The organism is Bacteriovorax sp. Seq25_V, from assembly GCF_000447795.1.
GTDB lineage: Bacteria > Bdellovibrionota > Bacteriovoracia > Bacteriovoracales > Bacteriovoracaceae > Halobacteriovorax_A.
Window position 1 is genome coordinate 230,687 of record NZ_AUNI01000009.1, and the last position, 114,185, is coordinate 344,871.

Below are 114,185 nucleotides of genomic sequence, written 5' to 3' on the forward strand. Positions count from 1 at the left end.
AAATTAAATAATGGATTATGAATGAAGATTAGTGAAATTTTAAAAATTGATGACGGATTAGAGCTGGTTAATGCAGATGTTGATATTGATATAGAGACTATCTCAACTGTTGATTCGATTGTTGAGAACTCAGTAAGCTTTATTGGTAATAAAAAGTTTTATAATAAATTGGTAGGAAGTTCTATTCTCCCAAAAGTTATTATTTTTGATATCAAATATTTTGAGGAAATCAAGGCAGAGGCTTTAAGTAAATTATGCCAATGTCAAATTTTGACGTCTCGCAATTTACCCGTTTCTATATCTAGGATATCTAAGCCTTTTTATGACAAGAAAATTAAGACCCTTAATTATCAAGTTGATGGAAGAAAACTTGGAACGGCTTCAGTTCATCCTTCAGCAAGAGTTGCTGAAAATGTTTTTATTGGTGAAAATGTAGTAATCGGTGAAGATGTTGTGATTATGCCCTCTGTGACGATTTTACCAAATGTCGAGATATCATCAGGTACAGTGGTTTATCCAAATGTTACTATTTATCCGAACTCAAAAATTGGAGAAAATTGTAGGATTCATGCAGGTACTGTTATTGGCTCTGATGGATTTGGCTATAATTTTGATAAGGGTGAACATTTAAAGATTTGGCACTTTGGGGGAGTTATCATAGAAAATAATGTTGAGCTCGGATCAAATGTTTCTATCGACCAAGGAACTTTTAGTCCAACAATTATAAGGTCTGGAACTAAGCTAGATAACCTTGTTCATATTGCACATAATGTTCAAATTGGTAGTGGTGCAATTCTATGTGGACAAGTTGGAATTGCTGGAAGTGCAAAAATTGGTAACTATACTGTTTTTGGAGGAAAGGCGGCAGTCAGCGATGGTGTAACTCTTGGAAATGGAGTAAAAATTGCTGGAGCTTGTGTTGTTGCTTCTTCGTTTGAAGAAGATGGAATTGCATTGGGGGGACACCCAGCAAGACCATTAAATGAATGGCTTAGAGGTCTTGCATTTATTAGAAAAAACTCAGTTAAGAAGTAAGAGGGATTTATGAAATTATCTAAAGAACAAGTAATGTCGATTCTTCCGCATAGAGAACCATTTCTTTTTGTTGATGAAGTGACAGATATAATTAGTGATTGTCCAAAAGTAGAGAATGCAAGAGATTTAGTGGGTTCTATTGTAAAAGGGACGTATGAAACAAAAGCGGACCATCCAATTTTTGCGGGACACTTTCCTGGAAATCCTATTCTACCAGGAGTTGTACAAGTCGAGATGATGGCGCAATTTACTTCATTTGGTCTTAAGCTCCTTCATCCAGATCTTGAAGAAAAAACATTTGAAGTAGCTCTTTTATCCATTGAAAATGCAAAATTTAGAAAGCCTATAGGGCCAGGTATGAAATTAGATATCGAAACAGTTTGCACGAAGATGAGAACAGGTTTCCTACAAAATGACTGCAAAGTATTTTTTAACGGGGAACTCATGAGTGAATGTTCAGTCTTAGCAACATTTAAAGTTTTTTAATTAAGGAGAAATTTGTGGCAAATATACATCCAACGGCTATTATCGCAGAGGGTGCGAAGCTTGGTGAAAACGTTGAAGTCGGTCCATACTCAATCATTGGGCCAAATGTTGAAATTGGTGATAACTGTAAAATAAGAAGTCACGTTCTAATTGATGGTCACACAATAATTGGAAAAAATAATGATATTTTTCAATATAGTAGTATTGGAGCTGAACCACAGGATACTTCTTATAAAGGTGAGCCAACAAGAACTGTAATTGGTGATAATAATACCTTTAGAGAATATGTTTCGATTCACAGAGGAACATTAAAAGATAAGGAAGTAACAACCATTGGTAGCAACTGTTTGTTTATGGCCCACGTTCATGTTGGTCACGATGGTGTTGTTGGAAATAACGTTATTCTTGTAAACTCTGTGAACCTTGCTGGTCACGTTATAATTGGAGATAGAGTGATTATTGGTGGTGGAACAAATATTTCTCAATTTGTTACCCTTGGAAGAGGGGCTTATATTGGTGGGGCTTCAGCCATTGATAGAGATGTTCCAATTTTCTGTACTGCATACGGAAATAGAATCAAGCTTAAAGGGATCAATATTATTGGTCTTAGAAGACAAGGCTACGAAAAGAGCGTTATCTCTGAGCTCGTAGACTTTTATAGAACAATGGAGTCATCAGTTCTTTCTCCTCGTGCATTTATTGATCACGAAGAGCTAATGGAAGATTACAAAGATAATGTTCTTGTTCAAGAAATGAGAGCTGATATTAGAAAGAGTGAAATTGGTATTGCACCATTTGTTAAATAGGTAGTTTATGACAAAAGTAAAAGTTGCATTAATCGGCTATGGACATCTCGGAAAATGGCATGCACAAAAAGCTCAGTCCCTAGACTCGAGCGAGCTTATAGCAATCGTTGATCCAAGTGAGGCATCCCGTGCTCTTGCAGCAGAAGCTTTTCCTGGTGTGAAGGTTTTAGCTTCACTTGATGAAGTAATAAATGAAATCGATGCCGGTTTAATTGTAACTCCAACGAGTTATCACTTTGCTGTGGCAAAACAATTAATAGCTGCAAAAAAACACGTGTTCTGCGAAAAGCCTGTTACTTCAACACTAGAGCAGGCCCTTGAATTACAAAAAGATTCCCAAGGAAAAAATCTTGTTATTCAAGTTGGACATAGTGAAAGATGTCATCAGTTCTGGGAGCAACTCCCAGAATTTTCATTCGCGCATAAAGAAGCGAAGCTATGTACAATACAGAGAACTTCTCCATTTAAAGGAAGGGCTGCTGATGTTGGAGTTGTCGAAGATTTAATGATTCATGATATCGATCTTATGAGAATGTTCTTTGGTGATCCAAAAAGTGTGAAAGCGGTCGGAGCAAAAGTCATCACAAAAAACTATGATCACGTTAAGGCTATTTTTGATTATGGAGACAAGATTGTAACAATTGAAAATTCTCGAGTAGATGTAAAAGTTGAAAGAAGTGTTCAATTTACATCGGATAAAGGAATCTTGAAGGTTGACCTATTTAATCTTAAAGCTCTTTTTTCTAAGAATATGACTGCTGACGCTGATCAAGTTGTAGAGGAAGTTTCTTACGAGAGAAGAGATCACTTACTTGTTGAACAAGAAAAATTCTATAATTCAATTTTAAATGGGACAGACATCTTTGTTCCCCTTCAAGATGGAATTGATGCTGTTACAATTATTGATGCTGTAAATAAGTCTCTCGCTACAGGAAATGAGGTTTCGTTATAGTGAAAAGTTGTCTTATCATAGCCGGTGAAAAGTCAGGAGAAGAGCACGCTCTTAGTTTCTTTAATCAATTAAAAGAAAAGAACCCTGATTTTTCGTTTTTTGGTGTTGGTGGAGACGAACTCGAAAGTGCTGGACTTGATCTTGTCTATCACTTAAAAGATTTTTCGACATGGGGTATTTCTGAAGCAATCAAAAGAATCCCTTTCTACTATAAGGCCTTAAGCCGAATGGAAGAGGAAGTTGCGAAAAGAAATTGTAAAGTTGCCATCCTAATTGATTTTCAAACATATAATATGAAACTAGCGGAGCGCCTCAAGAAGAAAGGTGTGAAGATTCTTTATTATGTTGCGCCTCAAGCTTGGGCGTGGAAATCATGGAGAACTAAAGTTTTAGAGCGAACTGTTGATACCCTCTTTTGTATTTTACCATTTGAAAAGAAGTGGTTTATGGATAGGGGAGTAAGTAAGGCGATCAGCATTGAACACCCAGTACTTACTCACAATAAAGTCGGAGTTAATGAGTTTAAGAGAGGCGATCTCGATATTGAAAATGGAGTGTTAAAAGTTTTATTACTACCAGGAAGTCGCAACTTTGAAGTAAAAAGTTTACTCCCTCTATTTTCAAAAGTAATTTCTAAGTTAAAAGAAACGAGAACGGTAGAAGTGAGTATTGTGAAGTCGAGCTCCGTACGCACTGAACTTTACGAACCTTATGAAAGTCTATTCAATAGGGTTTATCAGAATGAAGATTTAACGGAAGCTATCAAATCTTCACAAGTTGCACTGGCTTCAAGCGGAACCGTTAATTTAACTTGTGCCTTGTACTCTTTACCTACAGTGGTTGGATACACTGGCTCATTATTAAATCAATTTATTTATCATACATTTGTTTCGTATGATGGATTTATTTCAATTGCTAATATTGTTCACGAAAGGGAAGTCTTTCCTGAGTTTATTGCAGAGAACTTATCTGAATATAATATGATGGAAGCTTTAAAGAAGATTTTGTCTTCTAATAAGGATTACCAAGAAAGAGTTTCTGTTCTCGATGAGACTAAGAAACTTGTTAGTGGAGATGATATTGATATTTCAAGTTATCTCTCGGAGAAGTTAAATGAATCGTATCTCAATTAATTTTAGTAAAATATTTTTCTTTCTTTTTGCTCCAATTAGTATTCTTTGGGAATCAATCTATCGTATTAGAAGGTTCTTCTATGATGTCGGCATAATGAAGAAGAATCGATTTAAAGTTCCAATTATTAGCATTGGTAACTTAACCCTTGGTGGTACAGGGAAAACACCTTTTACTCTATGGCTTGGTCGCTACCTTTCATCAAAGGAAAAAAAGGTAATGGTTTTAACTCGAGGTTATAAAGGAAAATTTGAACACGGTAGTGGAATTATTCGTACAGGTAAGACTATTTCTCAAAATCCTTATGAGTTCGGTGACGAAGCTTTGGTTATCTGTCGAGGTCTCACTAATGCCAGTGTCGTTGTTGGAAAAAAGAGAAGTGAAAATTTAAGACACTACTTTGATCTCGAAAGTCCAGATGTTGTTCTACTTGATGATGGCCATCAGCACTTGAAAATTGAGCGCTCTTTGAATATTTTATTATTTGACTCTTTACTACCAATCGAAAGATATAAAGCTCCGCCACTTGGCTATTTAAGAGAAGGTCTTACCGCATTAAAAGATGCTGATATGGTTGTTCTTGGGAGGGCAGATCTTTGCGAACCCGAGCAAAAAGATAAGCTTATTAAGATGGTTCAGAAGTATACAAATCCTGGAACACCTATAGGAAGTTTTTACTATTCTCCATCAAGCATTAAAGACATTAACTATGTTGAGAAGTTTAGCCCTGATCAATTATCGGGGAAGAAAGTAATCTGTATTTCAGGTGTTGCTTCTCCACATTCATTTTATGAATTAGTTGAGTCTTTAGGTGGACTAATTATCGATTCATATGAATTCAATGATCACCACTTCTATACAAAAGAGGAACTTTTTCCAATCATTGAGCAAGCTGAACGAGAAGATGCTATAATATTGACGACAGAAAAAGATATTGTGAAATTGAGACGTATCGTTGAAAGCTTGAAAATTTTCTTCGTTGAGATTGAAATAAAATTCTCATCAGGACAAGAAGAGTTAGAAAGACTAGTCGATAAAGTAACTTTGTAATTCATTTACAGGTTGTGAATATGTTTAAATTTATATTAGTCGTATCATTGTTTGGACTGATTTCTTCTTGTGCAAGTAAGAATGACTTCACCGAACCGAGTAAGGTCGATCTTGTTAAAGTTTTTGAAATAGACAAATCAAAGCTTGAAAACTTCGAGACAAAGCCCGTTTCTGCTAAAGTTGATAAGAAAGAAAAAAGTAGCGTTGTTAAGTCCAAAAATTCAACTACAAAATTACCAATTAAAAAAGAAACTTCATCTAAAAAGAATAAAGAGTCTGACGTCATTGAAAAAGTTGACCTCGAAGAGACCACACCTGAAGTTGTAAAGCCTGAGAACCACCCTGACTATCCACCAGAGTTTATTAAATATAATACTCAATTTAAAAAGTATTGGGTTGAACAGAAACCATTTTTTAAAGTAGGTGAAAAGTTTAAGCTAAGCGTGTCTTGGTCGATCTTTAAGGCCGGAGATATAGAGTTGGAGACTCTTGGCGAATTAGAAATCGGTGGCCGTAAAGTAATTGGCTTTAAAGCAAAGATGGAGTCTGCAGAGTATTTTGAATCAATCTATAAATTGAAAGACTCTATTGAATCATATGTGACTTATGACAATTTTCTTCCCGTTAAATTCTCAATGCAGCAAAGAGAGTCTGGCCAGTCTGTAGATGATTTACAACTTTTTGATTCGGAAAAACTTAAAACATATTTCTATTATCACCGTTTGAAAAAAGGTAAAAAGAAAGAAATCAATAAAGAAGAGTTTACTCCAAGATTTTTTACAGACTCTTTTTCTGCTCTTCACTTTATTCGCGGAATGAATCTCAATGTTGGAGATGAATTTGTTGTTCCTGTTGTTACTAGGGCCAAAGTTTGGTTGTTGAAGGCTAAAGTTTCTCACTATGAAAATATTGAAATTATGGGAAAGAAAGTGAAGGCTATTCTTATTAAAGCTGAAACTCAATTCCCCGGGGTTCTAAAAAAGAGTGGAGATATTCTTTTTTGGTACTCGGCAGACCCAAGTCATAAAATTTTAAAATTTGAAGCTAAAATAAAAATCGGTACAGTTAAAGGTGAGCTGATAGATTACCAAGAAGGTCGTGTTGATTAATATTTTTAAAATTCAACAGAATATACTTTTTATCTGTCCTTCTACTAATTCAGGAACAAGGGAGCGAATGCTCTTACGCGATAGCTTACTTCTAAAGGAAGTTGGGCATAATGTATTTGTATACTGTATTAAGGATTCTTACCTTGATCAGGAGTGTGTAAGACTTGGCATAAATGTCATCTACCATGTTGGTAAAAGGCCAATGAACGTTTTTAAGTGGCATAAACTCAATACACTTCGTTCATTTTTTAAAAGAGTAGACGTTAATATAGTTCATTGTTATGAGCTAAATTTTCTGTGGCCAGTAGCATTCTTTTTGAGAAAGAAAAAACTTACTCCACTATTTTTTACTCTGACAAATGAAGTAACAAAATTCTACCACCAATTTTGGTATCGACCATTACTTACACGCCTCGATCTTATTTTTATTCCTGTACGTGAGATGATTGATTCTGTCACAACCCATATGGATATTCCGCAGCGAAAAATTTATTTCTCAGGTCTTGGACTTAAAAAAATTAAAAAGTCTTCAGAAGAAAAAACAATGGATAGTAACGTATGGAACTTTTCATGTTGGGTAAATGATCACGAGGAGAGTGGCAAAGAACTTAGTGCATGCTTTGATGCTATCTGGGCCGTTAATACTTCATTTCAATTAAAGAAGATTGCGCATCTACATCTTTATTCTTCAAGAAAATGGGATACCAATGTCATCACTGAGAAGCTTAGGTCTCAAATAAAAAAACTTGGAATTGAGAAGTTCGTTCACTTTCATGAAGACACTAATGTTCAAAATATTACGAGTGATATTTGGATTTCATATAACTCGAATATTCCACTTGAGGACTATACATTGATTGCGATGCTCAAAGGAATTCCTACAATAATGCCTCGCAATGCAACAACAAGTGAGATTTGTCGTTTTTACGAAGGACTAAACCTCACATTTAAAACATCTGATTCCAGGGACTTAAGGTCCGCTATGCAGGAAATTACTTCCAAAATTAGTCGTGGAGCAGAAGCTAAGCTCACCGCTCGAGATGAGCTTTGGATCGAGCATGGAGAAGAGGGATACAAGTATAATCTCTACAAAATCTATGAGAAGCATCTCAATAAGAGAAAACGTTTCTATTCCTGATTTTTACTTTTCAAATGGCCCAAGGCAGTGTAAGATCACGAAATCAAAAAACTAAGGTCCCTTCAGTAGAAGAACTGCGGTCCACGTCTTACGTGGTTTATCAAAAAAAATGAGTCCTATAAAAATTTATAGTGCACTCAAAGAGGTATTTTTATGACAGATTTAAACAAACTTAAGCAATCTTGGATGGCTGATTACGAAGTTGTACTTGGTGAGGACGTAGAAACTCGCGAGACAACAGAATTCTCTACGCTATTAGAAAGTGAAGCGTCTCTTTCATTTAATGAAGGTGAAGTATTCAAAGGTAAGATTGTAAGCATCAACCCTGACTTCGTACTTGTAGACATCGGATACAAGCAAGAAGGTCTAGTACCAGCTAGAGAATTCCAAAACTTTGACGGATCAATGAAAGTTAAAGTTGGTGACACTATTGAAGTTTACTTAGATAAACTAGAGTCACACATGGGTAACCTAGTTCTTTCTATGGATAAAGCTGAAATTCTTAAAGCTTGGGATAAAATTTCTGAAGCTTGTGAAAAAGGTACTCCACTTGAAGGTACAGTTGTTGCAAAAGTTAAAGGTGGTCTATCGGTTGATATCGGTGTTAAAGCGTTCCTTCCAGGATCTCAAATTGACATCAGACCAACTAGATTCCTTGATAAATTCATCGGTAAAAAGATGGAATTCAAAGTTATCAAGTTCAACAAGAAAAGAGGGAACATCGTTCTTTCTAGAAGAGCTATCCTTCAAGAAGAAAGAGGAAAACTTCGTGGTGAAGTTCTTTCTCAAATTGAAGAAGGAATGGTTGTTAAAGGTATCGTTAAGAACATCACTGATTACGGTGCATTCATCGATCTAGGTGGAATTGACGGTCTTCTACACATCACTGATATGTCTTGGGGAAGAGTTAAGCATCCATCAAGCCTAATCAACATGGGTGATGAAATCGAAGTTAAGATTCTTAAGTTTGATAAAGATAAGGAAAGAGTTTCTCTTGGACTTAAGCAAGTTCAACCAAATCCATGGGAAAAAGCTAAAGAAACTTATGTACCAGGTACAAAAGTTAAAGGTGAAATCGTTTCTGTTAAAGATTACGGTGTATTCATCGAGCTTGACGACGGAATCGAAGGTCTTATCCACGTTTCTGAAATGTCATGGACAAACTCTATCAAGAACCCAACTAAGCACTTCAATGCTGGTGAAACAGTAGAAGCACAAGTTCTTGAAGTAGACGTAGAAAACAAGAGAATTTCTCTTGGTGTTAAACAACTTCAAGCAAACCCATGGGATGCTCTAGAAGCAAAATTCCCAGTAGGTTCAAAAGTTAAAGGAACTATCAAGTCTATCGTAGAATTTGGTATTTTCGTTGACCTTGGTGAAGAAGTTGATGCTCTTATCCACGTTTCAGATATTTCATGGACAAAGAAAAATGTTAACCTAAACGAAGAATATAAAACTGGTGATTCAGTAGAAGCAATGGTTGTTTCTGTTGATAAAGAAAACCAAAAATTCTGTCTAGGTATTAAGCAACTTGCTGAAGATCCATGGAAGAAAATCGAAACAAGACTTCCTGTAGGAACTGTTGTTGAAGCTGAAGCTGTAAGAGTTACTGAATTTGGTGTTTTCGTTGAGCTTGAAACAGGAATTGAAGGTCTAATCCACATTTCTGAACTTTCTGAAGAAAGAGTTGAAAAGCCAGAAGATATCGTTAAGAAAGGTGATGCTGTAAAAGCTATGGTTATCTCTCTAGATAAAGATGCGAAGAAAATCGCTCTATCTATTAAAGCTGCTGCAAATGCTGCTTCTAATGGTACTTTCTCTCAAGAGCCAATCAAAACAGCTACTCTTGCTGACAAACTTAAAGGTTTCAACCTTTCTGGTGGTTCAGAAGAATAATTGATATAAAAATTCAATTTTTATATTCGAAGGGAGGTCTTATGACCTCCCTTTGTCGTTTTAGCCAGCTGCCGGAAATATTTTCAAATGCATTTTATTTTGATCACACTTTTATTTTGAGTATAATTAACGAATGAAAAAATTAAATAATAAAGGTTTCTCTCTTGCAGAGATCGTAATTGCAATGGGGCTTATGGGTGTTGCGGCCTTGGGCTATATGAAGTTTCAGCAAAATCAAATGAAAGGTCAAAAGACTATCCAAAACAGAGCGTTTATTGATGATTTTACATATGAATTCAAGGGATATTTATCGCGTCCGGGGATTTGTAATAAGAGCTTTGAAGATACCTCCATGACTAATGGAACGACTATTGATGGAATTAAAAGACCTGATGGAGTTTACAAATATAAGGTCGGGGAAAAGCTTCCAGGATCTTCATATATGATTTCTTCTCTTGTCCTTGAGGATGTTTATATTGATAAAACTGAGACTCAAATTGAAATTTATCGAGGAGAGGGTTCATTAAAAGTGACTTTCGAAAAACTCGACAAGGCTTCTTATGGAGGAAATACTTTGACTAAGAATATTGAGCTCGATTTTACAGTAAATCGTCTTGATAAAATGCAAGAGTGTGCACCAATTGGAAAACTTGTTCTACCAACTTCAATGTTGAATAGAGAAGATAAAGATGAAACTAAGAAAGAAGACTCACTTAAAGCAGATATGAATACGGCCTTTGAAGAATCAGCAAATGAAATGATGAAAAAGACTGGGACCAAAATTGATCAAGGTGATATCAATAAGGCCATCCAAGAAAATCCTGATCTAATGAAGGCAATGGAAAGTTTGAAGAGTCTTCAAAAGACAAATGAGAATATCGAAAAGTTATTAAACTCTAATTAAGCTTTGTTGTGGGTGGACAAATACTGCACCCACTATCTTCTTCAATGTGAGAGGCGATCTCCTCATCAAGCATTGAATTCAGAGACGCTACATTTTCATCAGTTGCGCCAAGAGAGCGAATGAGAGTTTCAGGGAGAGAGGGTGCTTTAAGGATGATATCAAGACCAAACCCTTCATATTCTTCGGCCTTTTCATAAGCTTTTTCAATTTGCTCAACTGGGCACTCAAAAAGAATATTACCTGTTTCTTTATCAATAATTTTGACAGTACTAGACATCGTTTGTTCCTTATGACAAAAATACTATTATAGAACTAACATGATTGGTGAACGGATGAAAGTAAAAAAGCTATTTGTAATATCAAAGCAGGAAATGCTACGACGTACCATTGAAGGATATTGTAAAAAGCAGGGAATTGAGATTTTTCACATTGATGATGCCGATGAATCAATTCACTTTATTGCAGATCTTACGCCGGATGTTATACTTCTTTGCAGTGAAAGTTATTCAGAAGAGCAGGTTCAAGCTATTAAAAATACGCAGATTCCTGTTGTTCATCTTATTTCCGCTGATGCGAAGACAGAGGAAAAGCACCTTGTTCTACCTATCAACCCAGTCAGTTTAATTTCTGAAATCGAAGCGTTGTTTTAAATATGGATAAGGATCAAGTTTATATTATTATTGGAATTGTAGTTTCACTGACGATTGTAGTGGCTACTTATTATTTTAGACATAAGGGAATTTTATGAGCAAAGTTTCATGTAAGCATATTCTTGTTGAGCAAGAATTTGAAGCAAATGATTTAGTAAAAAAATTAGCTGAGGGGCAAACTTTTGAATCTCTAGCGCAGAGTTTTTCAAACTGTCCTTCTGGTGATCAAGGTGGAGACCTGGGGGCATTTGGTAAGGGAATGATGGTGAAACCATTTGAAGAAGCTGCATTTAAACTAAATGTAGGTGAAACTTCAGGTCCTGTAAGAACTCAATTCGGTTACCACCTAATTTATCGTTACGCTTAATCGCAAGACGAATCGACTCGATATGCGCGTCTGTCAAAATCTAGTTTCAGGCAGGCGCCTTCTTCCTTTTGAAGTCCCGTTACAATCTTAGAGTGAATATCTTCGCACTCACCAATATCAAGAACCATAAGTTGCTTAGAACCATCTTGAAACTCGAGATTTACATTATTAATGAAACCTTGGCAGTCAAGAATTACTTTATTGTACTCATGACTTTGGATCTCAAAAATAAATTCCATATCTGTTGATAAATATTCTTCCACATTAACTTTCGCAGTTTGTGCAAAAGTAGATAGGGAAGAGGCCATAAGTAGTAAAAGTCCGATTGTTTTTGTCATGCTTAACGTTTCGGACTAAAAAACTCAGACTTTAATTTTGACTAAAACACTCTGATTACAATGAGTTAAACTCAGAAATTAGAGGGTCATCAGGGCCAATTAAAAACTGGTGAAGAGCTAGTGGCTCGAAGATAAAATCAGGAGCTCTCACCCGATAGAAGATACCTCTTTCAAAGTTTGCAGTTTTTATCACGTTGGTTTTTGAAACAACTTGCGAGTGTGCAGCTCCAGCATCGTACGGAACAAAAAGGTCATAGCGATTTTGTTTTTCTAAGAAATAATTTACGATGTGCGATCTTAAATCTTTAATCTGTTCTGGATCAAAGCTCGAGATTACAAAACTTTCCGGATATGTTCTTTTGATAATCGATGCTTTTATCGGATCATTAAGTTTATCAGACTTATTAAAAACGATTAGCTTTTCTTTTCCTTCAAGACCTAGTTCATTGAGAACGTTCATTGTAACTTTTAATTGCTTTTCGTAATGTTCATCGCTGATATCACAAACAATAATTAAAAGATCTGCTTCAAGAGCTGATTCGAGAGTTGTCTTGAAACCATCAATCAAAGTGTTTGGTAGGTTAGATAAGAATCCTACCGTATCAATGAGAATCATTGGCGGTTTTGTATCTGGGTTTAGCATTCTAAAAGTTGAATCAAGTGTCGCAAAGAGTTTGTCCTCTTCTAAAACATTTACACGACAAAGACGATTCATTAGAGATGATTTTCCAGCGTTCGTATATCCAACAAGCGCAGCCGTGATTGCTTTCTTGCTTCTTCTCTTTCGCTGTTCAACACGACTTTTTTCAACTTCCTTAAGTTCTCTTTTAAAGAATTCAATTCTTTCACGAATGATACGACGGTCAAGCTCGATCTGCTGCTCTCCTTCTCCTCCACGAACCCCAATACCCCCCTTCTGACGGCCCAAGTGAGACCAGAATCCAGCAAGACGAGGAAGGATATATTGAAGACGTGCAATCTCTATTTGAATCTTCGCTTCATTTGTATGAGCGTGCTCAGAGAAAATTTCAAGAATGATGTGACAACGATCTACAACTGATAAACCAGTAAGTTTTTTAATATTTCTAATTTGGCTCGAAGTAAGTTCACAGTCAAATACTAGAAGTGAAGAACCTTCCTCTCTTGCTTGTTCTGCAATTTCTAAAATCTTTCCACTTCCAAGAATTGAAGCTGGGTCAATTGCTTTCTTATTTTGAATATACTGATCACCTGTTTCAATTCCAAGTGTTCTCATTAGTTCTCTAAGTTCACCTAAACTTCGTAGGGTTTCCTTTTCTGTTGCATGTTCTTCAAATGAAGGACAGACAATTGAAACGAGTGAAGCTTTAGCTTCGCGAGAGATATAAAATTCATTATCAAGCATATTTGATTTCCACTTTTCGATTATCAATTAACCGTGTTGAACCAACTCTAAAAGCCCCAACGAGGACAACCTCGGTTGTGTTCTCATTAACTGGTTTTAAGTTAGAGGCATCTAAAATTTCTAAGTAATCCCAATTCTTGTCAGCAATGCGACTTTCAAGAACCTCATTTATTTTGATCATTGAGTTTACCCAAGTTTCTTCTTTGAGTATAGACTCAATCTCTACTAATGTTCGTGGTAATAGTAGTGCGGTCTCACGATCTGAAGCCGAGAGGTATTGGTTGCGGCTACTTCTCGCTAGTCCATCCTGATCTCGAGATATTGGCATCATCGTAATTTTAATCGGAAGATGAAGATCGGTTGTCATCTTCTCAATAACTTTAACTTGTTGATAATCTTTTTGACCAAAGTAAGCATTCGTCGCTTTTGATAGAGAGAATAGTTGGTAAACAACTGTTGTTACTCCATCAAAGTGACCTGGTCTATTTGCACCACAAAGGATCTTCGTGAGAGCACCTACCTGAATGGTTGTATCAAAGCCTTCTGGGTAAATTTCGCTATTGTCTTTAGGTGCAAAAACAAGAATGTTTTCGCTAAATTTATCTTCGATTTTTAATACGTCTTGTTCAAGAGTTCGGGGATATTTATCAAAGTCTTCGTTTGGGCCAAATTGTTTTGGATTAACAAAGATTGTAATTATTGAGATATCATTCTCTGAGACTGAACGCTCAAGTAGGCTTAGGTGTCCTTCGTGGAGATTTCCCATGGTTGGCACAAGACCAACGGACTTTCCTTCAAAGAATTCACTCTGATATTGTTTTAGTTCTAAAACCGTTCTAATTACTTTAACCATTTTTCTCTAGTTCTCTGAATATCGCTGAAGGTAGATCAGCTTTTTGAATGATCTCATCGAGAATGATTTCACCATTTTGAAAAAATTTATATGAAGCTTCGTTATTTGCAAAACCAGAAACCTTCTTATCGTGGCAAAGACCACTGTGAACAAGAGTCCCAACAAGAAGATCAACAGGTTTGCGAGTCCATTTCTTGTTTAGCACTTCAAAAGAAAGATCTGTTTCAGCAGCGAAGCCAACAATACGAATAGCACTCTTGTTGGCCGTTTTACGCTCAACCATTTCCTTTAGAATATCTGGTGCTTGATTAAAAAATAGCGCATTTTCCAGTTTATCTTTTTTTAGTTTTTGTTCACTAGGAGAAAATTCAATATCACTAATGGCCGCACTTGAAATATAGAAGTCAGCTTTATCGAAGTACTCGAGAACCTTCTCTCTCATATCTCTTGTTGTTGTGATCCGATATGATTCAAAACCAGGAAGAAATGCGAGGTCTTCAATTTTTGAAGTGGCATTCTTTCCAGCAATAAGCACAACACGGTAACCGCGCTTCAAAGCTTCCTTTGCTAGCTGAAACCCAGTAATACCTGTTGAGCTATTTGTGACGTAGCGAACAGGATCGATTGGGGCAATCGTCGCCCCAGTGTTGATTAAGCATAGGGGAGAGTTACTATCAATACTTGGATTAATTGCTGAAATACAGTTAATTACTTTTTGAATATCTGGAGCTTTTCCAGAGCCCTCATCTCCACATGCGAGTAATCCTTCTGATGGAGGATGAATGAATATATTTTTTGCAATATAGAGTCTTTGGATAAGATCAATATTTTCTTTCGTGATCGGATGAGTCCACATAAAAGTATTCATTGCAGGATAAATCGAGACGATTGTGTCCGTTCTCTTTGCCATGAATGTTGACGTTAAAAGATCGTCACATTGGCCCATGGCAAGTTTAGAGATTGTATTTGCGCTGGCAGGAAAAATTGCCAAATGTTCGGCCCATTTTGCTAATTCAATGTGAAGTATACTGTCCGTTAGATTTTTAAAATCATCAGAATACTCATAGACTTCTTTGACTCCAAGATACTTGAATAGTTTTGCTTGCACGAATTCGCTTGCACCCTTTGTAAGCACAACCTTAACTTCATGACCTTCTTTTTGGAGGCCGCGCGCTAAATCATAAGTTTTGTAAGCAGCTATCGAGCCGCAAACACCCAGTAAAATTCTCATAAACATCCTAGATTACACGCAATATTTCAAAATAGGGCGGTTTTGTAAATATATTAAAATTTGGTATAAAATAAGATTAAGTGACTTTGATGGACATGATGTAAGAGCTGAATTTTTCTCTGAATTTCTAAATAAAAACAATAGGTTATAAAATATTCACAATTCTTTTATACTTTACTGATATAGATCATCTATTCTTTTTAGAAGAAGCCGATGATAGGGGAACACTTTTGATGAGAAATAAGGCTAATTTGATGCACAACAAACTTTCTTTTATTGGTTCTTGGGAATACGATCTTGTTTCTAAGAAACTTTCATGGTCCCCTGAAACTAAGGTGATTCATGGCGTACCATTATCATATGAACCATCTGTTGAGGAAGCTGTATCATTTTATCATCCTAGGTTTCGAGATCTTTTGATTTCTAAATTTGAAAGTCTCCTTCGCTATGAGGAAAACTATCTTATTGATTGTTGTCTTGTGACTTATGACAAAGAAGAGATTTGGGTTCAAACGACTGGCCAAGTTATTGAGTATCAAAGTGGTGTCGTCACAAAAGTTGGCGGAATCTTTGAAAATATCACAAGGGAAGAAAACGAGCGAATTAAACTTGAAAGCTATTGGCATGTCATGAACGAGACAAGCATGGTCTCTATCACTGATCGCAATGGAAACATTCTCTTTGTTAATGATAATTTTTGTAAGCTAACAGGTTATGAAGAAGAAGATATTATTGGTAGAAGTCACAGGATTTTTAATTCTGGTTATCATGACAATGAATTTTTTAAAGATTTGTGGAGTACAATATTAAGTGGACAAATTTGGAGCGGTGAAATTCTTAATAAGAATGAAGATGGCCATCTCCAGTGGATTCAGACAAAAATTTTTCCTGTTCGTGACTTCCAAGGGAATATTGTAGAGTTTATCTCTGTTCGAGAAGACGTATCTGAGCAGAAAAGACAACAAGAAGAAGTGGTTTCGGGAGAGAAACTAAAAGCGATGTCAGATGTTGGACGCCAGATTCTTCATGAAGTAATGTCTCCTTTGACTGTCTTGAATTCGCATATTGCAATAGTTGAAAAAGCAGCGACTACTAATGATATGGACAAAGTCGCAAATTCGATTGAGGTGCTAAAGACTGCCTCTGCACGTGTTATTGAAATTTTTAATGATATGAGATCTCTTATTAGAGAAGAAGATAACTTTGTTATTTTAAATATTGCAGAAGCTATTAGTAAAACTTATTTCTTTACCCACTTAAAACTGCAGGAGAGTGATATTTCATTTTCTACAGAGGTCGAATCAAGACAATTTAAAGTTCTTGGTAATCAGGGGCATCTCATTCAAGTTCTTACAAATCTTGTTACAAATGCAATACATGCAGTGAAAGATCGTCAGGATAAGTGGATAAAGGTAAAGTGTTATCAGCAAGGTAGTTGTGTTGTTCTCGATGTTATTGACAGCGGGGAGAAGATTGATCCTTCAATTGAAAATCGTATTTTTGATACTCTCTTTACGACAAAATCAAAGGAAGAGGGGACGGGACTTGGACTTTCTATCTCGAGGCGAATTATTACTCGTATGAATGGACAATTAAATTTGATTAATGATCAGGAACATACTTGTTTTAGGATCACATTACCGAGTATTAGCAAGGATTATTAAGTATATAAATTTGCCACGGTCCATTGCTAATATTCTGTTTACTGCTTAAGATTTGCCTATGAACTTAGCAAAATTCCACATTATCAGTGATCGTGATGTTCAAGCATTAGAAGAGACAACTACACCTGTTCTTTTAAATATTGATCATATCATCTCAATTAAACCTATTAATATTGTTATGGAGTCTGGAGTAACCCAAGGTTACTGGATTCGCATGAGCAATGGAAAAAAATATCGAGCGATAATGATACCTAAAGAGCTAGCATCTTTACTTGGAACTCCAAGTAGTATTGATGAAGATGTAGAATAAAGACTTAAAAAGTAAATTTTTATCGAGTTCTCCATTTATTTCGAAAAAGTGTGACGCTCCACCGGTCACCACTGTCTTAAAATCTTTTGTTAAATAAGTAATAGAATCCATAAAACATGCAAGTGAAGAAAGTATTGCTTCGTCTGTACTTTGTGGGTACTGCTTTTGAGATGGCCGATCTTTTGGCATAAGAATGGGAAGTTTCGCGCCTGCACTATAAGAATTAAGATATGTCTGTACACCTGGAAATATATAACCACCTAGATGAACTCCATCTTTTATAAAATCTACAGTTGTGAATGTACCGGCACTAATAATTGCTAAAGAGTCAGTTGGATATTGTTTTTGAAGTGAGTAACAAATTGCAAAACGATCACTGCCAATTTGATTTGAGTACCTCGATTTAAAATCAAGAGTCCCTTTTACTTTTTCAAAACTTTCTATTTTTTCTGACGTAGTGATATTTAAGTTTACTGAGCACGAAGCAAAGTAATCATTAGAGTTATTAGTTATAAACTTATCGAGGTCCTCTGGCAGTAAACTATCAATACGATTGACGATATTTCCTGCTTTATCGAAGGTTGCAACTTTTAGATTAGTATTACCTGAATCAATGATGTGATAATTGTGCATTATCGCTTTCTCTTTGATCGTTAATATATTCAGTAATCAAGTCTCTTTTAAGTTGGAATAAATCTGCAATAGGCGTGCAGAATTTAGGAGGTGTATTAGGTCCCATCTTTAGAAGGTCGTTGATTACTAACACTTGACCATCTGTTCCGCGGCCAGCCCCAATACCAATTGTTGGGATGGAAAGAGTTTTGGTGATCTTAGAAGAAATATCTTCTTGTACGCATTCAAGAACAATTGCAAAACATCCAGCTTTTTCAAGTTTAATCGCCTCGGCCATGAGCTTTTCTTGGTCTTCTTTATTTTTGCCATGAGTATAGTAGCCACCTAGCTCGTGTACAGATTGGGGAGTTAAACCGATATGGCCCATAACTGGTATCCCTGATTGAGTTAGGCGTTTGATAATTTCTAATTGGTAGTCAAAAGCTCCTTCAAGCTTTATTGATTCGCACTTTGTTTCTTTGAATAACTTTGTTGCATTCTTGATCGCTTCATCAAAAGTTGAATAACTTCCAAATGGCATATCAACAACAGTAAACTTTTCTGGTGCTCCTCTTTTAACTGCTGAGCCTAGCATTATCATTTCTTCAAGTGTTACTTCTACAGTGGTATCTTTTCCTAGAACAACGTTTCCCGCACTATCTCCAATGAGAAGTAGATCGATATCTGTTGTATTTAACATCTGTGCAGTTTGAAAATCGTAACAAGTAAGCATTTGCAAGGAAGACTTTGTTGTCGCAAACTTTGCCTTTCTAATTTTTCTTGTATCAAGAATTTTCTTTTTAGCTGTTTTTTCCAAGTTCTCTTCCTAGTGTGTTGTATATCTGTTGTAGTCTCGTATTTTCCCAATCATTTAATACAGTAGATTGAAGTGATTGAAAATCTGTATGAGTTGTTTGCCTGTAAAAATCACCAGATTTAATGTCATTGAATAATTGAGTTAACTTTCTATCCATCTCTTTATCAAAGATAAGTTCACTTGCCTTTATTCCTCCCAGAAGGGCATTTGGAGATATCATTGAGAAGAAAGCTTGGGGGCCAATCTTGATCATTGCATTTGCAATAAGCTTAACCTCATGCCAGCATTCGATATATGCGATTTCCTCAGAGATGCCATTTTGCACAAGCTTTTCAAATGACTTTCTTGCTCCAAAAGGGATAAGAGAGCAAAGGATACTTTGCTCTGAAAATAAATCAGCTTCCGCTTCTTCTTTAAATGAGGAATGGATGGGACCAATATTAACTCCAAGTCCTTTGCACAACTTTTCAAATGCTTCTTGAGTTTCTTCTTTAAAATGAGTGACCAAAGTTTCATCTACGACTGCCGTTAATGGAGCTTTTGTTTCAAAGTTAAACCTTACTTCACTGGCAATTGCTTTTGGTGCGAGAAGTAGAAAATTAAGATGAGGATAGAGTTCATCAAGCTTTTCATAATAAACACTAAAGCCATGTGCAAAGATCAGTGATTGAGCTGTGGATAACTTGTTAGAAATATTTTTTAAAATAGTGTTGTGACTATTATCTGGTGTTAAGAAGCAGAGGAACTGAAAATGGTCAAGTCGATCTATGTCTAGGTCTATAACGTTAAAACCTGCTTCTCGCGCGAGCTGTGTACTTTGGCTATTAGCTCTTAGGCCGATGTTAACAGCATAGCCTGAGTCCCTAAAGTTCAACGCCCATGCCTTTGCCTGAGCACCGTAACCTATGATAAGAATAGAGTTATCTAAGAATTTAGTCATAGTGTTTTTTAGCACGTATGGGAAATTGGTGTAAAGAGTGAGAGTAGAAGTTATTAGTGAGCTAAGTGCTTGTAATTATAAATTAAATGAGAACTCAGGCTATCTTTATGGGCAAAGTGTTTTCACTTCGTCAAATTTAGTCGACGGGGAGCTTCCATTTATGGAGGAGCACCTTGAAAGACTTCAAAAAGGTGTCGCATATCTCTTTAATGAAAAGAGGCCCGATTTTAGCCCTGTGAGAGAGAATTTGAAGCTAATTTCTAGCAACGGCGAGACAACCGCGGCTAATTATATCAGGATCACAATCTCTAAGATGAATGATGAATTTCTCTGTTTAATTTACCTTGGAAATAAGCTACTGGTCACCCGTGAGGTATCATTAAAAACTCATCGTTCCTTATTTAATAATGGTATGCCCCCATATGTAAAACTTGGAAATTACGCATTTCAGTTTAGAGCAAAAATTATTGCTGAAGCTGAGGGCTATGATGATGTCCTCATGGTGCATGATAGGACAGGAAATATTCTAGATACTTCGACATCTAATATTTTCTTCACGAAAGGAAAAAGTATTTTCTTCGCTCCATTACAATTTGGGGTATTTGATGGTATTTTAAGAAGAAATTTAATTGAATTCTGTCGTGATGAAAAAGACATCAAACTCGTGGAGTATGATATTAATGTCAGCTCTATTGCAGATTTTGATGGTGCTTTTATCACGAATAGTTTTAGTGGAATTAGAGTAGTTAAACGTATTGATGACATTGAGTTGAATGAAAGTCCGCTTGCCGAAAAGTTTAAGAAGAATGGTTTTTTATGGAAAAGAAAAAATTAAATATTCCGTGTGCAAAATGTAAGACGACATTTGAATATTATTCAAGTGAATTTCGTCCATTTTGTAGCGAAAAATGTCAAATGCAAGATCTCGGTATGTGGTTAAATGAAAGCTACACTGTTCCAAGTGAAGAAGCTTTAACAGAGTCTGATCTTGAGCACGTATTACGCGAAAAAGAAAAAGAATTTTATGAGCACTAAGATTGATTATCTGCTTCTTGAAAAAAATATTGATACGATTGCTAAAAAAGCAGGTCGTCGAATTCTAAAATTTAGAAAGAAGCTTGATGAAGTAGGTGTTGTAAGTAAGGATGCGCACGGAATCGTTTCTGCTGCTGATATAGACTCTGAAAAGTTTATTGTTCAAGAATTAAAAAAGCTCTATCCTGAAATTCCTTTTCTTGCGGAAGAACAATTTTATGAGGAATACCAAGGCAAGAAAGAGTTTTATAAAAAATACGAAAATCTTCCATATCTTTGGGTAATCGATCCTCTCGATGGAACGAATAACTTTCTTCATGGACTTGATTATTTTGCAGTTTGTATCTCTTTATTAAAAAATGGGGTACCTGTTGCAGGAGTTGTTCACGCACCACTTCGCAATGAGACATTTCTTGCTTCCAAAGGAAATGGAACAAAATATACAAGTAAAAATGTGACGAAAACTGTTTATCAAAAAACTGGACGAAAAGAGTTGGGTTCCTGTCTACTTTCTACTGGATTTATTCGCTCTGGAAAAAAGAATTTTGAAAAACATATTAAACAATTTACTCAATTACTTTCTGAAGTTCGAGCGGTAAGAAGAATGGGCTCTGCAGCCCTTGATCTCTGTTATACTTCAATAAATCTCTATGACGGTTTTTGGGAAGTTGGTCTTGCTCCTTGGGATATGGCCGCTCCAGCCATTATTTGTCGTGAATCAGGTGTGAAAGTGACAAAAATTGATGGATCGAAACACTCGGTTTTCGTGGCCGATGTACTTTCGGCAAGAAATCCAATTCACAAGATTCTCGTTAAAAAACTAAGCGTGTAGACGATATTTCCAATGATTTAAAAACTTGCACAAAATGGCAGGTATCTCTATAATTTTATTAACATTATGTTAAAATTAAAGTGAAATTGTTTTTTCCAAGGATGGATAGAGTGAGTCAGACAGCAACAAGATTTATCAGAGAAATGATGCATATTAGTGATAATGTATTTTATATTTCTCTTTCGATACTACTGTTGATCCTATGTTTTATAATCATTTACTGGTTTTATACAAGAAAGAAGATGCAAGAATTAAAGCATCAAATACCTGCTACAGTTTTGAAGAACTATCTTGATTCAGTAATTCAAAATTCAAATGCATTAAAGTCATCTCTCTTTAGAGGGGGAGGATTAGAAGCAGGTGAAGGTATTCCTTCTGTTGTTCCTGCTGGAAGTCTTCCGACTGGAAATGTTGGTGTGAGTTCAGAAGAGTTAGCTCAGAAGAATGCTGAGATCGCGGCTCTCAACGGACAAATTGGTAATAAGAATGCACAGATTAAAGAACTTGAAAGATTACTTGCTGAAGGTGGTAGTTCGAATGATGGTGCAGAAGAAATTGCAAAACTTACAGGCGAAGTTGCTTCACTTAAAGCACAACTAGAAGCAGCAAGAAATGATCTTGCTGATGCGGGAAGTTCTGATGGTGGTGACTCTGAAACTGTTGCAGCACTTGAAGCAGAAAAAGTTGAACTTCAAAATAGACTTAAAGAATACGAGATCATTGAAGAAGATCTTGCAAACCTCAGACGTCTTCAACAGGAAAATGAACAGCTCAAAGAAACAATCAATCAGCTTCAAGCCGGTGGTGCAGCCCCTGCTCCTGCTGCTGAGCCTGAGCCAGCTCCTGAGCCAGTTCCTGAGCCAGCTCCTGAGCCAGTTGCTGAAGCAGCACCTGCTCCGGCAGAAGACTTAACTGATGCTCCAGTTGCTGATGAAGAGGAAGATCTTGAAGCTGCAATGGCTGCAGCAATTACTGAGTCTCAAGCACCTGCTGAAGAACCAGTATCTGCATCAGATGAAGATATGATGGTTCCTTCAAATGAAGGTGAGCAAAAGTCAGCAGAAGAGTTATTAAGCGAATTTGAAAAAATGCTAGGATAATTTATGAAAAACTTACGAATTACCATTTTAACTACTTTATTGATTAGTACTTCTGTAAGTGCAAGTGTGAGTACTTCACAAATTAAGAAAGTTGAAGCCTCTCCAATAGAGCAGAAATTTAGAAAAAATTTAAATAAAAAAGAAATGATGGTTCTTCGTGATGAAGTTCTTAATATGAAAGGGAAGTCTGTCTCATCACTTATTAAAGTTATGAAAGATAAAACTTTTCCTGATAAGAATCGATGGATGGCAACTTTTTTACTAGGCCAAGTAATGGGAAAAAAATCTGCTCCATTTATATCAAAATTCTCAACGCACCCTGATTGGATTATGAGAATGGCTTCTCTTAAGACGCTGGCAGCGCTTAAGCAAGTTCAATATAAAGATATCTACAAAAAACTTTTAAGTGATAGTTCAATGCTTGTAAGATACCAGGCTCTTGAGACTGTAAAAACTTTAGCATTAACAGATCTTGCTCCAAATGTGTGGGCAATGCTTTATGATAAGAAGAATTATCATGTCAGCGATAAGACAAAAGGTTCTAAAAGAACTCATATAATTAAAAATGTTATTACGACAGTAGGTGAGCTAAAGTTTGAGAAAGCAAAAGAGCCTTTGTTATCGATGATGCAAAAAGAAAAGTACAAAGATATTCATGTTGAAATAGATGAAGCACTTCAGAAGCTCTACAATAAAAAGTCTCCACAAGGTTCTTTAAAATTGAAAAAGAACTACTGGAAGAAAATTAAAATATCGAATACGCTAATTTAATTATTGAAAAGAGGAACTAAAAGTTTTTAGCTTCCTCTTTTGCTTTCTTATCTTCGATACTCTTAATCATCTGTTCTCTAAGTAAGATTCTATTGATTCTATAAATAATTGTATTCTCTAAGATTCCATCAGAACGAACAACCTTCCATCCTTGAAGGAAATCCTTTTCAATCATTTGGCGCTTAAATACCGAAACCTTTGATACTTCTTGCGATCCTCTAAATCCTTTAACGACATTGATGACAAGTTTGAAACGTGCTGACTTAACCATATCCTGAGAACCAAACGCCTCATTGAAATTTAATTGAATTGTGTTGTCGATCCAGCGAGTTTTTACAATACCGGCTTCTTGATTCTTAAGGGCAAGATCGTACTTTTGCATGATTTCAAGTACTGCTTGCCACGTTTGATTAAAATTAAATTTAAAAACTTGAGATGGGATTTCTGTTTCTTCCGCAAGATTTTGAAACTGTTCGTAAGAGCTACAACCACTAAAAAGACTCAATGATAAAATTAGCAGTAGTGTTCTTTTGAGATTTTTAATCATTTTTGTTTCACTTTATTTAGTTATAAAATGGTCATATGACCAAGAATTTAATATTATTATCTTATTAGTATAGTATAAAAAATAATTCAGTCAAAGAGGACGAAATGAATGCATTAGAACAAATGAAAAGAGTTTTAGAGCTAGAAGCAAACTCTATTACTAGAGTCATGAATCTCTTGGATGAAGTGAATTGTAATCTACTTGTTGATTTATATAAAAAAATTAGAGCAACCAATAATCAAATCGTTTTTTGTGGAGTAGGAAAGTCGGGTTTAATTGCTCAAAAACTTTCTTCAACTTTTGCTTCGTTAGGTCTGAGATCAATCTTCTTGCATCCTACAGAAGCTCTTCACGGAGATCTTGGAAGAATTGGAAGTGATGATGCTATTGCTTTTCTTTCAAAGTCTGGAAATACAGAAGAGATTTTAAAACTTCTCCCTTTTATAAGTAATTCAAAAGACAATCTTATTGCGATGGTAGGTAATACAAAAAATGAAATCGCACAAAAATGTGGGATCGTTCTTGATTGTTCAGTTGAAAAGGAAGCTTGCTTAAATAACCTTGCCCCAACAACGAGCTCAACTGTAGCACTAGCTATGGGAGATGCAATGGCCGTTCTTTATGAAAGTGTTGTTAATCTTTCAAAAGAAGGTTTTGCAAAAAATCATCCAGGAGGACTTCTTGGCAAGTCACTTGTGATGAAAGTCAGAGACCTTATGTGGGATAAGGCGCAATGTCCTACACTTGATGGAGACAAAACATTAAGGGACGCAATTTTTGAGATGACAAAGAATCCAGCTGGGGCTTGCGCTATTTTAAATGCAAAAGGTGAACTAGAGGGGCTGCTGGTTGAAGGTGATATTAGAAGAAACCTAGCTAAGAGTGATCAGGCTATCAACTTTAAATTAAAAGATATTATGACAAAGAGTCCTGTTGTAACGACTGCAGATAGTCTTGCCTACAGTGCTCTTGAAGTGATGGAGACTAAGGAGCGACAAATATATGTGCTCCCAGTTCTTGATAATGGAATTTTTGTTGGTTTTCTTAGAATGCACGATCTTTTAAAAGAGGGATTTTCGAAGTAATTCCAATAAGTCCAAATATAAAAATCATGAGCCCAGTATAATTTAAAAAACCATATTTTAAATATAACGAGGGCTCATACTTCACACTATTAAATTTAAAATCTAATGTAGTCTGTTCAAAATTCTTAGTTCTTGCAATCTCTTGTCCATTTGCATTCATTCCAAGTGAGATACCAGTGTTTGTTGCTCGTACAAGTGGTAGCCCAAATTCATAGCTTCTCCATTTAGCAAGGAAGAGATGTTGCTCTTGTTCAGCATAAGGACCATACCAAGAATCATTAGTGAGATTCATCATAAAAGAAACCTCATCATCGACAGAGTTTAAATAACTTCTTAAGTATTCAGGAAAAAGAATTTCATAGCATATTAGACTAATAAACTTTGAACTCCTTAAAGTGAAGACAGTCGAGTTTTGTCCCTTTGCAAAAAAGGAAATATTTCTAACATAAGGAGCGATATGACGATTAAGAGAGCCAAATGGAAGACCTTCTCCAAAAGGGATTAGGACTCTCTTGTGATAGACCTTATCCATTGTTGAATCTGCATTAAACTGTATGGCAGTATTATACTGTTGCTCGTATGAGTCCATTCTTTGATGAGCAAGGTCGTAAGTACCAATAAATAATTTAGCACCACTTCTTTCAATCGTATCCTGAAGTTCCCAAGGTGCCTTAGGAGAGTGAGTCGTCGAAAGAACACGTGGATAAGCCGTCTCTGGCCAAATTACGAGATCAGTGTCACTTGGAAGATCTTTTAGAGACATCGCCTTATATGTATTTACTACTTGAGAAGCTGCTAGTTGCAATCCTTGCTCTGATTTTAATTTAAGATCATTTCCTATATTTGCTTGCACAATTCTGAGGTTTAATTCTTCATTTGTTTTTGATTCTATCTTTCCTGCAAGAAAGTTGATTGTCAGTAGAACCAATGAAAGGACCAGATAAAGATTACTTTTTCTTATCTTTTGCTTCTTTAAGATAATTCCAACTGCTATCAGCATTGTTAGAGCAGAGTAGAAAGGCACTCCAAAAATTCCTGCAAGGTTAAGATATGGGGTTAGTACTTGCCATGGGTGTCCCAGGTGGGCGGGAAACTGCTGAGGAATGTAGTATTCGAGAGTCGTGTAAACGAAGACTAAAATTGCAGGATAAATGATTGTTGTTGAAAATCTCTTCTGTACATAGTGTGAGATGCAAGTAAATAGAAGAATATGTGGAGCAATGATTAGAGTGAACAATTGCCACATGAGTATATTAAAAGGAGGGTAGAGTCCACCAAACTCGAAAAGAGTAAAGTTTAGCCAGTAATACCCTACACAGTTATAGCCCCATATATAAATCAAAGTATTGAAGAGTTTCTTTTTTAAAGTCAGCCCTGAATTAAAAAACTGAGAAAGAAAAATTGCACTGGAAATAATTATTCCTGGCATAAAATATGATGTTTCAAAAAATGGAAAGGCGAGAGCGTAAAGAGCACCACCAATGAAGAAGATAATTTCGTTTTTATATTTCATCTTCATATCATACTAAGCTCAATTTAAATTTGCCAGAAGCTACTGAGCTTTATTACAATAAATATATGGATATCGAATTTTTAAATGACGTAAAAAATAATTCTCATCTCTTTCATCAAGGTGAGGGAGAGGTTTGCCCGAAATGTGATTCATTTGCTTATGATAGTGGTGTTTGTGATACATGTCACTATGATGGAAATAAATCAGTTCTAGGTGAACCGCTAGGGGAGAAGTCATTTTATACGATGAAGGAGAACTTCTTTCTTTCTCTTTCTCGATTAGAAAGAGAACATCCAAAATTATTCCTTGAAGATAATAGATTCAAGCAATATATCAATAAAATCAAACTGAGATATAACGATCTTCTTGATTACTTTTATAGTGATAAGAGCATTGCTGATAATAATCGAGCACTGTACTTACAGGAGCTTCGAGATACGATTCTTGAATTGATGGATTTTGGGGTTGAGGAAAGTGAGCTGTGGCATCCGCTTAATCGTCGTAATGTCGAAAATCACTCTCTATTTTCAAGAATCAAAGATGTTATCACTGAATATAACCTAGAGAAAGCTTCTGTTAAAAAGCTCTCTCTAAGTTATAAATTCGGGGGGATTATTTCAATTGGTACTATTTTGTTAACTTTGATGATGGTGACAGTTTTGATGTGCCTGTCTTACACATTTTTAACTTATTCAAAGTTTTATAATTAACGGTTAAGTCTATAGATGATTTTTCCCGTTGTTTTAGAGTTTGCTACATCTCTTGATTTCTCATTCTTTGCAACTTTTGAATCATTTCCGTGGTTAAGTAATTTTGCTGCTAGCTCTTGAGCTTTAGCTGCATCAACTCTTCCTTCTGATTTACACTTATTAACAAAGCTAAATTCTTTCTTTGCTGATTCTGTAATTACTTTCTTCATTTGAGCAGCTGTAATTTCTGGGAATTGAGCTTTTAAAAGAGCTGCTACTCCAGAAACAAATGCTGTCGCTTGACTTGTTCCAGTTAAGAAACCTGCTTTTCCAAAGTTAAGTGCAGACTTAATTCTGTAACCTGGTGCTGCTACGTCTACGCTGTTCTTTCCGTAGTTAGAAGAGCTTAGAATTTGTAGACTTTGATTATAAGCAGTTACTGTAATAATGTTGCTAAGTTTATAGCTTGCTGGAAAGTAAGCGTTCTTTTCTTGGTCAATATTTGACTCTTCATTACCAGCAGCAGCTACAACTAGAATTCCTTTTGCTTCAGCTTTCTTAAGGATTTCAAGTTCTGCATAATCTGGCTCTGGACCTCCACCTGAGTAGTTAATAATATCGACACCACTATCAACTGCGTATCTAAGTGCAGCGATTGTAGAATCTAGATTATCTTTACCTGATGCTGTTTTATCATAATACTTTAATGGTAGAATTTTTACTTTTGGGAATACACTTTTAATAATCCCTGAAACGTGAGTTCCATGTCCGTGAGTATCAATTGGTTGAAGCTTATTTTTAGTACTTTTAGAAAAGTCCATTCCGTAATTTGTAGAAGATGCCGTACCATTCTTTGTATAAAGATTATCTTTTAAGAATGGGTGAGTTGGATCAATTCCTGTATCAATAACGGCCACAACGATTTCTTTCTTACCTTCAAACTTCTTCCAAGCATCTACAATATTAATAGATGATGATTGGTTCTCTGGTTGAACACCCCAGCTCACATAACGTGACTTTAAGATGCTTTCAGAATCAAATGATTCTTTTTGAAATTCTGGCTTAGTAATCTTTTGCTTAAGATCATTTAAAGAGATCGAAGGAGTTTCAGCAAACGTGAGCGAAGTAACAGCTAAAAGTGATGCAGCAAGGATAAATGGACGTGTTAAAAATTGCTTCAAAATATTCTCCTACTTAATACTATTTTTAATTGCTCACTTCTGACAATTAATTTGTCATGTATTACAAAGCAATACTGATGCCAGATAGGTGAGTAATATAATCAGGAACTTGAGTCTCTAGTGTCTACTTGATGTGTTCAATTTTTTCATGGGTGTCAAAATACTAATCACTTTTCTTGGGGGCGGTGTCTATTTGACGGTCACTTTAGCACTGACACCACTTAAATAGATGAATTCTTGTACAAAATTTTGGCCCAGGCTTTGCTCATAGATTGGTAGGCAGGATGCCTAGATGAGTTCAAGGAGAGAAGCATGAAATTAGTAAGTGTATTTCTATTAGGGTTATTAGTAACAGTTCTAGCTATGTTTAATGAACAGACTCAGAACGGGGAGGTAACAGGAATTGGATTTAATACAAGCAAGCGTAATTTGGCTTCGACAAAGGCATTATATGCTACAAATCTGGATAAAGAGGTTTCGAAGTTAGTCGCCTTTAAGGCAGCAGATCACTTTAAATATCGAGGTGAAATTTTTCAACCAATAAAAAAGGCCAGTTATTAACTGGCCTTTCTTTTATTAACTAACTCGCTTGAAACGATGGTCAGATCTTTCTCTTTCTTCAGCGTGAGCAATACAATATTCGGCCCATGGCTGATTCTCTAGTCTTTTATGAGCAATTGGCTCATCACAATCCTCACAGTGTCCGTAACTTCCTTCGTTGATTCTTTGAAGTGCGAATTCTATGTGTCTTAACTTATTTAATTCTCTATCTCTCATGTTAAATGAGATTTCTTGTTCAATTACATTTTGAGCGATATCTGCTTCATCCGGAAGATCATCTGAAGAAATATGTAAATCGTCTCTTTTAGAAAGAATACCGCTATTTAATATTTCAGACTTCATTTGAAGAAGCTTTGCTTTGAAGTACTCTAATTTTTCCTTATCCATTTATCTTCCTCCTTGAGAAGCTTATTTCTAAACAATGCTAGGCACAATAATTTTATAATCTAAATAAGTATTATAAAATTGGGGCAATGATTGCCTTAGCTCCTCAAACAAATTAGATTGTTTTTGTGCTAAAACAATATAGGCCTTATTCGGAAGATGAGCTTAAAAAATTAAGATATCTGTGTTTTTATAGCTGTTTGGAGATTTTTGCCGAAATGAACACGTGTAGATTAAACTTAAAAATAGCCAACAATATTAGTCAAAATTAGATAAGGAGTTGAAAATGAGTAGAGATATTGCAAAAGCAGTGGGGCATATCCCGTCTGGTCTATTTGTTGTTACGACAAATAATAATGGTCAAAAAGACGGCTACCTTGCAAGTTGGGTACAGCAAGTTTCTTTTTCTCCACTAATGGTAGCTGTAGCCATTAAGGAAGATCGTGTTTGCTACGGTCCAATTAAGGAAGGCCAGACTTTCACAATCAATATCGTCGGAAAGCATGACATGAACTACTTGAAGTACTTTTGGAGTGGTTATGGACCTGAAGATAATCCATTTTCTGAAATCGCGCATCGAGATGGAGATCATGGGGGAGTTATTCTTGAGGGAGCAAAATCGGCCATTGAGTGTAAGATGGTTTCGATGCAAAAGCCTGGAGATCACACCATCGTATTTGCGGAGGTAATCGCAAGTTATGTTAATGATGAAGCAGCCGAGGTCAAGACTCATATTAGGAAATCAGGACTCGATTATTAAATAGATTTTGTAAATTTTTCAAAAGCTATATCCAACCATTACAATCCTTCGATATGAGAGAAGAATCATATTTGGGGGGTTGTAATGAGTAGGATTAAGTTTATTCTTGTCGCATTTTTTGTCGCGATTTCTGCATTTGGTGCTGTTAATAAGTATCATGCAATGAATGTTTTCAAAGGTGATTATAAATTTAAAAATCCACAAACAGGCAATGATGTACTCTTCTCAATCACAAATAAGGGAGAGATCACTTTATTAGAGAATGATGATTTCTATAACGCAAAGGTTGAAGTACAATCGCTTGGAAATAATCTTGGACCAGATGGTTTAAGTGTGATGACTGTCATGCTTGCTGGTGGAAGTGATGAGCAGACAATGACAACTTTTATTAGGTTATACCCTGTTCAAATAGATGATAAGGACTCTGTTAAGGTCGCGATGATAGATGCAATTCAAGTGGAAAATGATGGTCCAAACGGTGTAACATTTTTAACAAGAGAAAAAATTAAACTTTATAAGAAATTGAAAAATTCAGATAAATACTTCGCTGTCGGTAACTAGACCATTTTTAAGTAGGAGCGGGGATCTAAAATGATTTCCCCACTTCTTTCCTTTTCACTAATAAATTTACATATAGCATCTTGGGCCTTGTTAATTGCCGAAGCAGGTTTTTGCTCATCAAGCTTTTCTAAGAATTCATCTCGGATACTGTCTGTGACTTCACTAAATAGATCAAAGATTAACTCTTTTGATGACATTCTCATGGCACAAGCTAGGAGATCATGATTCACTTCGAGTAAGAAGGCACGTTTCATTTCAATTGTGAGGTAGCGAAGGCGATCAATGTCCTCGGAGCGTTCCCTAATATTGAGGGCTAATTGCTTATTAGACTGGGCAATAGTTGAAATTGCTCTTTTAAATTCATCAGGGTTTAGCCCATTGAATTTAGTTGTATCAAGTCCTTTTATCTTCTCTTGTTTCGATTTAACTATTTTACTAATAGAGCGGTATGAAATCGAATCCATTGGCGAAGTGAACTCAACACCTATTTGAATAAGTTCGCTATTCGCTTCGCGAGAAAGTTTAAATGGAGTAAGGTAAATGACCCTTGCTTCTAATACTTCTTCAAGGTTTTGATCAGTAAGACTTACAATTAAGATTTTATTATTCTTACTAATCTTATTCCTATCCTTCTGGTTAACAACAAAACTTAAACCTGTTGTCGAAATATCAGTAAGAATATGATTATGAATGATTTCAGAGTCATCAGTGTGAAATGAGATATTCTTGAAATCTTGGTATTTATAGTAGAAACGTTTTGAAACTCTAAGATCTCTAAATTTTACTTCAGTTGGAGTTTTAAAACTGATGATATTCCCGGTTTCAATCGTGAAGATATCTTTTTTAAAAAGCATATCTCTTTTTGGATAGTGAAAGAAAATAGGGTTTTGCACATGGATTCTTCCATAAGCATTTTTATATTTTTCATCGAGTTGGATTTTACAATTTTGACTTGATACTTCTGTGAAGTAGCCAGAGAATTTTTCGCGATAGTCATCAAGAGTCTGCCACATTTCGACAGTCTCAAGTTGTTCCTTCATGCGATTAAACTCAGCCTCTATGTAGTCAGGAGAGTAACAAGACCAAAGGTTCATTGTTTAAGATCTCTCCAACTTTTTCCAGCTCTGTTCTTTCTATTGATCTGCCAAGTTTTAACAGCTTCATTGTGATCTTTATAGCTTTTAGAAAAGATATGAGTACCATCATTCTTACTTACAAAGTATAGAAACTGATGTTGCTCTGGCTCAAGCACAGCTTTAATCGATTCTATTCCAGGATTTGAAATTGGACCAATTGGAAGGGCAGGTATCTTATATGTATTATAAGGAGTTTTCTCAAGAAGATCTTTTTTTCTAAGGTTACCATTGTAGTTTTCATAGATTCCGTAAATCGTTGTCGGATCTGATTGAAGTCTCATTCTCTTTGCTAGTCTATTATGAAATACACCAGCGATACGAGGTCTTTCAAACTTTGCACCTGTTTCTTTTTCTACGATGGAAGCAAGAGTGATGACTTCAAATTTAGAGAGATTTGTTTTTGAAAAATCAAGATCAGCTGTCTTTGCTTGGAACACATTATACATTGACTCGATAACAAACTTTGGAGTTGAATTCGGAGTGAAGTTATATGTATCGGGATAAAGATAACCTTCAATTCTTTGAGCATTTAATCCCAGACTTTTTACAAAGTTTTCGTTTTTAGCAAGTCGAATAAATTCATCAGCAGAGGCAATGATTTTTGCTTCCTCGAGAATCTTAGCGACCTCAAAGAGGTTCTTTCCTTCTGGAATCGTAACCTTTGTTGTTATTGAGCGACCACTAGTTAAAAGTTCAAGTACTCCTGACATTGTAAGACCTTGTTCAACTTCGTAAACTCCAGCTTTGAATGAAGTGAGCTTTTGACTGAACTTAGAGTAACGGTGAAAAAGTCTTGCACTATAAATCATCTTATTGTCAGCAAGGCGGAAATTGATTGGGCCAAATGAATCACCTGGCTTAATTTCAAAAGTTGTTGTTGGGCCTTTAAACTCCCAGACGTAAATTCCGTAATAAATATGGATTACTGAAAGAATTAAAGCGAAGGCCGGGGCCAGAAATAAAAATATAAAAAGATTTTTCTTACTCATTAAAATAGTCTAGCTATTAATGAAGAGAAATCAAGCCCTTAAATTTTCCTAATAAAATCCTCAAGAATTATTATTGCACTAACTTCATCTATTTTTTTAGGGTCTACTGTGAAGTTATACTCTGCAGAGTTTAACATTCTTTCTTTAGCAGTGACTGTTGTCAGCGTTTCATCTTGCTCAATAACGAGGACGTCTTGAAATTTTTCTCTTACTGCATCACAAATAGATTTTAATTCACGCGTCTTATCTGTTTCAGTACCATCAGTAAGGTAAGCAATGCCAAAGATAATGACTTCAACGAAATCATCTTCAATAATTTGAGCGATCTCTTTAAAGAAGTGCTCAAGTCCTGAATTTATAATTCTACCACGGGATATTGGATAGGGCTCACGACCTGGTGTAAAGGTAGCAAGGCCTATGACTTTTTCACCAAAATCAATTGATAAAATAGTTTTGTTTTTGAAGAGTTCGTAATTTGGGTAGTGCTTAAAATCTTGCATGCAATCTATTTAAATTAGGTTGTGCTATACGTCAATGATTGATATTGTGTTGACTAATGTCCCATAGGCGCATAATATAAATTTATCCAAATAAACCCCAAAAAAATACCTTTATTAATATAATCAATAACTTAGAGGCATTCTCAACTTTTCAATTAATAATTATATAAAATTTCTATCAGGAGTATCAGCGGCTATGCATCTTAATGATCTTAGAGAAAAAGAAATCAACGAGCTTAACACATTAGCTGAAAGTATGGACATCGAAAATCCATCAAGCTTGAAAAAACACGAACTAATTTTTGCCATTCTAAAGACTCATGCGAAAAATGATGAAGAAATCTTTGGAGCAGGTGTTTTAGAAATTCTTCCAGATGGTTTTGGTTTCTTAAGATCGCCAGGATATAACTATCTCCCAGGTGCGGATGATATCTACGTCTCGCCAAGTCAGATTAGAAGATTTGGTTTAAGAAAAGGTGATTCAATCGAAGGTCAAATAAGACCTCCAAAAGATAATGAAAGATACTTCGCGCTTTTAAAAGTTTCGACAATCAATGCACAGTCCCCAGAAGCTCATAAGAAGACAGTTCTTTTTGATAACTTAACTCCACTGTACCCAGAGAGAAAGATTGATCTTGAGTACAAGCCAAATAACTACTCGACAAGAATGATCGATATGTTCGTACCACAAGGTTTTGGTCAGCGTTGTCTAATCGTTGCTCCACCAAAAGCTGGTAAGACAGTTCTTCTGCAAGAAATTGCAAACGCAATTACAACAAATCACCCAGAGTCTGTACTGATTGTTCTTCTAATTGATGAAAGACCAGAAGAAGTTACAGATATGAAGAGAAACGTAAACGCTGAAGTTGTATCAAGTACATTTGATGAGCCAGCATCACGTCACGTACAAGTCGCTGAGATGGTTCTTGAAAAAGCTAAAAGATTAACTGAAGCAAAGAAAGACGTAATTATTCTTCTCGACTCAATTACACGTCTTGCTCGTGCATATAACACTGTAGTTCCACCATCTGGAAAGATTCTTTCTGGTGGGGTTGACTCAAATGCATTACACAGACCAAAGAGATTCTTCGGTGCTGCTAGAAATATTGAAAAGGGTGGGTCTCTTACAATTATAGCAACTGCACTTGTTGATACTGGTTCAAGAATGGATGAAGTTATTTTCGAGGAGTTTAAAGGAACTGGTAACTCTGAAATCCAACTTGATAGAAAGCTTCTTGAGAAGAGAATCTTCCCAGCTCTTGATATCAATAAGTCTTCAACAAGAAAAGAAGATCTACTTATGGATCAAGCAAATCTTCAGAGAACTTATGTTCTTAGAAAGGTGCTTCACCCAATGACTACTATTGATGCGATGGAGTTTATGCTTCAAAGAATCACAAAAACAAAAACAAATGCTGAGTTCATGGAGTCAATGAACAGCTAAGATCCTAAGGAAGGAATAATTTTTTTATGAATATGTTTGATAAGCTCGATGCTGTATGTGAGCGATACGAATCTTTAACGGAAAAACTAGCGGATCCATCAATTTATGATCGCCAGGATGAATTCAAAAAAATCTCATCTGAAAGAGCGAATATGGAAGATGTTGTAACAACTTACCGTGAGTATCGCCAAATCGTTGATGATCTAGCTGAAGCTAAAGAAATTCTAAAAAATGAAAAAGACGAAGATATGCGTGAGATGGCTAAAGAGGTCATCGATGAAAATGAACCACGCATTCCAGATTTTGAAGAAAGACTTAAAATTCTTCTTCTTCCAAAAGATCCTCTAGATGATAAGAACGTTATCGTGGAAATCAGAGCAGGTGCCGGTGGTGACGAAGCTTCGATTTTCGTAGGTGACGTTTTCAGAATGTATCAAAACTACTGTCGCGAACAGGGATGGAAAATCGAAGTTGATTCGATGTCTTCAAACGATGAAGGTATTAAAGAAGTTGTTTTCACTGTTTCTGGTGACAAGGTTTATTCAAAACTAAAATATGAATCAGGTGTACACCGTGTTCAAAGGGTTCCTAAAACAGAATCTCAAGGTCGTGTACATACTTCAACTATTACTGTGGCGGTTATGCCAGAGACAGAAGATCTTGATTGGAAGCTTGACCTTAATGACGTAAAGATTGACGTTATGAGAGCTTCTGGTTCAGGTGGTCAGTCCGTTAACACGACTGACTCCGCTGTTCGTGTGACCCATATTCCAACAGGGATGCAAGTTCATAACCAAGAAGAAAAATCTCAGCTAAAGAACAAAGAGAAGGCCTTAAAGCTTCTTTCTGCTCGTATTTTCCAAATCATGTTAGATGAGAAAAATGCAAAAGAAGCAGCTGATAGAAAAGGCCTAATTGGTACGGGAGATAGATCGGAGAGGATTAGAACTTATAATTATCCTCAAGGAAGATTAACTGATCACCGTATTGGTTTAACTCTTTACTCTCTTGATAGAATTATCGAAGGCGATGTCGGCCCAGTTATCGATGCATTGATTGCTTACAATCAAGCAGAGATGCTTAAAGGTGAAGACGAATAGTCCTATGGAACTATTGTCTTTGGATGAATATACGCGCTCCTTTTTTAATAGTGAGCGCGAAGGGCTTGAAAAAAACTACCCAGGTATCTCTGAAGAGAGAATTCGTAGGGAAGTTCGTCAATTACTCAGTCAGACTCAGTTAAATCCAAGTGACACATCAAAAGCAATTTTCTTTCCTTCTGCGACAGATGAAGTAACTCTTTTTTTTGAAGAGTTAAAAACAGGTCGACCAATTGAGCAAATTAGAAAGCGTGCATTCTTTTACCGCTCTGAGTTCTATGTTAATGAAAGTGTTCTTATCCCTCGTAGTGAGACAGAAATCCTCGTTGAAGAAGTGGCCACTTATATTAATAAGACTTTAAGCAAATCAGTTTCAATTTGTGATATTGGTACGGGAAGCGGAGCAATTATTCTCTCGCTTTTACAAGAATCACAGTTTGAGATTAATGGACTTGCAACAGATATTTCAAAAGAAGCACTAGAGGTAGCAAAGAGAAACCTTTTTTTACAGCGCTTTAAATTTAATAAGAATTCTCATCTTGATTTTCACCAAGGTGATAGACTGGCCGGAGTTGATACGAAATTTGATATTATCGTTTCAAATCCACCGTATATAAAATCAATTCAAGACTATCCAACTGTTCATCATCAAGTATCAACATTTGAGCCTCATTTGGCGCTCTTTATTGAAGATGAAAAGTATGATGAGTGGTTTGAAGAATTGTTTAAACAAGTAGAAAATTGTCTTCATGAAAGAGGCCTTTTTTATATGGAAGGACATGAAGATCATCTCGAAGAGCTTGCAAAAAAATTAGAAAATGCAGGCTTCTGTAATGTGGAAATAATAAAAGACTATACAAATAGAAATAGATTTATAAAGGGATATAAAAATGCAAAAGCTTAAAATCAAAGGTCCAGTAAGCTTAAATGGAGAAGTAGAAATCTCTAGAGCTAAGAATGCATACCTACCAATTCTTGCTGCAATACTTTTAACTGATAAGAAAGTAAGACTTAAAAATCTTCCAAATTTAAGAGATATCAAAACGATGATCCAGCTTCTAAAGAATCTTGGTGTTCAAATTGAAGAAGATGGAGATTACACAGTATTTGATGCTTCGACATTAAATTCTCATGAAGCAACATATGAATTGGTAAAGACGATGAGAGCATCTATTTTTGTTCTTGGGCCATTACTTACTCGTCTTAATAAAGCAAAAGTTTCACTACCTGGTGGTTGTGCGATTGGTACTCGTCCAATCGATATTCACTTGTCTAACCTAGAAAAGATGGGTGCAAAAATCGATCTACGCGCAGGTTACGTCGAAGCTAATACTGATGGACTACAAGGAGCTAAACTTCCACTTAAGTTCCCATCTGTTGGTGCGACAGAAAACTTAATGATGGCCGCTGTTTATGCAAAAGGAACAACAGTTATTGAAAACGCGGCAATGGAGCCAGAAATTGACGACCTTGCAAATTTCCTAAACTCGATGGGTGCGAAGATCTCAGGGATTGGAACAAATAAAATCACTGTTGAGGGTGTCGATGAGCTTTGTGAAACAGACTATGAAGCTATTGGGGATAGAATTGAAGCTGCAACTTATGTTATTGCAGGACTGATGACTAACTCCGAAATTAAAGTAACAAGATTTAACCCTGAACACTTAGAGTTTGTTCTTGATAAGCTTATTGATATGGGTGCTAAGCTTGAAATAGGTAAAGACTATGTTAAAACTTTTCCAAGTAAGCTTAAGGGAGCAAAAATTGAAACTGCTCCATTCCCTGGCTTTCCAACAGATGTTCAAGCACAGATGGTTGCCTTGTGTGCAGTGGTTGAAGGAAACTCTATAATCGCAGAAAATATTTTTGAAAATAGATTTATGCACGTTCCAGAACTTATGAGACTAGGATCAAAAATGGATCAGCAGGGAAGTTCTCTCTTTATTGAAGGTGGAGCAAAACTTGTTGGAGCACCTGTAATGTGTACAGACCTTAGAGCTTCAGCAGCTCTAGTGTTAGCTGCTCTTGTGAGTGAAGGCGAGACTATTATTGATCGTATTTACCACCTTGAGCGTGGTTATGAGAATCTAAGTTTAAAGTTTCAAAAGCTTGGAGCAAAAATAGAAGTAATCAACGAATAAGAGGTAATCATGGAAGACTGTTTATTTTGTAAAATTTTAAAGAAAGAAATTCCATCTACTAAAGTTTATGAAGATGAAAAAGTTTACGGGTTTGTAGACATCTATCCGATGTCAAAAGAGCACTATCTTTTCATTCATAAGAATCATACTTCAAATGTAAATGAAATGAGTAAGGCGACACCTAATGAAATAGGCGAAGTTTATCAGGCTATTTCAAAATATACCGAATCAAATGAATTATCAAAAAATGGGTTTAGAGTAGTGACTAATGTTGGGCCAGATGCTGGTCAGACTGTTTTTCACACTCACTTCCATGTATTAGGCGGTGAAAAACTAGGACGCTTTGGTTCTTAAAGCGCCCTTCCTATATTAACGAGAAAGTGCTGTGATAAAGTTTTGCAGCACTGATTGTTGAAGTCTTGAAATCTCAGTGATATTTGCCATTATGATATAAGGACTATTTTTAATATTTCCTGCGATTACTAACTGGCCTTTGCTTGCTACGTACTCGACCATATTAAAATGTAGTGCGAATTCCTCTTGATAATTTTCCATTAAGCTTTTTTCGAGATCTCCACCTTCTACAGGGTTAGGGTTGCGATCACCTTCAATAGAAACTTGAATGAGAGTATTTTTGTCATCATTTTTTCCCATTTTCTTTAGATCGTTATAGATTACTCTTAAAGAAAGTGCACCGAGGTTTTTCTTGATAAGAAACCAAAACTCTTCAAAGTAAGTCGTTCTATCATTGGGCCAAAGCGCATTAAGGTGATCGATTACAGTGTGCATATTCTCAAGAAGGGAAATATTGTTTTGAAGTGTCCAAGTCTGATTAACTTTATTAAAAATTGTTACAAGTTGATCAAAACTCATTTTCTCAAAGTTGTCATTATCAACTCCGGCTTCACCTGCTTCTCTGATTGGATAGAATTTAGCATTCTCGAGAAGACTTTCCTTTATCGACTCATCTTCAAGAAGTGACTTATCAATAAATAAGCATGATAGAACTTCACTTTGAATTGTTTCAAGAGAAACAACTTTTGATGATGAAGACTTATCTCCAAAATTTAGAGTTCTAATAACTAGCTGCTTACTATTTTTGAGATGTCCTAATTGAAGAATCACCTTTATACCTCACTGAATTGGTCAATTTTTTTGTAAATAGTAACTTATAAAATACTTGATGTGAATGAATGGAGGCAAAATATGTGTAATTAGACTAATTTTTTGCATAGGGTTAAAATAAGGAAATGATGAAAATCTTTATACTTACCATTCTTTCTATCAATCTCTTGGCCCAAGATGAGTGGTTTTTCAAAGATATGCTGGATGGGGAGATTACCCTGCCAAAAGAAGCTCCCCGTAAAAAGCACTTCATATCAGCACCTAAAACATATTCTTTTGATATTTCTGGCGATGGAATTAATGAGTTTTTAAAGTTTCAATTCGTAGATGGTTTGACTTACTTTAAACTTTTTAACCATAAGAAAGAGCCTATCTACGACTATAAGTTTGAAGTAAAGGGCTTCGATGCGAGACCATATAAAATCGTAAAGAAAAATATTTCTGAAACAGAAATCGCGACGCTTATATTTTTTTTCGAGGGAAAGACTGGCTATCTTGAAAATCAAGGTAGTTCATCTATCTATATTGGTGTTACAAAGAAAGGTGAGGTGACCAACTATTCTCTCCAGAGATTAACTAATGTTTGGTATGAGCTTGGAGATGGTGATACCTACATACGTAGACCTTATGAATATAAATTTGACGATGTTAATAATGATGGGGTTCTGGATATCATAGTCTATAGTGGAAGAGTTAAAAGAATATTCTTCTATGGTAGAGATGGACGTTGGACTGATGAATAGACTTAATTAATAAAAAAAGGGATGATAATTTTCATCCCTATATTTGAGAAAGTCTCTGTTAAGAAGCTTTTGGAATATCGTCGTTCTTTTCTTCTTCTCTTCCTTTCCTGTTACGAAGTTCTTCAAGTGAAACAACATTTGAATGATCTTTGCGAGAAACTTTAAAAAAAGCAAAGCCACTTGCAATGATAGGTAGAAACATAAAGAATAAGAAAAGAAGTTTGCTTGTACTTGATGTTTCAGTAAGTGATTTAACTTCAATTCCCTCTGGAGAGTGAATTCTTTCTTCTGGTTTTTCAACTACAGCATTTGGATTATTAGCATCTGAAAAGTCGTAACCTTTAGCTTTTTCTGGTGGGACTTCCTTATACTCTTCAATTGATACCCCTAATATTGGTTCCACCGCCGGCTTCCTCGCCCAACTTGGTGAAGATATCAGAAATAAAATAGTAAAGAACATATATTTGCTCATCGATCCTCCATGATCCCTTAAAGCAATCTAAGGGAATAATCCCTTATCGTATTATTTTACCATTAAATTAAATTTAGAAATAGTCGGACAAATTTCACATAATATTTCTGTACCGTTTTAGTCGGTGTTGAGTTAAGTATCGAAATTTTTTACCGAACAGTAATTGATGAAAATACTAAAAAAAATGAAGGGCGAGTCAGAGTTCTTCGAACAATATTTTTTTAATTTTGTGAAAGAATTCATAACAAGATTCTTAAGTGCCATTTTTCTTTTTAAAAAAAGAAAAGGGGAGGTACTTGCTGGGGCAACAACATTCTTTACGATTTTAAGCTTTGGACCCGCGATTCTATTGATTATATCAGTAATAGGCTTGTATGTAGGAGATAATGAAATCGCAAAGGAGCACGTTATTACGACTCTTTTTTCAAGTTTTCCAAAAATCGATCCATCTATTTTAAAAAGCCTACGTATGCTTATTGAAGAACAAATTTCCGGGCATAGTGTAAAGCTATATCAAGTTGGAATTTGGTTTTTTGCGTGTTTAGGAATTAGTACATCCTTCGTTTTTGGAATTAATACACTTTCAAAAGTCGATGTGGATGGTGGCTTTTTTCAAGATGATGTGAAGTCATTTATTTTTGGTGTCCTTATGGCACTGTTTTTTCTTGTTGTTTTCATGCTCTTTGAAAAGCAATTCATTTTAACTCTTGTCGAAACTTTTTTAACTGACAGTGATACTATTTTAAAAATAATTGAAATTGTCGTTTGGCCTTTTGCAATTCTTTTTTTTGGGCTTTTTTATAAGTTTAGTGCGCAGATTGAAGTGAGTTTGAAAGATGCTCTATGGGGAGGATGTGTATTCACATTACTATTTTTCCTCGGGAAGTCCAGTTACTGGTTATATTTAAAATATTTTAAGGATGATCTTTATAGGGATTATGGAAACTTCTATAATTTTATGGTTGCCATGCTATGGGTCTATTTCATTGTTTGCTCTTTCTATATTGGAGCTAGTTTTACGTATGTTAATAAGGTAAAAGTTTTTGTTAAGGCAAAGAAGAAATGAATAAGTCAGAAGTAAAATTACTATTATGTCACTACTTTATCTCGAACTCTCACTACGATCTAATCGAAGCAGAGAAGTTTTTGAACTACTTTAATTTTTCTTACCAGATGCAGATGAGTAAGTTTGAAAAAGATGTGAAGCTTGTTGAGGTGAAGCGTATCACGATGAAGCTACCTGAGAGTGAATTGAGACTTGCGAAACTATATTTTAATAGCGATGAACTCTATTCAGTTTACGAGTTAGTTTTCAAATACTTTTTTACGACTAAGAGAAATGGAAAAACAATAGATATTCTACAGAATGTCGAGAGAGTTTGGGATTTATGTCCTAGAAAATGTTTTTCTATACGATATAAATTTTTTGAAAAGCTTTATGTTAAAGATATATCACTTCATGACTATTCGAGAGCTGTTCTTTCATATTTCATGATTTCATTTGGTAATGATGGAATACTAGACGACCAAGAGCTTAGTCACTTTAGAAGTCTTTTACATGCTACAAAATATCGTCCAAAGATGCCAATTGAGTTCTTTGAATTTAATAATGTATTAGATTTAATTTCAATAGAAAGAGAAGAGGCGATGAAAATTAGAGAAACTCTACTTGGAGCTGCAAATAGTGATGGAAGTTATCATGTTAGTGAAATTAAATATATCAAAGAGATCATTGATAGACTTGGACAAAAAAAGAAACATCGTAAATTAAATATTGATCTTCTTCCATTCCTTACGCTGGATGTGTTGATGAGTGATGGAAAATTAACTGCTGGCGAGAAGAAGTGGTTTACAACGCGTTTTAAACAAGTTCCTGTTGCCGAAAGTATCAATGAGTATTTTCTTATTTTTGCACTAGTAAGTAAAAATTTAGCTATATATAAAGAGAATAAGGATTTTTTTAGAAGACTTATGCCGCGTGGTGCTGCCTATACTCTTGCAGCAAAATTATATGTTCTTTTTATGAATCGTTACATGAAGTTAAGTGAATTGGATCTTCATTATTTTGCAAAGCAAGTTTTTGGAGAGAGTGATATAGAAATTCTTGATTTTGCAATGGGACTTAATCGTGAGCAAATTCGCTCTGAAGAAGTGTTTATGCTAATGAATTTTATCACTAATGAACATATCGACACAAGAATGCTGAATGGCTATCTCGATGTAGGTTATATTAAGTCTATATATCAAAAACTTTCTGCGAATAAATCCTTGCTAGAATATTACTTTATTTGCAAGTCACTTTTTGTGGATAGAAAATTGTCTGCAAGAGAATATGAATTATTGTGGAGTGCGTTTGTAGAGCTTGATATTGACTTTACAATTCTTGAGCAGGCGATAAGTGATTATTCACTTCTTTATGTACAAAATTATTCAATTGATAAATATTTTGAATATCTTAAGGAAGGTGAAGTGATTTAACTACTTCACTTTTGCGAAATTTAATTTCATATGATTATCAACACCAATTATTTGATAATCTTCCATCTCTATCCAAATATTTTCTCCAGATAGAGGCTCTGAAGTAAATATCAAATGATTCACATATCCTGTTTCTGATTTTGCTTCACATTCTGGTGAATAGCTAGGACAAGTGTCACGATCACGGCATTTATTTTTAAAAGTACTGTAGTAAAGTTTCTTTCCGGCACTAAGTCCTACCATGACATGACCATTAGTAAGAATAAAGGTCAAAAAGTTTTCACATGGAGCGGCTGCCTTTTCTAGGCAAACATCACCAGTTATTTTAATTAGTTCTTTAAAGGCATCTTGAACACTTTTCATGACGACTTCAATTTTTAGACCGCGGTCAGAGATATCGAACTCATCACCCATATAAGAAAGAATGAAGTAAAATAAAACCTCACTATCTGTGGAACCTAAGATAAATCGTTTAAACCGTGGTGATATGGCCTTAACCAGCTCATCTCTCTTTTCTAGAAAGTTCTTGATATTTCCATTGTGAGCGAAGGTCCAATTGCCAAACTGAAATGGGTGAGTGTTAAGGATATTTACTTCACCCATAGTGGATTTTCTAATATGAGCAAGAACTGTTTGCGAAGAAACAATCCCCGAAAGTCTTTTAAAAATTGAGTCATTTATAGCTGTCTTTTCTGATTTTATAACATGAGGGACGTGGTTGATGTAGTAAGCAACTCCCCAGCCATCTGGGTGGTCGCTACTTTGTGAGCCTAGTGCATTTTCTGCTTCGACTAAACTCGAGTGAACCTGACTTTGAATAACTGAACGAAAACCAAATAATCTACACATAGTGATTATTTATCGGCATCCTTATTTAAATAGTTAAGGATAGCTTCAGTAAACATGAAAAGACTTTGCCTTTTATATTCCTCTGAAAAAAATGGATTTTTAGAAATCATTAGCTTTCCTAGCGTTGAGCAAAGAATTAATGAATTGTGTGCAATGTATGAGAACATTGCCTTAACCGCCCATTCCAGTTTTATTGGATCAATATTCGCAGGAACTTCTTTTGCAAGGAGCTCTTTCATAGGAGTGAATCCGGGAGGAACTAATGTATTGCAGTCACAAGCATCTGGTATGAATGCTTCATCCTCAGGGAGAGTATTACTGATAAATAATTTAAAACTATTAATAAAAGTTTTTGGGTTTTCAGTGAATTGACAGAATATTTTCCAGTTGAAGTCTTGAATGTCTTTAGAATCAGAGGCGATCGATTTAATCGATGCCTCCAACTTAATCATATTTGTATTCATAACTTCTTTATAAAGATTTTGTTTATTTTTGAAATGATAATTAATTGATGCAACATTAACACCTGCCTCTTGAGAAATATCTCTAACAGAAGCACTATCGTAGCCGTGCTCTGCAAAGAGAGTTCCGGCTACATCGATAATTTTATCTTTTGTGTTTAATTGCTCTTTTAATTCATCATTACTCATTTCTAACCTCATCCAAAACTACCGACCCAATAAGGTCTTGTTCCGCTTCACCTTTAATGAACTTGCTCTTAATTTTTGCAACAAGGGTGAAGTAGTCTTCAAGTATAGCATAAGCACTTGGTATAAAGACAAGTGTTAAAATTGTTCCTGAAGTTAAGCCCCATGCCATCGCCATTGTCATTGGTACAAGCATTGAGTCTGTACCACCTATACCATAAGCAGTTGGAATTAGGCCACTGATTGTAGTTAGAGATGTTACTAAAACAGCTCTCAGACGCATTCCTGAGGCCTTGACAAGAATTTCGTGAAGACTTAGACGGCCTTCTTCTCTCATTTCGTCAATAAAACTAATTAAAACGATACCAGAGTTAACAATAATTCCTGAAAGACCAATCATACCAATTAACGCAAGAAAACTTATTGGTCTTGAGGAATCAGCGTGACCAGAAAGAACCGGAGTTGCAAACGCAATAGACATACCAAGAAGTCCAAGCGGGATAGTCATCATAATGATCATTGGTCGTAAGAAACTCTTGAATAGGAATACTAGGATTGCAAAAATCCCAATTGCGGCAAGTAATCCTGCGCTCGCGAGTGACTCCATCGATTCTTTTGTACTTTCTGCAGCTCCTCCAAAGCGTAATGAAACACCAGGGAAATCTTTTGAGACATCATCAAAAATTTCTTTTAGCTTTTTGTTCGCAATTTGCGAAGTGATGATATTCTCATCAATATTACCTAAGAGTGTTTTACTTTTTTTGTAATCATATCTTTTAATTACAGCAGAGCCATCTTGGACATGAACTTTTGCAATATTTGCAATTGGAACAAGGTTTCCTTTATTATCCATAACTTTTACATTGAGGATATCATCTAGGTCTCTTCTTGTATCAGCTTTTGCTCTTACTTCAAGATCAATGTCTTTGTTTTCAAGAGTTACGTTACTTACGATATTTCCCGAGATAAATGATCTAATATTTTGCCCAATTCCATTAACATTAAGTCCTAGTTGATCAGCTTTTTTATAATCAACATCGACATAAACCTCTTCATCACCAAATACATCATCTACTTTTAGATCCAAAATACCTTCAACTTTTGAAAGTCTCTCAGAGACAACTTTAATAATTTGATCAAGTTGTTCACTGCTATTTGCTCTAAAGGTTCCTTCGATGGCATCTCCTACAGGTGGACCATTGATTTGAGCCTCAAAGCTTAAGCGAGTCATCTCTGGAACTTTAATCTCTCTCAAGAGAGGTAAGATTTCAGTGTGAGGGCGATTGAATTTTGCATTGTCGCTCACATAAATGAAGAGAATACCAACATTGTTGCCATCCTCTGCTTTAGGATCTGCAAGCTGAACTTTAGAACGACCAGCGAAGCCAACAACATGTTTTGCATCGTCTTTAAGAACTTCTTTTACTTTCACACTTAAATTTTCAAGAATTTCTTCAGTTCTCTCGACAGTTGTCCCACGCTCTGTTTGATATCTTGCGATGTAGATTTCTGTTTGATCAGCTGGGAAGAGAATAAACTTGTTACCAATTGCCATCAGCAGGAATGATCCAACGATAATACCTGTGAAAAATATTGCCGTGAAATAGCGGTGGCGAACAGTTAGATCCATTAACTTTTCAAACCACTTCTCAAACTTTTTAAACCAATTTTGTGAATCACTGTCATTCTGTTTAATACTGTTGGCGATATCTTTTGCACGTCCTCCAAATGCGACAAGTCTCATTGGAAGGAAGAGAAAACTTTCTAGTAAACTTAGAATAAGAGATATCGTTACGATCACAGGAATCCATTTAATAAATTGTCCCATGATACCTTTTGTAACTAACATTGGCATAAAGGCAGCCATTGTAGTTAAGGCCGTTCCAGTAATAGGAACCCAAAGTGATCTAATACTCTTAAGAGCTGCATCCATTGGTGTGTCACCCTCTGCAAGAAGGCGAGTGTAGTTTTCAGAAATAACAACGGAGTTATCAACGAGCATTCCAAGAGCAATAACAAGAGCTAGAATTGTAATTGCATTTAAGCTCATTCCAAAAGCTGGCATGATACCAATTGTACCCATAACCGCAAGTGGTAACGATAAACTTGCTAGGATTCCAATTCTTCCTGGGAGGAAGATGAATAGAAAAATCATAACAAGAGCAAGACCAGATACTGCGTTTGAACTTAGTACTTCGAGTTTGTTTTTAACTTTTGTCTGTTCATTGTTATAAACAGAGAACTGGTGGTTAGGGTAGTGCTTTTTAAAAGCTTCAACTTTCTCAATGATTCGATCAACCATTTCAATTGTATCTGCACCGGCTTTTTTACTAATGGTCATAAGAGTGGCTTCTTGACCATTATATGTTGTTCTTACTTTGATCTCTTCTTTTCCATCAACGATTTCTGCAACATCTTTTAAGTAAACGTTACTTCCAGAAAAATTAGAACGAATTAAAACATTTCCAAGTTGAGTTACATCTTCTATTTTCCCTTCAATACGAACAAGCTTTTGCTTTTCCTGTCCTTTGAGAGAACCACCTGGGATGTTAACATTTCTTGATCTTAATTTATTGATAACTTCTTCAATACCAATATAGTTTGAGTCAAGCTTGTCAGTGTCGAGGATGATTTCAAATTTTCTCTTTGCAAAACCATCGAGAGTAACACCTTTTACAGTTTTCAAGTCTTCAATATCTTCCTTTAGAGTATCTGCAATCTTATCTCTTTGTCTTCCGTCATTAGTTCCTGTCACTGCGATCTGATAAACTGGGAACTCTTCAGAGTTGATCTCTTGAAAGCGTGGAGGATCTTTTAGGTCAGATGGAAGATCTGAAACACGATCAACCGACTTTTGAAGATCTGACATAACCTTGTCAACATCGTCGACATTGTCCATGTCAACTCTGATTACGATTGTTGATAAACCTGCCTGCGATGTGGACTTCACATCTTTAATACCAGAAACTGTTCTTACCTCATCCTCAATCGGTTTCGTAATTTTAATTTCGATGTCTTCAGCACTTGCCCCATCATAAACTGTCGTTACATAAGCTGTTGCAAAACTTACTGCTGGATAACTTTCTGCGGTCATTTTTTTCAGGCCGAGAAGTCCATAAATAATTAAGAAAAATGAAAGTACAATTGTGAACTTATCATTTTCAATAAAAAATCGAGATAACTTTTCCATAATATTTCCTATTTATTAATTGAACATGGTGTTTCAGTAAAAACTGAAAAGTAGTCAATTAGCGTACTGATTACATTATATTTTGTGTTAATTTCATTTAAATTAGACTGAAGTAAACTGTCTTCATCCTGAATAAGTTCTCTAGAAGAAAGTCTCGCTTGCTTGAACTTCTTTTTTGAACTCTTGAGAGTTTCATCAAGTAATATTGAATTACGTTTTTGGGCCGCAATTACTTTGTATAGAACATTGATTGATTGCACTGTCTGAGAGTGGAAAGCGGAAAGTTTTCCTTCGACTTCTTGGTAACGAGAAATATTAGATTTTTGAATTATTTCTTCCCTGATAGCTTGAGTGTCTTTTTTTGCACTTCCAAGAGGAATATCAAGTTGGAAACCAACCGCATATTGCTGTCTCCCCTTATCTTTTAACTCATCAATTGCATCACTATGGCTGAAATCTTTACCGATATAATTAACTTCAGAAATAAGCTTGATATCAGCTTTTGAGTAACTCTCATTAACTCTTTGGCTAAGTTTTAAATCTTGCTTTAAAAGTTCAAGAACTTCATCATACTGAGTAAACTCTTTAGGAGCTTCTGCTTTAGAGCTAATATTCGCAGTACATGCTAATACTTGTGCAATTGTATTATCTAAAGAATAATTCGCTAGAGTTAAATCTTGTGCTCCAATTTTTTGCGGGAACATTTCTTTTAGTCTTTTAAAAAGCTCTGATCTTTCAAATTCTAAAAGTAGGATTTGACCATTCCTCGCTTCTACTTGAGATCTCGTACGAGATAGTTCACCTTTATCTGCAACATTATTTTTGTAACGATCGAATGTGTCTTTTTCTAAGCTTTTTTGTCCGTATCAAGAAGTTCTCTTGCAATTTTTAATGATTCATTATTTGCAACTAAGGACCAGTATAGTTTTCTAACTTGTCCGATATAAGCGTGAGTTGTGATTTCACTTTCTTTTTTTGCAATTTCTTTTTTGATTAAAAGAGATTCGTGATTAGCTCTTGTTGTTTTACCAAATAAATCTTTGTAGAGATCAATTGCAATGGCTGCACCAAATTTTGCGGTTGTTCCATTTTGATAAAAATTATTTGATACCTGACTGGTTCCTGCTGTAACAGAGCCTTGAACTCCATACATTGTCGGCTTAGTCAGCATTACTTGAGCTTCTTTGATTGGACTTGTTACGGGAGCAAAAGTAGAGAAAGAAGTTTCTTTCGTCTTGAGATAATTATATTTGGCCTGTAATGTTGTCTGGAATTTATCTTCAAATGAGTTGTAGTTAAATTCAGAATTTAATTTTTCGAGTTCTAGTTTTTTTGCATTGAAACTTTCACTTTTTGCCCACTCAATTAGTTTATCTTCCGAAACACTTAAAGCATAAGTATTCCCCGATAAGACAAGAAGGCATGAAATTGGTATTAGAGTCTTTTTCATTTTTATTTCCTACTTTAAACGATTGTTTGAATTAAACGGATGTTTGAATTTAAACACATGTTTTAAATTTAATCAAGTTAATTTGACTGCTTTTGAAATAGATTGTAAGTGCTTGATTTTAAGGATTAGGCGGCAACGTTAGTTGATGGTATTTGATTTCTACTTATCTTAAGAACAAGAGAGTAGCCAGACATTGTTGTCTTCATATAGATCTCAGCTTGATTTTCACTTGATAAAGCTTGCGCTAGAATAAGGTTGTAAACAAGAGGATTTTGAATTAATTCACTCGTTTGGTTAAGTGCATTTTTGATTTCATCTTTATCGACTTCACATGATGAATGACTTACTTCAAAATACGAAAATTTATTATCTTCATTATAATCTAGTTTTATCCAGCCATGTGGTTTGTTTGCAGAGAGCTGGAAAGCATTCGTGATTAAACTTAAAAGAATTTGAGAGATACTAGTAGAGTTACAAACAAGCAAAGATTTGCACTCATTCACTTCGTTATAGAACTTGATGTTTGAGCACTTAAGCTTTTCGTTAATAAAGCCAACTGCATCATCAACAATTTTGCTAATTTCGACTTCTTCTATATTTGTGTTCTTATCATTTTTGGACATCTTTTTTAGAGAATCAATTGTCTTTGCTATTCTTTCAACATTCTCAAGGCAGCGATTAATACTGGTTTCTGATAAATCGTCAACGTTTCCGCTATTCATCGATTTTATTCTTCGAGAGAGTAGGGTGAGATTTCCTCGAATTATTGTTAGTGGGTTATTTATTTCATGGGCCATTCCAGAGGCCATCTCTCCAATAGCAGCCATTTTGGATGACTGCAATGCCTGCCTCTCTGTGTTTATTCTCTTTCTATCAGACTCCTCAATTTCAGAGAGAAGGTACTCTTTATCTAGGCGTAGAGAAATATTTTTTACAATTGATTGATTGACCATTTGCATGTTGAAAGCAAGTCCAACAAGATATAATAAAAAGATAATGATTAACGTTTCTTTGACTTCACTGTGTCCAAGAGAAAAGCCAATGATTGCAGAAATAATTAATGCAAAATTAAATGCGTAATTACCTTTTAACGTTGCACCATTAGAGCCGGTAGCACCTGCACATACTCCTGCATATATTGTCATTGCAATAAGCATCTTCTCTGAAGGTACATCGGTCAGAAATAGAATTGATGATGTTCCCCAGAGAAGGCCACCGTAGAAACAGATAATTGAATTGATAAGTTCGAATTGAGAAATTGTAATGTCTCTAGTTGATTTATTTTTCCAATAAAAATCTACCGATAGTTTTCTGAGAAAGAAATAGAATGCAAATGAAGTAAGCCAGGCGATAAATTCTAGTTGAAGATCATCTCGGTAATAGTAGTAACTAAAAACACTAGCACATGCGAGCGACACAACATAGATTGCAATCTTTCTCGAATAAACGAGATCGAGCCTTAGGTAGTCGAATGTGTCACTACTATTCATCTTCATAGATAGCTTTTCGACAACTTATATTGTTTACTTTAGCAAATCGATAGGCTGAAATGGCAGAATTTTCCTACTATACATAAATTATTGAAAAAATTGATAGAATAATAACTGAGCGTGTCAGGAGGACAAGATTAACTTTCCACAACGTGCATTTGAAACATTCAAAAGATTAAAAAATCTTCATGAATTTGTGGACCTCTACAACTATATGCTTAATTTCCTTTCGCGTATTGAAGATCCAATTCTTCGGGCCCGAAAATCTCACCAATATGTCTCACAGTATACAAATGAAGTTTTAAATAATCCCATCGCAAAGAAATTTGTTACATGCCATCGTGGGTGTAGTGCTTGTTGCCACACTCAGGTTTCTGTCAATGCAGATGAAGCGCAATTACTGGCGAGTAAGGTTATAAATAACGAAGTTCAAGTCGATCTGACAAAACTTTATATCCAGGGAAATGTTGAAAATAATAGTGAGAAGTGGTTTGCACTTCCTTACGATGTTCGAGGTTGTGTTTTTCTCGACGATAAAGGTGCTTGTACTGTTTATGAAGATCGACCTTCTGTCTGTCGTACCAATAACGTTCTTTCTCCGCCAAAAATGTGTGAAACAAGAGATGGCGTAGAAAGGCCAATTCGGTTACTGAATACAGAGAAGGCAGACATGGCGATTATTGCTTCATATGAGGTGAGTGGAGACGCTGGAACATTACCGTCAATGCTTTGGAAGGCAATGAAGCAATATGGTGAACCACCAAAGGTTAGTGAGAAATCGTGGTCAAAAAAGGTGACGAAGAAAGCATACCTCTCCCAATTGAAAAAAGACCTTTCCAAAATTTTCGAAGTGTAATAAACCATATAAATGAAATGTCGACTGTGTGGATCTGATTCACTTCAAATTTATTTTAATGAATATTCTAAATGCAATAACTGCCAGATGATTCAACAGGATGAATCAACACTACTTAGTTTTGAGCAAGAAAAAGAACGTTATTCACATCATAATAATGATAGTGAAGACCCTGGCTATATTAAGTTCTTAAAACAACTCACTGACCCTCTTCTCGATTACATTGATAAAGATGCTAGGGGACTAGACTTTGGGTGTGGGCCAGGACCAACAATTTCTAAGATTCTTGCTGAAGAAAATATTAGTTGCGATAATTATGATCCAGCATTTTTTCCAGATAAAGAATTGTTAGCAACAACTTATGATTTTGTAACTTCATCTGAGGTTTTTGAGCACCTTCATCAGCCAAGAGAAGTTATTGAGAACGTTTGGTCTTTGGTTCGACCTGGTGGGCTTCTTGCGATTATGACAGTGTTTTACCCTGGGAATCAGGACGAGTTTCCAAAGTGGTGGTATAAGAATGATCCAACTCATGTGTGTTTTTACAATGAGCAAGTTTTTGAGTATATTGCCAATAAATTAAATGCAGAAATTTTATCGATGAATAAGAAAATCGTTATTCTTAGGAGAGCTCTATGAAAGTATACGGAATTAAAAATTGCGACACTGTAAAAAAAGCGCTGAAGTTTTTAGAAGAAAATAAAATTGATTACACTTTTGTTGATTATAAAAAAACACCTCCAACAAAATCAGATATCGCGAGATGGAAAAAAGAATTTGGTGAACTTCCAGTAAATAAAAGAGGACCAACTTTTAGAAAAATTAAAGATGCTTTTGAAGCGGCAAGTGCAGCGGAAAAAGTACAACTTCTTATTGATAATACTTCGGCAATTAAAAGACCACTGGTTGAAGTTGATGGAAAAGCAATCCTTCTAGGCTTTGATGCAAGTGAGTGGAGTGCAAAGCTTTGAGATGTTTGAAGTGTTTTAGACCTGAAGATTTTTGTTTGTGCTCACATGTGCGAAAGTTTACTCCAAGGTCAAAAATCATCATTCTCATTCACCCAATGGAAGCCAAGCGCGAGAAGCTTGGCTCGGGCCGTATTACACGCGAAACACTCGAAAATAGTGAATTGATTATGGGGATCGATTTTACTGATGATAAGCGTGTAAATGAATTGCTTGCTGATGATCGTTATCTCCCTCTTGTTCTATATCCTGGGGACGATTCAATTAGTGCTACGAATCCAACCAAAGAACAAAAAGAATTACTCTCAAATAAAATACCATTGATTTTTGCGATTGATGGCACTTGGCCGTGCGCTAAGAAAATGATGAAACTCTCATCGAATATAAATTCACTTCCAAGAATCTCGTTTGAAACAGATAGAGTTTCTGAATTTCTCATTAAGCATCAGCCCCATGTAAAAGCTCTTTCTACAATCGAATCAATTCACGTCTTACTGGATGATCTTGACCGAAATGGTCTTGAAAACCTTGAAAGAAAACATGATGCCCTGATTGATGTGTTTAAAAAGATGGTTCAGATGCAAATTGCCGTGGCGACTGACCCAAATAGACCAAGTTATCGCGGGCGTAAAATGTCTAAAGATAGAACTTTACTGATCAGAGAAAAGAAGAACAGAAGCTTCATTTTAAAGTAAATTGCCACTTTTCTTGGCCATCCCACGCCTAAAGTAAGTATCTAAAATTACTGACTTCGGCTAGAAATTCCCTGTTTTTTCGCTTTGCATATAAAGATACAATAAAATGTACTAAATACATTTAAGGATATCGTTATGGAAAAGCTAACAAAAATTTGGAAACAATTCATTATCACTCTCTCAAGTATCATGCTCTTGAATATGAGTTTTGTTTATAATGTTGAGGGACTGAAGTTTAGTTTTTCGAACTCTGCTTATGCACAAGAATCAACGAATACAAAAGGTAGTACTGGGACAATTAATATGAGTGATGGAGGCGGAAACTTTCTCACTGACTCATCAACTGCACTTCTAGTTTTCATCGCAACAGCAATTGTTATCTATAAACTAACTACAAGTTGTTCAGGTGGAACACCTTGGGATCTTTATGGAGCTGCACTTGGAGCAGGTATATTTATTGTCGGTGAATTAATGGCAATAATGCAATCTAAAGAAGAGCTCAGTAATAAAGCAATAGAATATAAGACTCGAGGAGAAGATGGACAGATTGATGATGAACAATATGCAGCTCTTTTAAAAGAAAAAGAGATGATGGATAGTATTTCTGAATCTGCTGAGAAGAGATCAAAGATGCAAAATGCTGCAGCTGTAGTATTTGCAGGGAGTGCGGCATTAGCTTTTTTTGCAGAAGTACAGAATCAAACTTTGACAGCTTCTTGTACAGCAGCAGCTTCTTCTAGCTTAACTTGTGCTCCGACAATTATCCCTCTTAATACAAAACAAGAGGTTGTTAAAAACGTTCCTCAACCGTCTGTTACAAAATATGGAGAGATAAAAGTTATATCAGCTGGAATTGCAGCAGGGGGAAAATCCTGTGTTGCTGAAGCCGAAGTGGCATTAGCTACTGCTGAAGCAGCAACTCCTGTATCGGCTGCAGTAGTAGCAGCAGCATATGCAGAGTTAACAAAGGCGCTTGGAGCAGAAACAGCATGTTCAATGAAGGTAGCTTGGGGAGAAAATAATGACGTTGCTTGTGTTCTAAGTACAAATCCTCTGTTTGGCTCAAATGATAAAAACATGCCTGGAGAAGGAGACGTTAAGTCTTTTTACGCTAGTGTAATCGATATGATTATTCCAAAAGCTGAAGCCGCTGGAATGGGAGACCTGCTAAAGGGGATTGCCGGAGCGATTGCTGGATACTATATTGGACAGTCAACTATGATTAATTCACTTATAACAACGCCAAATCATCGTGCTATTCTTTGGGGATCGCTTGCTGCTTATGGTTATATGGTTGCTAGTAATACGAAAGATACCGCAAAAACAGCAAAAGAAAATGCTGAAAAAATTAATAAGATACTAAAGAAAATGGATCGTTCAAGAGCGAGTGTACAAATGAATACCAAACTAGCAGGTGCTTCTGCTGCTAATTTGGGTAGACAAATTAATATAGGTAGAAAAGCTCAGGAGCTAGGAACAACATTTCCTTGTTCAAATGGTTCAAGTAAAGATTCAAATGGTAATGTTGTATGTAATCCTGCACCATTCACAACAAACTCAAGCTTTTCCGGCTCTGGAGGATTTCCATCTGCAGTGGCTCCATTGATGCAAGCTGCTGGGAGATTTGTTGGCTCTACTCAAGGTGGTAGTTCTGTAAGTGATGGTAGCATGGCGAATATTGATACGATTAATGGTCAACAATCTGCGATAAATGGGCTACTTGATAAAGCGAAGAAAAACTTAAACAAAACACTTTTAAGCTCAGGGAAAAAACCAGTTGATTTCAATAAACAACAAAACCAAGTGATGAAAGGGTTAGCTAATGCGGTTAAGTCTGGACTGAATAAATCAGGAACTACAGGACCAAGTTTACTTGCAAGAATGGGCTATGGACCACAATCTGAATCCGCAAATAAGAAAGAGACTGATGTTGCAGAGGCCGCTAAAGAAATTACAGCATCCGTAGATAAAAACTCAGGAAAAGGTCTTGAAGCAAAGAAACCAGGTTTTGATTTTGACTTCTCTGCTGGAAATACTGATGCAATTGTAGCAGCTAAGAACGAAGAGTTTGATGCTAATGCTGCTGCTGCAAATGCAGACGCTGAGATCAAGGATGATATTATTCAGGATAAGAGTGTTTCTATCTTTAAAGTAATTTCAATCCGTTATAAAAAATCTGGATTTAAAAGACTCCTAGATGAGCTGTAAAAAGTAAGTAAATTTTTCCAAAGTTTACATCTCTAAATAGAAAAATGTTATGCTCCCGGCTTAGATCGGGAGTTTTTTTTTGAAGCATTTATTTTTAATATTCTCTATAGTTTCGTCATCAGTTTTTGCTGTCAGATTACGTGTGGGTGATGCCAGAGAGCGTTTTGATGTTAATATAAAAAAGCTAAGCTTGATGAGTGATATTGAGAAGAAAATTATATTGGCGACGCTCAAAGTAAATAACAAAAAGTCCAATTCAATCGGAACAGCTATCGTTTTGAAAAAAGAGGGACAGAATTTTTATTTCATTACAAATAATCATGTCATAAAAAATCAAGACGAATGTGATAAAGTAATACTAACAGCACTTGATCGGGATTATAGTCGAACAAATTTGAAGTGCGATAAAATAATAGAGACAAAGGCTAAGAGCGATAATCTTGATTATACAATTTTTACGATAAAAAATTCTGATAAGGTCAGCGAAATTTTTAGTGACCGTATTGTCGAAATTGCGGATAAGGATCCAGCTCCGGGGGAACTTTTTATAACAGCAGGTTTTGGTAGTAAAAGCTTTAATGAGAGAAAATTTGATATCTCATTATCTAATGATAGTGACTGTAAGATGCTAGCTGGGCCAATTGATTTAACCATTCAAGACTACAAAATGAATAATACCATTGCTCTTGGTTGTGATGTTTCTAGTGGAGATTCTGGATCGGGAGTTTTCTCAAGACAAACAGGAAAGCTCGTTGCTATCTTTTTTGGTGCCGCTAAGATTAGTCGTAAAAATAAAGAACTCACATCAGCAGAGATTGAACAAAATATTGGTGATAATAATTATGTGAGAAACTGGAGTGCGTCTTCGTGGGCGACTCAGTTGACGAATTTAAATCCATGACCCCAGAGGAAGCTAGGGCCATGGAATAAACCAGGTTTAGATGTCGATCTTTTTCAGCCTGTCAGTGATACCAATGTTCTTATCACTACCATCCGGACAATCAACACTCTCGTATTTAAAAAGCTTTGTATTATCAAAGTGATCAAAATTTTTGACCCCCTGATAAAACCAAGAATTATTATGCCAAAAAGAAACTTTTAGTTTTGGAGAGTCATCTTCAAATTTCTTTATTTCATCAAGCTTATAAATCGAAATAGGACTCGTATCAATACTTGCATAGCTGCGATTAATTTCTTTAATACAGCTATTGGCCATAAAAGTTGGCCTGTACATCTTCGAGTTATCACATGAATATAAAGTCAAAGTAACCCCAAAAAATGTAAAAACATTTCTCATCATCATACCTATCTGTTGTGATTGTTTATCCTTAAGCTGGATAATATCTTTATCGGAAGCAGTGTGGGATTTGTTCAATGTAAAATTTTGATATCAAAAGCAATAATCTAGCTAATTTTTAAATTAAGGTAAATGTAAGTGATTGAAAAATGGCGGACTCGACAGGATTCGAACCTGTGACCTACCGCTTAGAAGGCGGTTGCTCTATCCAGCTGAGCTACGAGTCCAAGGATATGATTAAGTTCAGTTAAAGTAATGGAATGATGCTCGTTTGTCAATGCTTCTCATAATTTATTCATGCTAAAAAAAAAAAATCATGCTATGGTGGGCCATGTTATTAAAAATATTCACGCCTAAAGACCTCTCAGATCTAAAAAATATATTGAGTCATAGCTCTGAATTATTACCGTTTGGTTCTGGTACCTCAACCGTGATTCCATTTTCACATAAAGAAGTAATTGCTAGCGCTGGCGTGAAGGCCATGGTTGATCTTAGCTGTATGCCAAAAGCAATGAATCTTCTTTCTGATGAAATTGTTGAAGTCGTAGGAGCGGTTAGTTGGCAGGAACTAAGAGAGTTTTTAAATGTCCAAGGATTAGAAGTTGGGTGTTGGCCAACAGATCAAAGCGCATTAGTTCTATCTGGTCTTGCAACATCTGCAACAGGTGAGCGCTGCTTTAGCCGTGGGACACTTAGAGATCATTGTACTGAGATAACTTATTTAGATGGAGAAGGAAGTATCCAGACCCTATCTAATAATAGGCTTATTGATAGTGAGCTTGAAGCTTATCAAAATGCATATAAAGAAAAATATCTTGAGTTTAAAAATGCACCTTTTCCAAGATTAGAAAAAGAGACTGATCTAATGATTGGAACTGAAGGGCAACTAGGAATAATTCTAAGCGCAAAGCTTAAGATCTTTAAGCTTTTAAAGACCAGCTTTATACTTATTCCTTTTGAGTCTTTCTTAGATACAGATCTTTCTCAATATGAGCCGTTGATAAAATTCTCCAAATCAAATAAGGATAAAATTCTTTCATTTGAGTTTCTCGATAAAAACTCGGTACGCTTCTCAGAAGATAGTTCTCTTTCTGAGAGTGATTATCTGATTTTTGAAATAGTAGAAAGTGATATTGAGACGATGCTTGAAAGTCTTTCCTCTAAATTTTCTTTTCTCAACTTAGAAAGTGCACTTGTCCTTGAAGAATCGAAGTTCCACGCTCTTCGTGTGAAAATTCCTCGAAAGGTAAATGAGTATCTTTCAACTTCAAATATCATTAAAATTGGAACAGATGCCCAAGTGAAGCGAGAAGACTTTGCAAAACTTATGAGTTTGTATCGTGAGTTTGCGCACAAAGGTATTAATTACGTTCTATTTGGCCATATTGGAGATTGCCACTTACACTTTAATTTTTTACCGAACTCCTCTCATGATCAGTTGGCAAATGGTCTAATTGAAGAATTCTATGCTAATATAAAGAATATTGGTGGCTCTCCTTTTGCTGAACACGGCATTGGATTGATTAAGAAAAAATTTATAAAAGAATTTCACGGACCAATGATTGTGAAAACTTTTGAATATCTTAAACAGAAGTATGATCCGAAAAATAAATTCTTTTCAAAAGGTTTTATGAAGCATGAGTAGCGAATTAATTAAAGCTCGAATTATTAGATCTCATCAACGAGAGTTTGATTGTAAGATCGAAACAGACAAGAGGATTGTTAAGGCAACTGCTCTTGGGAATTTATTAAAACACGGTGATACCGTTGTTGTAGGAGATTACGTATTGCTTGAAGAAAGTGATGCCGGTGATCTTATTATTAAAGAAGTGTTAGAAAGATCAAATGAGATTTATCGTATCCTTGTTCGTGAATCAAAGAAGAAAGTTACTGCCGCAAATTGTAATTATCTTGTAATTCTAAACTCTGTTGCCAAGCCAAAATATAAACGAGGAATTGTTGATCGCTTTCTCGTGCGAGCTTACCAGTGGGGACTTACTCCTCTTGTCGTATTTAATAAGATGGATAAGTACGATGAAGATGAATTCGATATTAACTTTGAAGTAGAACGTCTAAAAGATCTTGGTGTTGAGTGTTTTGAAATTTCGGCCCTGGAACAATCATATGAGAAGCGATTTCTTGATAAAGGAATAAAAGAATTTAAGGAAGTACTCAAGGGGAAGACTTCTCTCTTCGTTGGCCAATCTGGGGTTGGAAAAAGTCAGACTATTACAAAGTTATCTGATGGTGACGTGGTTTTAAAAACTAAGGCCGTTGGAAAAGCAGGGAAGGGGTCGCACACAACAACTTGGTCGGAGATCGTTGATTGTGGTGACTTTGATCTTATTGATTCTCCAGGAATTCGTTCCTTCTCACTAGATGATATCGACCCCGAAGAATTAATTGAGTATTTTCCTGATATTCATGAACTCAGTACTAAATGTGAGTACTCAACTTGTACTCATCTTCCAGATAATAAAGGATGTGTTTTTTATATTGGAGAGCTTGAAGAGAGTGATCTTGTTCACTCAAGGCTTGAGAGTTTTCTATTCTTAAAAGATGAGATTTCTTCGACTCCTTTCTGGCAAAAGAAAGCCAAGTACTAGTAATTACTAGAGGAGAAGTCTTTTCCCCTAGATCATTTTCCCTATTTTTTCCTAAGAAATTGGCTCAATTCTTCGATAAGTCCCATGAAGAATTTAAGCCTATGAGGAGCGAAAATGTCAGATGGTAAGGTAATTAGCTTTAAAGCAAAAAGAGAAGAAAATATCGAAAAGAAGAGAAGATCTTTTGAAAGGGTTGTATTTCAAAACCTTCTTGGAGCATATAGCGTTATCGACGCAGACAGTACTGTTTATCCTGTAACTCTTGTCGACATCTCTCATGACGGTTGTCTTTTCCAAATACCATGGAGCCCAACATCGGATAAGAAGCTAGCAATTGGCTCTGAAATGAAGATGAGAATGTATTTTACAAAGAAATCATATATTCCAGTAATCCTAAAGATTCGTTATGGTAATGAATTTCAAGGAGATGATGGACAGACATATATGCACTATGGCTGTGAATTTGATAAGTCGATGTCGTCTTTCAAGGCGATGGAAGAGTTCATTAGCTTCATGTATTCATTTGCTGAGCATTCAGTGATTGATCATGGTGACGCAAGAAGCTATTTTATTTAGTTTTCTATATGAATCCCCTTGTTAAAAGGGGATTTTCTTTTCTACATATTAATTCCGTGTTAAAAAATAAAGATGAAAATTGCAATTATTGGAAATGGAGCGTTAGCGCTTGAGTGTGCATCTTACTTCTATGAGTTAGGGGCCGATATACGTTTATTTAAAAAAAATAGCGGTATCGACAATCTTCTCTACTCTGGAGTACATGATGAAAATTATCAGGCCCTTTATACTTCATGGTCTAATATTGATACTCCGAAGGAAAATTCAAAAGAAAGTTATCTTACATATCTTGAAAAGCTAGAAGCTTCTCTGCTTTCTCTTAACGTCATCAAATATGGTGATGTAAAAAGAATTCATAAAAGAGTTCTTCGTCCAGGAGTTATGCCAGCGGATGGAAAGTCGCGTTTGGTAGATCTTTTTCGCGTTGTTTTTAAAATTGATGCGACTAAAGAAATTGAAAGGCAGCGCCTTGAGAACACAGAGATCTTTGAAAAACTTGGAAATGAGGTTTTGGAGTCTTTAAAGAACTCTATTGAATCATATGAAGACTTTGATCTTGTAATTAATGCTACTGGATACTACCACACTCCTTTACCAATGGGGCCAGGGGATGATTACGCAATCAATGAGATCGAAGTATCAAAAGATAATAGTAATGTTTTTTATGGCCTGGTTAAAAAAGAAGACCTTGAAGATGCCAGAGTAATTACTCTTGTTGGAGATGATTTATTAAGCTTAATCAATCTTGAAGTAATTAGTGAACTATTTAAAGAAAAAGAAAATCTTCGTCTGCAAATTGTTTGCGAAAGTTCAAATCCATTTTTTGATCGCGATAGAAAGTCTATCAACTCAAGAATATCAAACTTTCATAATCTAATACAATTTAATCAAAATGAGTTTGATCGCCTAATTAAAGAATTCGAAGTGAAGATAAATGAGTGGAAGGCTTTAGATGATCATGTTAGAGCAAAAAAGCCTCGTCCTGCAGAGCCTGCGAGTCGTTTAACGATCTTTAATGGAGCTACTGTGAGTGCTGTGGATAAACTTCTCGATCAAAATGGTCTTTTTCTCACGATTGAAGGCTCGGAGCTACTAAGTACAAGAGAGCAACTTAAGACAATTGGTACAGATAAAATTATCGTCTCTCAAGGTGTTGCAAGACAAGATGAATTCGAGAAACTAGTTATCGATGAAGTAGGATATTTTAGAATAAAAAATGAATCGCTAGCAGAAGGTCTTTCTGAATTTAAAAATATTGAAAATGATATGATGAAATTCTTTTCTAGGGCGGAGGATTAGTGAAGTATATTATACTTGCTCTTTTACTTCTAGCCGGATGTGCGACACCCGAAGAACAAAAGTTTGTAAGAGTCGATGTGGATTCATACTATCGCCAAAATGGAGTAGTAAAATATTTCTTAGGAGTCCTTCCTCGTTGGTCGAATACGTCAAGTGCTGCAAACTGTACAAGAGAGCATAGTGTAAATTATTTTGATTTTAATTCAGTAGGACAAAGTTTTTCTCTAAACTATGAACAAATCGCCGCTTTTCAATATCTCTATGATAGCGAGTACTCGCAAGCTATTGCAAAGTCTGCAGGACGCGCTTTAACGTTAAAAGAAGAAGAGTCCCTATTTTTTGCAAGTCTTGATAAGATTAAGTCAGGTCAGAGATTGTTTAAGGTTCCAAGCTTTAATACTGTTAATGTCATTTGGGTTGATGATTTTAAGTCTACGGATAAATTAGGAGAGTTACTGAGTTCCTCTATTTTAAATAGTGGTCGTCCAGTTCTTCTTTCAATGTGTAAGACACGTTCTGAATTGAGAGAGTATTTTAGAAAAGAAAAAATAAATATTGAAGGGATGAGAATTCTAACTTTTGAAAGCTTTAGTTACTTTTCTTCTGATCTTGTGCTTCAAGCAAGAGAAAGTATTGATCTTAATAAAGTCTTAGGTAATAAGAAGGTAAACTTTTATACAAGTAGAAGTAAAGTTCCAGAGAATATCCAAGGTAAAGTAACACTAAGAATATATAAATAAATACGGAGGAATTATGTTCGGTTTAGGTGGTGTAAAGAAAAATGATCATAAAGAAGATCTTGATAGAATTTATGCAAATTTTAAAACAACAATGGGTGATTTTAAAATTGAACTATTCGCAAAGGAATGTCCTGAAACAGTTTGGAACTTTGTAAATCTTGCCGAGGGGAGACAAGAGTCCCCTGCGAAATCTGGTCCATACTATGATGGTTTAATTTTCCACAGAGTTATTGATGGTTTCATGATTCAAGGTGGATGTCCGGAAGGAAGTGGACGTGGGGGGCCAGGTTATAAATTTGCTGACGAGTGTACACCAGCTCTTCGTCACGACTCAGCAGGTATTCTTTCTATGGCAAATGCTGGACCGGGAACAAATGGTTCTCAATTTTTCGTAACACTTGTACCAACTCCACATCTTGATGGAAGACATACTGTTTTTGGAAAAGTTATCGAGGGAATGGATGTCGTTAAGAGTATCGGTTCTACAAGAACAGGAATGATGGATAGACCTGTTACTGATGTTGTAATTGAAAAAGTTGAAATCGTAAGAGAGTAAATATAAAAAATCCCCTCAATCGAGGGGATTTCTTTTTATAGAATCCACTTAATCATCCATTTTAAGTTATTTTCAACAGGTGCTCCCTGAATACCATACTTACGACTCCAGTACTGATATTCAAAACCGATAAGCAGCGACTCTGCTTTTCCCCAGAAATTTCCGAGATCAAAATTTAATTGCTGTCCTGTCTGCCAGTGTGACTCTGTCAGAGTATTATTATCCTTTGAACCTTCGTCTCCATGAACAATATCAATATAAGCACTCCAGATGAAATGAATCTTTGAGGATAGAGTAATAGGCATTTTATAAGCAATTGTTGATTGTAGAGTTGTTCCAGTTTTGTCTGGATTATCTCTGAGGTATAAGTTGTAATTAAAAAATGTGAAGTATGGAATGTTGAAGTCTACACCAAAGCCATATAGCCTTGCTCTAGTCGGTGTACCACTATTTCCAAACTCGAAAGTGGTACTTAATAAAAAGTCTTTTACTAAGCGTTTCTGATTATAGAACTTAGCAATTTTACCAATGCTAAGTCTTGGACTCCATTCTCCATAGAGTTCAGTATCATTTGAACCTGTACTTGAAAAAGGATCAGTAATATCAAGCCAAAAATAACTGTCTCCATATTTCATACTGACTGCATTATCAATCGTAAGCTCGCTTCTGTTATTATCCTTATTAAATACTGTAGCGAAGTTACTACCTCTTAAGTAAGAGATGCTAGACTGACTCCAAGTAGATGCATTTGTACTAAAGTTTGTTAATAAAATTGTTAATAATATTTTCTTCATATTGTTCTCCCTTTTAATAATTATATATAAAAAGGGAGAAAGTTCTAGACTATGGAAGTTCGACTTTATCTACCATTAGTTGAATAAATTGATTGCCATTGAAATGATTAATTGAAAGTGTGAAGAAGAAGCTAGGGTCTTCGCCTGCCATCTTTTGTCTTTCAAAAACTTCAGCAGGGTGTGGGTGACCCCATTTGCCAATATAATTGAAGCTAATACCTTTTAGGCTAAGATTAGGATTCTTCTTTGATCCAATAGTCCAACGCACGTGAACGTCTTTCATGAGATCAAAACTTTTTAAGTAACAATCACGTAACTTAAAGATTGGCTTTGCATTTCCCATACCGAAAGGCTCCAGCATATCAAGTGATTTAACAAGCAATGGATCAATATCTTCTGGAGAAATTTCAAGATCGTAAGTATCTGTTACTGTCCTTTCTATTTCAGGAATACTCTTTAGCGAGTTATTCATATTCTGTTTGAAAGTTTCAAGGTTTTCTGCTGGCATTGAGAGTCCTGCAGCCGCTTTGTGACCTCCAAACTTTAGAAATAGTTCTTTATTTTCATCAAGAAGAGTAAAAATATTAAGAGGCCCCGCACTTCTTGCAGATGCCTTAATAATTCCTTCATGCTCACTTGCGCTAAATACGATGGCCGGTTTCTTGAATGTCTCAACAAGCTTACTTGCTACAATTCCAATAACACCTTCATGCCAGTGTGGAGCAAATACAATATTTATCAGTGGCTCTTCGCCACGGAAACTATCTAGGACTTGGTCCTTAGCTTCTTCATAAACTTCTTTTTGAATATTCTTTCGTTCATTGTTACAGTTTACGAGTAGTTGATAAAACTCTCGAGCTTTGTTGTAGTCATCAGCAATGAGTAAATTAAGTGCCATCTCTGGATGATCAAGTCGTCCTTTAGAGTTAATTAAAGGGCCAACATTAAAAGATAATTTTTCTGACGGAATCACTGCCTTGGCGCGATCTTCAGGCCCAAAAAATGCCTTTATTCCAGCATATTTCGTATCTTTAATGAGCTTCATTCCATGGCGAACAAGCTTTAAATTCATTGGGGTTAATTTAGCAAGGTCACAAATAGTTCCAATCGCTACGAACTGAAGAAGGTCGTAAACAGACTCTATCTCGCGACCAGAGCGAAGGAGTATCTTTCTCACTTCGACACAAATCGCGAATGCAACTCCAACTCCAGCGAGAGATGGCATATCCCCATCTTGAGGTTCATCACGTCTATTTGGATTAACAACTGCTACTGCATCAGGCATTGTTTCACGCGCGTCTTTGTGGTGATCAGTAATAATGAGGTCTAGGCCACGCTCTTTCGCATAGGCTGCAGTTTCAACATTACTGATTCCACAATCTACTGTAATCAGAAGTTGAATGGCTTTTTCAAGTGCATTATCAATTGAGCTATCATGAATTCCATAACCTTCGACAAAGCGACTTGGTTGAATAAGATCAACTGTAATATTCAATTTTCTAAAGAAGTGATAAAAGAGGGCACAAGAAGTTGTACCATCCACATCGTAATCCCCATAAATACCAATTTTTTGATTATTATCGACTGCCTCAATAATTCTATTGGCACACTTTTCAATATCTTTTAGTTGGCTAAAGTCAGGAAGGTTTTTAAGATCCCATGAAAGAAATTCATTGATTTCATTTGGTCCAAAACCTTTCTTAGCAAAGAGTTTGGCGATAACGGGATGTAAACTTTGTTGAGTTGTTTGTTGCTGTTCCACACTTAGAATGTAGCACAGGGAATTTGAATTGAACAATTAAGAGTTGTGATGTGATAAGTCGAAATGACTTACCACAGCACAGTTAGGCCTCTAATCATGTCTTCGTCATGCAATTCTGAAGCTCTAGAGAATAATTGAGTAAATTCTGTTGAATTTTTAGCGTGCACTTTTCCAAAATAGTTCATTGGTAAAAATGGCTTGTGACAGCATTCACACTTTTCAATTTCTTTCTTTGATTCCATTAAATGACCACATACGTGACACTTTTTAATAAGCTTAGAACTTCCTTCTGTTGCTCCAATCGTAATTTTCATAATTTCCACCCTACCTCTTGTCTAGTGGCTTCCGTTCCTGGACTTCCTTGCTCTCATCTCCCTAAGCAAAGCTACCATTGTTAGACATCTTCTCGTCATTTAAATATGAAGTTTTAGAAAAAAAAGGAAATTTATACCGGTGAGAAAAGGTCAAATATAGGCCAGCCTAGGGGGGGGAGCTGGCCTATTATTTAAAGATAAGTCTCTAAAAAAGAGACTTAGTTGAAAATTGCAATCGAGCTTGGAGCCATTGGTGAATAGCTTGCCAATGAGTTATCAAACATACTCTTCGTAGTACTATTGAGCTCAAAATTGTAACCACTATTATTCATATTATAGTTTTGAGGTACGATTGAGTTTTGAGGCGAGTACATCATGGATTGTCTCTGAATGTACTGATCTGCAAAGCTTAATTGAGTTCCTGTGTTTAATCCAAAGTAAGATTCAGGTCTAAATGCCTTGTTCATATAATCTTGCTGACGATTATTCTCATTCATTCTCATTGATTGAATTGTCGCGAGCATTGATATTTCTTGGTTTGCAGCATTGTTATAGAACTGGCCAGAAACATTCGGCATTCCATAAAGATCATTCACGACGCTTCTTTGCTTCATTTGGGCAATGATCATCATTTGAAATTGCTGCTGTTGTAACTGTTGTTGCATCTCCTGATCTTGACGTTGTTGAATAATCATTTGATAGAAGCTCGCGTAAAGTTCCATATAGTCTGCATCTTGAAGGTTTTCTTTTGCTTTTGCTTTGTCTTTATCATCAGCAACTTTCTTCTTTGGTCGCTTGTCGTCATCTTCATCGTCTTTATCTTTGTCACCATCAGTGTCATCAATAAGTTTCTTTAACGTGTCAGCAATTTTTTGCTTATCTTCAGTCAAAATTCTGATTTTTTCTTCAAGGCTTTCTTGTTTTTGTACCATGCAGGCTAGCTTCGAGTTCTCAGCTTTTAAAGCTTCGTTTTCTTCTAAAAGAGAGCTGATTTGATTTTTAAATTCTTCAGCTTTTGCTTCAACTTCTTGAAGTTTTGCAATTGACTCACGTAACTTGCCAACCTCTTCTGATTTTTCTTCGAGAGCCTTGGCAAGTTCTTCTGATTTTTCTAGTGCGACTGCGGTATCTTTTTTGTTAAGTTCAATTTCTTCATTAAGCTTAGAAATCTCTAACTCTTTTTCCTTAACAACTTTTTCAAGCTCTTCCTTTTGTTTTTTGATTTCTTCAAGTGATACATCAACCTCTTTGACTGTTGCAGCTAGATCTTGTGAAGAATCTGAGATATTTATTTGAAACTCAGTAGTATCATCAAGCATGAGCTTGATTGGTCCATTCTTAAGCATCTCTTCTTTTACTGAAGCTATTGTTCGACTTGGCATAGCAGTAGAACTGAGCTCGTTTGTAACATATGCTGTTGATAGCATACAAAGGCCAAGTAGACCGACATACATCTTTCTGTGTTTCATAAATACCCCCTAGTATCTGGATATTAATAAGCAATAGTGATGCCAAAAATTGCTAAGTAAATCTTACTGGAATGGCTATTTTTTAGACAAAATCTTGAGGAGCGACCAAATAAGCTACACTTCCAAGACTCCGTGTACTATGTATTGTTCTCATATTTACTGGGAATATGTTGCCTAGCAAAATTCTTTTTTTAAGGATAAGTATATAAAAATATAAGTTTGTGTTTATTTATTAACAATTAAGTTACTGCAATTACTATAGAGTTAAGTAAAATTAACCGTACAGCTGTGTATAACAACAAAATATCTTTTTCAAAGGAGAATACATGAAAAGATTTTTATTTGGTTTAACAGCTTTAACGATGACAACATTTAGCTTTGTAACTATTGATAAAGCTCAGGCAGCTTCAGATACTGCTCAGGCCCTAGCAGTTGTAACGGCAGCGATTAATATTGCACAAGTAGCTGATCTTGATTTTGGATCTGCTGTTCAAGGTGATGCTCAATCAACTGTTGCTCCAGCGGATGCATCAGCAGCAGAATTTACTGTAACTGGACAACCATCAACAGCTTATACAATTACACTTCCATCTGATGGTACGATTGAAATGATCACTGGAGCAGGTGGATCGGCTGATGAAAGAATTGCTGTTGATTCTTTTACTTCAACTCCTGCAGCTGGAGCAAATGGGTCTCTAGATGGTACAGGATCTGAAACTTTAAAAGTTGGTGCAACTAGAGCAGCTTTAAGCGCGACTCAAGTAGCAGGTAACTATGCTGCGACTTTTACAGTTGATGTAGTTTACTAATAGTATTTTTTCCTTGTTCTCTCACGGGTAAATGAGAGAGCAAGGATTATTTTTTTGGATTGTTTTAGGATGAAACTTATTAAATACCTTATATTTTCTTTATTCTTTTCTTCAAATATTTTTGCTGATTTACAGGTTTTTCCAACGAAAGTTGAACTTACTACCCGTGACAAGGTTAGCTCTATTACTCTTCGAAATAAAAGTAATAAGACAATAACTTACTCTGTAAGTAGTATTTTTTATCGACAACACATGAATGGAAATATGGAAAGAGTGAAAGAAGCGACAGCAGAAGAAAATTCACTCGTTAAGTTTTTAAAGTTTTCTCCACGTCGAGTAACGTTGAAAGCAAAAGAAGAGCAAGTCGTTCGAGTAATGCTCAGAGGAACAAATAAACTTGATGCAGGAGATTATCGTGCTCACTTAAGGTTTGAGCCAATAGAAGAGATTGTAAGTGATCTTGATAAAAAGATTGATAGTGTTATGTTGTCAATAAAAGCAAAGGTTGCCATCTCTGTTCCAATTATTTTTCATCAAGGACGTCCAAATGGTAAAATACTTTTGGATGATCTTAAAATCACTAAAGAAGCCGACGGGAATTTCTTCTACAGAGTAAGAATGAGTAAGCAAGGAAAAATATTTCCTCACGGAACACTCAAGCTATTTTATGAAGAAAATAAAACCGAAGGTATTGTCGCTCTTATAAATGGTGTAAGTCTATATGTTGATCAACGTGATTTGAAGTTTAAGATTGAAAACTTTGAGAAGAAAAAAGGAAAGTACATTCTTAAATTCTATCCAGATGAATATTCCCTTACGCCACTAGCAAGGGCAGAAGTCGAGTGGCAAGGACTCTAAGTCTCCTACGTATTCTTTTAATATTGGTTGTAACTTATTCTGTGTTTGGAAGAGGGCAGGTTAGCGACTACAATGAATTGATATTCCAAGTGAAGAACAAGGGTAATTTTGTTTTTAATGATGCCTTAATTGTTTTTGACTTAGGTGGCGATGTATATTTTCCACTCAGTGAGTTATTAGAAAGTCTTGGCGTTGAAGTAAAGTCCTCTGGGGGAGATCAAATCATTGAGGGCTATGTTTTAAACGAAGTTTCAACATACAAAATTGATATATCAAAAAAGCAGTTCCAGTTAGGTGCTACTAAAACTTCATTGAAAGATGATGACTTTATCAATGGTGGAGATGGTATCTATATTCGGAAGAATATCGTCGAGCAAATTCTAAATGTACAGATGGATGTTGATTTCCTAGGGTCTGAAGTATCAATAATTAGCTCTTATCTATTTCCCCCGGAACAGAAAAAATTAAGATCGAAAAAAAATATTGGCTCTTTGACAACATACGCGGGAGAAGAAGCTATCGATGTCAAAAGAGATTGGCTTTCTGGGTTTAATTTTGATCAAGATATTTTTTATCGATTTGTTAAAGAAGGTCGTGGAGAGAATCATCAAGATGTTCTTCATCAGACATCCTTTTCAACAGAGTTTTTGAAAAGTGAACTTTATATGAGTTATACCGGTATCAATGATATGAAAGAAGCACAATGGCTCTCTCTATCTCGAACAGATCACAAAGGAAGAATTTTTGGTGACCTTGAGGCAACGTCATTTAGTGTGTACAATTTTAATTCTTCTTCTGTTAAATTAATCGGAGGATCTCGAACTTTGAAAGGCGCTACAGTTTCAAATCGTCCTTTTAATACTTCAGTTATTTTTTCTAAGCGAGACTTTGTAGGTCCTATTTCTGTGGGATGGGAGGTTGAACTTTATCAAAATGGAATTTTTATTGCACGAGATTCAGGAACAGCACAGAAACAGAGATATGAATTCAAAGATATAGATCTTTATTACGGTACAAATAGTTTTCACTTTATTTTTTATGGGCCGAAAGGTGAAGTTAAACACTCTTATGAGACATATAATATTGATGATACTTTTCAAAAGACCAAAAAACCTATTTGGACTTTTTCTTCAGGTTTTGATGAGAAAGGCGAAAGCCACCATTTTGCAGAAGTAGATTATTTATTTGGTGAAAAACTCTATGTTGAAAGTATTTATACCTCTTTTTATGATGACGGACTCAAGGAGTTTTATAGCTTAAATGGTTCGACTTATCTTGGAAGTAGCTTGGTTTCTCTTAATAGTGCGTTCACGAGCAAGGATAATGCTTTTGAGTTATCTTCAAAATTTAAATTGTTTCAGGATCTTAGTACTCAATTGTCTTATACGCGTGTTAATGGGTTAACTTCTGAATTATTAGAAGGGGATTTAGGACTTAAAGATATTGCAAGACTTACAGTTCTGTTCCCATTGAAGTTTATTTCAAACTTGCAGTTATTTTCGGAATTTAAATACAAGAAATTCAAAAACACAGATACTCTGTGGCAGAGATATCGGCTTTCATATTTTAAAGGAAAGCTATATTCATCATTTTATTTTGAAGATTTAGATGGTTATAGTTTTGTTGAACTATTTAATAGGTATGTTTTTGGAAAAAATGAATTGCGCTTTGAGACTCGAATTTCGCATAGTGAGATTGAAAATATTAGTCTCGAACTATTACATCGAAACTCTAGGTTTTCACTGAGTGGTGATATTTCTCATTATGTTGATAGCGAATTAACAACAACAACGCTTAGTTATAATCATCGTTTGAAATATCTTACTCTCGGAGCAAATCTTAGTCATAATAAAAAGGAAAGTATAATTGGAATCAATTTATCTTATGGACTGAATTACGATGATGGAAAAACACAAATTTATGAAAAGAAAACTAGTGCTTATGGAAGCTTGAAAATAATTGCATTCGAAGATCTCAATGGAAATAATACTTACGACGAAGATGAGCCATTGACTGAGAATGTTGAATTTAGAAAAGTTACAGGTTCATTAACTGAAAAAACAAATGTTTTGGGAGTCGCGACCTTTACGCACTTGATTCCAAATAAGCCTGTTGATATTAAAATTAGTATGAAAGATGTAGAAAATATTTACTTGAAGGCTAATAAGAAAGGATTTCGTATTTGGCCAAGGGTTGGTAAAAATGCCACTATTTATGTACCTCTTTCAATTAGAGGAGAAGCTGAAGGAGAAGTTCAGTTAACAAATCCGAATATAGTGATGAGTGATATCGATGTGTATATTATTGATACAAATAATGAGAAAAGAAAAATTCGAGTTGAAAATGATGGTTACTTTTGGGTAGATAATCTTGCTCCTGGAGATTATCATCTAAGGATAGAGTGCTCTAAATGTGAAATAGAAAGTTTTGAAAAAGAATTCTCAATGCCAAGTGGTGGAGATAGCCTATTCATTGAAGGATTAAGAATATGAAGTTTTTTCTGTGTTTTTTACTTTCGAAAATAGTCATGGCCATTGCAATAGAAGTCTCTGTCGTTCAGGATATGAACTTTGGAAGCTTAGCTCAAGGCGATGCTGAAACTCGAGTTCGGACAGTTAAAGGAGACTCTGGAAATGCTCGTTTCACAGTAACTGGAGATAAGAGAGCAACTTACACAATCATTCTCCCTACAAGTTTTACGATCTCGCGCTTTGGAGCGGGTACTTTTCCGTTAACTGTATCTCAAATAGAATCTAATCCTGCTGCTGGAGCAAATGGAAACCTTGGGAGTAAAGGTACTGAGACTATTTACGTAGGGGGGACCTTACAGGCAATACCAAACAATCAACCAGGTGGTTCATACAGTGGGGATTTTTTGATTGAAGTTTTATATTAGAAAATCACCTCAATAACTGAATCTTTCTTAATTATAATTTCTTCTTTTTGACCAGCATATTTTTTTTCTATTCTTCGATTTGAATTAACTACTTTATCTAAATTTTTATTAAGAATTATTTTTTGTTCAGCATTATTGTTTATATAATCAACGGCAGGAAGAACCCTCATTCTAGCTGTCGCAGTTGCACTCGCTGCTTGAACATTTGTAATGCTCATAAGAAGTGCTGTAATAAATATGAAGATCTTTTTCGAACTCATAAGAATATTTTGGACTAAACATCGAAATTCTTTGGGGTGAAGTTCTCTTAAGATTTTTTGGGAAAAGGTTAATTTTTAGCATTAGGTAATAGCCTGAAAATGTATGAGAGTTAATTTAGACATCGGTTAAGAAAAATTAACCCTGTGTAGGACATTGCGCCAGGCCTCATAGTGCAAACTTCTGGAGGGGTCCCTGTTTTAAATCATATTTTGATCTTTTCTAGATCTTCCTTATTTAAGTGCTTATTATCACATTCATAAATGATAGGCATAACTTACATACAAGATTTTATTCCTTAACTTAGAATCATCTAAAAAAGGAGTACACAAATGAATAAATTAGTTTATGGAGTATTAACCCTACTTTCGCTTTCTTCACTAGCTGCTGAGAGCAACATGATGATGAGAATGAGAGTTATTAATGTGATGCCTGAGGAGAAAGGGACACCAACTGTGGTTGGTGGAGAAGTAAAGCTAAATAATGCTTCAGTTCCTGAAGTCGACTTTACCTATTTTTTTAATAAAAACTTTGCTGCAGAGTTGATTCTTGCAACTACAACCCATAAGGCGAGCGCTTATAAAACGTCATTAAATAACTTAGACTTAGGAGATGTCTCATTATTACCACCGACTCTTCTAGGTCAATATCACCATGATTTTGGAAATTTTAAGCCATATGTGGGAGCAGGTATTAACTATACTATCTTCTATGGTGAGGATACTGGCGTTGCTAAGAATGTAACATATGACAATAGTGTAGGTTATGCTTTCCAAGTTGGTGCTGACTATAAAGTTGCAGATAATCTCTATATTAACTTTGATGTTAAAAAGTTATATCTTTCAACTGATGTTGAGGTAGAAACTTATTCAAATGGAACTGTAAAAGCTGAAGTTGATATCGATCCATACATCGTTGGTGTGGGATTCGGTTTCAAGTTTTAAAATTGTATATGATACAAGGTCGGAAAAAGGCCTTGTATCATCTATAGCTTTAGAAGAAGTTCATCCAGAGAATTTATAGCATTATCGTTGAATGCGTTAACTTCTTCCTTTAAACGATTACAAAAATTTTCAAGCTCTTTATTCTTATCATGGATCGCTATCATGTTTAGAGCTTCAATCCATAATCTTAATATCGAAAGCAGGGAAACACTATTAGAAGAAGGACAGCGAAAACAAGCTACTTCACGCTCAACAACTTCTTCGGCTTCTGTCGAAACTTTTCCTGTCGTTAGTTCTATGTTTTCAGTAGAAAGATCAAAGTACTTAATCTTGATATCGAGAAAATGATTTATTACTTTATTTTTAATTTCCTGTGAGAAAATTCTTGCTTGACCTTCACCATCAAGTTCCACAATAGGACTTTTTATAAAGATCTTATTACTCATCCCGGTAATCCAAATTTCTCGACTTTATCCAGTAGGGTCCCAAATACCTTATCGCTATAAACGATGTAGTCATTTGCTCCAATTTTAAACATTTCAAGAACATCTTCCTGGTCTGCTTTCTTGTCAACAAATAGTATTTGTAAAATATCTTTTTTCCTAAATTCTCTTGTTAGGCCTATAAGCTCTGCGGCAGACATGTCACTTGAATTTCCAAGGACAATGAGGCTCTTATACTCTGGATCCTTTTCAAGCTGTGATAAAGCCTGAAAACCACTATTAGAAAGATCGGTATAGTAGCCTTGAAGCCTAAATCTCGAGGCCAAGCTGTCACGGCGAGATGCTTTTGAGTCAACGATCATTATTTTGGGTTTGGATTTTTCTTTCATTAGTGACTCTTCGGTGATTTTTTTTAAATTCTAAGTCTATAAATTAATATTGACAAAATATAGGGAAAAAAAATAATATTCTCTCCACAAAACTAGTCAGTTTTATGCGCGAGTAGCACAGTTGGTAGTGCGCCACCTTGCCAAGGTGGAGGTCGCCAGTTCGAACCTGGTCTCGCGCTCCATATAAAAAAGCCTTCCTTACGGAAGGCTTTTTTTTTATCTTTCACATACTTTTTTAATTAAGAAGGCAAGTGACTTTTAAATTGATCACAATAATCTGGAAATTCTCTACAGGCTTCAAATACAAGGTCTTCTATTGCTTCTTGTCGTCTCCCAATAGAAATAGAAGCAGATATTAACGAATCATAAATGCTAAAGCTTTTAATATCATTTTTTATTAGCTCAATTCCTTCTTTGAATATTTCACCTGCATTTCTCGATCTTTTAAAAACATCAAATTCAAGTGCAAGGAAAGGTTTTATATCAGTATAGTTATGACGATATTTTTCGATAAACTTTTGTGCTAGGTCGTAGTTTTCTGACTCTTCAATAATACTATTGATAACCATTTGCAGGATATTGAAATTTTGACCACCTGATATCGCAATAGAGTCATTAAGTGCTTCTCCCGCGAGATTTGGTTTATCTTTCATTAGCGCTTTACCGGCAAGAGCGAGAGCTGCCGCAATATTAAGTTTGGTTTGTTGATCAAGGTCCGCGTCGTTCTTATATGCTTCACAGATTTTTACGACTTCTACATTTGATTTATTAAATAATAAAATTTTTAAAATATTTGGAAGCTTACTCGCACTAGGAGTATAATGTTTTGTAAAGCTTGCAACATAGTTATATGCGAGATCAAAATTTCTTTGATTGTAATAAATATTAATAATTTCAGATAATGCAAAATAATTCTTAGCATCGATTTCAATAATTCTTTTAAGAGAAGTTAGGGCATCATCAAAATTATTCAAAGAAAGGTTTATTCGAGCTGACATTAATTCTCTTTGAATTTCTGGAACATCAATTTCAAATGCTGCACCCATAAAAGATTTCGCTTTTTCTGAGTGCCCCTGATTAAGTAGTTCCATAATCTTAAAAGTGAAGAGGTGAGACTTTGTTACATTCACTCTTTTTTCAAACTTATCAGCAAAGTAATCTAGGGTAGTTTGAAAGTTTTGAACTCCAGTTAAAACACCGTCAATATCATAATCATGCTCTAGGTTCTTAAGGCTTGGGTGATCTAGCTCAGTTAATATAAAGAACAAACTTTTTAATCTATTGGCCTGCAAGTCAAAGTGAAGATTTCTTAGGTCGATAACATTTGCGCCTTCAAGCAGATAATTTGATACAATAATATTAGGAGAGTGTTCCTCTAATACTTCCTTTGCCGTTTTGTAGTCCTCCGCAATTCCAATACCTCCTATAGGAAAGCCCAAAGTCACAAAAACTCTTTTAAGGTTATTTCTCATGGCCTTGTTATTACTAACAATTAGTACCTGAGACTCACCAAAAGTCTTTTTGATCTTTTGTACAAGGTCTGGTGATACGACTTCGACTTCTTTATTCAACTAAAACATCCTATTTACAGAGAAATCATGAAGATTTCTTAACTAAGTTTATCTAAGATATGTTAGCTATTAAGAAAAATTAACACAATGCAAAATAGACTAAATAGAGATTAATTTTCCATTCTTGTTCAAAACTTTACCTGTAAAATCAATTGCTTCGGGATTGTAGATGGGCTGTTTTCCATGTCCACCTGGGATGTCGAGAATATATGTTGGGAGTAACCATCCGGGTAAATGTGTCCTTAAATTGGCAAAAATTTTCCTCCCTTTTGGGATATCTAGCTGAAAATGCATTGCTCCTTTGACACGATCAGGATGATGTAGGTAATAAGGTTTTATATGATACCGGTTAATTTTCTTATAAAGATCTATTAAAATCAGATGGTTATCATTAATTTTATTGAGTAAAACTGTTTGCGAGAGTAAGTTTAAAAACTGGATCTGTCCGAGCTTAGTTAAGCTGCTAGAAACAGGTTCATCAATTTCATCACAGTGGTTAATGTGAATTGCCATACTCAAAGTTTCAAATCTTTTTGAAAACTCACTAAGTAGTTCAACCAAGGCCTCGTCGATTCTAAGGGGAAGAATTACCGGTGTTCTTGTGTGAAGTCTCAAGTACTTTATTTGGGGGATCCTTGAAAACTCTTCAAAGTAAAAACGGAGCCTCTCATTACTTAACATTAGAGGGTCTCCTCCTGAGAAAATAACTTCTTCTATTTCTGGATGAGACTCGATATATGATTTTGCTTTTTCAAAATCTTGCTTGAAGATATCGTCACTTGCACTAAGTTCATTCTTTCTAAAACAGTAGCGACAGATTACAGGACATACAGTTGTGGGAAAAAAGAGAATTCGATTATCGTAGCGATGAACGATAGCACCTTCTTTGCTATGAACTTTGTCTCCAATTGGATCTTCAAGACCATCTTCTTGTAGTGAACTCAATTCTTCAGTAGATGGAATAAATTGCTTCCAGAGTACACTCTCACTTCCAGCTTCTTTTATTCGATGGGCAAGATTATAAGGAACGATAATATCGTAGGGCATTTCTGGTAGATCAAGACCGAAGAATTGATTGATATGCTCAATACTCTTTAGAGCAAATCTAAAATCATCCTGCCATGTTTTGATCTCTATTTTATTCATCGCTTATTAGTTTTGTTCTTCTTGTTGTTGCTTGATTTCTTTGAGATGGTGGTACTTGGCCCAAGCGGCACAACCTCTAATAAGTAATGCACCATAAGTTCCAATCCCAGTAAAATGGATGAGAACCTTCTCTGTTGATAGATTTCCAGTATTTTGTAATAGCCAGTAAATCCACGCGAGTAGGACAATGTGAATTACAAATATTAAAAACTGTTGAACTCTATAAAAAAGAGTTTTTCCTTTAATTATCATCTTTGTTCTCTTTCTTTAGATCGGCTTTTTCAGTCTCTTCTTGTATTTCTCTAAACTCGACAATCTTTTTTAAACTAAAAGACTTATACATATCACTTTTCAAACAGTGAGCGTAGAGCACGCTTCCTTGAGGAAGTGGAAGAAAGCTAATTGGACGAACTGGACGGAACTTACCACTCATACTTCCGCCTTTATACTTAATTTCAATCGGAGTTTGATTTTCTAAAAACTTTTTAATATCGGAAAGTTTCTCTGGAATTTCAGATTCAAGAGCTTTTTTAAATTCCTTAACATTGAAAATTCTTCCTTCAGCTAAGGCCCTATTTGATTTGATAAGTTTTAGTGTGTTTGTGAAAATTTTTAAACAAGCAAAAGTGTCATCAAGAGCCCTGTGGTGATTTTCAAGTTCGACTTTAAAGTGCTTCGCAAGAGTTTTTAGTTTGTGATTTTCACTTCCAGTGACAAAACGTCTTGAAAGTTTGCATGAGCAAAAAACTTTTGAATCAAAGAATTCAAGACCGAGTCGGTGCATATCAAAAACGATGAAGCCGACATCAAATTTCGCATTATGGGCAACCCAAGTGTGGCCTTTAGAAAACTCAATAAATTTTGGGAGAATCTCTTCAATTGGAGCGGCATCTTTCACCATCTCATCAGTGATTCCATGAATATCTATTGTGTATTGAGGAATAGGTTTTGTTGGTTTTACAAGGTGGCTAAAAAACTCAACGTTGTTGTCGATAATTTTTATTGCCGCAATTTCAATAATCTCATCGACAAGAGGTGATAGGCCCGAAGTTTCAAGATCGAAGGCCACAAGTCCTTCAGGGAAGAACTTATTAATTAGCTTGAAATCTTCTTGAGATAGTTTAATATTGTGCACCTTGTTGGAGTGTTGATTTATTACCTATGCGCTTTGCGTAACGCGTTCATTCTATTGACATTGGGTCATGCCAAAATTAAATAAGTCATGTACTTTAAAATCTTTAATTTTAAGCTTTAATATCGAGTTAGACCCGTAAGGTCAATACAAAGGATACGTGAATGAAAAAATTTGATGTCGTTGTAATCGGAGCTGGTCCTGGTGGATATGTAGCAGCTATCCGTGCGAGTCAATTAGGAAAGAAAACAGCTATCGTTGAAATGGATAAAATGGGTGGAGTATGCCTTAATAGAGGATGTATTCCAACTAAAGCAGTTTTAAAGTCTGCTCACACTGTACATGAAATTGCTCATATGGCAGATCTTGGAGTTAACGTTGAACTGAAAGGTTTAGATGGTGCTCAAGCTGTTAAGAGAGCAAAGGGAATCAGTGATAAAATCTCTAAGGGTGTTGAATTTCTTATGAAGAAAAATAAGATTGAATCATTCAAAGGGTACGCAAAACTAAAAACAAAAACTCAGATTGAAATTAAGAATGAAAAAGGTGCAACGGAAGTAATCGAAGCAACAAATATCATTCTTGCTACAGGTGCTCACTATAAATCTTTTCCAGGCCTAGAGCACGATGGAAAGAGACTTATCGGAGCTTGGGAAGCAATTAAAATGGAAACTCTTCCAAAGAGTATTGGTATTATTGGTGCCGGTGCGATTGGTGTTGAGTTCGCTTACTTTTGGAATGCATTCGGTGTTGACGTTCATATCTTTGAACTTCAAAAAAATCTTCTTCCAATTGAAGATACTGACTCATCTAAAGAAGTTGAAAAAGCATATAAGAAATATGGAATTAAGCTATCTCTTGGAATCGAAAAGGTTTCAGCTAAGAACAACGGAAAGGATGTCACAATCACTGCTGTTGAAAATGGTAAGACTGTTGATTACAAATTTGAGATGGGGTTAATTGCAGTTGGGATGACTGGAAATATTGACGGAATCGGACTTGAGTCAGTTGGTGTTAAAACTGAAAGAGGTTTTGTTTCTGTAAATAATATGTACCAAACATCTGTATCAAATATTTATGCAATCGGTGACCTTGCTGGACCTCCACTACTTGCACACGCTGCTTCTCACGAAGGTGTAACAGCTGCTGAGCATATTGCTGGTCTTCACCCTCACGCGATTGATCCAATGAATATTCCTGGTTGTACTTACTGTCAGCCACAGGTAGCTTCTGTTGGTTACACAGAAAGAGCGCTTAAGGAAAAAGGAATTAAGTATTCTGTTGGTAAACTTCCGTTCCAAGCGAATGGTAAAGCAGTTGCTTCAAATGAAACAGAAGGGTTTGTAAAAACACTTATGGGTGAAAATGGAGAAATGCTAGGAGCTCACATTGTTGGAGCAAATGCTACAGAGCTTATTCATGAGTACGTTCTATTTAGACAAATGGAAGGTATTGATGAAGAAATTTTTGCAACAGTTCACCCGCACCCGACATTAGGTGAGTTCCTTGCAGAGTCAGTATTAAATGCAAAAGGTAGAAGTTTAAACTTTTAGGAGAAATATATGAGACACGAAATTGTAATGCCACAAATGGGAGAGTCGATCACGACTGGTACTATTACAAAATGGCACAAGCAAGTAGGAGAGACAATTAAATTAGACGAAGTTCTACTTGAGATCTCTACAGATAAAGTTGAATCAGAAATTCCTTCACCATTTGAAGGAAAAGTTGTTGAGCTAAAGGCATCAGAAGGTGACACGATTGACGTTGGTGTTTTAATCGCTGTTATTGATGATGACGTTAACGCTTCGGCATCTGCACCAGCAGCAGCTGCTCCAGCGGCTTCAGCACCAGCGGCGGCTCCGGCAGCTTCAAGTGCACCAGCAGCAGGAAGTGATAGAATGGATATCGTAATGCCACAAATGGGTGAGTCTATTACAACTGGTACTATTACAAAGTGGCACAAGCAACCAGGTGATATGGTTGAAATTGATGAAATTCTTCTTGATATTTCAACTGATAAAGTTGAATCAGAAATCCCATCACCAATCTCAGGAAGACTTGAAGAAGTTCTTTTTGCTGAAGGTGAAACTATTGATGTTGGTGTAAAGATCGCATCGATTGAAATGAATACTTCTATCCCATTTGGTGGTGGAGCTTCTACAGCATCAGCTCCAGCGGCGTCTGCTCCGGCAGCAGCACCTGCTGCGGCAGTAGCTTCAACTCCAGTTGCAGCAGCTGAGCCAACAGGAAGAAGATTCTATACTCCACTTGTTAAAGCTCTAGCAGCGAAGCACGGAGTTGCTCTATCTGAACTTGCTAATCTTAAGGGTTCTGGGGCAGCTGGAAGAGTGAATAAAGATGATTTCATGAACTACCTAGGTAACCGTGGTACAGCTCCTGTGGCATCAGCTCCAGCAGCTAGTGCTCCAAAACCAGCTTCTGCATCATCTGCACCAAGTGCTGCTAATATTGCAGCGGCGACAAGTGGACGCGTTGAAATTATTCCAATGGATAACATGAGAAAAGCAATTGCTCGTAATATGATTGCAAGTAAAATGACTTCTCCACACGTTAACTCTATTGATCAAGTTGATATGACAAGACTTGTGAAGTTTAGAGATTCATTTAAAAATGAATTTAAGAAGCAAGAAGGTTTCTCTCTAACTTATACTCACTTCATTCTTTATGCTCTAGTTCAAGCGCTTAAAGAATTCCCTCTTGTTAACGCTTCAATTGATGGTGATAACATTATCGTTAAGAAAGACATTAATCTTGGATGTGCAGTAGCCGTTCCTGGAAATGGTCTTGTTGTTCCAGTTATCAAGGGAGCAGACAACTTAAATATTACAGGTATCGCGAGAGCTCTTGATGCTCTTGTAAATAAAGCAAGAGCGAAGAAGCTTTCAATGGATGATCTATCAGGTGGAACATATACATTCACTAACAACGGATCATTTGGAATTATGGCCGCGACGCCAGTAATTCTTCAACCACAATTGGGTATCTTCTGTGTTGGTACAATTAAAAAAGCACCAGTCGTAACTGATGACCTTGCGATTGCTATCAGAGATATTATGTATGCAACACATACATATGATCACAGACTAATTGATGGAGAACTAGGTTCTAAGTTTCTTAAGCATGTAATTAACACGCTTGAGACAATGGACCCATCAAGTTTATTCTAATTTTATGAAAGGCCTCGAAAGAGGCCTTTTTTTTTCCACCCGAAAGTAGATACGGAAATTTTATCCTTTAATTATTGTATAAAAACTATACAGCTTTATAAGCTATGTCAGTCTAAATAAACGGTTAAGTTGTAAATCAATAAGAAAGCTGTTTTTTTTTAGGGAGATGTTGGCACTTATCTTGCTCTTTTAAAAACATGATAAGAATATTGTTTTTGTTTATTTTTGTTTTTCACTCAACGTTTGCCCAGGTGAGTGGTGAATATTATAATGGTTGCCGAAGTTTCTACAATGTAAAGTGGGCCCACTCATATTTTAAAGTTGCGAATAGAGCTGATATTGATATTGAAGAACCAGTTATGGTTAACTATGGAGCTGGTTACGAGTCTAATGAATTTAAGTCTAGTTTAAAAAGTTTTCAACTGAATCTTTTTCAAAAGCTTAATTATGAGATTGCGCGAAAAGTTCTCTTTAGAAGTGTTGATCAAAGTATTAATATTTACTATTTGATTGATACTCAAAAAATGCCATCATCAGGTAGAACAATAAACCATATGATTTCTTATCTTCCTGGTTGGATTTCTAAGAATTATTGTCGACACTATTGTGAAGATGAAACGAAGCTTAAGAATTATATTTCGGAAAAGCTTGATGGTATAAGTCGATATAATCCAAAAAGATACACATTTGAAGAGCTCTCTGAATCACTTAGTTTCCTCATAAGTAGTTTAAATAATAAGATTGATCGTAGAGAGTTTAAAACATACGAAGATTATTTGAAGTCATATTTTTTCATGTTTAAGGGAACTTTTGGCATTTTGATGTTAACTTCTGAAATTCAGGAGATCGTCGGTTTACCACTTACTAAAGAGGAGTTTCGAGACAGTTCAAAAAGACATAATGAAAAAATTGATGCTGAGGATGTCGAAGATGCCTATCGCGGCTATCTAAAAATGATAAAGAATAATTGGTCAAAAGTTGGAAATATCATAACTAAAAATTTAGCGAGTGCTACACTAGCTAGGGAAAATAGTGGCTCTTATGAAGAAAAGGAAGAGAGATTGACGAATGAGATTAGTACCTTTAGCCAATTTACTCTTCATGCTCCAGATATTGTTGCCCAAACTTTTAAAGAAAACACATTGTTTAGTGATAATTACTGCCTAATTTATGACTTAGTAGATTATGCTTACGTGACACAGGGATCTCTCGAATCTGGAGAATCTTCACAGTGGTATCTTGCCCCAATTCTACTTGGGATGTTGTTTATACCGTTTATCTTAACCGGTGGAGCTATTTTTGCTATGAGCTGGATTTTTTACGGGCTTACTGCCATTACTGTGGCAGATATTGGAATGAAGTCATATAAGCTCTATAATAATCAACAGGAAAAAGAATTTGCACATTTTTTAACATCCATGTCTGAGAGAGATCAGTATCAGCTTCAGGAACTTCTGAAGATGAAGGCGCAGTTTATTCAAGATGGAAAAGCGGTTGGGGCAATTTTAGCCTTGGAATTAATTGGTTTAGGAATAGCTTCTAAGGTTATAAAAGTTACTGAAAAAATTTATCAAAAGATTTCTAGAGTTGATATGATTGATGATGTTATTAGAGCTGCTTCTCGAAGTGATTTAAGCGGTAAGAGCACTCGTTTTTTTCTTATGCAGAAAAATATTTCTATTAATGATCTTGAAACTTACCTAGCAAAACTAAGTGATAAAGAAATGTTTGAATTCATGATGAAGTTGAAATCAGCATCTATTGGGAAGAAAGTTTTTGCATCAGAGCTAGCTGTCGAAGGAACAAAGATGAGTTATGTCTATGCTAACTCCAGCTTTTATGGAGAAATAAATCCAGCGACTATTATCTTTGATGTTTTGACAAAGAAATATTTAAATAAAGAAAAGCAATATGAGTTGGATGCTTCTCTTGATGGACTTTACATCTCTCCATAACTTCAATAGTTATAATAAAATAGTAAGAAGGCCTCGAAAGAGGCCTTTTTTTATGATCTAAATCATTTCTATTTTATATTCTCCTAAGCTATGATTTTCTTAACTTTTAAAGGAGATCGTATGAAAAATTTATTATTGATTTTAACTCTTGTTCTTTTAGGTTCGTGCTCATCGGCAGTAAAAGAAGAAGTACGTGAGGATAGAATGACTGTAGGTCATATATCTCAAGAACAAATGATTGATAAAATGAGAGAGATGATAAATAGAATCCCTGGTATTACAAAGGATCAGCACGATAAGCTTTTAAACCTTCATGCTGATGTTTATGCAGACTCTCAAGATATCTCAGAAAAAATTAAACAAAATAAAGTTCTTCTTTTCAAGTATCTTGCTGAAGATAAGAATAAAGAAATTAACTTTGTTAAGAAAGATCTTAAGAAGCTTTATAATCGTAAGTTAGAGCTTATGTTCCAGGCTTTTGATAAAGTAAAAGCAATCTTAGGTAAAGATGCAAAAAAAGTAATGTCAGATGAAGAATTTAGACTTTACCATGGTTTTTCACACGAAAGATTCTAGAAGTCTTCTTCGTCGATTATAAATAGGTCAAGGTCATCGGGATCGACTTCGTCTTCACTGATGGCCATTCCTTTTACTGAAATTTCTTCTTCATGTACCAGGCTTCTATCTCCTGAAATTAAATGATGCCATTCATACAGGTCCTGACCTGTCGCAATTAATTTATAAGCACAGGTTTGTGGAAGAATTGGAAGTAGGGAATCAAGTTTCTCAGGAGAAATCTTAATACATGAAGGAACGTTTTTTAATCGGTTAGGATAGTCTGTACACTGACATGTTTCACAGTCTAAAAATCGACAACTAACCCAAGTAAAAGCTACCTCTCCATCATCTTCAAGTTTATTGAGACAACACTTTCCACAACCATCGCAAAGGCTTTCCCACTGCTCCTCAGAGAGTTGATTAAGAGGAATATCTTTCCAAAATTCTTTGCCCATTCTTTAATCCAAGTCAAAAAAAAAGGCCTAGAATTCTCTAGGCCTAATTTTATATTTTTAGCTATTTTCTAGAAGTCTTTAATTACGTCAACCAGTTCAGGCATGTCAACGAATGGATTTCTGTTATTTTGAACTTGAAAGATTTGCTCATTTCTATCTCTCTCGTCAGCATCTACAGGATCTTCATTATGCCATCTCTTAAGAGTTTCTTCTTGGTTTCTGTCGATTTTAATTTGGTATCTAACTGAGAAGTAGAAAAGTGCTCTTGCAACATTTCCTTTGTGCTCTGTTGGTGGCTCAAAGCTGTTTCCATTTAAGCTTCTTGAAGCTGTACAATCTTCATCTACATAAAGATCACCATCAATATCTTTAAATGGATAGTTACCTCTTACAGAGTTCGCATGAGAATCTGTTGGGTAAAGGTGGTGAAGGTCAGATTTTTGCATTTCTTTTGGAAATCTACCCGTGAATTTAGATTGTGGCCAAGTGTGCTCACAGTTAATGATATTGTTATTTGGGATTCTACCTGGTCCCATTCTTGTTTGGCGTTCTCTAATCTCTTTATTGCAGTAAACGTCTTTAATAAAGTAACCCTCGCCATCTTTTTCTAAGTGAATTTTACCAAAAAGAACTTTTCTCGCTCCACTGTAACCAAGAACGTTTTGTGAGTAGCATTTCCCTTTTCCTGAAGAACATCCAAGAACATCATGCCCTCCTGAAACTTGCTGGTGTGTGCTGTCTAAAACGTCGAAAAGGAAAGTTTTAAGCTCATCTTGATCAACATTTGTGTTCGACTTTAAGTACTTTCCTAACTCTGTTGGATAGTACGTGTTGAAGTCCTCTGCCGCTGTTGTAAATGATACAAGTAGTAGTGTTGCTAGAATTGTTTTAATCACGTTGTGCCCCTTTGTGAAGTGCAGAGATCATACATAAAATTATTAACATTGCTAATACCTTTTTTAAGTTAAACTTATAAAAAAAATGATTATTTCCGTTTTATAAGTACTTGATGCGTTGCTATATGTATAGGGGTATAAACTCTTTGCCAAATCGTCTCTGTTTATCTATAACCGCACGACAACAACACAAAAAATGTTCAGGAGTAATTATGCGCACACTAATTATTGCACTTATCGCTGGTCTCTCTTTCAATGTATTTGCAGATAAGAATACTTGTTTAGAGAAGCTTACTTATAACTTTTCTGTAGATAGTAGAGCATTCAAATTAGATACTGACTCGATTAATATTACAGCTCATGAAAATGATCACCTAGCAATTTCAATTGAAATGATTAGAGCTCTCTTAAACTTTAATGGATGTGATGGAAGAAGCGATATTAATTTTGGATGGGGACCACTAGGAAGAACTTCAAGTAGCTGTAGAACTCTAGTTGGAAAGAGAGAGAACTCTCAAGTATGTTATGTTGAAACTGATCTTGGTTACTTCTTTGTGACTAACGATCTTCAAACAACTGCTCATATTATTTTTAGTCGTTGGGATTAATCCCAACGGCGAAAGCCTTTTTAATCTAAAATCGTTCGAAACGCTTCTTCACTTTCTTTGTTAAAATTAATTACTTTAAAAATGATATTAATTTTACCATTCACTTTTTCAAGTACAACATAACCAAGATCTGATTTTACAAATAGAGTTGTCGGTAATTTCTTTACTGGCCTAAGCTTTGCACCTGCTCCTGAAATTAATTGAAAAGTATGCTCATCAATTTTTTCGTAAGATAGTTGGTGATCATGTCCTGAGATATAAAGAGGAGTGTGATCCTTAACGTATTTTTCAAGAAAACTTTTTATTAGTCCTGTTGCATTCCCATGGTCACCTGAACTCACAAGTGGATGGTGCCCAATAATAAAACTTGAAGAACAATTAATGAGTTCATTGACTTTGTTTCTAAGCCATTTCTCCTGGCTTCCTCGGTAGTTTAAGTTTGTGTCGATAAAAAGTAGGCATGCATCTTGAAAGCGCGCTAAATAGTAGTAGTTAGGGAAGACAATACTCTCATTTGTCTTTGCGAGATCGAGATAAGGTTTAGGGTCTCTTCTATAGTCATGATTTCCAAGTGTCAGAAAAAATCTCGATGTCGTCATACTTTCTGCAAATGGGTCGAGAAAGTTTAATTTAAATTTAGGGTCATCAGTACTCTTAAGGCCATCAGGATAAATTAGGTCTCCTGTATGAATAATGTTCTTGCAGTTTTCTTTGGACATTTCCTTTGCCACCAGATGTTGGTCGCTACTTCCTGTTCCTGTATCTCCAATAATACAAACCTTACTATCAAAAAGATTTTCAAGGTACACCTCATCTTCAACTTTTGAATAATCGTGAAAAAGATTGCAGGATGAGAGTGCAAATAATGTTGAGATTACAAGTATGTTTTTAGATTTTTCCATAAACCTTTAAGCCTTTCTTTTATATTCTTTTCAACACCCACATCCGTTGGGTGGTAAAACTGAGGAGTATTCTTTGGTGCGTATTCTTGTGTCACAAAATTTCCTGGATGCCCATGAGGGTACTGATATTTGATTTTGTGATTAGGTGCTGGAAAATTTCGAAGATGCATAGGAACTTCGATTGTTTGATTATCTTGGACATAAGCGAGTGCACTATTAATGGCCTCATAGGCCTTGTTACTCTTTACTGTTGAGGCAAGGTAAGTCGTCGCTTGTGCTAAAGAGATTCTGGCTTCTGGCATTCCTATTTGTGATACAACCTGTAATGTATTGACGGCAATATTAAGTGCTCCAATATCTGCATTTCCAACATCTTCAGAAGCAAAAATAACGAGTCTTCGGGCTATAAATACAGGATCTTCTCCTCCATCAAGCATCACGGCCAGCCAAAGAATAGCCGCATCGGGATCGGAACCACGCATACTTTTGATAAATGCCGAGATCACATCATAATGGCGGTCTTGGTTTTTATCATAGGCGCGAGCATTTTCGAGAATTATTTCCTTAAGATTACTTTCGCTATAGTCATCCCTTTCTTTAAGATCAATGAGAAGTTCAAAGTTATTCAAAACCTTCCTTGCATCTCCATCACTAAAATTGATCAGAATCTCTCTCTCTGACTTTGTGATTTCTATTTTTTCAAGGGAGAGAGCGCGATCTAGGATCTGTTCGAGGTTGTCAAGATTATGGTTCTTAATCTCTACGATCTGAAGCCTTGATAGTAGAGCACGATTTAAAGAAGATCTTGGATTCTCTGTTGTTGCGCCAATTAGTATGAAGGCTCCACTTTCAATGTGTGGTAGCAGGGCATCCTGTTGAGACTTATTAAAGCGATGAATCTCATCGATAAAGATAATACTTTTCTTACCATACTCATCGCGAATACTTTTCACATGGGCCATAAGCTTTTTAAGCTCTGGAATTCCACCCATGACAGCACTAAAGCTTTCAAAATGGTAACCAGAGTTCTCTGCCAAGACGTGGGCGAGTGTCGTTTTTCCACAGCCAGGAGGACCCCAAATCAAAAGACTTGGAATTTGATCCCTAGAGAGAAATGGATACTTTGCTACTAATTTTTCAAGACCAATGTAGTCCTCCCTCTGTTTTGGGCGAAGACGGTGGGCCAGTGGACCATCGGGCAAAGAACTCTCAGTATTAAATAATCCTTGTTGCAAAGCGTAATCCTTCTTGTACTTTTTAATTGACACTGGGCCATGACTATCATAACTTATGGCTTCGAGTCTCGTAAAGAGTTAGATTGATTCGTTAAAGGATCAAATTATCTTTGGTAGAAGGGGGTGAATACTATGGACCAAGATTACTCAATCAAGATCGACATTGACGAAAAAATTGGTGTTGAAAGAGCTCTTAAGAAATTTAAGAGATTTTGTGAGTCTTACGGTGTTATTAGAGAATATCGTAAAAGACAAGAGTATAAGAAACCTTCTATCAGAAACAAAGAGAAGCTTGCAGCTGCTGATAAGAGAAGAAAGAAGGCAAACGTTAAGTACTCTAGAACTTCAAAAATGTAATTAGTTTCTAATTATACTAAAGGCTCCGAAAGGAGCCTTTTTTGTTTTCCCTGCTTGAGGAAACTCCTTCCCACATATCGTCTTGTACTAAAACCTGTTAAGATGAGCTGTAGGAGGGGATCATGAGGATCGTAAACAGTGAAAGAGTTTTTGGCATAGTTCGAAAATACTTATTTCTCTTTTTTATTTCACTCACATTTTCTACTTCGTTTATCCTGTTGTCACAGGAGAAAATTGAGCAATATGCTTATCTAATGCCACCTGAACTTTTAGGTCTCGAAGTTGTTGGAATCTGTACGACAGCATTCCTGATTCTTTTTGTTATCACTGCTATATTTCTTAGTATTCATCTTTATAAGGTCCTAAGTAACGAGTACCTTAGAATTATTGACGGGTTTATCGAAGGGCCAACAGCAACGGGGGAGAGGCAAGTTCTTTCCTACTCTCAGATTAGAGATATGGGGCGTGACTTGTTTGGCCAATTCACGATTAGTGGCGATTCACTAAATTTAGTATTGCCTGGAAAGTTATCAGTAAGTCAGGAGCGTAAGCTTCAAAGAATTATTAAAAAATCAGCTTTAAGATAGAATTCCAACGATTGTGCATTAGTTTTACTATTTTAATATATTGTTCTGGAAATTCCTTCGAACCTTTTTCTAGGTTCATATGATAAGTATTCCAAGTTAAGTTCAGTTTTCCAAGTTCGAGTATGAACCATTTTGGTGAGTAGTTGTTGATCATTCTCTCTTCAAGTGGAGCAATAAAGTGAATTAAAAGTGCTTCAAATGTATCTTGGAGAGTTTCTGGAATGAGGTCAATAAAAACAAAGTTGATAACGATATTAAATCGAATCACAGTATTGGATAGATCTGTGAAAAGTGGAGTGTAGGTTGTGTAGACAGTTGAGTTTACAATTTTCTTCAGTTCGAGATAGCGTTGAATTTGCGAATTTAAAACTTCAACATCATCAAGATGTTTTGTGAAAGACATATAGCCTGCAATATTATCATCTTTCAAAAAATCGCGATGAATACTTTCTTTACGAAGGGTTTGAATGTTCTTATCTACTTCGTAAGAGCTATTTAGTAGTGAAGAAACATCAACCTCGCAGTAAGCTTGTTCTTTTTGTTGCTGTTCACATTCTGTGAATTTTGCATTGTAGTCAAAAATAAATTTTAGGGCAGATTCGCGAAGTTTAATAATTGATGCGTGAATAGGAGAGAGCTTTTTAGCAATTAAATAGTATTCGGCCTTAATATTCTTAAGCTGAGGACGGATATAGCGATTATGTGCGTCCTTGTTTAGTTTTAATTTCTTTTCGTCAAACTTAAAGTATGGGTAAGACGCAAAGATATTAAATGAGAATAGGAAAATAATTAAAAACTTCATTAGCTTAATGATTGAAAACGTTGAAGCTTTTGTCAACGAATTAACCTGCTAGCTTGTAGTCTTCACTCTCTGAATACATTTTAATTTTCAGGTAAACAGGCTGCTTTGAGATACTTTCAAGTTTTGAAAACCAGCAATCACAGTTACCATCAAGCTTGATTTGAATATTTTTAAAATTCTTATGATTTTTAGCCAGGTTTTTTGGAAATAGCCTAAGTGGAGATGATGACAGTTTAAAAATTACTTCGTGATCATTATTAATTCTTCCGGAGTAGATTGCAGTTAAACAAATAAATGTTCCTGCATCCGAAGCTTCAATTTCAATTGGACCATGCTCTGCATTTGTAGAGTTGATAATATTCACAAGTTCATTTGAGTAACGCGTGATCTCTAATGGACATAAATGTTGAAATTGGCGAATGATCTTACGATGATTTGAGCTAAGCTCTCTTTTTTCATTTTCTTGAAAATTAAAATCTTTAAATCCGTGCATAACGACTTGATCGAGGGGAATACTAGGGGTATCAAATTTAAAGTTAATTGATTTCTTTGGACCTTTCGATCTGTTAAGAGTGATTTTTCCTTTAAAGATATTCTGCTCAGTCATGTTGTCTCCTCGATAATTTTCTTTTCGGTGAGAAACCCTACTAATTTTAGACATTATTATAACAAATTACTAAGGTAATGAAATTTATTGAATGGAAACATATAATTTTGGGGGGTTATGACTTCTTATGAGATTGGAAATGATATTAAAATCTGCCCAAAATAAGAAAGGCCAAGAAATTTCTTTCTTGGCCTACACGCAAACTTTATTGAACATCCCTGGAGGGATTAGAACTTATTTACAGTTTGGAACTTCGAATAGTTCAGTTCTGATTAGTTTTTCAGATGAGCTATTTCTTGTTTCAGTAACTTTGTAGAACTCAACTTTAGATACCATTGGGTAAGATTTAGCAACTTTTTCAAATTTTACACAATCTTGATTTCTGTTACCGTACTGAACACATACGTTTTGTACGTAATCAACTGGAGTAACTAGGAACTTCTTTTCAGTTGGGATTCTAACTTCTCTTTCTTTTGAAGTTCTAACGATTTTGTAAAGTTGAACTTTAAAAGTTGTTTGAAGATCACCATCGTTGTTTAAACAAGTGCTTGTAATTGGAACGATTGCACCTGGGAAAAGAACTGTGTTTGCAGACTCTCTTACATAAGTGTTTCTAGCAAATGAAGTAACAGCAACTAAAGCAACTAAGATAAATTTTTTCATGTAATTCTCCTTTAAGGTTTGTTTATTTCTTCTCTTTTGAATTTCTTGTGTGAAGCAGTTCTAGGATGGTCAAATCGACTTATCAATTTTTGTGGATAATAGGTTCATTTTTTAGGGACAAGTTCCAAACATCGGGCAAAAATTGGGACAAATACTAAATTTGTCCGAAAAATCGTCCAATTTCTACAGGGTTTATTGAAAAGAGGTATTAAAGCAAGTTATAACAATTTCCAATGTTTACTACCGAAAAAACACATTTTGATAGCCTTTCTGAGCAGGTTTCTCACGACCTGAGGAGTATTCTCTTCGAGTTCAAAGATGAGAAAATCGGTATGCGTATGCTTTCTTCTCGAATGGGAATACATGAGAAGACATTGAAGCGCTTAATCGCGCAAGACAATAAGCCTGGCTACCAAACTCTCTATAAGATCTATCGTGTTCTTACTCAGGCCAGAAACGATTCTGAGCTACTTGATAATGTTGCACCTTGTATTAAGGAAGCTCTAATAAAGGGCAATCCAAAGGTTCAAACAAATAAAGAAATTATTTTCTCTAGTGATCTGGAAGAAGAGTTATTACGTGATCGTTGTTTTAGCGAAATTTATTTTATGGCCGGCTGTGGCCCAATTGCTAAGGAATACATTGGTTTTCGTTTTGGTGAACACGGTATTGATACTCTAAAGAAGATGTTGAAGCTGCAGGTTCTCGACGTGGCCCGAGATGGAATGATTATTCTTGGGAAAAATCAGATTAATATATCCGCTGAGGCGATTAAGGTCTTAGGTCTTCATATGGTTGATCGATTTTCTAGACCAGAGAAGACCGATGATGCAGGAGAGAATTTCCTGGGAATATATGCAGAGGGACTAAGTCCAGAAGCATATAACGAATGGCTCAAAATTGATGAAGAGGCTTATCGAAAGAAAATAGAATTATGTCGTGATAAGAAAAGTAGAGGAACGATTAGGGCCTTTACATTTATGACTACAGATAAAATGAACCCGGGAATGAAGAAATGAAGTTACTTACAATTTTACTTATGACAATTTCAGCTATTGCTGGTGTGGGCGATAGTGCTGGGGGAAGTTCTAAATCTTGGAATGATCTATATAAATTGAAAGATATTAAATACTATTTCGATCTTCCGACATATAAATTTGACGATGGGGTGAGATATCCTGCTCATAGGATTTGCCTAGAGGGTAATACTGTGAGATCTATTGAAAAGTATCAGCAACACTCTTTAGTGATTAGTAATGGTCGTGGAGATCAGATGGAGTGGGTCAAGGGAGAACTAGACTTTTCTCGTCGTCCTATTGAGGTACCAACTGATGATAACTCAAGAAATGATGTTAAGCTTGAAGAAGTTGTTAAAGTTTATAGGGTTCAAAAATTTGGCTCGAATAGAAATGGATTTACCTTTAGACGTGGAAAAGAGCTTTTTAGTAAGAAATTAGAAATTAAAAATTGTGAAGAATACGATGAGTAAATAATGTACGACTATGACAAACAGCGAGAGCTAGTAAAAATAAAAAGAGAAAAAGCATCAGATGCTTTAAGAAGGAAAGCTGAGAAGGCTCCTGTAACGAGAGAGCGCAAGCCTGAATGGTTTAAAGTTCCACTTCCTAGTGGTGACAATTATCAAGATCTGAAAAAAAATCTAAGAGAAAATAAAATTTGGACAGTTTGTGAAGAAGCTAGCTGTCCTAACTTATCGGAGTGCTGGTCTGCGAAGACGGCAACAATGATGATTCTAGGTGGGACTTGTACTCGAGCCTGTAAGTTTTGTCACGTTGATACAGGAAACCCAAAAGGGCTAATTAACAAAGAAGAAATTGAAAACGCTGCCAAGATGGCAAAGATGATGTCACTTAATTATTTGGTTATTACGAGTGTGGATCGTGATGATCTTCCTGACTTTGGGGCATCCCATTTTGCAGATGTTATTCGCTCGGTAAAAAATAACCATTCATCAACATTAGTTGAAGTTTTGATTCCTGACTTCAATGGTGTTGAAGAGCACATGAAGACTTTAGGGGATGCTGATCCTTTTGTAATCGCTCAAAATGTTGAGACAGTAAAACGTCTTACTTATGATGTGAGAGATCGTAGAGCAGGGTATGAGCAAACTCTTAATTGTTTAAAGTTTTATAAAGAGAATTACCCTCATATTTCGACGAAGACATCTCTCATGGTTGGACTTGGTGAAACTATTGAAGAGCTGATTGCATGTATGGATGATCTTAGGGCCGTTAATTGTGATATTATTACTTTTGGGCAGTATTTAAGACCAACACCTCGACATCTTCCTGTTCAAAGGTATTACCGCCCTGAAGAATTTGAAGAACTCAAACGAATAGCTTATGAAAAAGGCTTTAAGTTTGTAGCAAGTGGACCTCTTGTTCGCAGTAGCTACAAGGCTGCGGACTATTTGAAACACTTGAGAGATCAGGGTCATCAAGTATGAAAATAATTGAAGGTCTTAATCTCGCCGATTTCGATTTAGAACTTTCTAACTTCATTCAAAAAGATGACCATACAGTTTTTGTGATTAAAGAAAATTGGGATTATATGCTAGCCCATGATTTTCAAGAAGTAATCTTAGACCGAGTTTATGCAGATAAAACTCAACGAGTCTATATTATCTGCAATCATCCCCATTGCTTAACGCTTGGAAGGGGATTACAAAAGAAACTTACTCCTGATATTAGCTTGATTGACTTCGATGAGTCTCTTCGAGAGAAGCTTGATATTCCTATTCATAATATTAAGCGAGGTGGAGGTGTAACATTTCACTACCCAGGACAACTAGTTTTTTATCCTATAATAAGTTTAGAAAACCAAAAACTTGCTGTGATGGATTTTCTTCGCGGAACAATTAGAAAATTTAAAACAATTCTTGAAGAAAGATTTCATCTCGAAAATCTCGATGCTGACAATGAACTCATTGGACTCTGGTGTGGGAGTCGCAAGATTGCTTCAATGGGATTATCCACTCGTCGCTTTGTGACCTATCATGGCTTAGCACTGAATCTCTATCAAGACGAAAAAATGTCAAAGATTCTAAGAACTGTTTACCCCTGTGGACTTAGCGGAGCGATTTATCAATCAATAGATGAGCTTCTTCCTTTGGAAAGTGACCTTTTCAATAAAATAACCGACTCTTTAACTGCAAATATCTAGCAAAACCTGTTCAATTATTCCACTTAACCATAAAGTCTCAATAAAACTAAATTATCTAAGTAAATTAATCGAAAAATATTTTGAGTTGAAGAGGTGTAACTTGAAAAAATTTTTAATGATGACATTAGTGGGTTTAATTTCTACTTACTCTAAGGCACAGTTTGGAAATTGCCAGAAAAGTAAAATAGATATGATTGAATACCAATATGAAAAGGTTAGTCAGATTGCCGAGAAGCGAGATGTTTCCGTGCAGATGAGAACGATGAAGTATCTGGTGAATAGTTATTGTAAGGATAATAAGAAAATACTAGAGAACTTAGATCAAATAGAAATTCAAGGGCATCGCAATAATATTGAGTTTCTCGCAGAAGAAGTAAAGCGTGTTTCAAAATTTCGTTCACCTGAAGAAGAAATTAAGAGTTTAAAAGCTTCCTATGAGAAAACTAAGAAGTATGTTTCTACAAACTTTGACCAGCTTTACCTTGATGGGTTGATTAAAGAGGGGAAGAAGAATTCAAAACTTAAACAAAAGTCATGCTCGGCCATAGAAAATAGAAAGCCTCCTATTGCGAAATTAGATAAATCTGGAAAAGTAGTTGAGAACTACATGAGAGACCAAGATACAATTGGTTGGTGTTATGCTTTCGTTGCTGCTGATCTCATATCAAGTAAGATTGGTCAGGAAGTTTCAGCAGTTGATATCGCTCAGACATATAATAAAGGTGATATTTATGAACTTTTTGGTTTTGAAGAATCTGAAATTGAATCAGGACTTGCTGTTGATGCAGCTAATTTAGCTTTGGAAAAAGGTGTTTGCCTAGAAAATCAGGTTAGAAGTGATGACTTTGCTTACTCAAAAAATGGTGGAGACCTTCTTGAAGAATTGAAAGCGATCGAAAAATTATATGATCAATACTACGACCGAGCAAGTTATAAGAAATATTTTTTATCGTTCAAAAAAGAGGGGAAAGATCTCGATAAAGCAGATACTCAGTTTTATAAGGATCTTGTTTGTTCAAAAATTGATCAGGAGTGGAGAGGTATTTTTCCAAATATCTCAGTCGAGACTCTTGTAGGTATTTTTTCAAAGGCCAGCTCGAGCAATAAGGCGATCGATGCTCTTATTGAGGCTTCTTGCAAGAAGAGGATTAAACCAAAACAGAAATTAACACTAAAAGAGATAAGGCATCACTTTCGTCCTGATGGTGAAGCTTTGATGAGTGAGCTTGATAAGCAGCTTGAGAAAGGGGACATGGTCGGTGTTGCATATTTTTCTGATATACTTTCTGACAAATACGAGAACGCTGATGGAAGACATGCTAGTTCAATTGTTGCCAGAAAGTTTAATGAAAAGACGGGAAGTTGTGAGTATCTTCTAAGAAACTCTTGGGGTACTGACTGCTATAGCTATGACGATTCTTATAAATGTGAGGATGGAAATATTTGGATTCCTGGAGAGTATATGACTCAAGCAATTTATGGAGTTCAATATTATGAATAAAATAATTCTAATTTTGATGGCAATTGTATTAAACTTTTCTTTACGTGCAGAAATTTGTGGCAAAGGTGAGATCACATACTTTGATACAGGAAAAAAGATATCTAACTCTTTAAGCTTCTGCTTTGATAAGGACGAGCGAAGTGAGTTCATCTACTCTAAAGATTGTTCGAAACTTAAGTGTAAAGTTTTACAAAATCCCAAAGATAGACCAGTCGCTCTTATGAGATATAAATCGAGTATTGGTAGCCCTGGGTTTAAAGTGTGTCGAGAATTGGGTGGTACACCTCAAATTGTTGAGTTTTCTTTAAAGCAGAACACTGGCAAGCTTGGGCGTTGCATTTTCACAAATCAGACTTTCGTCTCGAACGATCTCTTAATGAAACTTTGGAAAGGGTTTATTATCAAATAAATAGCTTTTTCAAGTTTGGGGAAAGAAATTGTTTTATTAGATTCTAGTAGCTCAAAAAAAAGCCCCGCATATGCAGGGCCTCGTTTTATTCTTTTGTAAGTTTAATTTTTAGTGTCTCTCCATCAACATCAAAATCAATTCCGTCTGTCACCGCTTGTGCTGTTAGCGATGTTGCAAGAGTTTCTTTTGAGATGTGTTCTTTGTGAGCTTCAATCGCACTTGCAAGCTTCGCTGAAGCCTCATAAGCGATAGTGATTCTATCTTCAACATTGAATCCACTTTCCTTACGAGTTCTTTGAACACGGTTTACAACCTCTCTAGCAAAACCTTCAAGGATGAGATCCTCTGAAAGGTTTGTATCGATATCAATTGAGATAAATCTATTTGAAAGAGCTTGTGTTCCTTCTTTCGCCTCTCTAAAGATTAAGATATCTTCAAGTGCAAAAGTTTGTCCTGCTAGCTCAAGAGAGCCCGTATCTTCAAGTTTTCCAAGTTCTTTCGCATCAAGCTTAGAGATTAGTCCTACAAATTTCCCAAACTCTTTTCCAAGTCTCTTACCAAGAACTGGCGAATTAGGTTTGGCGTAAAGCTTGATATACTTATCTTCTTCTGTTGAGTACTCAACTGTCTTAACGTTAAGCTCTGATTGAATGTAACTTTCAAGCTTTGAGATCTCTTTTAAAAGTGCCTCGTCTTTATGAATTACAGTAAGACTCGCAAGTGGAGTTTTAACTTTAATCTGTACTTGATTTCTCTTCTGTCTTCCAAGAAGAATTAGCTGTTGCATTCTATCAACTGCATCTTCAAGGACTGGATTGATTTTTGCTTCAATCGCCACAGGGTAGTCATGTAAGTGAACAGACTCTGCTTTTTCGCTTGAGTCAAATTTCTTAAGCTCTAGGAAGATATGCTCAGAAAGGAATGGCGCAAATGGTGCCATTGCAATTGTAAGCTCTTTAAGAGTTAAAAATAGAGTTGTGTAGGCTTCACGCTTATCATCGTTAAGCCCGTCTCCCCAGAAACGAGAACGGTTAAGTCTAATATACCAGTTCGTAAGATCTTCAATAAAATTAAAGAGGGCAGGTACAACATTATAAAGTTTGTACTCGCTCATTTCTACTTCAATATTTTTCTTTAGTGTTTGAAGTTTTGAAATAACCCAGTTGTCAGTAATGTTCTTTCCTTCAAGAGCATGCTTTGAGTAATCAAAACCATCAACTTCTGCATATGTCGTGAAGAACTTAAATGAGTTGTACCATGGAAGTAGGGCACGTCTTACCATGTCCTTAACTCCTGCATCAGTAAACCTTTGCTCTTCACCTTTAACTAGACCTGAGTTGATGAGATAAAGTCTTAGGGCATCTGAACCAAATTCTTCCATAAGAATATCTGGAGCAGTGAAGTTACGAAGAGACTTACTCATCTTCTTACCATCTTCTGCAAGAACAAGCCCGTTAACAATAACATTTTTAAATGCTGGCTTTCCAAATAAGGCAGTTGAAAGAATTGTTAGGGTATAGAACCAACCACGAGTTTGATCGAGACCTTCTGCAATGAACTCTGCTGGAAATCCATTTTCAAAAACGTCTTGGTTTTCAAATGGGTAGTGTAGTTGTGCGTAAGGCATTGAACCTGACTCAAACCAACAGTCAAATACATCAGGGATACGCTTGTATGTTCCAGCTTCTCCTGCGATTGTGAAAGTCACATCATCAGCATACTCACGGTGAAGATCTGTTAGCTCTACTCCTGAACATTCTTTAAGCTCAGCAACCGAACCAACACATTTCATATTACCAGTTTCGTCATTAATCCAAATTGGAAGTGGTGTTCCCCAAACTCTCGTTCTTGAAACTGCCCAGTCTCTCGCGCCTTCAAGCCACTTTCCAAATCTTCCGGCCTTGATGTGACCAGGAACCCAGTTGATTTGCTCGTTACTTGCGAGAAGCTTGTCTTTGAATTCTTCTACTTTTACAAACCATTGAGGGATTGTTCTATAAATTAGTGGCGTTCCCGACCTGTAGCAGAATGGGTAACTATGTACGAGGTTTCCGTGATCAAAAAGAGTTCCATTATCTTTAAGATCTTTGATGATATTTTTGTCAGCGTCTTTTACATACTGTCCAACATAGTCAGTAACTTCTTTTGTAAACTTTCCTGCATCATCAATTGGGCAAACTTCAACATTAACGTTGTGAGCTTTCATTACGCGATTATCGTCTTCCCCGAATGCTGGAGCTTGGTGAACAATACCTGTCCCGTTATCTGCTGTAACGTACTCGTCTGTCATGATTGAGAATGCGCCATCATCTTTTAGATCTTGAAAGTATTTAAAGATCGGAGTGTATCTTCTTCCTTTTAAAGTTTCACCCTTAAAAGATTCACCGATGATTTCTAATTCTTTTTTCTTGTAAGCTTCAACACGCGCTTGCGCCATGATGATAACTTTTCCAGACTTATCTTTTACACGAACATAATCCATATCTGGACCAACACAAAGACCTAGGTTTGATGGAAGTGTCCATGGTGTTGTTGTCCAGGCCGCAAAGTACTCGTCTGCATCTTCTGCTTTAAATAGCACAGTAATCGCAGGATCTTGAACGTCACGGTAATCAAGACCGGCTTCAAAGTTTGAAAGACCCGTCCCTAGAGCAGTTGAGTAAGGTACGACTTTAGTCCCTTTGTAAACAAGGTCCTTGTCCCATAGAGACTTGAAAACCCACCAACAAGATTCCATGAAACTTGGATCCATTGTTTTATAGTCGTTATCAAAATCAACCCAACGCCCAAGTCTTGTAACAGTTTTTCTCCACTCTGAAGTATAAGTTAGAACGATTTTTCTACACTCGTCGTTGTAACCTTTAACGCCAAATTTCTCTAGCGCTTCGTGGGCAGTCATATTTAATTTCTTATTAATTTCTTGTTCAATTGGCAGACCATGTGTGTCCCATCCAAATCTTCTTTGAACGTAGCGACCTTTCATTGTCCAGTATCTTGGAACGATGTCTTTTAGAGTTCCAGCGAGAAGGTGACCGTGATGAGGAAGGCCTGTCGCAAACGGAGGGCCGTCATAGAAAATATATGGTTCTTTTTCTTTAGTTTGTTCAAGGGACTTTTCAAAAATCTTATTTTCTTCCCAAAATTTTAATACCTGATGTTCGCTCTCAACAAATGAGAATGGACCTGTTTCTTGAGTCATAAATTCAAACCTTTTTTCTATATGTTCTGCGCGCCAATTCTAGCATGTTGAGTCTATTTTGACTCGCAAAAATTGCCCCTTAGGAGGTATTTTAGTCCGATTTTGCAGGAATTGACTCTCTGAGCCGAAATAGATGTTGTGAAATACTTAATTTTAATCCTATTTTTTTGGTCGAGCGTATTTGCTGAGGTCTCCTCAGAGTTTAAAGGACAAACAAAATCACTGACTAATTGGCAGGAGTTGAATGCTCAGGACTGGCTCAATGTTACGAAGTGGCAAGAGGATCGGGCCTTTAGAGATTCTTATAAATATTGGGAAACCTTAAAGCGTCTTTACAAACACCGTGAGCCAGTTGGGAGAATTCTTGAGTGTGTTGGAATCTGCATGAATTACCGCGACTCAGGACAACACTCATTGGTTTATCGCTCTGAAGTTATGGAGGGGGATGAAATCCAAACTTCTGCTGACAGCTATCTTTGGATTTTTCTCTATGATGGAACACTTGTAAGGCTAGCACCAAAGTCATCAATCACATTTAAAGAAATTAATATTCTTGCAGATAAAATTTTTTGGCATGCGAGAGTTAACCTTGGAAACGTTCTTTGGCTTAACCGTTCAACAAGTGTGTTAAAAGAACAGACTCTTAGGCAAACTGATCAGATTTTTTTTCCGCTAAGTTTGTATGATGCCAATCCTTTAGTTCGAGACACTTCAATGACTCTCGAAGAGTACCTTTTCTCTGATAACATTTTAACAGAACAACCTTATCAGCAGGCAAATTGGTTGATTGAAAAAAATAATAAGTGGATCAATAAAGTAAGTGAAGTTTTTCTCGTTCTACCAAATGCTAGTATTCATGGCCTTGAATTAAGTATCGATACTTATGTCGGACTAGGACAGGCAAATTATTTTAAAGTGCGAGATGAAATTGAATTAGGGTTACTTTCTCCAAAGGTGAGAGAGTTCAAGTATAACCTTAGGGGTTTTGCGAACGAAGAAATTAGTGAAGGTAGTTCTGGTTTTTGGTACGAAGTTCCAGCGAGTGCGAGAGAAGCAAATCAAATCTCAACTCCTCCAGAATTTTCTTTAAACGAGTTAATCACGAAGCGTATCCCTAGTATTTATCATGCGAGGGAGATTATGCTCGATAATTATTCTCGATTTATTTTTAAAGACTTGAGCGTTGATGAACTTGCAAAGGATTATGGAATTAGAAAGTGGAATCAAGATGAGCTTTCTAAGAGAGTTGATTTTTTGTGGACATTTATGAGACGCCTGGAGACATCAAATCTTGTTGTGGCAAGTCGTTATAGAGAAAGTTTACTCGAAAAATATAATCTAAAAGATGATAATGTGATAAGAAGTGAGTATTATACACTGGCTTATGATCGTTATATGAAAGACGGAGAAGCTGGAAGAGAAAATATCTACGTGCCTAAACTTAATAGTGAGAAGAAAAAACGCTGGCAGATTATGCACGGAATACGTACACGAAAACAAACTAAAGAAGATATTAGAAAGGCATATTATGAAGAAGTTAAACTTGATTCTGGCATCAGCCAGCCCTAGAAGAAAAGAGCTACTTGGTTGGCTTGGAGTTCCTGTCAAAGTTAGTCCATCTGGCGTTGAAGAGATTACTGAACATACAATTCCTAGTGAGGTAGTTGCAGATCTTGCTGCTTTGAAAGGAAGAGATATCAAAGTTAGGGAAGCGAATGAAGATTCGTTTATTGTTGCTTCTGATACTATCGTTGTCATTGATGATGAAATTCTTGGGAAACCAAAAGATCGAGCTCATGCTCGTGAGATGCTTTTAAAGTTATCAGGTCGTAAGCACGAAGTTTATACTGCCGTCTATATGGGCTTAGGTGCAGCTGAAAAAACATTTGTGATTTGTTCTGAAGTCACATTTACTAAAATTTCTGATGAAATAATGGATCTTTATCTCGAAGGAGATGAGGCCCTCGATAAGGCAGGGGCTTACGGGATTCAAGGACAGGGGCTTCTCTTTGTTGAGAAATTAACCGGGTCATATTCGAATGTTGTAGGCTTTCCGTTATCTGATTTTATTAGAGAGATGAAATCGTTTCTAGCTGAGAATGGTTACAATAGTTCTGATTGGCGAAGTCTTTTTTAATGATTAACGAACTTTGCGAATTTCTTCAAACGATTGGTATTGAGACAAAACTTTATCGTGAAACCGATGACGGTGGTGTGCTTTCTATTAGTGTTTGGGCGAAACCTGGTAGTAAAGTTGAAAAGTGTTCTCTTGGCGAAACAGGAGAAATCGTTCTATATTTTCGAGAAAAGCCAATTGAAGGGAAGGCGAACAAGGCTATCGCAAAGAGTCTTGGCAAGATTTTAGGTGTTGGTGCCAAAAATGTTGAGATCGACCAAGGCGAGAAGTCTCGTCATAAGAAAATACTTCTATATTTTGCGTTCACAAATGATAAGAATTTAAGCTACTATAAATCTAAGTTTGCAATTATCACTGGAAATTAATGAGTTTTAAACTATTTCTCCCATTCCTTTTTTCTCTTTCTTGTTTCGCTCAAGCAGAGCCAAGTACTTTTGAATATACTCGTAGTATGTACAAGAAGGTTGAATCAATCTCTGAATTAAAACCTGAAGAGTTTGATCTGAAGATTAATGATATTCGTGCAGAGATTGATCGTTTTGTTGAACACAAAAAAGGAGTCTGCCAGGGGGACTTTTCTACGGTTATCATTGGTGATGAAGTAAGTAAGAATAATGAATTCAAGTTGAATAAGAGTGAACAGGAGCTTTGCTATAGAGAGCTTAAAGCTTTGCAAATTACTTATATCAATAATCTCTTCAATGCTAGAAAGAAGTATCTTGATTTTTTACATGTAGAACGTGTGAAACAATTAGGTGCGGTTAGGGAAGAGGCGCTAAAGCAATTACAGGCAACCTTTGACAAAAAGTTGCCTTCGAAAAATTCAGGATCGAAGAGATAAGGCTTAAGCCTTAGTCTCTTCTGATAGTACTTCTGATCTTAATAGAGCTTTTGTTGGTCTTAGAGACTTTACTTTAAGGATCGATCTCTTTGGTCTTAAGCTCGATCTCTTTCTCAGGGTTTGAACTGGAGTTACATTAAATGTAATACTCGCAGGAGTCATTCCCTTTTTTGTTGGTGTTGATAAATTTTCAGACGACATTTTCTTTCTCCTGTTAACTAAGGTTCAAAATCTTTTTTTAGACCTTAATTAACAGACAAGCGACTAGATGAAGTACTTACGGGGCTCTCTGTGAACTAAGGGCTAGACTGTAAAACAAACGCAATTGTTTTCGTCAATGGCTGCTCCTTTTGCCGTTGTAATAAAAAAGAACAAAATCATATCGGTCATTGATGGTCTAAACATTAGTGCATCTCGCGATAGAGTAATTATATCAAAAACTTACCGTTCTTGTAAAGCTGCGTCATCATAGGGGATGAAAATTACACGAATCCAAGGTCAAGTCGTTGTAAATACGTTATTTTTGAGAGAGAATGTTGGGGAATAGTTTTATTAAAGAGGACCAAATGGGCAATAAATATTTGCACTATCTTTTTCTGTGCATCTTTGTAGTTATTTCGACATCGTGTTCACTAGTTAAAAAAGCAGCAATCACTCCAACTGGAATGATTATCTATGATGCTTCTTTCGATCAGCAAATTGAAAATGATTGGCAGGTTTTTGAAAATTCTATCTACGGAAATATTAAATTGGTTGAAGGTTTTCTTTCTCAAGATGAGGGAAATAAAAATCTTCTGGCAACACTTTTAAAAGCTTATACAGCAAAAGGTTTTGCAATTGATGAAACTTATCTTCTTCAAGATCAGCTTGCTGAAAAAGAAAACTCAGTCCATTTAAAGAGAGCTTTAAACTCTTATACGAAAGCACTTTATTACGGAGTGAGATATCTTGATGGGATAGAGCTTTCTTCATACGTTAACTCACCAGATGAGTTAACAAAAGTTTTAGACTCTAAGCTTGGTAGTTCGACTCGAGATTTAGAAGTGGCCATGTACCTAGGACAATCCCTTGGTTCACTTGTTAATCTGCAACGTACAAATATGAAGGTAATTTCTTACCTTCCTGTCGCAAAAGCTCTTTATGACTGGGCATGTTCTCGTGACCCTAAGCTAAATTATGGAGCTTGTGAAATTTTCTATGCAACATACGAAGCTGGAAGACCAAGAATGCTAGGTGGTAATCCTCAGAAAGGGAGAGAGATCTTTGAAAATGCTATTCGTGCTTGGCCAAAGAATTGGTTAGTAAGAGCTAGCTTTGTACAGTTCTATGCGATACCGATGCTTGAAGAAGATATCTATGAAGAACAAGAGAGTTTTATCTCTCAAGTTGCAAGAGAAGAAAGCAATAGCCAATACTGGCAGGGTGAAACAATTGCGCTTCCTGAAAAAAATTACGTGAGCGTTTTTAATATGATCGCAACAAAGAGAATGAATATTATTAAAAAATATAGGAAATCAATTTTCTAATCTAGGATTTTAAATGAAAGTATTGTTACTTAGTATTTTATCTTTATCAGTTTTCGCTTCAACAATCAAAGTTGGTGTACTTGCTCCAGAAGGAACAAGTTGGGCTAAAAATCTTTCGAAGATGGCAAAAGAAATTAAGGACGCAACTAAGGGTGATGTAAAAATTAAATTTTACTTTGGCGGATCTCAAGGAGATGAGCCAGATGTTTTAAGAAAAATTCACGTAGGCCAGCTTCATGGTGGTATCTTCACAGGGAAAACTCTTGGGGAAATCAATGGGGATGTTAGAGTAATGGAGCTTCCATTTACTTTCTATAATGACAGAGAGAAAGCACTAAGAACTGTTGAAAAACTAACTCCATTCTTTAATTCGAAGTTTGAAAAAGGTGGATTTAAAAATCTTGGCTTCTTTGAAATTGGAATTGTTTACTTTGTTTCTAGCAAAGAGACAAAATCAATTAATGACCTTGGTGGTTTAAAAATTTGGTCATGGGAAGGGGATAAGCTTGTTTCAACAATGATTGATACAATGAAGTTAATCTCGGTTCCGCTACCAATTACTGATGTTCTTTCAAGTCTTTCAACAGGTATTATTGATGCAGCTTATGCTCCTCCGCTAGGAATTCTTTCACTTCAGTGGAACACAAAAGTTAAGTACCTTGTCGACTTTCCACTTTCATTTTCTATCGGAGCATTCCTAATTAACGATAAGATCTGGAGCAAAATCTCTCCAGCAAATCAAAAAATAGTTAATGAAATCTCTGCTAAATATGTAAAGAATGTAAACTCTTCAAATGATTTGGACAATAAAGATGCTCTTAGTGTACTAAGAAGTGGTGGGATTAAATTTATTGAATATCCTGCAGCTGATATTGAAAAAGGAAAAATGTTTAGACAAGAGATTATCAAGAAATTAAAAGGTAATCTCTTCAGCGAAGAAGCATTAAAGAAATTAGAAGAAAACTTATAAATATGATCATAAGAAAAACTGCAAATTTATTAGATAGCGCTGTTAAGAAGTCCTTAGTACTCATTGTTTTTGGTATGCTTGGATTTAGTGTGAGCAACGTAGTTCTAAGATGGTTTGGTATTTCTTATGCATGGATTGAACCACTGGTTCGTCACATGGTTTTCGCGACGGCCTTCCTTGGGGCAACACTAGCAACTGCTGCCTCAAAACACATTGCAATTGAAATCTTCCATAAAATTTTAGAGACAAAAGGAAGTAAGAAGAATCTTTTTCTTTTACAGAAACTAGCAACGGCGTTAACGGCCATTGTTCTTTTTTTCCTTGCAAACTCTGGTTATGAGTTTTTCTCTGTCGAACAAAAATATGGCGCCGAGAGTTTTCTGGGCCTTCATACCTCGACGTTAGTACTGATTATCCCTATTGGCTTTAGTTTAATGTTCTTAAGAGCGATTCTTGATCTTCTCGACTTTAGTTCAAAAGAAGGGGAAGAGTAATGACTTTTGGGCTTCTTGGAATAATTGTTCTCATATGTGCCATGCTTGGAGTTCCACTTTTTGCAGTGATCGGTGGGGCTGCGATTGCGGCTTTTTCAATCAACGGGATAGATTCATCAGCGGTATCGATTGAAATTTATAGATTAGCTTCGGCTCCAACATTATTAACTATTCCACTCTTTACATTTGCTGGTTATATCATGGCAGAGTCTGGAGCTCCCAAGAGACTTCTTCGTTTTGCAGATGCGCTTATTGGTTGGTTGCCTGGTGGAATTGCAATTGTTGGTTTAATTGTAAGTTCATTTTTTACTGCATTTACTGGAGCGAGTGGGGTAACAATTGTTGCTCTTGGTGGTCTTCTTTACCCAATTCTAAGAAACGAAGGTTTCTCTGAAAAATATACAATGGGTTTCATCACAACTTCTGGTTCTCTTGGACTTTTATTTCCACCAAGTTTGCCAATTATTCTTTATGGAATTGTTGCGAAGGTTGATATTGATGAACTGTTCAAGGCAGGGATTGTTCCAGGAATCTTGCTAATTGTTGTTTTATCTCTGTGGGCCATGAAAAATGGAACTTGGAAGAAGGAAAGAGTGCAATTTGATAAGACTGAGCTATGGGTATCTTTCAAAGAGACATTACCTGAGCTTTTTCTACCTGTTGCTGTACTTGGTGGTATTTATGGTGGGATCACTACAGTTTCTGAGGCGTCAGCCTTTACCGCTTTTTATATTTTAATTATTGAATGTTTCTACTACAAAGACTTATCGATTGATAAAGATATTCCAAAAATTATTGTTGAATCGATGACTCTTGTGGGGGCAATTCTTATTATTCTTTGCTGCGCACTTGGGCTTACAAACTTCCTTGTTGATGAAGAGGTACCAGCTCAGATTTTTGATCTGATGAGAGGAGTGCTCGATAATAAGTATAGCTTCCTACTATTTCTAAATATTTTTCTTCTAATTGTTGGAAGTTTAATGGATATTTTTAGTGCGATAATTGTTGTTGTCCCACTAATTCTTCCAATTGCGTCCGAGTTTGATATTCATCCAATTCACTTGGCAATTATCTTCCTAACAAACCTTGAAATCGGTTATATTACGCCTCCAGTGGGGATCAATCTCTTTATTAGTTCGATTCGATTCAATAAGGATGTTACTGAATTATACAGAGCATCTTTTCCATTTTTAATACTTCTACTCATTGCTCTGGCCATTATTACCTATGTACCATCATTGAGCCTTCTTTGGGTAAAATAGACCTTAAGAGGTTATATTGAAGTATTTAATTTTATTAGCATTTATATTTTCATTGCAAACAAGTGCAACAGATACAACTGTGTATTGGACAGGGGAGAGAGATTTCGCTGAATACTCTGGTCCACTAGATCCTGCACTGGATATAAATTATCGTTTGGGTGAAGTGAAGTTCTTAGATGATAAGTACGAGGACTCATTCATTTCTAACCAAATTTCTGAAGAGTTGATAGATCTCGATTCTTATATCAAGAATTATATTGAACCAGGTTTTACTTGTTCTTCAATCGATTTCTTACAGTCTGCTGATTACTTGCACTATCTTCATCGTCTCGTAAGTATTTCATTAAACTATGAGTTCTTAAAAAAACTACATATTTCATTGTATCAAATTAATGAAGCAGAACAGAAGTGTTCACTGGACTACGATAGTATTTTTAAAAGTTGTAAGCCAGTGACAACTGATATGAAAAAATTTATTAAGCGTTCTGAAGAATTTTTTCCGGATGTAATCGATTGGGGGAAGTATCCTCTTTTAAGAAAAAAGTCGAGTTATGATTTACTTGAAAGATATCAAGGGAAAGCAGTTTCTATTGTTAAAAATTACTTTTCAGATGATGACCTTGAGCAATCATTTCTGCGTGCTTGTCGCTTTGTGAAAAATGAAATCAACACTCTTTGTAATGAGAATGATACTTATTATGGAATTAGTAATATGAATGAGATTCACAACTTCATCGAAGGGACGAGTGCATTTAAAGTTATTAATCAAATAGGGAGTGGTAAGGCGTGTATGGAGCGCTTTGTGGTTTTAAATAAGCTTAAGGAAAGTATTGATGATGCTTCAAAGAGTATCTTAAAAGAAGAATCAAACTCTCTTGGTAAGCTGAATGAAGGAATTTTCTGGTATGGAGCCCTTCGTGAATTTGACGACCTTGGTGTGGCAATTGTCGAAGAAAAAAAGCCGGAACCTGTTGTCGTTGTGAAGAAAGAAGAGCCAAAAGTTGTTTCAATTGTAAAGAAAGTTGATCCAAAACCAATCAAAATTTCTATTGCTAAACCTGTTGTTAAGCCTGTTGCTGTAAAAAAAGAGGAGCCGAAAGTTGTTCTTTCTGCATTCCAAGATGCTGTTAAAAAGTTTAGAACTGATAAGAAAACTGTCGAAGTTAATATGACTAAGATGAAAACTGATTATAAGTATTCAAAGAAAATTCTTAAAACATTCAACGGTCCACTTCGCGCATATCAAACACGTAAGGCCTTAACGGATATGAAGAAAATAGATAAGCTTGGAAGTAAAGAGAGTCCACTTAGTTACCTGTTTCTTCGCTACCTGATTGATCACAACTTACACCAGGGGATTTACAATGTGATTGCAGTGCTTGGTGAACAGTTTTATGTGATTAATGATGTTGATAAAATTGAAGAGTCTGTGAAGATTAAATTAGATAATAGTGAAAAAACGAAATTTAAATGGCAGATTTGGGTAGTAGAGGCGCCAATCTAGGATTGACGCCAATTACTATTTAGTATTTTTTAGATAAGCTTTTTAGTCTTTTTTCGTAAGCACTCTTAACAGAAAGTCCTAAGAAAAATCCTGAGTTATTACCTTCTTCGTCTTTTCCGAATAGAGTAACGTTACCAACTCTTTTTTCACCTACGTTAAATGCTTTAGTCCAAGCAAATCCGTAAAGTTCAAATTTAGGTAGTGGAACCCAAATACCAAAAATACTTGGCCCAACATAGAAAGCCATGTTCTTTAATGAATCAACAGAGAATGCAACTGCTGGAAGAGCTCCTGAAGCTACACCTGGAATCATTCTTCCACCTGGAAGAGTTTTTGGATCAAGTTCTTTTACATCAGCAGAGAAAATATCATCTAATGAAACTGTGAACGTTAAAACAGAACCTACACCCTCTAGGTTTGGATTAAGTCCTAGGAAAGATTTTTTGTACTTTGGAACTTTATAAGTTGCTCCTGCCATAATCTCTACATCTTCAAGCACCATTGAAACAATTAGATTGTCTTCTAATAAATTAACGTTTGGCCCTTGAACTCCTGGGATACTAACATTACCGCTGTCTCCGCATGATACAGAAACAAACAGTAGACTTAATAGCGTTAGAACACCTAACGACTTCTTCTTCAATACATTTACCATTATCTACCTCACTTGTTTGGAAAATTCCGAACTTTGTCTACTCTTCGGTGAAATGGATGAGTGCTTTATAGAAAAGATGAAAAATATAGTCTGAGGGAATTTGTCGGAGAAGGCGTGAAAAAGCCCCCTAGAAAGGGGGCTTGGAAATATTCAAATTAGTTTTTTGCTGCGATTTTTTCAAGTGATCTCTTCTGGCTTGAACTTACTGATAAAGCTAAGAACACACCAGCATTTTCACCATTTGCATCTTCACCAACAAGAGATAAGTTACCTACACGAGTTGAACCAGTATAGAATCTTGTTGTTAACATAGCACCATTCATACCAAGTTTTTTAAGTGGAATCCAAATACCAAATACTTTTGGTCCAATATAGAATGCCATGTTTTTAAATTTTTCAATACTAAATGCTACAGCTGGTAACGCACCTTCTGAAACACCTGGGATTGCTCTTCCGCCTGGTAGAGTTAGAGGGTCAAGTTGTCTTACATTGTCTCCAAAAATATCATCAAGTGATACGGAGAATGCCATCAGTGTTCCATTACTTTCTAAGTCTGGAGCAACTTCAATATAAGAATTTGGATACTTTGGAATCGCATATCTTGCACCACCTTCAACAGTGATATTTTCAAAAACAACATCGATTAAAATATTGTCTCCAACAAGATTTACCTTCGGGCCATTTAGACCTGGAATTTCTAAGTTCTTCGAGCTTGTTCCACTACCACATGAAGTGAATACAAGTGAAAAAGTTGTTACTAGAGCTAGGAGTGAAAGTTTTGTTCTTTTAACTGAGTTTCTTAAAGTAATTGTGTTCATGATTAACCTCAAAAGAAACGAAGTTTCTCTTGAAGGCCCTGATCTAATTCGATTAACGTACAACATTTCAACTAACGGACAGCAAGATCTAGGGTTTTCTCTTCTCGTTTTTGTTGAACCGATTATGACAAAATTGAAAAAATGAACAATAGGATTCCTGATGAAAGTTGTCGGTTTTGTGAAAACTCTTCGAAAAAAGATTTGATTATCTTATAAAAACAATAGCTTGAAAGACTAAACTTATTGTTATCAGTAAGAAAATAAAAGTACATCTTCCGGACTATTGATTTTTTTAAATCGCCAATGATCTTTGACAGGGAAGAAGTAAACATCTAAACCTACGTGTGGATGGGCTTGCCGGTACTTTTAAGCAAAATAGATTGCTGATAAAATATAATCAGGAGTTTTTGATGAGAATACTGAATAGAATGGCACCTACAAATATGCATGCGAAAAAGTCTCCAGTTTCTGAGTCACGAGTAAAGAAGAATGATGGAGAGTTCACACCAAAAGGCACAGATGATCGTCCTATCGTTAGACGTGAAAAACCAAATGATCTATCAAGTAGTGAAATTAGAGCAAAATTAGAGCAACGAAATGAGGCTAAGGCTCAAGCAGCAACTAAGAAGAAAGAAGCTCCAAAAGATGACTTTGTCACTGCAATGCCAGAAGACTTGGTTGTTGAAAGAAAATCTGCAATTAAAAAACCTGAAAAAAATAAAGAAGTTAAAGAGGCGCCAGAGAATACAGATAAGTCAGTTGTGCTAAAGAGTGATGTTGATAAAAATGATCCTAACGATCCAAATGTTCAGGAAAAATTAAAAACACTTTTAAAGACTGGTGGTTTTGCATTTTCTCAAAAAGAAAAAGAAGCACTCGCACAAATTCTGAATAAGTAGTAGTTACTTACTCATCGTCACTAAGCATGGCCTGAACTTTTTTAATGGTATGTGGAATAACATTCTCTAGCTTTCCATCAATTACAGTTGCTGCAGAGTGATTATGACCTCCTCCCCCAAGGGCCTGTGCCATAATTCCCACATCAACAGATGAGATTGCTGAACGAAAAGAGACTTTGACCTTGTCGCCAATTTGTCTAAACATACATGCTACTTTGATATTATCTAAAATCAGAAGGTGATTTATAAATCCGTGAGTGTCTTCAGCATCGCTCTTGTAGAGATCGAGTTGATCTTCAGTGAGAGAGATCCATGCGATAGATTCGTCATCTGTAGTTTGAGCTGAAGTCAGAACTGTTCCAAGAAGCTTCATGTAAGGAACTTTCTTTGTTCCATTGATCATATTATAAGCTTGGGGTGGACTCACACCTGAATCAAGTAGATCCGCAATTACACGGTGAGTGTTACCAGTCACTGTAGGATATCTAAAACTACTTGTATCAATAATTATTGAAGTATAAAGCGCTAGGGCCATCGCTTCATCAAACTTAACACCTAGTGCAGTAATAAGTTCCCCAACTAGTTCTCCAGTTGCAGCCTTCTTTGAATCAATACAATGAATCGCTGAGAGCTCTTTTGGACAAGGGTGGTGGTCGATAAATAGCAGTTCATGCGATTTCATGACGAACTCTTGAACATTCTTTCCGATACGCGGAAGAGAATTAGTATCAGTAACAATAAATAAATCAATTTTACCGATTGAATCTTTAACTTCATCGTACGAACGAACTACATCTTCAGGGTCAAGATACTTATAACGCTCAAAGAGTGGCTCTTCATTTACGCAAACAACATCTTTACCAAGCTTCTTAAGCGCCATACACAGCGCAATTTCACTTCCAATACCGTCGGCATCTGGATGAATGTGTGTTGTGATAACAATCTTATTGGCCTTAGCGGTCAACTCTAAAAATCTTTTTACTGCATTACTCATGACTATTCTTATCGGTAATTAATTTTGGAACTTTTCTAATTGTTTCATTTTTTGGTAGGATTTTAAAGTATTTAAATTTTAGAAGGATTATAGATGAATACCATAGTAGAGTTCTCGGATATTGAAAAATCTTATCCTGATAAGAAAGTACTTAAAGGGATCAATTTTAAAATAGAAGAAGGATCTGTGCACGGATTTCTTGGGCCAAATGGAGCAGGGAAGTCGACACTAATGAATATCCTACTTGGATTAAATTTTCTCGATGCTGGTGAAGTAAAAAAAGAAGAAGGATTGAAAATTGGATATCTTCCAGAACATGCACCTCTCTATCTTGAAATGAAGGTTAAGCATTATCTAAAATTTGTTCAAGAAATTTATAATAGTAAGGATGATCAATTTCTTGAAGAAATTATTGATCGTCTTGGACTTCGTGAATTCGAAAATAAAACAATCGGTAAACTCTCTAAGGGTTATAAGCAGAGGGTTGCTCTTGCACAGGCAATTTGTCACAATCCAAAGTTGTTAGTTCTTGATGAACCACTCGTGGGGCTTGATCCTCACGCAATCATCCAGATGAAAGAACTTATTAAAGATCTTTCTAAGAATCATACGATTCTTATTTCTAGTCATCAACTTCATGATCTTTCACAAATGTGTAATAGAATCTCGATCATTAACAATGGTGTGATTGTAAAAAATGGAACAATTGATGAAATTGAAGCAGAAATCAAGCATGGAGAGAAAATTCAGTTTGAACTGGCTGAAGATAACGATCAAGTTGTGAAGGAACTTTGTCATCAATACAAACTTAGCTTCAATAAGGTATCAAACTGTACATACGAAGTGACATCAATTGAAGTGATGGAGCTTAAAAAAATTGTCGCAAAATTTTTCTTTGAAAAGCAAATTGTTGTTTTATCTCAAGTCGAAAAGAAAATGGATTTAGAAGAAATCTTTAAGTCAGTTACATCGGAGAGTCACCAATGAAAATGACCGAAGGCATAGTAATTCTAAGTAAGAAAGAAATTAAGGGATGGCTTAGCTCACCAACAATATATATTTTCACTGCGATATTTTCATTTGTAATTGGAGGAGTCTTTTATTCTAACTTACTCCAGACAGCAGAGCTTACCAATAAGACAGTTGTTGATAATATTTTAGCTCCAACATTTTCTTCAATTAATTTTTTACTTATTTTCTACGCTCCAATCTTGACGATGGGAGCTTTTGTTAGAGAAAAGCAGGAGCATACAATGAATCTTTTAATGCTCTCAAATTTATCAACAACACAAATTTATTTTGGTAAATTTATTTCAGCTGTTTTGAAGGGGATCTTTATCATTGCTCCCACAATTATCTTTCCAATTATTTTATCTTTTTCAGGATTTGAGGATTGGATGATGCTATTAACAAACTATCTTGGAGTATTAGGGCTTCTTCTTTGTTATCTAAGTGTGGGAATGTTGTCTTCAATAGTCACAAGAAGTTATGTCGTTTCAATTGTATTGAGCTTTGGTATTTTGTTTTCATTTTTGATGCTTTTTACAACTGGAACAGTTGTCACGAGTGATATTTTTGGTCAGTTACTTAGACATATGAGTATTGGCCAACATATCTTTTATTTCTCTCGAGGAGCAATTGCATCCTTTGATGTTGTTTATTTTGCTTCATTTGTAATCTACTTCTCATATGTAAGTGTAAGAATCCTAGGAGTGAGAAAGTAATGAAAAAATATAATTTTCAAATTCTTGTATCTATCGTTGGAATTCTCTATCTCGTTGGTGTTTTTCTAGTTGTAACAATGCCTGATAATCCAATTTTATGTTTAACGCCACTTCTGCTAGCTGTTATAGGGACTGTAGTTCTATGTTTCATGAAAAAAGATGAAGTTATTAAATTGATGAAATCAACTTATGGAAAAAATCTTGCAAGTAATATCGTAGGATTTTTTCTTTTCTTTGTTGTATTGGCCCTTGTTAATTATATTGCAGTAAAAAGAGCTTATGTTTGGGATATTGGAGCTAGGAAATTAAACTCTCTAACTGAGCAAACTCAGAAAGTCATCGCAGAGATTAATGACCCAGTAACTTTTAAAATTTTCTCTAGTAAAGAATATAGAGACAGCATTAGAGCTCTGCTTGACTTTTATAAGAATGAAAATCAAAACTTCAAAATTGAGTATATCGATCCTGAAGTAAGAAGTGATTTGGTCTCTAAATATCGTATTCTGAGATCTCCAACTGTTGTCATTGAGAGTCCTATAAAAGATCATCCAATACTCGTGACAGAGATAAAAGAATTAAGTATTACAAATGGTTTGATAAGCATACAGCGAAAAAGAGACCCTCTCCTCTGTTTTGCTTACATGAAGGGTTTTGAGGATACGACAGATGTTGGATATACTGGTTTTTTACACGTATTAAAAGAGTCTTCATTTAAACTAAATATTATCAACCTTCTGGCGGTTTCAGAGATACCAAGACAATGTAATGTGTTTTCTATTCTATCTCCAATGTCTGATCTCATGGATTCGGAACTTGAAAAGGTGAAGAAGTACTATGACCAGGGAGGAGTTTTATTTGTTGGATTCTCTCCGATGCTAAATGGAGATAAAATAGGAAAACTTAGAAGTTATATTGAAGAGCTTGGACTATCGATCTCTAATGATATTGTGATTGATTCTAAATTCTCACTTAATGGCTCTCGCGGAAGTGCACCGATTGTTAGAAAGTTTGATGATAAGAATATTAATACTAATATATCAGGACAGGTTTTCTTTCCTATTTCCTCCTCTGTAACTTTAAAAGATATAGAACAAGAAAAAAATTATGTACCACTGGCGACAAGCTCAAATGATAGTTGGGCCGAAAAAACAATTCTCGAACTTGTATCAGAGAAATTAAAATTTGATGAGAGGGATGTGCTAGGGCCAATCGATATGGCCGCAGCATTATTAAAAAATGATAAACCAAGGCTAATAGGACTAGGAAACGCTACGCTTGTTGCGAATAAGTTTTATCAATTCCAATCGAATTTTACTTATGTCTTAAATCTATATTACTGGGCAGCTGGAGAAGATCAGCTAACGTCTGTACAGGCCGCCGCACTCCCTGAGAAGCCTGTCTTTATTTCAGACCTTCAAAAACAAGTAATTCTCTACTTCTCAGTGATTATATTACCTCTACTCTTACTGTGCTTTGCTTTTATTCAGTATCGTAGAAGGAGTTTAATTTAATTGAAGAATTTATATTTATTTATCACTGCAGTTTTACTTATTGTCTTTATTTACTTCTTTGAAGAAACAAAGATTAGAGAAGAATATAAAGAAGAGCAAAAGAGAGAAGAACTATTTTCACAAAAAGAAATGGGAACTTTAAAATCGCTTCAGGGGAGTAACTTCAATCTTACAACGGATGGAGATAAGTTTATATCAAATGAGGGGATTGAAATATCAAGAGGTCAAATTGCATTTTTTCTTGAGCAATTACAAAATATTAAAATTCAAAGAATTCTCACTCCAGAAGAGGTAAAGTATCTTGATGAGAGTACACTAAAAGAAAAGATTCATTTTATATTTTCAAATGGAGAGCTTGAAATTCAGATTGGTCAAAAATTACAGTTCAATAGTTCATTCTATTTAAAGGTTTCAAATATTAAGCAGGGAAGCTTTAAGTGGGCCGTCGCTAAGTATGAGAATGGTTATACAGAGAGTCTTCAAGCAAATAGCGGTAATGAAGCTTATCGAACTAGTGGACCCTACGATCAGGTTCGATCAATTTTTTCTTTAAATGATGATTTCTTTTTCAATTTGAATCCTTTTGTCGGGACCTTTGAAGGAGAGGTTACTATTGATTCTTTTCGAAATCCGAAGTTTGCTGTTAATTTTGTGAATATGACGACCATTCCTCAGGCTTTTGAGGGGGTAACATATAATAAAGAAGCTTT

122 protein-coding genes, 2 tRNA genes and 1 pseudogene (1 of these 125 cut by a window edge) are annotated in these 114,185 nt (G+C 35.8%); 77 read left to right on the forward strand and 48 right to left on the reverse strand.

Features of this window, described 5'->3' with window-relative positions:
* Positions 1–21: 21 nt before the first annotated feature.
* The 10 genes from lpxD to M900_RS02420 all read left to right on the forward strand — a co-directional run bounded on the left by lpxD (position 22) and on the right by M900_RS02420 (position 10,507).
* On the forward strand, positions 22–1,035 hold the full coding sequence (lpxD, locus tag M900_RS02375; RefSeq protein ID WP_021273343.1) for a UDP-3-O-(3-hydroxymyristoyl)glucosamine N-acyltransferase: 1,014 nt from the start codon (positions 22–24) through the stop codon (positions 1,033–1,035).
* A gap of 9 nt (positions 1,036–1,044) precedes the next feature.
* Positions 1,045–1,521, forward strand: coding sequence for a 3-hydroxyacyl-ACP dehydratase FabZ family protein (locus M900_RS02380; RefSeq protein ID WP_021273555.1), 477 nt, complete (start codon positions 1,045–1,047; stop codon positions 1,519–1,521).
* A 14-nt stretch (positions 1,522–1,535) separates the two neighbouring features.
* Positions 1,536–2,327, forward strand: a complete 792-nt coding sequence (gene lpxA, locus M900_RS02385) for an acyl-ACP--UDP-N-acetylglucosamine O-acyltransferase (RefSeq protein WP_021273561.1) — start codon at positions 1,536–1,538, stop codon at positions 2,325–2,327.
* A 7-nt stretch (positions 2,328–2,334) separates the two neighbouring features.
* Positions 2,335–3,279: a Gfo/Idh/MocA family protein gene (locus tag M900_RS16865; protein ID WP_021273523.1), complete on the forward strand. Its 945-nt coding sequence runs from the start codon at positions 2,335–2,337 to the stop codon at positions 3,277–3,279.
* Positions 3,279–4,412: a lipid-A-disaccharide synthase gene (gene lpxB, locus M900_RS02395; RefSeq protein ID WP_021273212.1), complete on the forward strand. Its 1,134-nt coding sequence runs from the start codon at positions 3,279–3,281 to the stop codon at positions 4,410–4,412. The genes M900_RS16865 and lpxB overlap by 1 nt, the downstream gene beginning before the upstream one ends.
* Complete coding sequence (lpxK, locus tag M900_RS02400; protein ID WP_021273127.1) at positions 4,393–5,460, forward strand: tetraacyldisaccharide 4'-kinase; 1,068 nt, start codon at positions 4,393–4,395, stop codon at positions 5,458–5,460. The genes lpxB and lpxK overlap by 20 nt, the downstream gene beginning before the upstream one ends.
* 20 nt (positions 5,461–5,480) lie before the next feature.
* On the forward strand, positions 5,481–6,569 hold the full coding sequence (locus M900_RS02405) for a DUF3108 domain-containing protein (RefSeq protein ID WP_021273340.1): 1,089 nt from the start codon (positions 5,481–5,483) through the stop codon (positions 6,567–6,569).
* Positions 6,570–6,636: 67 nt separating this feature from the next.
* Complete coding sequence (locus tag M900_RS02410) at positions 6,637–7,707, forward strand: glycosyltransferase family 4 protein (protein ID WP_021273421.1); 1,071 nt, start codon at positions 6,637–6,639, stop codon at positions 7,705–7,707.
* Positions 7,708–7,860: 153 nt separating this feature from the next.
* Positions 7,861–9,603 (forward strand): 30S ribosomal protein S1, encoded by a 1,743-nt coding sequence (locus M900_RS02415; protein WP_021273186.1) that lies wholly within the window; start codon positions 7,861–7,863, stop codon positions 9,601–9,603.
* Between the two features lie 133 nt (positions 9,604–9,736).
* Positions 9,737–10,507: a prepilin-type N-terminal cleavage/methylation domain-containing protein gene (locus M900_RS02420; protein ID WP_021273478.1), complete on the forward strand. Its 771-nt coding sequence runs from the start codon at positions 9,737–9,739 to the stop codon at positions 10,505–10,507.
* On the opposite strand, the pseudogene M900_RS02425 reads toward M900_RS02420, so the two are convergent.
* A pseudogene (locus M900_RS02425) lies at positions 10,500–10,793 on the reverse strand (hypothetical protein); the annotation flags it as partial. The gene M900_RS02420 and the pseudogene M900_RS02425 overlap by 8 nt on opposite strands.
* 31 nt (positions 10,794–10,824) lie before the next feature.
* Here M900_RS02425 and M900_RS02430 point away from each other — a divergent pair.
* Positions 10,825–11,157 (forward strand): hypothetical protein, encoded by a 333-nt coding sequence (locus M900_RS02430; protein ID WP_157680525.1) that lies wholly within the window; start codon positions 10,825–10,827, stop codon positions 11,155–11,157.
* Between the two features lie 94 nt (positions 11,158–11,251).
* Positions 11,252–11,524, forward strand: coding sequence for a peptidylprolyl isomerase (locus M900_RS02435; protein ID WP_021273239.1), 273 nt, complete (start codon positions 11,252–11,254; stop codon positions 11,522–11,524).
* On the opposite strand, the gene M900_RS02440 is transcribed toward M900_RS02435, so the two are convergent.
* Genes M900_RS02440 through coaBC form a run of 4 tightly spaced genes read right to left on the reverse strand, consistent with a single transcriptional unit; the run spans position 11,521 to position 15,330 of the window.
* Positions 11,521–11,862, reverse strand: coding sequence for a hypothetical protein (locus M900_RS02440; protein WP_021273078.1), 342 nt, complete (start codon positions 11,860–11,862; stop codon positions 11,521–11,523). The two genes, M900_RS02435 and M900_RS02440, sit on opposite strands and share 4 nt — an antisense overlap.
* Before the next feature lie 55 nt (positions 11,863–11,917).
* Positions 11,918–13,246 carry a GTPase HflX gene (gene hflX, locus M900_RS02445; protein WP_021273534.1) on the reverse strand — a complete coding sequence of 443 codons (1,329 nt, stop codon included), beginning with the start codon at positions 13,244–13,246 and terminating at the stop codon, positions 11,918–11,920.
* A complete protein-coding gene (gene panC, locus M900_RS02450; protein WP_021273321.1) occupies positions 13,239–14,099 on the reverse strand; it encodes a pantoate--beta-alanine ligase in 861 nt (286 codons plus the stop codon). The genes hflX and panC overlap by 8 nt, the downstream gene beginning before the upstream one ends.
* On the reverse strand, positions 14,092–15,330 hold the full coding sequence (gene coaBC, locus M900_RS02455; RefSeq protein ID WP_021273097.1) for a bifunctional phosphopantothenoylcysteine decarboxylase/phosphopantothenate--cysteine ligase CoaBC: 1,239 nt from the start codon (positions 15,328–15,330) through the stop codon (positions 14,092–14,094). Before coaBC ends, panC begins: the two co-directional genes overlap by 8 nt.
* Positions 15,331–15,563: 233 nt before the next feature.
* Between coaBC and M900_RS02460 the strand changes: the two genes are divergently transcribed.
* Both M900_RS02460 and M900_RS02465 read left to right on the forward strand, forming a co-directional pair.
* Positions 15,564–16,994 carry a PAS domain-containing sensor histidine kinase gene (locus tag M900_RS02460; RefSeq protein ID WP_021273160.1) on the forward strand — a complete coding sequence of 477 codons (1,431 nt, stop codon included), beginning with the start codon at positions 15,564–15,566 and terminating at the stop codon, positions 16,992–16,994.
* 58 nt (positions 16,995–17,052) lie between these two features.
* The gene (locus M900_RS02465) at positions 17,053–17,304 is read left to right on the forward strand and encodes a hypothetical protein (RefSeq protein WP_021273259.1); all 252 of its coding nucleotides are present in this window, start codon (positions 17,053–17,055) and stop codon (positions 17,302–17,304) included.
* On the opposite strand, the gene M900_RS02470 is transcribed toward M900_RS02465, so the two are convergent.
* The 3 genes from M900_RS02470 to M900_RS02480 are packed head-to-tail and all read right to left on the reverse strand — an operon-like array spanning position 17,263 to position 19,673.
* Positions 17,263–17,937, reverse strand: a complete 675-nt coding sequence (locus tag M900_RS02470; protein WP_021273190.1) for a type III pantothenate kinase — start codon at positions 17,935–17,937, stop codon at positions 17,263–17,265. The two genes, M900_RS02465 and M900_RS02470, sit on opposite strands and share 42 nt — an antisense overlap.
* Positions 17,915–18,733 (reverse strand): 3-methyl-2-oxobutanoate hydroxymethyltransferase, encoded by an 819-nt coding sequence (gene panB, locus M900_RS02475; RefSeq protein WP_021273544.1) that lies wholly within the window; start codon positions 18,731–18,733, stop codon positions 17,915–17,917. Before panB ends, M900_RS02470 begins: the two co-directional genes overlap by 23 nt.
* Entirely contained in the window at positions 18,717–19,673 is a 957-nt protein-coding gene (locus M900_RS02480; RefSeq protein WP_021273485.1) for an acetohydroxy acid isomeroreductase catalytic domain protein, read from the reverse strand. The genes panB and M900_RS02480 overlap by 17 nt, the downstream gene beginning before the upstream one ends.
* Before the next feature lie 37 nt (positions 19,674–19,710).
* On the opposite strand from M900_RS02480, the gene M900_RS16870 reads away from it, so the two are divergent.
* The 5 genes from M900_RS16870 (at position 19,711) to M900_RS02505 (ending at position 23,411) form a co-directional block, all read left to right on the forward strand.
* Complete coding sequence (locus tag M900_RS16870; protein WP_021273181.1) at positions 19,711–20,508, forward strand: aminotransferase class IV; 798 nt, start codon at positions 19,711–19,713, stop codon at positions 20,506–20,508.
* Positions 20,490–20,708 (forward strand): DNA gyrase inhibitor YacG, encoded by a 219-nt coding sequence (locus tag M900_RS02490; protein ID WP_021273360.1) that lies wholly within the window; start codon positions 20,490–20,492, stop codon positions 20,706–20,708. Before M900_RS16870 ends, M900_RS02490 begins: the two co-directional genes overlap by 19 nt.
* Positions 20,698–21,540 carry an inositol monophosphatase family protein gene (locus M900_RS02495; RefSeq protein WP_021273287.1) on the forward strand — a complete coding sequence of 281 codons (843 nt, stop codon included), beginning with the start codon at positions 20,698–20,700 and terminating at the stop codon, positions 21,538–21,540. Before M900_RS02490 ends, M900_RS02495 begins: the two co-directional genes overlap by 11 nt.
* Before the next feature lie 110 nt (positions 21,541–21,650).
* Positions 21,651–22,640, forward strand: a complete 990-nt coding sequence (locus M900_RS02500) for a hypothetical protein (protein ID WP_021273218.1) — start codon at positions 21,651–21,653, stop codon at positions 22,638–22,640.
* A gap of 3 nt (positions 22,641–22,643) precedes the next feature.
* Positions 22,644–23,411 carry a HEAT repeat domain-containing protein gene (locus M900_RS02505; RefSeq protein WP_021273136.1) on the forward strand — a complete coding sequence of 256 codons (768 nt, stop codon included), beginning with the start codon at positions 22,644–22,646 and terminating at the stop codon, positions 23,409–23,411.
* 16 nt (positions 23,412–23,427) lie between these two features.
* Here M900_RS02505 and M900_RS02510 read toward each other — a convergent pair whose 3' ends face one another.
* A complete protein-coding gene (locus M900_RS02510; protein WP_021273472.1) occupies positions 23,428–23,958 on the reverse strand; it encodes a hypothetical protein in 531 nt (176 codons plus the stop codon).
* Positions 23,959–24,062: 104 nt separating this feature from the next.
* Here M900_RS02510 and M900_RS02515 point away from each other — a divergent pair, with 104 nt between their 5' ends.
* Positions 24,063–25,043 carry an SIS domain-containing protein gene (locus M900_RS02515; protein WP_021273540.1) on the forward strand — a complete coding sequence of 327 codons (981 nt, stop codon included), beginning with the start codon at positions 24,063–24,065 and terminating at the stop codon, positions 25,041–25,043.
* Here M900_RS02515 and lnt read toward each other — a convergent pair.
* Positions 25,003–26,556, reverse strand: a complete 1,554-nt coding sequence (gene lnt / locus M900_RS02520) for an apolipoprotein N-acyltransferase (RefSeq protein ID WP_034730835.1) — start codon at positions 26,554–26,556, stop codon at positions 25,003–25,005. The two genes, M900_RS02515 and lnt, sit on opposite strands and share 41 nt — an antisense overlap.
* Positions 26,557–26,621: 65 nt before the next feature.
* On the opposite strand from lnt, the gene M900_RS02525 reads away from it, so the two are divergent.
* Positions 26,622–27,266 carry a hypothetical protein gene (locus M900_RS02525; protein ID WP_021273448.1) on the forward strand — a complete coding sequence of 215 codons (645 nt, stop codon included), beginning with the start codon at positions 26,622–26,624 and terminating at the stop codon, positions 27,264–27,266.
* On the opposite strand, the gene M900_RS02530 is transcribed toward M900_RS02525, so the two are convergent.
* A complete protein-coding gene (locus M900_RS02530) occupies positions 27,263–28,426 on the reverse strand; it encodes a S8 family peptidase (RefSeq protein WP_021273143.1) in 1,164 nt (387 codons plus the stop codon). The genes M900_RS02525 and M900_RS02530 overlap by 4 nt on opposite strands.
* Before the next feature lie 312 nt (positions 28,427–28,738).
* On the opposite strand from M900_RS02530, the gene M900_RS02535 reads away from it, so the two are divergent.
* Positions 28,739–28,987, forward strand: coding sequence for a hypothetical protein (locus M900_RS02535; protein ID WP_021273408.1), 249 nt, complete (start codon positions 28,739–28,741; stop codon positions 28,985–28,987).
* Between the two features lie 15 nt (positions 28,988–29,002).
* Here the strand turns inward: M900_RS02535 and M900_RS02540 are convergent, their stop codons facing one another.
* Positions 29,003–29,374 carry a TraR/DksA family transcriptional regulator gene (locus M900_RS02540; RefSeq protein ID WP_021273317.1) on the reverse strand — a complete coding sequence of 124 codons (372 nt, stop codon included), beginning with the start codon at positions 29,372–29,374 and terminating at the stop codon, positions 29,003–29,005.
* 283 nt (positions 29,375–29,657) lie between these two features.
* Here M900_RS02540 and M900_RS02545 point away from each other — a divergent pair, with 283 nt between their 5' ends.
* Both M900_RS02545 and M900_RS02550 read left to right on the forward strand, forming a co-directional pair.
* Positions 29,658–30,131 carry a flavin reductase family protein gene (locus M900_RS02545; RefSeq protein ID WP_021273391.1) on the forward strand — a complete coding sequence of 158 codons (474 nt, stop codon included), beginning with the start codon at positions 29,658–29,660 and terminating at the stop codon, positions 30,129–30,131.
* An 84-nt stretch (positions 30,132–30,215) separates the two neighbouring features.
* Positions 30,216–30,692, forward strand: a complete 477-nt coding sequence (locus M900_RS02550; protein WP_021273209.1) for a hypothetical protein — start codon at positions 30,216–30,218, stop codon at positions 30,690–30,692.
* On the opposite strand, the gene M900_RS02555 is transcribed toward M900_RS02550, so the two are convergent.
* The 3 genes from M900_RS02555 to ruvX are packed head-to-tail and all read right to left on the reverse strand — an operon-like array spanning position 30,689 to position 33,317.
* Complete coding sequence (locus M900_RS02555) at positions 30,689–31,786, reverse strand: FliG C-terminal domain-containing protein (protein WP_021273148.1); 1,098 nt, start codon at positions 31,784–31,786, stop codon at positions 30,689–30,691. The genes M900_RS02550 and M900_RS02555 overlap by 4 nt on opposite strands.
* Positions 31,783–32,817, reverse strand: a complete 1,035-nt coding sequence (gene mltG / locus M900_RS02560; protein WP_021273516.1) for an endolytic transglycosylase MltG — start codon at positions 32,815–32,817, stop codon at positions 31,783–31,785. The genes M900_RS02555 and mltG overlap by 4 nt, the downstream gene beginning before the upstream one ends.
* Before the next feature lie 38 nt (positions 32,818–32,855).
* Positions 32,856–33,317, reverse strand: coding sequence for a Holliday junction resolvase RuvX (gene ruvX / locus M900_RS02565; RefSeq protein WP_021273042.1), 462 nt, complete (start codon positions 33,315–33,317; stop codon positions 32,856–32,858).
* A gap of 196 nt (positions 33,318–33,513) precedes the next feature.
* On the opposite strand from ruvX, the gene rho reads away from it, so the two are divergent.
* Genes rho through M900_RS02590 form a run of 5 tightly spaced genes read left to right on the forward strand, consistent with a single transcriptional unit; the run spans position 33,514 to position 38,356 of the window.
* Positions 33,514–34,761: a transcription termination factor Rho gene (gene rho / locus M900_RS02570; RefSeq protein WP_021273522.1), complete on the forward strand. Its 1,248-nt coding sequence runs from the start codon at positions 33,514–33,516 to the stop codon at positions 34,759–34,761.
* 32 nt (positions 34,762–34,793) lie between these two features.
* On the forward strand, positions 34,794–35,861 hold the full coding sequence (gene prfA / locus M900_RS02575) for a peptide chain release factor 1 (RefSeq protein WP_034731126.1): 1,068 nt from the start codon (positions 34,794–34,796) through the stop codon (positions 35,859–35,861).
* Positions 35,848–36,765: a HemK/PrmC family methyltransferase gene (locus M900_RS02580; protein WP_198295931.1), complete on the forward strand. Its 918-nt coding sequence runs from the start codon at positions 35,848–35,850 to the stop codon at positions 36,763–36,765. Before prfA ends, M900_RS02580 begins: the two co-directional genes overlap by 14 nt.
* Positions 36,752–38,002, forward strand: a complete 1,251-nt coding sequence (murA, locus tag M900_RS02585; RefSeq protein ID WP_021273335.1) for a UDP-N-acetylglucosamine 1-carboxyvinyltransferase — start codon at positions 36,752–36,754, stop codon at positions 38,000–38,002. The genes M900_RS02580 and murA overlap by 14 nt, the downstream gene beginning before the upstream one ends.
* A 9-nt stretch (positions 38,003–38,011) precedes the next feature.
* Entirely contained in the window at positions 38,012–38,356 is a 345-nt protein-coding gene (locus M900_RS02590) for a histidine triad nucleotide-binding protein (RefSeq protein WP_021273308.1), read from the forward strand.
* Positions 38,357–38,371: 15 nt separating this feature from the next.
* On the opposite strand, the gene M900_RS02595 is transcribed toward M900_RS02590, so the two are convergent.
* Positions 38,372–39,127, reverse strand: coding sequence for a hypothetical protein (locus tag M900_RS02595; RefSeq protein WP_021273085.1), 756 nt, complete (start codon positions 39,125–39,127; stop codon positions 38,372–38,374).
* Positions 39,128–39,252: 125 nt separating this feature from the next.
* On the opposite strand from M900_RS02595, the gene M900_RS02600 reads away from it, so the two are divergent.
* Complete coding sequence (locus M900_RS02600; protein ID WP_021273104.1) at positions 39,253–39,870, forward strand: hypothetical protein; 618 nt, start codon at positions 39,253–39,255, stop codon at positions 39,868–39,870.
* A gap of 58 nt (positions 39,871–39,928) precedes the next feature.
* On the opposite strand, the gene M900_RS02605 is transcribed toward M900_RS02600, so the two are convergent.
* Positions 39,929–40,273: a hypothetical protein gene (locus M900_RS02605; RefSeq protein WP_157680527.1), complete on the reverse strand. Its 345-nt coding sequence runs from the start codon at positions 40,271–40,273 to the stop codon at positions 39,929–39,931.
* Between the two features lie 235 nt (positions 40,274–40,508).
* Between M900_RS02605 and M900_RS02610 the strand changes: the two genes are divergently transcribed.
* Together M900_RS02610 and M900_RS02615 are read left to right on the forward strand one after the other, a co-directional pair.
* Positions 40,509–41,408 (forward strand): YihY/virulence factor BrkB family protein, encoded by a 900-nt coding sequence (locus M900_RS02610; RefSeq protein WP_034730840.1) that lies wholly within the window; start codon positions 40,509–40,511, stop codon positions 41,406–41,408.
* Positions 41,405–42,820 (forward strand): TerB family tellurite resistance protein, encoded by a 1,416-nt coding sequence (locus tag M900_RS02615; RefSeq protein WP_021273359.1) that lies wholly within the window; start codon positions 41,405–41,407, stop codon positions 42,818–42,820. Before M900_RS02610 ends, M900_RS02615 begins: the two co-directional genes overlap by 4 nt.
* Here the strand turns inward: M900_RS02615 and M900_RS02620 are convergent, their stop codons facing one another.
* The 6 genes from M900_RS02620 to M900_RS02645 all read right to left on the reverse strand — a co-directional run bounded on the left by M900_RS02620 (position 42,821) and on the right by M900_RS02645 (position 50,452).
* Positions 42,821–43,669, reverse strand: coding sequence for a class II glutamine amidotransferase (locus tag M900_RS02620; protein ID WP_021273253.1), 849 nt, complete (start codon positions 43,667–43,669; stop codon positions 42,821–42,823).
* A gap of 5 nt (positions 43,670–43,674) precedes the next feature.
* On the reverse strand, positions 43,675–44,319 hold the full coding sequence (locus tag M900_RS16875; RefSeq protein ID WP_021273182.1) for a TetR/AcrR family transcriptional regulator: 645 nt from the start codon (positions 44,317–44,319) through the stop codon (positions 43,675–43,677).
* Entirely contained in the window at positions 44,312–47,506 is a 3,195-nt protein-coding gene (locus M900_RS02630; RefSeq protein ID WP_021273194.1) for an efflux RND transporter permease subunit, read from the reverse strand. Before M900_RS02630 ends, M900_RS16875 begins: the two co-directional genes overlap by 8 nt.
* 8 nt (positions 47,507–47,514) lie before the next feature.
* Positions 47,515–48,210: a TolC family protein gene (locus M900_RS02635; RefSeq protein WP_021273406.1), complete on the reverse strand. Its 696-nt coding sequence runs from the start codon at positions 48,208–48,210 to the stop codon at positions 47,515–47,517.
* 143 nt (positions 48,211–48,353) lie between these two features.
* A complete protein-coding gene (locus M900_RS02640; protein ID WP_021273210.1) occupies positions 48,354–48,956 on the reverse strand; it encodes a hypothetical protein in 603 nt (200 codons plus the stop codon).
* 125 nt (positions 48,957–49,081) lie between these two features.
* Positions 49,082–50,452: a sensor histidine kinase gene (locus M900_RS02645; RefSeq protein ID WP_021273134.1), complete on the reverse strand. Its 1,371-nt coding sequence runs from the start codon at positions 50,450–50,452 to the stop codon at positions 49,082–49,084.
* 208 nt (positions 50,453–50,660) lie between these two features.
* Here M900_RS02645 and M900_RS02650 point away from each other — a divergent pair, with 208 nt between their 5' ends.
* From M900_RS02650 to M900_RS02675, 6 genes are all read left to right on the forward strand, one after another.
* Positions 50,661–51,302 carry a YkgJ family cysteine cluster protein gene (locus M900_RS02650; RefSeq protein WP_021273536.1) on the forward strand — a complete coding sequence of 214 codons (642 nt, stop codon included), beginning with the start codon at positions 50,661–50,663 and terminating at the stop codon, positions 51,300–51,302.
* 12 nt (positions 51,303–51,314) lie between these two features.
* Positions 51,315–51,941: a class I SAM-dependent methyltransferase gene (locus M900_RS02655; protein ID WP_034730844.1), complete on the forward strand. Its 627-nt coding sequence runs from the start codon at positions 51,315–51,317 to the stop codon at positions 51,939–51,941.
* Positions 51,938–52,273, forward strand: coding sequence for an arsenate reductase family protein (locus M900_RS02660; RefSeq protein ID WP_021273495.1), 336 nt, complete (start codon positions 51,938–51,940; stop codon positions 52,271–52,273). Before M900_RS02655 ends, M900_RS02660 begins: the two co-directional genes overlap by 4 nt.
* Positions 52,255–52,965 (forward strand): tRNA-uridine aminocarboxypropyltransferase, encoded by a 711-nt coding sequence (locus M900_RS02665; protein ID WP_084703407.1) that lies wholly within the window; start codon positions 52,255–52,257, stop codon positions 52,963–52,965. The genes M900_RS02660 and M900_RS02665 overlap by 19 nt, the downstream gene beginning before the upstream one ends.
* A 135-nt stretch (positions 52,966–53,100) precedes the next feature.
* Positions 53,101–55,173 (forward strand): hypothetical protein, encoded by a 2,073-nt coding sequence (locus tag M900_RS02670; protein ID WP_021273366.1) that lies wholly within the window; start codon positions 53,101–53,103, stop codon positions 55,171–55,173.
* A gap of 79 nt (positions 55,174–55,252) precedes the next feature.
* Positions 55,253–56,074: a serine protease gene (locus tag M900_RS02675; RefSeq protein ID WP_157680528.1), complete on the forward strand. Its 822-nt coding sequence runs from the start codon at positions 55,253–55,255 to the stop codon at positions 56,072–56,074.
* A 36-nt stretch (positions 56,075–56,110) separates the two neighbouring features.
* Here M900_RS02675 and M900_RS02680 read toward each other — a convergent pair whose 3' ends face one another.
* Positions 56,111–56,548 (reverse strand): hypothetical protein, encoded by a 438-nt coding sequence (locus M900_RS02680; protein ID WP_198295933.1) that lies wholly within the window; start codon positions 56,546–56,548, stop codon positions 56,111–56,113.
* Between the two features lie 72 nt (positions 56,549–56,620).
* Positions 56,621–56,697: transfer RNA gene (locus tag M900_RS02685), tRNA-Arg, on the reverse strand.
* 104 nt (positions 56,698–56,801) lie between these two features.
* Between M900_RS02685 and M900_RS02690 the strand changes: the two genes are divergently transcribed.
* The 6 genes from M900_RS02690 to M900_RS02715 all read left to right on the forward strand — a co-directional run bounded on the left by M900_RS02690 (position 56,802) and on the right by M900_RS02715 (position 62,247).
* Positions 56,802–58,115 (forward strand): FAD-binding oxidoreductase, encoded by a 1,314-nt coding sequence (locus M900_RS02690; RefSeq protein ID WP_021273192.1) that lies wholly within the window; start codon positions 56,802–56,804, stop codon positions 58,113–58,115.
* Positions 58,108–59,076, forward strand: coding sequence for a ribosome small subunit-dependent GTPase A (gene rsgA / locus M900_RS02695; protein WP_021273223.1), 969 nt, complete (start codon positions 58,108–58,110; stop codon positions 59,074–59,076). Before M900_RS02690 ends, rsgA begins: the two co-directional genes overlap by 8 nt.
* Before the next feature lie 114 nt (positions 59,077–59,190).
* Positions 59,191–59,652 (forward strand): PilZ domain-containing protein, encoded by a 462-nt coding sequence (locus M900_RS02700; RefSeq protein ID WP_021273399.1) that lies wholly within the window; start codon positions 59,191–59,193, stop codon positions 59,650–59,652.
* A 72-nt stretch (positions 59,653–59,724) separates the two neighbouring features.
* A complete protein-coding gene (locus M900_RS02705; RefSeq protein WP_021273103.1) occupies positions 59,725–60,951 on the forward strand; it encodes a hypothetical protein in 1,227 nt (408 codons plus the stop codon).
* The gene (locus tag M900_RS02710) at positions 60,951–61,691 is read left to right on the forward strand and encodes a hypothetical protein (protein ID WP_021273296.1); all 741 of its coding nucleotides are present in this window, start codon (positions 60,951–60,953) and stop codon (positions 61,689–61,691) included. The genes M900_RS02705 and M900_RS02710 overlap by 1 nt, the downstream gene beginning before the upstream one ends.
* 13 nt (positions 61,692–61,704) lie before the next feature.
* Positions 61,705–62,247: a peptidylprolyl isomerase gene (locus M900_RS02715; RefSeq protein ID WP_021273491.1), complete on the forward strand. Its 543-nt coding sequence runs from the start codon at positions 61,705–61,707 to the stop codon at positions 62,245–62,247.
* 35 nt (positions 62,248–62,282) lie between these two features.
* Here M900_RS02715 and M900_RS02720 read toward each other — a convergent pair whose 3' ends face one another.
* The 4 genes from M900_RS02720 to M900_RS02735 all read right to left on the reverse strand — a co-directional run bounded on the left by M900_RS02720 (position 62,283) and on the right by M900_RS02735 (position 66,586).
* Positions 62,283–63,041, reverse strand: coding sequence for a nucleoside-specific channel-forming protein Tsx (locus M900_RS02720; RefSeq protein ID WP_021273159.1), 759 nt, complete (start codon positions 63,039–63,041; stop codon positions 62,283–62,285).
* Positions 63,042–63,090: 49 nt separating this feature from the next.
* The gene (gene recJ, locus M900_RS02725; RefSeq protein WP_021273351.1) at positions 63,091–64,803 is read right to left on the reverse strand and encodes a single-stranded-DNA-specific exonuclease RecJ; all 1,713 of its coding nucleotides are present in this window, start codon (positions 64,801–64,803) and stop codon (positions 63,091–63,093) included.
* Between the two features lie 68 nt (positions 64,804–64,871).
* Positions 64,872–65,117 (reverse strand): hypothetical protein, encoded by a 246-nt coding sequence (locus M900_RS02730; protein ID WP_157680529.1) that lies wholly within the window; start codon positions 65,115–65,117, stop codon positions 64,872–64,874.
* A 218-nt stretch (positions 65,118–65,335) separates the two neighbouring features.
* Positions 65,336–66,586, reverse strand: coding sequence for a hypothetical protein (locus M900_RS02735; protein ID WP_034730855.1), 1,251 nt, complete (start codon positions 66,584–66,586; stop codon positions 65,336–65,338).
* Positions 66,587–66,912: 326 nt separating this feature from the next.
* Here M900_RS02735 and M900_RS02740 point away from each other — a divergent pair, with 326 nt between their 5' ends.
* The 4 genes from M900_RS02740 to M900_RS02755 all read left to right on the forward strand — a co-directional run bounded on the left by M900_RS02740 (position 66,913) and on the right by M900_RS02755 (position 71,149).
* Positions 66,913–67,395 carry a DUF4402 domain-containing protein gene (locus M900_RS02740; protein WP_021273284.1) on the forward strand — a complete coding sequence of 161 codons (483 nt, stop codon included), beginning with the start codon at positions 66,913–66,915 and terminating at the stop codon, positions 67,393–67,395.
* A 69-nt stretch (positions 67,396–67,464) separates the two neighbouring features.
* Positions 67,465–68,253 (forward strand): hypothetical protein, encoded by a 789-nt coding sequence (locus M900_RS02745; RefSeq protein WP_021273204.1) that lies wholly within the window; start codon positions 67,465–67,467, stop codon positions 68,251–68,253.
* Positions 68,238–70,745 (forward strand): hypothetical protein, encoded by a 2,508-nt coding sequence (locus M900_RS02750; RefSeq protein ID WP_157680530.1) that lies wholly within the window; start codon positions 68,238–68,240, stop codon positions 70,743–70,745. The genes M900_RS02745 and M900_RS02750 overlap by 16 nt, the downstream gene beginning before the upstream one ends.
* Positions 70,742–71,149 carry a DUF4402 domain-containing protein gene (locus M900_RS02755; RefSeq protein WP_021273054.1) on the forward strand — a complete coding sequence of 136 codons (408 nt, stop codon included), beginning with the start codon at positions 70,742–70,744 and terminating at the stop codon, positions 71,147–71,149. The genes M900_RS02750 and M900_RS02755 overlap by 4 nt, the downstream gene beginning before the upstream one ends.
* Here the strand turns inward: M900_RS02755 and M900_RS02760 are convergent.
* Positions 71,146–71,409, reverse strand: coding sequence for a hypothetical protein (locus tag M900_RS02760; RefSeq protein ID WP_034730862.1), 264 nt, complete (start codon positions 71,407–71,409; stop codon positions 71,146–71,148). The genes M900_RS02755 and M900_RS02760 overlap by 4 nt on opposite strands.
* Before the next feature lie 330 nt (positions 71,410–71,739).
* On the opposite strand from M900_RS02760, the gene M900_RS02765 reads away from it, so the two are divergent.
* On the forward strand, positions 71,740–72,351 hold the full coding sequence (locus M900_RS02765; RefSeq protein WP_021273053.1) for an OmpW family protein: 612 nt from the start codon (positions 71,740–71,742) through the stop codon (positions 72,349–72,351).
* A 41-nt stretch (positions 72,352–72,392) separates the two neighbouring features.
* Here the strand turns inward: M900_RS02765 and M900_RS02770 are convergent, their stop codons facing one another.
* Both M900_RS02770 and M900_RS02775 read right to left on the reverse strand, forming a co-directional pair.
* A complete protein-coding gene (locus M900_RS02770; protein WP_021273547.1) occupies positions 72,393–72,797 on the reverse strand; it encodes an isocitrate dehydrogenase in 405 nt (134 codons plus the stop codon).
* Complete coding sequence (locus M900_RS02775) at positions 72,794–73,183, reverse strand: response regulator (protein ID WP_021273543.1); 390 nt, start codon at positions 73,181–73,183, stop codon at positions 72,794–72,796. Before M900_RS02775 ends, M900_RS02770 begins: the two co-directional genes overlap by 4 nt.
* 106 nt (positions 73,184–73,289) lie before the next feature.
* Between M900_RS02775 and M900_RS02780 the strand changes: the two genes are divergently transcribed.
* Positions 73,290–73,365: transfer RNA gene (locus M900_RS02780), tRNA-Gly, on the forward strand.
* A gap of 57 nt (positions 73,366–73,422) precedes the next feature.
* Here the strand turns inward: M900_RS02780 and M900_RS02785 are convergent.
* The 4 genes from M900_RS02785 to M900_RS16880 all read right to left on the reverse strand — a co-directional run bounded on the left by M900_RS02785 (position 73,423) and on the right by M900_RS16880 (position 77,035).
* Positions 73,423–74,754, reverse strand: coding sequence for a hypothetical protein (locus tag M900_RS02785; RefSeq protein WP_021273313.1), 1,332 nt, complete (start codon positions 74,752–74,754; stop codon positions 73,423–73,425).
* 99 nt (positions 74,755–74,853) lie between these two features.
* On the reverse strand, positions 74,854–75,900 hold the full coding sequence (locus tag M900_RS02790) for a KamA family radical SAM protein (RefSeq protein WP_021273513.1): 1,047 nt from the start codon (positions 75,898–75,900) through the stop codon (positions 74,854–74,856).
* A 6-nt stretch (positions 75,901–75,906) separates the two neighbouring features.
* Entirely contained in the window at positions 75,907–76,152 is a 246-nt protein-coding gene (locus M900_RS02795; RefSeq protein ID WP_021273424.1) for a hypothetical protein, read from the reverse strand.
* Complete coding sequence (locus M900_RS16880; protein ID WP_021273109.1) at positions 76,142–77,035, reverse strand: PolC-type DNA polymerase III; 894 nt, start codon at positions 77,033–77,035, stop codon at positions 76,142–76,144. Before M900_RS16880 ends, M900_RS02795 begins: the two co-directional genes overlap by 11 nt.
* A gap of 161 nt (positions 77,036–77,196) precedes the next feature.
* Here M900_RS16880 and lpdA point away from each other — a divergent pair, with 161 nt between their 5' ends.
* The 4 genes from lpdA to M900_RS02820 all read left to right on the forward strand — a co-directional run bounded on the left by lpdA (position 77,197) and on the right by M900_RS02820 (position 82,754).
* Complete coding sequence (gene lpdA, locus M900_RS02805) at positions 77,197–78,585, forward strand: dihydrolipoyl dehydrogenase (protein ID WP_021273044.1); 1,389 nt, start codon at positions 77,197–77,199, stop codon at positions 78,583–78,585.
* Positions 78,586–78,594: 9 nt separating this feature from the next.
* Positions 78,595–80,223 carry a 2-oxoglutarate dehydrogenase, E2 component, dihydrolipoamide succinyltransferase gene (gene sucB, locus M900_RS02810; protein ID WP_021273526.1) on the forward strand — a complete coding sequence of 543 codons (1,629 nt, stop codon included), beginning with the start codon at positions 78,595–78,597 and terminating at the stop codon, positions 80,221–80,223.
* Positions 80,224–80,438: 215 nt separating this feature from the next.
* On the forward strand, positions 80,439–82,178 hold the full coding sequence (locus M900_RS02815; protein WP_021273332.1) for a hypothetical protein: 1,740 nt from the start codon (positions 80,439–80,441) through the stop codon (positions 82,176–82,178).
* A gap of 120 nt (positions 82,179–82,298) precedes the next feature.
* Entirely contained in the window at positions 82,299–82,754 is a 456-nt protein-coding gene (locus M900_RS02820; protein ID WP_021273208.1) for a hypothetical protein, read from the forward strand.
* Here the strand turns inward: M900_RS02820 and M900_RS02825 are convergent.
* Positions 82,751–83,191 (reverse strand): YcgN family cysteine cluster protein, encoded by a 441-nt coding sequence (locus M900_RS02825; RefSeq protein ID WP_021273412.1) that lies wholly within the window; start codon positions 83,189–83,191, stop codon positions 82,751–82,753. The genes M900_RS02820 and M900_RS02825 overlap by 4 nt on opposite strands.
* A 68-nt stretch (positions 83,192–83,259) precedes the next feature.
* On the reverse strand, positions 83,260–84,087 hold the full coding sequence (locus tag M900_RS02830) for an endonuclease I family protein (RefSeq protein WP_021273260.1): 828 nt from the start codon (positions 84,085–84,087) through the stop codon (positions 83,260–83,262).
* Between the two features lie 212 nt (positions 84,088–84,299).
* Between M900_RS02830 and M900_RS02835 the strand changes: the two genes are divergently transcribed.
* Complete coding sequence (locus M900_RS02835; RefSeq protein ID WP_021273072.1) at positions 84,300–84,695, forward strand: hypothetical protein; 396 nt, start codon at positions 84,300–84,302, stop codon at positions 84,693–84,695.
* A 20-nt stretch (positions 84,696–84,715) separates the two neighbouring features.
* Here M900_RS02835 and M900_RS02840 read toward each other — a convergent pair whose 3' ends face one another.
* Together M900_RS02840 and M900_RS02845 are read right to left on the reverse strand one after the other, a co-directional pair.
* Positions 84,716–85,597, reverse strand: coding sequence for a metallophosphoesterase (locus M900_RS02840; RefSeq protein WP_021273045.1), 882 nt, complete (start codon positions 85,595–85,597; stop codon positions 84,716–84,718).
* The gene (locus M900_RS02845; protein WP_021273274.1) at positions 85,570–86,832 is read right to left on the reverse strand and encodes a replication-associated recombination protein A; all 1,263 of its coding nucleotides are present in this window, start codon (positions 86,830–86,832) and stop codon (positions 85,570–85,572) included. The genes M900_RS02840 and M900_RS02845 overlap by 28 nt, the downstream gene beginning before the upstream one ends.
* A 132-nt stretch (positions 86,833–86,964) precedes the next feature.
* Between M900_RS02845 and rpsU the strand changes: the two genes are divergently transcribed.
* Positions 86,965–87,189, forward strand: a complete 225-nt coding sequence (gene rpsU, locus M900_RS02850; protein ID WP_021273216.1) for a 30S ribosomal protein S21 — start codon at positions 86,965–86,967, stop codon at positions 87,187–87,189.
* Positions 87,190–87,311: 122 nt separating this feature from the next.
* Positions 87,312–87,776 carry a hypothetical protein gene (locus tag M900_RS02855; protein ID WP_021273102.1) on the forward strand — a complete coding sequence of 155 codons (465 nt, stop codon included), beginning with the start codon at positions 87,312–87,314 and terminating at the stop codon, positions 87,774–87,776.
* Here M900_RS02855 and M900_RS02860 read toward each other — a convergent pair.
* From M900_RS02860 to M900_RS02870, 3 genes are all read right to left on the reverse strand, one after another.
* Positions 87,754–88,578 carry a hypothetical protein gene (locus M900_RS02860; RefSeq protein ID WP_198295934.1) on the reverse strand — a complete coding sequence of 275 codons (825 nt, stop codon included), beginning with the start codon at positions 88,576–88,578 and terminating at the stop codon, positions 87,754–87,756. The two genes, M900_RS02855 and M900_RS02860, sit on opposite strands and share 23 nt — an antisense overlap.
* Positions 88,579–88,618: 40 nt before the next feature.
* Positions 88,619–89,185, reverse strand: a complete 567-nt coding sequence (locus tag M900_RS02865; RefSeq protein WP_021273140.1) for a hypothetical protein — start codon at positions 89,183–89,185, stop codon at positions 88,619–88,621.
* Positions 89,186–89,419: 234 nt separating this feature from the next.
* The gene (locus M900_RS02870; RefSeq protein ID WP_021273336.1) at positions 89,420–89,848 is read right to left on the reverse strand and encodes a hypothetical protein; all 429 of its coding nucleotides are present in this window, start codon (positions 89,846–89,848) and stop codon (positions 89,420–89,422) included.
* Positions 89,849–90,081: 233 nt separating this feature from the next.
* On the opposite strand from M900_RS02870, the gene M900_RS02875 reads away from it, so the two are divergent.
* The 6 genes from M900_RS02875 (at position 90,082) to M900_RS02900 (ending at position 94,941) form a co-directional block, all read left to right on the forward strand.
* On the forward strand, positions 90,082–90,867 hold the full coding sequence (locus tag M900_RS02875; RefSeq protein WP_021273575.1) for a hypothetical protein: 786 nt from the start codon (positions 90,082–90,084) through the stop codon (positions 90,865–90,867).
* On the forward strand, positions 90,864–91,337 hold the full coding sequence (locus M900_RS02880) for a hypothetical protein (protein WP_021273176.1): 474 nt from the start codon (positions 90,864–90,866) through the stop codon (positions 91,335–91,337). The genes M900_RS02875 and M900_RS02880 overlap by 4 nt, the downstream gene beginning before the upstream one ends.
* Before the next feature lie 3 nt (positions 91,338–91,340).
* Positions 91,341–92,315 carry a lipoyl synthase gene (lipA, locus tag M900_RS02885; RefSeq protein WP_021273431.1) on the forward strand — a complete coding sequence of 325 codons (975 nt, stop codon included), beginning with the start codon at positions 91,341–91,343 and terminating at the stop codon, positions 92,313–92,315.
* Entirely contained in the window at positions 92,312–93,031 is a 720-nt protein-coding gene (locus tag M900_RS02890; RefSeq protein ID WP_021273280.1) for a biotin/lipoate A/B protein ligase, read from the forward strand. Before lipA ends, M900_RS02890 begins: the two co-directional genes overlap by 4 nt.
* Positions 93,032–93,146: 115 nt before the next feature.
* Positions 93,147–94,532: a hypothetical protein gene (locus M900_RS02895; RefSeq protein ID WP_198295935.1), complete on the forward strand. Its 1,386-nt coding sequence runs from the start codon at positions 93,147–93,149 to the stop codon at positions 94,530–94,532.
* Entirely contained in the window at positions 94,525–94,941 is a 417-nt protein-coding gene (locus M900_RS02900) for a hypothetical protein (protein WP_021273538.1), read from the forward strand. Before M900_RS02895 ends, M900_RS02900 begins: the two co-directional genes overlap by 8 nt.
* Positions 94,942–95,026: 85 nt before the next feature.
* On the opposite strand, the gene ileS is transcribed toward M900_RS02900, so the two are convergent.
* A complete protein-coding gene (ileS, locus tag M900_RS02905) occupies positions 95,027–98,140 on the reverse strand; it encodes an isoleucine--tRNA ligase (protein WP_021273268.1) in 3,114 nt (1,037 codons plus the stop codon).
* 138 nt (positions 98,141–98,278) lie between these two features.
* Between ileS and M900_RS02910 the strand changes: the two genes are divergently transcribed.
* The 4 genes from M900_RS02910 to M900_RS02925 are packed head-to-tail and all read left to right on the forward strand — an operon-like array spanning position 98,279 to position 101,118.
* Positions 98,279–99,709: a hypothetical protein gene (locus M900_RS02910; RefSeq protein ID WP_034730871.1), complete on the forward strand. Its 1,431-nt coding sequence runs from the start codon at positions 98,279–98,281 to the stop codon at positions 99,707–99,709.
* Entirely contained in the window at positions 99,669–100,277 is a 609-nt protein-coding gene (locus M900_RS02915; protein ID WP_034730874.1) for a nucleoside triphosphate pyrophosphatase, read from the forward strand. Before M900_RS02910 ends, M900_RS02915 begins: the two co-directional genes overlap by 41 nt.
* On the forward strand, positions 100,277–100,642 hold the full coding sequence (locus tag M900_RS16885) for a DUF167 domain-containing protein (RefSeq protein WP_021273433.1): 366 nt from the start codon (positions 100,277–100,279) through the stop codon (positions 100,640–100,642). Before M900_RS02915 ends, M900_RS16885 begins: the two co-directional genes overlap by 1 nt.
* Complete coding sequence (locus M900_RS02925) at positions 100,642–101,118, forward strand: hypothetical protein (protein ID WP_021273492.1); 477 nt, start codon at positions 100,642–100,644, stop codon at positions 101,116–101,118. The genes M900_RS16885 and M900_RS02925 overlap by 1 nt, the downstream gene beginning before the upstream one ends.
* Before the next feature lie 3 nt (positions 101,119–101,121).
* On the opposite strand, the gene M900_RS02930 is transcribed toward M900_RS02925, so the two are convergent.
* Positions 101,122–101,319 (reverse strand): hypothetical protein, encoded by a 198-nt coding sequence (locus M900_RS02930; protein WP_021273539.1) that lies wholly within the window; start codon positions 101,317–101,319, stop codon positions 101,122–101,124.
* Positions 101,320–101,684: 365 nt separating this feature from the next.
* On the opposite strand from M900_RS02930, the gene M900_RS02935 reads away from it, so the two are divergent.
* From M900_RS02935 to M900_RS02955, 5 genes are read left to right on the forward strand one after another with little or no spacing between them, the layout of a single operon-like run.
* A complete protein-coding gene (locus tag M900_RS02935) occupies positions 101,685–102,644 on the forward strand; it encodes a lipoprotein (RefSeq protein WP_021273156.1) in 960 nt (319 codons plus the stop codon).
* A 13-nt stretch (positions 102,645–102,657) separates the two neighbouring features.
* A complete protein-coding gene (gene dctP, locus M900_RS02940) occupies positions 102,658–103,614 on the forward strand; it encodes a TRAP transporter substrate-binding protein DctP (protein WP_021273456.1) in 957 nt (318 codons plus the stop codon).
* Between the two features lie 2 nt (positions 103,615–103,616).
* Positions 103,617–104,108, forward strand: coding sequence for a TRAP transporter small permease (locus M900_RS02945; protein WP_021273083.1), 492 nt, complete (start codon positions 103,617–103,619; stop codon positions 104,106–104,108).
* Positions 104,108–105,370, forward strand: coding sequence for a TRAP transporter large permease (locus M900_RS02950; protein ID WP_021273171.1), 1,263 nt, complete (start codon positions 104,108–104,110; stop codon positions 105,368–105,370). The genes M900_RS02945 and M900_RS02950 overlap by 1 nt, the downstream gene beginning before the upstream one ends.
* Before the next feature lie 16 nt (positions 105,371–105,386).
* On the forward strand, positions 105,387–106,874 hold the full coding sequence (locus M900_RS02955; RefSeq protein WP_021273084.1) for a hypothetical protein: 1,488 nt from the start codon (positions 105,387–105,389) through the stop codon (positions 106,872–106,874).
* 19 nt (positions 106,875–106,893) lie between these two features.
* On the opposite strand, the gene M900_RS02960 is transcribed toward M900_RS02955, so the two are convergent.
* On the reverse strand, positions 106,894–107,529 hold the full coding sequence (locus tag M900_RS02960) for a hypothetical protein (RefSeq protein WP_021273333.1): 636 nt from the start codon (positions 107,527–107,529) through the stop codon (positions 106,894–106,896).
* A gap of 155 nt (positions 107,530–107,684) precedes the next feature.
* Positions 107,685–108,347 (reverse strand): hypothetical protein, encoded by a 663-nt coding sequence (locus M900_RS02965; RefSeq protein WP_021273203.1) that lies wholly within the window; start codon positions 108,345–108,347, stop codon positions 107,685–107,687.
* Positions 108,348–108,757: 410 nt separating this feature from the next.
* Between M900_RS02965 and M900_RS02970 the strand changes: the two genes are divergently transcribed.
* Complete coding sequence (locus tag M900_RS02970) at positions 108,758–109,246, forward strand: hypothetical protein (RefSeq protein WP_021273370.1); 489 nt, start codon at positions 108,758–108,760, stop codon at positions 109,244–109,246.
* Positions 109,247–109,253: 7 nt separating this feature from the next.
* On the opposite strand, the gene M900_RS02975 is transcribed toward M900_RS02970, so the two are convergent.
* Positions 109,254–110,240 carry a bifunctional oligoribonuclease/PAP phosphatase NrnA gene (locus M900_RS02975; protein ID WP_021273551.1) on the reverse strand — a complete coding sequence of 329 codons (987 nt, stop codon included), beginning with the start codon at positions 110,238–110,240 and terminating at the stop codon, positions 109,254–109,256.
* A gap of 93 nt (positions 110,241–110,333) precedes the next feature.
* Here M900_RS02975 and M900_RS02980 point away from each other — a divergent pair, with 93 nt between their 5' ends.
* The 4 genes in view from M900_RS02980 to M900_RS02995 are tightly spaced (each overlapping or abutting the next) and all read left to right on the forward strand, a layout consistent with a single transcriptional unit that may run on beyond the window.
* Complete coding sequence (locus tag M900_RS02980) at positions 110,334–111,227, forward strand: ABC transporter ATP-binding protein (RefSeq protein WP_021273508.1); 894 nt, start codon at positions 110,334–110,336, stop codon at positions 111,225–111,227.
* Positions 111,224–111,964 (forward strand): ABC transporter permease, encoded by a 741-nt coding sequence (locus tag M900_RS02985; protein WP_021273425.1) that lies wholly within the window; start codon positions 111,224–111,226, stop codon positions 111,962–111,964. The genes M900_RS02980 and M900_RS02985 overlap by 4 nt, the downstream gene beginning before the upstream one ends.
* The gene (locus M900_RS02990; RefSeq protein WP_021273501.1) at positions 111,964–113,475 is read left to right on the forward strand and encodes a Gldg family protein; all 1,512 of its coding nucleotides are present in this window, start codon (positions 111,964–111,966) and stop codon (positions 113,473–113,475) included. Before M900_RS02985 ends, M900_RS02990 begins: the two co-directional genes overlap by 1 nt.
* On the forward strand, positions 113,476–114,185 hold the 5' portion of the coding sequence (locus tag M900_RS02995; protein WP_021273560.1) for a hypothetical protein. Its footprint extends 505 nt past the window's final position; only the first 710 of its 1,215 coding nucleotides appear in the window; the start codon lies at positions 113,476–113,478; the stop codon falls past the right edge of the window.

Bases quoted from the DNA above. Each gene is read 5' to 3' on its own strand.
- lpxD (WP_021273343.1), top strand. From the start codon at position 22: ATGAAGATTAGTGAAATTTTAAAAATTGATGACGGATTAGAGCTGGTT.
- M900_RS02380 (WP_021273555.1), top strand. From the start codon at position 1,045: ATGAAATTATCTAAAGAACAAGTAATGTCGATTCTTCCGCATAGAGAA.
- M900_RS16865 (WP_021273523.1), top strand. From the start codon at position 2,335: ATGACAAAAGTAAAAGTTGCATTAATCGGCTATGGACATCTCGGAAAA.
- lpxK (WP_021273127.1), top strand. From the start codon at position 4,393: ATGAATCGTATCTCAATTAATTTTAGTAAAATATTTTTCTTTCTTTTT.
- M900_RS02405 (WP_021273340.1), top strand. From the start codon at position 5,481: ATGTTTAAATTTATATTAGTCGTATCATTGTTTGGACTGATTTCTTCT.
- M900_RS02410 (WP_021273421.1), top strand. From the start codon at position 6,637: ATGCTCTTACGCGATAGCTTACTTCTAAAGGAAGTTGGGCATAATGTA.
- M900_RS02415 (WP_021273186.1), top strand. From the start codon at position 7,861: ATGACAGATTTAAACAAACTTAAGCAATCTTGGATGGCTGATTACGAA.
- M900_RS02420 (WP_021273478.1), top strand. From the start codon at position 9,737: ATGAAAAAATTAAATAATAAAGGTTTCTCTCTTGCAGAGATCGTAATT.
- M900_RS02430 (WP_157680525.1), top strand. From the start codon at position 10,825: ATGATTGGTGAACGGATGAAAGTAAAAAAGCTATTTGTAATATCAAAG.
- M900_RS02435 (WP_021273239.1), top strand. From the start codon at position 11,252: ATGAGCAAAGTTTCATGTAAGCATATTCTTGTTGAGCAAGAATTTGAA.
- M900_RS02440 (WP_021273078.1), bottom strand. From the start codon at position 11,862: ATGACAAAAACAATCGGACTTTTACTACTTATGGCCTCTTCCCTATCT.
- hflX (WP_021273534.1), bottom strand. From the start codon at position 13,246: ATGCTTGATAATGAATTTTATATCTCTCGCGAAGCTAAAGCTTCACTC.
- panC (WP_021273321.1), bottom strand. From the start codon at position 14,099: ATGGTTAAAGTAATTAGAACGGTTTTAGAACTAAAACAATATCAGAGT.
- coaBC (WP_021273097.1), bottom strand. From the start codon at position 15,330: ATGAGAATTTTACTGGGTGTTTGCGGCTCGATAGCTGCTTACAAAACT.
- M900_RS02460 (WP_021273160.1), top strand. From the start codon at position 15,564: ATGAGAAATAAGGCTAATTTGATGCACAACAAACTTTCTTTTATTGGT.
- M900_RS02465 (WP_021273259.1), top strand. From the start codon at position 17,053: ATGAACTTAGCAAAATTCCACATTATCAGTGATCGTGATGTTCAAGCA.
- M900_RS02470 (WP_021273190.1), bottom strand. From the start codon at position 17,937: ATGCACAATTATCACATCATTGATTCAGGTAATACTAATCTAAAAGTT.
- M900_RS02480 (WP_021273485.1), bottom strand. From the start codon at position 19,673: ATGACTAAATTCTTAGATAACTCTATTCTTATCATAGGTTACGGTGCT.
- M900_RS02490 (WP_021273360.1), top strand. From the start codon at position 20,490: ATGGAAAAGAAAAAATTAAATATTCCGTGTGCAAAATGTAAGACGACA.
- M900_RS02495 (WP_021273287.1), top strand. From the start codon at position 20,698: ATGAGCACTAAGATTGATTATCTGCTTCTTGAAAAAAATATTGATACG.
- M900_RS02505 (WP_021273136.1), top strand. From the start codon at position 22,644: ATGAAAAACTTACGAATTACCATTTTAACTACTTTATTGATTAGTACT.
- M900_RS02510 (WP_021273472.1), bottom strand. From the start codon at position 23,958: ATGATTAAAAATCTCAAAAGAACACTACTGCTAATTTTATCATTGAGT.
- M900_RS02515 (WP_021273540.1), top strand. From the start codon at position 24,063: ATGAATGCATTAGAACAAATGAAAAGAGTTTTAGAGCTAGAAGCAAAC.
- lnt (WP_034730835.1), bottom strand. From the start codon at position 26,556: ATGAAATATAAAAACGAAATTATCTTCTTCATTGGTGGTGCTCTTTAC.
- M900_RS02525 (WP_021273448.1), top strand. From the start codon at position 26,622: ATGGATATCGAATTTTTAAATGACGTAAAAAATAATTCTCATCTCTTT.
- M900_RS02535 (WP_021273408.1), top strand. From the start codon at position 28,739: ATGAAATTAGTAAGTGTATTTCTATTAGGGTTATTAGTAACAGTTCTA.
- M900_RS02540 (WP_021273317.1), bottom strand. From the start codon at position 29,374: ATGGATAAGGAAAAATTAGAGTACTTCAAAGCAAAGCTTCTTCAAATG.
- M900_RS02545 (WP_021273391.1), top strand. From the start codon at position 29,658: ATGAGTAGAGATATTGCAAAAGCAGTGGGGCATATCCCGTCTGGTCTA.
- M900_RS02550 (WP_021273209.1), top strand. From the start codon at position 30,216: ATGAGTAGGATTAAGTTTATTCTTGTCGCATTTTTTGTCGCGATTTCT.
- M900_RS02555 (WP_021273148.1), bottom strand. From the start codon at position 31,786: ATGAACCTTTGGTCTTGTTACTCTCCTGACTACATAGAGGCTGAGTTT.
- mltG (WP_021273516.1), bottom strand. From the start codon at position 32,817: ATGAGTAAGAAAAATCTTTTTATATTTTTATTTCTGGCCCCGGCCTTC.
- ruvX (WP_021273042.1), bottom strand. From the start codon at position 33,317: ATGCAAGATTTTAAGCACTACCCAAATTACGAACTCTTCAAAAACAAA.
- rho (WP_021273522.1), top strand. From the start codon at position 33,514: ATGCATCTTAATGATCTTAGAGAAAAAGAAATCAACGAGCTTAACACA.
- prfA (WP_034731126.1), top strand. From the start codon at position 34,794: ATGTTTGATAAGCTCGATGCTGTATGTGAGCGATACGAATCTTTAACG.
- murA (WP_021273335.1), top strand. From the start codon at position 36,752: ATGCAAAAGCTTAAAATCAAAGGTCCAGTAAGCTTAAATGGAGAAGTA.
- M900_RS02590 (WP_021273308.1), top strand. From the start codon at position 38,012: ATGGAAGACTGTTTATTTTGTAAAATTTTAAAGAAAGAAATTCCATCT.
- M900_RS02600 (WP_021273104.1), top strand. From the start codon at position 39,253: ATGATGAAAATCTTTATACTTACCATTCTTTCTATCAATCTCTTGGCC.
- M900_RS02610 (WP_034730840.1), top strand. From the start codon at position 40,509: ATGAAAATACTAAAAAAAATGAAGGGCGAGTCAGAGTTCTTCGAACAA.
- M900_RS02615 (WP_021273359.1), top strand. From the start codon at position 41,405: ATGAATAAGTCAGAAGTAAAATTACTATTATGTCACTACTTTATCTCG.
- M900_RS02620 (WP_021273253.1), bottom strand. From the start codon at position 43,669: ATGTGTAGATTATTTGGTTTTCGTTCAGTTATTCAAAGTCAGGTTCAC.
- M900_RS16875 (WP_021273182.1), bottom strand. From the start codon at position 44,319: ATGAGTAATGATGAATTAAAAGAGCAATTAAACACAAAAGATAAAATT.
- M900_RS02630 (WP_021273194.1), bottom strand. From the start codon at position 47,506: ATGGAAAAGTTATCTCGATTTTTTATTGAAAATGATAAGTTCACAATT.
- M900_RS02635 (WP_021273406.1), bottom strand. From the start codon at position 48,210: ATGTTCCCGCAAAAAATTGGAGCACAAGATTTAACTCTAGCGAATTAT.
- M900_RS02640 (WP_021273210.1), bottom strand. From the start codon at position 48,956: ATGAAAAAGACTCTAATACCAATTTCATGCCTTCTTGTCTTATCGGGG.
- M900_RS02645 (WP_021273134.1), bottom strand. From the start codon at position 50,452: ATGAAGATGAATAGTAGTGACACATTCGACTACCTAAGGCTCGATCTC.
- M900_RS02650 (WP_021273536.1), top strand. From the start codon at position 50,661: ATGCTTAATTTCCTTTCGCGTATTGAAGATCCAATTCTTCGGGCCCGA.
- M900_RS02655 (WP_034730844.1), top strand. From the start codon at position 51,315: ATGAAATGTCGACTGTGTGGATCTGATTCACTTCAAATTTATTTTAAT.
- M900_RS02660 (WP_021273495.1), top strand. From the start codon at position 51,938: ATGAAAGTATACGGAATTAAAAATTGCGACACTGTAAAAAAAGCGCTG.
- M900_RS02670 (WP_021273366.1), top strand. From the start codon at position 53,101: ATGGAAAAGCTAACAAAAATTTGGAAACAATTCATTATCACTCTCTCA.
- M900_RS02690 (WP_021273192.1), top strand. From the start codon at position 56,802: ATGTTATTAAAAATATTCACGCCTAAAGACCTCTCAGATCTAAAAAAT.
- rsgA (WP_021273223.1), top strand. From the start codon at position 58,108: ATGAGTAGCGAATTAATTAAAGCTCGAATTATTAGATCTCATCAACGA.
- M900_RS02700 (WP_021273399.1), top strand. From the start codon at position 59,191: ATGTCAGATGGTAAGGTAATTAGCTTTAAAGCAAAAAGAGAAGAAAAT.
- M900_RS02705 (WP_021273103.1), top strand. From the start codon at position 59,725: ATGAAAATTGCAATTATTGGAAATGGAGCGTTAGCGCTTGAGTGTGCA.
- M900_RS02715 (WP_021273491.1), top strand. From the start codon at position 61,705: ATGTTCGGTTTAGGTGGTGTAAAGAAAAATGATCATAAAGAAGATCTT.
- M900_RS02720 (WP_021273159.1), bottom strand. From the start codon at position 63,041: ATGAAGAAAATATTATTAACAATTTTATTAACAAACTTTAGTACAAAT.
- M900_RS02730 (WP_157680529.1), bottom strand. From the start codon at position 65,117: ATGAAAATTACGATTGGAGCAACAGAAGGAAGTTCTAAGCTTATTAAA.
- M900_RS02735 (WP_034730855.1), bottom strand. From the start codon at position 66,586: ATGAAACACAGAAAGATGTATGTCGGTCTACTTGGCCTTTGTATGCTA.
- M900_RS02740 (WP_021273284.1), top strand. From the start codon at position 66,913: ATGAAAAGATTTTTATTTGGTTTAACAGCTTTAACGATGACAACATTT.
- M900_RS02745 (WP_021273204.1), top strand. From the start codon at position 67,465: ATGAAACTTATTAAATACCTTATATTTTCTTTATTCTTTTCTTCAAAT.
- M900_RS02755 (WP_021273054.1), top strand. From the start codon at position 70,742: ATGAAGTTTTTTCTGTGTTTTTTACTTTCGAAAATAGTCATGGCCATT.
- M900_RS02760 (WP_034730862.1), bottom strand. From the start codon at position 71,409: ATGAGTTCGAAAAAGATCTTCATATTTATTACAGCACTTCTTATGAGC.
- M900_RS02765 (WP_021273053.1), top strand. From the start codon at position 71,740: ATGAATAAATTAGTTTATGGAGTATTAACCCTACTTTCGCTTTCTTCA.
- M900_RS02770 (WP_021273547.1), bottom strand. From the start codon at position 72,797: ATGAGTAATAAGATCTTTATAAAAAGTCCTATTGTGGAACTTGATGGT.
- M900_RS02775 (WP_021273543.1), bottom strand. From the start codon at position 73,183: ATGAAAGAAAAATCCAAACCCAAAATAATGATCGTTGACTCAAAAGCA.
- M900_RS02790 (WP_021273513.1), bottom strand. From the start codon at position 75,900: ATGAATAAAATAGAGATCAAAACATGGCAGGATGATTTTAGATTTGCT.
- M900_RS02795 (WP_021273424.1), bottom strand. From the start codon at position 76,152: ATGATAATTAAAGGAAAAACTCTTTTTTATAGAGTTCAACAGTTTTTA.
- lpdA (WP_021273044.1), top strand. From the start codon at position 77,197: ATGAAAAAATTTGATGTCGTTGTAATCGGAGCTGGTCCTGGTGGATAT.
- sucB (WP_021273526.1), top strand. From the start codon at position 78,595: ATGAGACACGAAATTGTAATGCCACAAATGGGAGAGTCGATCACGACT.
- M900_RS02820 (WP_021273208.1), top strand. From the start codon at position 82,299: ATGAAAAATTTATTATTGATTTTAACTCTTGTTCTTTTAGGTTCGTGC.
- M900_RS02825 (WP_021273412.1), bottom strand. From the start codon at position 83,191: ATGGGCAAAGAATTTTGGAAAGATATTCCTCTTAATCAACTCTCTGAG.
- M900_RS02835 (WP_021273072.1), top strand. From the start codon at position 84,300: ATGCGCACACTAATTATTGCACTTATCGCTGGTCTCTCTTTCAATGTA.
- M900_RS02840 (WP_021273045.1), bottom strand. From the start codon at position 85,597: ATGGAAAAATCTAAAAACATACTTGTAATCTCAACATTATTTGCACTC.
- rpsU (WP_021273216.1), top strand. From the start codon at position 86,965: ATGGACCAAGATTACTCAATCAAGATCGACATTGACGAAAAAATTGGT.
- M900_RS02855 (WP_021273102.1), top strand. From the start codon at position 87,312: ATGAGGATCGTAAACAGTGAAAGAGTTTTTGGCATAGTTCGAAAATAC.
- M900_RS02860 (WP_198295934.1), bottom strand. From the start codon at position 88,578: ATGAAGTTTTTAATTATTTTCCTATTCTCATTTAATATCTTTGCGTCT.
- M900_RS02865 (WP_021273140.1), bottom strand. From the start codon at position 89,185: ATGACTGAGCAGAATATCTTTAAAGGAAAAATCACTCTTAACAGATCG.
- M900_RS02870 (WP_021273336.1), bottom strand. From the start codon at position 89,848: ATGAAAAAATTTATCTTAGTTGCTTTAGTTGCTGTTACTTCATTTGCT.
- M900_RS02875 (WP_021273575.1), top strand. From the start codon at position 90,082: ATGTTTACTACCGAAAAAACACATTTTGATAGCCTTTCTGAGCAGGTT.
- M900_RS02880 (WP_021273176.1), top strand. From the start codon at position 90,864: ATGAAGTTACTTACAATTTTACTTATGACAATTTCAGCTATTGCTGGT.
- lipA (WP_021273431.1), top strand. From the start codon at position 91,341: ATGTACGACTATGACAAACAGCGAGAGCTAGTAAAAATAAAAAGAGAA.
- M900_RS02890 (WP_021273280.1), top strand. From the start codon at position 92,312: ATGAAAATAATTGAAGGTCTTAATCTCGCCGATTTCGATTTAGAACTT.
- M900_RS02895 (WP_198295935.1), top strand. From the start codon at position 93,147: ATGATGACATTAGTGGGTTTAATTTCTACTTACTCTAAGGCACAGTTT.
- M900_RS02900 (WP_021273538.1), top strand. From the start codon at position 94,525: ATGAATAAAATAATTCTAATTTTGATGGCAATTGTATTAAACTTTTCT.
- ileS (WP_021273268.1), bottom strand. From the start codon at position 98,140: ATGACTCAAGAAACAGGTCCATTCTCATTTGTTGAGAGCGAACATCAG.
- M900_RS02915 (WP_034730874.1), top strand. From the start codon at position 99,669: ATGAAGAAGTTAAACTTGATTCTGGCATCAGCCAGCCCTAGAAGAAAA.
- M900_RS16885 (WP_021273433.1), top strand. From the start codon at position 100,277: ATGATTAACGAACTTTGCGAATTTCTTCAAACGATTGGTATTGAGACA.
- M900_RS02925 (WP_021273492.1), top strand. From the start codon at position 100,642: ATGAGTTTTAAACTATTTCTCCCATTCCTTTTTTCTCTTTCTTGTTTC.
- M900_RS02930 (WP_021273539.1), bottom strand. From the start codon at position 101,319: ATGTCGTCTGAAAATTTATCAACACCAACAAAAAAGGGAATGACTCCT.
- M900_RS02935 (WP_021273156.1), top strand. From the start codon at position 101,685: ATGGGCAATAAATATTTGCACTATCTTTTTCTGTGCATCTTTGTAGTT.
- dctP (WP_021273456.1), top strand. From the start codon at position 102,658: ATGAAAGTATTGTTACTTAGTATTTTATCTTTATCAGTTTTCGCTTCA.
- M900_RS02945 (WP_021273083.1), top strand. From the start codon at position 103,617: ATGATCATAAGAAAAACTGCAAATTTATTAGATAGCGCTGTTAAGAAG.
- M900_RS02950 (WP_021273171.1), top strand. From the start codon at position 104,108: ATGACTTTTGGGCTTCTTGGAATAATTGTTCTCATATGTGCCATGCTT.
- M900_RS02960 (WP_021273333.1), bottom strand. From the start codon at position 107,529: ATGGTAAATGTATTGAAGAAGAAGTCGTTAGGTGTTCTAACGCTATTA.
- M900_RS02965 (WP_021273203.1), bottom strand. From the start codon at position 108,347: ATGAACACAATTACTTTAAGAAACTCAGTTAAAAGAACAAAACTTTCA.
- M900_RS02970 (WP_021273370.1), top strand. From the start codon at position 108,758: ATGAGAATACTGAATAGAATGGCACCTACAAATATGCATGCGAAAAAG.
- M900_RS02975 (WP_021273551.1), bottom strand. From the start codon at position 110,240: ATGAGTAATGCAGTAAAAAGATTTTTAGAGTTGACCGCTAAGGCCAAT.
- M900_RS02980 (WP_021273508.1), top strand. From the start codon at position 110,334: ATGAATACCATAGTAGAGTTCTCGGATATTGAAAAATCTTATCCTGAT.
- M900_RS02985 (WP_021273425.1), top strand. From the start codon at position 111,224: ATGAAAATGACCGAAGGCATAGTAATTCTAAGTAAGAAAGAAATTAAG.
- M900_RS02990 (WP_021273501.1), top strand. From the start codon at position 111,964: ATGAAAAAATATAATTTTCAAATTCTTGTATCTATCGTTGGAATTCTC.